Genomic DNA, 112125 nt, shown 5'->3' on the forward strand with positions numbered 1-112125 from the left:
TCGGCGTCCTCGACGGGCCCAATGCACGCGAGGTCTCGGTTGTCATCCTCGACCTGGTCATGCCGGGGCTCGACGGTATCGGCGTGCTCAAGGCGATGCGCGAGCGCGGCATCCATGTGCCGGTCATCGTGCAGACCGCGCAGGGCGGCATCGAAACCGTCGTTTCGGCGATGCGCCATGGCGCGTTCGATTTCGTGGTCAAGCCGGCCTCTCCCGACAGGCTGCAGACAGCGATCGGCAACGCGCTCAAAGTCGAGGCGGTCGAGGACGAGATGAAGCGAACGTCGCGGCGGCGCGGCGGCCATCTGACCTTCAAGGACATGATCACCCACAGCCCGGCGATGGACCGCGTGATCCGCCTCGGCCAGAAGGCGGCGGCGTCCAACATCCCGATCCTGATCGAAGGCGAATCGGGCGTCGGCAAGGAACTGGTGGCGCGTGCCATCCAGGGCAGCGGCGACCGCCGCTCGAAGCCTTTCGTCACCGTCAATTGCGGCGCCATCCCCGACAATCTGGTCGAATCGATCCTGTTCGGCCACGAGAAGGGCTCGTTCACCGGCGCCACCGAAAAACACACCGGCAAGTTCGTCGAGGCGCATTCGGGCACGCTCTTCCTCGACGAGATCGGCGACCTGCCGCTCGACGTACAGGTCAAGCTGCTGCGCGCCGTCCAGGATGGTGAGGTAGATCCGGTCGGCGGCCGCTCAACCGTCAGGGTCGACATCAGGTTGATCTCGGCGACGCACCGTAACCTCTTGCAGCAGGTCAAGGACGGCAAGTTCCGCGAGGATCTGTTCTACCGGCTGAACGTCTATCCAATCTTCGTGCCGCCGCTGCGCGACCGCCGCGACGACATTCCCTATCTGGTCAGGCACTTCATGGAGAAGGTCGCGCCGGCCGATCCGCGCCGTCGCCTGCACGGCATTTCGGCCAAGGCGCTTGCCATGCTGGAGGCCTATGACTGGCCGGGCAACATCAGGCAATTGGAAAACGCCGTCTTCAGGGCCTCGGTGCTCGCCGAGGGCGATGTGCTGACGGAAGAGGAATTCCCGCAGATCCGCGCGCAACTGGAAGGCACGGTCAATCTCGATGCCGAGGTCGCGATGCCCGGTCCCGGCCCGGCTTCTGACGATTCGCCACGCGCCAACGGTGTTGCGGCCGCCGATGAAGGATTTGCGGTCGGCGAAGCTGATCCGCCTACCAGGCTGCAGCCGCGTTTCGGTACGCTCAGGGCGCTGGACGAGCGCGGCAATGTGCGCGCGCTGGCCGATGTCGAACTTGAAATGATCAAGCTGGCAATCGATCACTATAACGGCCAGATGAGCGAGGTCGCGCGCCGTCTCGGCATCGGCCGCTCGACGCTGTACAGGAAGCTCAAGGAATACGGTATCGACCCGGAAAGCGGCCGCATCGAACGGCTCGCTTCCTGACGGGCAAGGCCTTGTCCCGCAAGGTCCGGGCCAGCTTGCACCCTTAGTTGTCGTGACGAGATCGACGGTTCGACCGGGCAAGGCGCTGGCCGGGCATAGTGGCGGTTGCGTTCACGCATTAAGGCTGGCGGTAACAGATCGTGTTTCGATCGGAGGCGGAATAATGATCTAAACCAGCAGTTTACCAAGAAACCCCGTGCATTATTTTTGACGGGATATCGCCACGGTGTTACCGCATTTCGGCTTCAATAAGCGATGATTAACCATTAGGATCGATATTCGGATGTGATCAACCACGCATCCGTTTGGGCAAATCCGGGGACAAACGGCAGCCTGCAAGGCCTTTTGATTTGAACAAAGTCGAACGACACAAAGACGGGCGGCACTATCACATGAGCGTCTGGCCGAGATGGCTGGCAGCGGTGATCCTTGCTGTTTCGTTCCTGTCCGCAGCCGCGACCGGCGCAAGCGCCGATACACGTTCGCTGAAGCTTTATCACCTCCACACGCACGAAAAGGCCGAGATCGTCTACAAGCGAAATGGCCGCTACGTTCCGGAGGGTTTGCGAAAGATCAACATCATCCTGCGCGACTGGCGCCGCAACGAGCCGACCAAGATGGACCCGCGCCTGCTCGATCTGGTGTGGGAAGCCTATCGGCAGAGTGGTGCCACCGACTATATCCAGGTGGTCTGCGGCTATCGCTCGCCGTCGACGAACTCGATGCTGCGCAGCCGCAGCCGGGGCGTCGCCGAGAAAAGCCAGCACATGCTCGGCAAGGCCATGGACTTCTACATTCCAGGCGTGCCGCTGAAGAAGCTGCGCGACATCGGCTTGAGGATGCAAGGCGGCGGCGTCGGCTATTATCCGTCGTCGGGCTCGCCCTTCGTGCACATGGATATCGGCAATGTGCGTCATTGGCCGGGCATCAGCCGCCAGGAACTCGTCAGGGTATTTCCCAACGGCAAGACGCTGCATGTGCCGAGCGATGGCAAGCCGCTGCCTGGCTATCAGCAGGCCTTGGCCTCCTACAAGGCGCGCAAGGGCTCCGGCTCTCCCGCCATCGAACTGGCCAGCGCCGGCGGCAGCTACAAGAAATCCGGTGGCTTCCTTTCTGCCTTCTTTGGCGGCGGCGACGACGAGGCCGACGACAGTGCCGATGTGGCGAGCGCGGCGCCCGCGCCCAAGCCGAAGACCACAAAGCCGGCGGCGAGCGCCAAGACGAGCAATTTGCCTGGCATAGCCATCGTGTCGCCGAAGGATGCGCAGCGCGCCAACATCCCGCAGCTTGCCGACGAGAACGCAGCCGAACCGGAGCCGCAGCAGGATACGCCGGAGACGATCATCGCGGCGCTGCCGGCCAAAGAGATTCCGCTGCCTGACTTCGCCCCGCGTCCGAAGGCCGACGTTGGTGCGCAGACACCTGAAAACGTTCCATTCGGCACGGCGGAAACCACCGCCAGCACCGAGCAGGCGGTGGCGACTGCGCATGCGCCGGTCAATGTTCCGTTCGGCATGACCGACCCGGCCAATGCAACCGATGCCAACGCGACTGCCGCCGACCCGGCACAGGTTGCGGTCAACAACATTCCGCTGCCGTCCTGGCGTCCGGACCTGCCGGCCGATCTCGCACCGCAGGACAAGAACGTTCTGCTGGCGCTGGCCGATACGGCCCAGCACAACACGACCGCGACCGACGCGTTCTCGGTTCTGCCGTCCGCGCGTCCGGATGAGGTCAAGCCGGATCAGGTCGGGCAGGATGAGGTCAAGGCGGTTCTCGAACGGGTCAGCGCAACGAGTGATGCCGCTGCGGGCAGCGACTATCAGGTCGCCTCGCTCTCCGAGCCGCGTTCGGCATTCAACGATCCGGCCGGTGTCGATGCGGCATCGCCGCGTGATGCCATTGTTGCCCGCCCCGCCGGCACCGATCCCGCACTGGCGATCGGCGCTGGCGTGAAGACGACGCGCAAGGAAGCCAGGGCCACCGCCCGCGACCTGAAGCCCGACCCGAAAGCGGTGGTGGTTGCCGCCGCGCCGCAGGCGGCGCGCTGGGCGCTGAACAGCAACGAATACGTCGCCACCGTTTCCAGCCCAACGACAGCGCCGCGCTATGCCTACAACATCGTGCATACGCCGCCGAGCGAGGTCTATACGGCCGGCTTCCAGCCGGACAGCGAGACGGTGGATCCCAACCGCTTCACCGGCAATGCGGTCAAGTTCCTTTCGGTCGCTCGCTTCCAGACGAAGTAACGGATCGATCAAACTAACCAAAGCCGCGCTGGGCAACCCGCGCGGCTTTTTGCTTTTCAGGACGCGGCCTGCTGTTGCAGACAGGCAGCACCGTCACAGCCTCGCTGGCTTTCGTTGCATCGAGATGCTAACCAAGCTCAACTTCTCCCGCTTCGTCTAATGGTAGGACAGCGCCCTTTGAAGGCGTGAATCGTGGTTCGAGCCCATGAGCGGGAACCAGCCGGCAACAGCAATCATCCAGGGGCTGACTGAGGCCCGAACCGGCAAGATCACGGCGGACAAAACTTCTCGTGATGGCGGAACAGCACACTCTTCTCCGGGTTAGAATGCGTGCGTTCCAACCTCGGGGATATTCATGAAGAACATTCTATTCGCATCAGTCCTGGCTCTGGCTGCCGTTTCCGCGGCTGTCGCTCCCACGCAGGCCGAGACGGTGATCATCAAGACCGGCAAGCATCACTGCAGGACCAAGCTGGTCACGCACTGGGTGCATCACCACAAGGTCGTTGAAAAGGTCAAAGTCTGCCACTGATCCTGTTCGCGGCAGGAAACCCTGACCCCGGTCGGCGCAAGCCGGCCGGGTTTTTCCATTCCTTCGGGAGAAGAGCGTTATCGGCCGAGCTTGCTCGCCGCACGCGCAAGGGCTTCGATCTCGTCCCACTTGCCGGCCTTGACCAAATCGTCCGGCGCCACCCAGGAGCCGCCGACGCAGATGACATTGGGCAAAGCGAGATAGTCGGCGGCGTTCTTGCCGGTGATGCCGCCGGTCGGGCAGAATTTCACGTCGGCGAGCGGCGAGGCGAAGGCTTTCAGCGAGGCGATGCCGCCGGACTGTTCGGCCGGGAAGAATTTCAGGAAGCGCAAGCCGGCTTCGCGCGCGGCCATGATCTCGCCGGGCGTGATGGCTCCGGGCAGCAGCGGCACGGCACTGTCCTTTGCCGCCGCCAGAAGCTGGTTCGTGATGCCGGGGCTGACGATGAATTTAGAGCCGGCGCTGGCCGCTTCGTCGAACTGACGGGCATCGAGAATGGTGCCAGCGCCGACGACGGCGCCCTCGACTTCGCCGGCCACGCGGCGGATCGCTTCCAGTGCGTCGGCGGTCCTGAGCGTGATCTCGATCGCCGGCAGGCCGCCTGCGGTGAGTGCACGTGCCAGCGGCACGGCGTCCTTGACGTCGGCGATCTTCAGCACCGGGATGACCGGCTGGCCATTGAGGAGCGACAGGAGCTTTTCGGTCTTGCTGGGCATTCGCTTGTCTCTCCGGTTTCGATAATTTCAACCGATTAGCAGAAGGCAGATTCCGAGTCCACGAAACGAGGCGTGTCGCGATGTCACGCGCACCGGGCCGCTTGCAACGCCCAAGGCTGTGCTGTTCGCTCTGCCTTGAATTGGCTTTCAGCAAAGTTTAGTGGCTTGGCGATGACAATTTCCATCCAAGATCAACCCCTCCGCGTTGCCGCGCTCTACAAATTTGCCAGGCTCCACGGCTTCGAGGCGCTGCGTGCGCCGCTCGCCGCCTTCTGCTGCGGACGCGGCATCAAGGGTACGCTGCTGCTTGCGCGTGAGGGCATCAACGGCACGGTTGCCGGCAGCGAGGCCGATATCGCCGCGCTGATCGATCATCTGCAATCGATCGAAGGCCTCGCCGGCCTTGAGGTCAAATACAGCAGCGCAGCCGAGATGCCCTTCCACCGCATGAAGGTGCGGCTGAAGCGTGAGATCGTCACCATGGGCGTTGAGGATATAGACCCGGCAGCGAGTGCCGGCACCTATGTCGCGCCGGCCGACTGGAACGCGCTGATCTCGAACGCCGACACCGTCGTCATCGATACGCGCAATGCCTACGAAGTGTCGATCGGCACATTCAAGGGGGCCGTCGATCCGGCGACATCGAGTTTTCGCGAGTTCCCGGCCTGGGTGGAAAAGCATCGGGAAGAGCTGGAAGGGCGCAAGGTCGCCATGTTCTGCACCGGCGGCATACGCTGCGAGAAGGCGACGGCCTATGTGAAGTCGCTCGGCTTCGAGGACGTGTTCCACCTCAAGGGCGGCATCCTCAAATATCTCGAAGAGGTGCCGGCCGAGGAGAGCCTGTGGCAAGGCGAATGCTTCGTCTTCGACGAGCGTGTCTCGGTATCGCATGGCCTCGCCGAGGGCGAGGCTGAGCTCTGCCGCGCCTGCCGGCATCCGCTGATCGCGGAGGACCTGCTGTCGCCGCGCTATGTCGCGGGCATCTCATGCCAGCATTGCTTCGACGCGCGCTCGGATGAGGATCGCGCCCGCTACGCCGAGCGCCAGCGCCAGGTCGAACTGGCTGAGGCGCGTGGTGACGGTCCGCATATCGGCGGATAGCACCTGTGTAACAACTGTTGCCGGCTTCGGCTGCATCACCACGCGACGGAGTAGCGGTCGATAACCCAAAGCCAAGTGCCATCGTCCTGCCGGCGGGCGACCTCGGTGGTTATGCTCCCGTCAGGTAGCTTGGTTGAGGTGAGCGCCAGGTCGCCATTGATGAGGGCGGGGCGCTGCTCTCCGGCGGCGAATTTCCGGCCCGTCGCGGTGATCTCCGCGAAGAGCGTTCGGATTGCCTCCCGGCCACGCGTCAACTGACCTTCGCCGCTGTCGACAACGGCGTCGGGATCGAACAGCGCTATCATCCCGTCAATGTCGCCCACCCATTGGCGGGCGATTAGTAAGCGCTCCAGATCCTGCGGATCACGCGCCGGCGCGCGGTCTGGTTCATCGGTCACTGTGAACTCCTCCCTCGTCTGCAAGGCCGCGACACTAGCCGAAGCCGAGGGCGGTTTCGACACAGCGGTTTCACATTGCGCCGCTGCCGGCATTTCCGACAAAGCGACCACCCGTCATTGTAATGTCAATGTGCGGGCCCTACGTCTTCGACGTTCGAAACCTGCCCGTTCGGCCGGGCAAATTCTGGAGGCACTGATGTTCGATCCCAAGAAGCTCCTCGACGATCTGCTGGGCTCGCAAATCCCCGGCACAAGCGGCACCGTCCGCGACAAGGCGGGGCAGGCCGTGCAGATGGCCAAGGACAATCCGCTGGCGGCCGGCGCGCTGGCCGCGGTGCTGCTTGGAACCGGCGCCGGCCGGCAGGTCACCGGAACGGCCGTGAAGCTTGGCGGACTGGCCGCCATTGGCGGCCTCGCCTACAAGGCCTACCAGAATTACAAGGCCGGCAACGCGCCGGCGCAAACGCCTGCCGCCGGCGAGCCGGAATTGCTGCCGCCGCCCGCCGACACCGCTTTCCATCCATCACAGGCGCCGCAAGGCGAGGACGAATTCACGCTGACGCTGGTGCGGGCGATGATCTCGGCGGCGAAAGCCGACGGCCATGTCGACGACGAAGAACGCCAGAGGATCGCCGGCAAGCTCAGCCTGTCCGGCATCGGCACGGAAGCGGAGCAATTCCTGATGGCGGAACTGGAAAGCCCGCTCGACCTCGATACGCTGGTCGCCGGCGCCAAGACCGATGCGCAGAAGCTCGAACTCTACACGGCCTCGCGCCTCACCATCGATCCCGACACTCGGACCGAGCGCGGCTATCTCGACTTGCTCGCCGGACGTCTCGGCCTGCCGGACGCGCTGGTCGATCATGTCGAGGCGACGGTGTCGGCGGCGAAGGTGCCGGCCGGAACTTCGCCCAATCCGCGCTGGTAGCTTCGAGCGAGCACTTGCTGGCCGCCGAGGTGGACGCCATTGCGTTAGTGCCTCGTTAACCGAGCAAGCGCATCATTCTAAGCAGTCGGACCGGCTTCTCCTCCTCCCAAGCCCGGTTCAGATCAGGGGCGGTCGCCAATGACCGCCCTTTTTGTTGAACCGATCACGAATGGTTCGGCTTGCCATGGGAGCCGTCATTTGCGATGGCACATGTTCTTCCAGCCATGATCAGGGAGGACGGCGATGACAGCCATCACAGAGAAAACCGCCATCGTCACCGGCGCCGGCACGGGCATCGGCAAGAGTGTTGCCACGGCATTGCTCAAGGCGGGCTGGAACACGGTGTTCTGCGGCCGCCGCAAGGCGGTGCTGGAGGAGGCGATCGCTGAGGCCGGGAAGACGGACGCCAAGGCGCTGGCGGTTGCCTGCGACATCAGCAAGGCCGACCAGGTCGACGATCTCTTCGAGACGGTGCTGGAGGCGTTCGGCCGTGTCGATCTGCTCTTCAACAATGCCGGCATGGGTTACAAGTCGACGCTGATCGACGAGATCCCGGTCGAGGTGTGGACCGACATCGTCGGTGTCAATCTCACCGGCTCTTTCCTGTGCGCGCGCGCCGCCTTCGGCGCCATGCGCCGGCAGCGGCCGATGGGTGGCCGCATCATCAACAACGGCTCGGTGTCGGCCTATGCGCCGCGGCCTGGCTCGGTGCCTTACACCGCGACCAAGCACGCCATCACCGGGTTGACCAAGACGCTGGCTCTGGACGGAAGGCCCTATGACATCGCCTGCGGCCAGATCGACATCGGCAATGCGCTGACCGACATGGCGCAAGCGATGACGGTCGGCGTGCCGCAGGCCAACGGCTCGATCGCCGCCGAAGCGGTGATGGACGTCGAGCGCGTCGCCGATGCCGTGGTCCACATGGCGAGCCTGCCGCTCGATGCCAACGTGTTGTTCATGACCGTGATGGCGACCAAGATGCCGTTCGTCGGGCGGGGGTGAGCGGTCGGTTCGCGTAAGCGAATTCATCGTGCCAGTGGCACGATGAAAGGCCAGCGAACGCCGGGACGCTGCGAAGCACCGGGGACCCGGCTGGGCGACCTTGCTTACTTCTTCAAAAACGCCTCGATCCGCTCCAGCGCGCGCAGGATGTTCTCCTCGGAGTTGGCGTAGGAGAGCCTGATATAGCCTTCGCCGAGAATGCCGAAATCGGGGCCGCCGATCAGCGCCACGCCGGCATCCTCGAGCAGCGCCGAGGCGAGTTTTTTCGCTTTCCAGCCGGTCTTGGAGACATTCGGGAAGGCATAGAAGGCGCCTTTCGGCGCGATGCAGGAAACGCCGGGCAGAGCGTTCAGCCCCTCGACCACGACCTTCCTGCGGTTGTCGAAGGCGCGCATCATCTTGTCGACGTCGTCCTGCGGCCCGTCGATGGCGGCGATGCCGGCGAACTGGCTCGGCGCGTTGACGCAGGACCAGCAATTGACCGCCAGCTTGCGTACCTTGTCGTAGAGATGGGCGCCCTTGTCGCCGTTCGGCCAGATCGACCAGCCCATGCGCCAGCCGGTCATCGCCCAGGTCTTCGACCAGCCGTTCAGCACGATCAGCCGGTCGCGGATTTCGGGGAAGGTGAGCAGCGAGCAATGTGTCTCGCCGTCATAGGTCATCACGTCGTAGATCTCGTCGGAGAGGATGGCGACATGCGGGTGGGCTTCCAGTCCTTTCACGAGTTTCTCGATCTCGGCCCGCGGCGTCACACCGCCGGTCGGATTGGCCGGCGAGTTGAGGATCAGGAGCCTGGTCTTCGGCGTGATCAGCGCCAGCGTCTCCTCGGCCGGGAAGGCAAAGCCGTTCTGTTCGCGGATCGGCACCGGAATAGGGGCCGCTCCGGTGAATTCGATCATCGAGCGGTAGATCGGAAAGCCGGGGTCGGGATAGAGGATTTCCGTCCCCGGTTCGCCGAACATCAGGATCGCCGCGAACATGGTCGGCTTGCCGCCGGGCAGGATCATCACGCTCTCCGGCGAGACCTCGACGCCGGTGGTGGTCAGCGTGCGGCGTGCCACCGCCTCGCGCGTCGCCAGCAGGCCGTTGGCCGGTGTGTAGCCATGGTGGCCGTCGCGCAGCGCCTTGATCGCCGCCTCGACGATGTGCTGCGGCGTCTTGAAGTCGGGCTGGCCGATGCCGAGATTGACGATGTCGCGGCCCTGGTGCGCCAATGCTGTCGCCCGCGCGAGCACCGCGAAGGCATTTTCCTCGCCGAGACGGTCGAAGGCCGAAATCGTGTGGAGCATTTTTCCCGTCCCTGTGGTTCTTTCACTCTGCGTGCGTTTTTGTGAGCGTCCGCTCACAAAAGTCAAACGGATTGGAGCCTTGCGTGTCGGATAGTCTTGAGAATTGGCAGCCGCGTCCGCGGCCCGAACGCAAGGTGCTTGAAGGCCGCACCGTCAGGCTCGAGCCGCTGAGCGCCGCAAAGCATGGCGACGGCCTCTACGAAGCGTCGTCTGTGCCTGACGTCGGCGGCCGCTTCGCCTGGCTGCCCGACTATCCGCCGGAAACCCGCGCCGAGTTCCAGCCATGGCTGGACAAGGTGGAAGCGAGCGAGGATCCGCTGTTCTTCACCGTCATCGACAAGGCCAGCGGCAAAGTCGCCGGACGCCAGACGCTGATGCGCATCGATCCGGCCTATGGCGTCATCGAGATCGGCAACATCTATTGGGGGCCAATCATCTCGCGCAAGCCGGCGGCGACCGAAGCGCAGTTCCTGTTCATGAAGTACATCTTCGACGAGCTCGGCTATCGCCGCTACGAATGGAAATGCAACAACCGCAACGAACCGTCGAAGCGCGCGGCCGATCGTTTCGGCTTCAAGTTCGAGGGCATTTTCCGCCAGCATCTTGTCGTCAAGGGTGAAAACCGCGATACCGCGTGGTACTCGATCATCGACAAGGAATGGCCTGATCTGCGCAGAGCCTATGAGGCATGGTTGGATCCGGCCAATTTTGATGCTGAAGGCCAGCAGAAGCGGCGGCTCGAGGACTTTCGCGCCGAGTTCGGCGCCTGAACCATGATCCCGAAAAGTGGAAACCGGTTTTCGGACAAGATCATGGTCAAACAAGAAGTTAGAGCTTCCATCCCGATTTTGTCGGGATGGATCAGGCTCTAGCAGGAGTTACATGTATGGCGCATAGCCATGATCATGGTTCGCAAGGGTACGCCCACGGCCACGGCGCTGGCCATGTGCACGGCTCGACCGACAAGAAGCGGGTGCTGATCGCCGCTTGCCTGACGGCAGGCTTCATGGTCGCGGAGGCGCTTGGCGGCCTGCTGACGGGGTCGCTGGCGCTGCTCGCCGATGCAGGCCACATGCTCGCCGATTCGATCGCGCTCGGCCTTGCCTGGTATGCCTTCCATCTCGCCGGGCGGCCGGCGACAGTCCGGCTCACCTATGGTTTCGGCCGCGTCAAGACTTTGGTCGCCTACACCAACGGCATCGCCATCTTCGCCATCGCCCTGTGGATCGTCTACGAGGCCTGGGGACGCCTGCTGACGCCGGCGCCGGTGCTTGGCGGACCGATGCTGGTGGTGGCGATCGTGGGCCTGCTGGTGAACATCGGCTCGTTCTTCGTGCTTCATGGCGGCGACCGTGATAGCCTCAACATGCGCGGCGCCATTCTGCATGTGCTGGGCGACCTGCTCGGCTCTGCGGCGGCCATCGTCGCGGCCCTGGTCATCCTGGCGACCGGCTGGACGCCCATCGATCCGATCCTGTCGGTGCTTGTCTCGCTGCTGATCTTGTCGACGGCGTGGTCGCTGATGCGCGAGGCCGCCCATGTCTTGCTCGAAGGCGTGCCGGCGAGCCTTGATCGCGATGTCATCGCCAAGGATATCGAGGGGACGGTGAAGGGCGTACGCGAGGTGCATCACATGCATGTGTGGTCGCTCGACGGCTCGGCCAACATGGCGACGCTGCACGCCTGCCTCAATGACGGGGTCGATGCCCATACCGCCGTCAGTGCCATCAAGAAACGGCTTGCGGCCGAGCACGGCATCAGCCATGCCACTGTCGAACCTGAATTCGGGCATTGCGCCGATGACGAGCATGACCACGACCATGACCATGCACACGGTACGGCGCCGCATCACGGCCACTATCACTGACGCAGGGAGTCCCATGACATTGGCAACGAAGTTTCGCCGCGTCGGGCGCGCGTGATGGATCGCGACACGCGCAATGCGCTGATCGCGGCGGCGTGGATCATGCTGCTATTCGGCCTCGCCGCCTATTGGCTGCCAACGGTGATGCTGGCGGTCGGCAGCGTCTCGACCGTTCTTGCAGTCCTTGTCGCGGCTGTCTTCCTGCTGGCGTTGTTCATCGTGTTCTGGCTGCGCGGCCGCAGCCAACGCAAAAAGGGTCTTTGAAAATGCGCATTCTGATCACCGGCGCGGCAGGCATGGTCGGCCGCAAGCTCATTGCCCGGCTGGCAAAAGACCAGACGCTGCGCGGGCAAAGGATCACCGCGCTCGACCTGCACGACATCGTGCCGCCGCAGGCGCCCGCCATCGAAGGCGTCGATGCCTCCATCCACACCGGCGATCTCGCAGCCCCCGGAGCGACGGCAAGCCTGGTCGCTTCGCGTCCCGACGTGGTCTTTCATCTCGCGGGTGTGGTGTCGGGCGAGGCGGAGGCCAATTTCGATCTCGGTTACCGCGTCAATCTCGACGGCACGCGTGCGCTGTTCGATGCCGTCCGGCTGGCGGCGTTCGCGCCGCGCCTTGTCTTCACCTCGTCGATCGCCGTGTTCGGCGCGCCGTTTCCCGAAATCATTCCGGACGAATTCCATCCGACGCCGCTGACCTCCTACGGCACGCAGAAGCTGATGGGCGAGGCGCTGCTTGCCGACTATTCCAGGCGCGGCTTCTTCGACGGCATCGGCGTCAGGCTGCCGACCATTTGCGTGCGGCCCGGAAAGCCGAACAAGGCCGCCTCCGGGTTCTTCTCCGGCATCATCCGCGAGCCGCTGAGCGGTCAGGAAGCGATCCTGCCGGTGCCACGCTCGGTTGTGCACACCCATGCCAGCCCGCGCTCGGCGGTGAATTTCCTGATCCATGCCGCCGGGATCGACGGCAGCGCCGTCGGGCCGCGCCGCAACCTGACCATGCCCGGCGTCGCCGTCACGGTCGGCGAGCAGATCGAGGCGCTCGAGCGCGTCGCCGGGGCCGGCGCGGTGAAGCTGATCCGCGAGCAACCCGACGAAACGATCTGGGCGATCGTGAAGGGCTGGCCGACGCGGTTCGAGGCGCGGCGTTCGAGGGAGCTTGGCTTTACAGCCGAAAAGAGTTTCGACGAGATCATCCACGCTCATATCGAGGATGAGCTCGACGGCAAGGTCGCGAACTAAGCCTGATCGCGCCCGGGCGTTATACCCCGCCAGTCAGGCTTGCCGACAGCAGCAGCAATCCGAACAGGAAGACGAAGGCCGCGCCGCCGATCTCGACGATCGAGTGGATGCGGTTGCCCATACGGCCGTCACCGGCGAAATAGACGGCCCAGTTCTTGGCGGTGACGGCAAGCGTCGCCAGCGCCGAGACCGTGATCGCCGTGCCGAGCGACATCGCCAGGACCGACAGCAGGCCGCCGAGCCAAAGCCCGTTAAGCAGCGCGAAGCTCAGCACGATCAGCGCGCCGGAGCAGGGGCGGATGCCGACGGCGGCCACCGCGGACCAGGCCGTGCGCCAGTCGAAACGATCGCCCGACAGCAGCGACGGATCGGGCGCATGCGAATGGCCGCAGGTCTCGCAGACCTCGCCCGCCGCGTGGTCGTGATGGGCATGCGCGCCATGATCGTGATGATCGTGGGCGCCATGGCCGTGATGATCGTGGGCATGTGCCCCGTGGTCGTGATCATGCGAATGGTCATGGTCCGTATGATCGTGGTCGTGACGCGCATGGGAATGCGCCGAATGCGCATGCGCGGAATGCGAATGGCCACCATGCGAATGGGCGTGAGCAGCCGAGAGACTGTAGGCCGGGCCGGCGCCGAACAGGCGCAGGACGGTGGGACCGAGCTTGCGCCACAGCAGCCAGGCACCGAACAGGGTGACGAAGACAAAGCTCATGATCTCCATGAACCATGCAGCGTCGGTCATCGAGACACTGGTGCCGCGCAGCACGAAATAGGCGAGCAACATGACGGCGATCGCCGTCAACCCCTGCAGCAGGGCCGAGACGAAGGACAGCAGGATTCCGCGCTTCAGCGCGACTTCGTTGGCCACCATGTAGGACGAGATCACGGCCTTGCCGTGACCGGGACCGGCGGCGTGGAAAATGCCATAGGCGAAGGAGAGCGCAATCAGCAGCCACATCTTGCTGCCGTCCTGGCGCATCGCTTTCATCGCCGTCGCCAGCGCGCGGTAGAACTCCTGTTGTCTGAGATTGATCCACATCAGGATGTGGGCGAACGGGCCGCTGGCGGTGGGGCCCATGCCGTCATTGGTGCCGATGCCGAGCGAGCTCTGGGCATGGGCGGAGCCGAGGAAGTGCGTCATCAGCAGAGCGGCGGCCACGAGGCCGAGCGCCAGGCGCAGGGACGGTTTCATCACCGGATCTATCCTTCTGGCGGGCAGTTCAGTTCGAGCTTGGTGGCGAAGATCTTGCTCATGTCGGTGCCTGTCGGATCGTTGAAGAAGGCTTCCGTCAAGGACTTCTGGTTCTCTGCGATGGCCTCGTCCGGATCCGGACGGACGACCTTCTTGGTGCATGTCGAAGGCAGGCCTGCGACCGTGATGTTGGAATCCTCGGTGAAGTCGATCGCCGTATAGAAGGTCGGGTCGTAGACGCCGATGTCGATCTTGCCGGACAGCTTGATCGGCTGCTTCGGCTCGGACTCGAACAGGATGATCAACTGATCGTTTTCGAAATTGGCCATCAGGTGCGGCGGCGGCGTCATCGCCACGTCCTTGCCGTCGACGGTGACGAGCTGGAAGTAGTTGAATTCGGCGAGCGAAGCGTGGACGGTGTCGGCGACATCCTTCAGCTCCTTGTCGTCAAGCTTCAGGTCGGAGTTCTTGTCGAACTCCATCATCACCGTACTCGAAAACAGATCGTCGAAGCGCCAGAGATGGCGCAGCGCTTTCACACTTTGGTGATCCGGGCTGAGGATGACGTCGAGGCGGGCCTCGGCGAAGACGTGGGGGTGCGCAGCGGCCGACCCGACCGCGGCAAATGTCGCCGCCATGGCCGAAGCCATTACAATTGCCTGCCGTTTCAGCTGCATTCTCGGTCGCGATTCCATCGACTTCGGAGGTGGACCCGAGAGTTATCACAAAGGGGGCGAAATTGGGACCGCCGGGCACGAGGCCAGTCAGGCGGCGTCGCGCACCCTGAACCATTGCACCAGGAAATCGACGAAAACGCGGACCTTGGCGGGCAAATAGCGCCGATGCGGATAGACGGCGAAGATGCCGGCGCCCGACAGGATACGGTCGTCCAGCGCGGTCACCAATCGGCCGCTCTCGAGATCGGGCGCGGCGATGAAATCCGGCAGTATGGTGAACCCCAACCCCGACACAGCGGCAGCTCTTGCCGCCATCGGGCTGTTGACCTCGACCGGACCGGAGACCGAAACGCTCACCGTGTCGCTGCCGTCGCCCTTGAACTGCCAATTGTTCAGCCCGCGACCGTTGGTGTCGACGATGCAGGGAATTCGGGCAAGGTCTTGCGGCCGCGCCGGCATGCCGTGCCTGGCGATGAGCTCCGGAGAGGCGCACAGCCGCACCGAAAACGGCGCCAGACGTCTGGCGATTAGCGAGGAATTCTCCAGCCGCGAAATGCGCACCGCGAGATCGAAGCCCTCCTCGACCAGGTCGACGAAGCGGTCGTCGAGCTGAATGTCGAGAACGATGTCGGGATGCTGCTTGGCAAAGTCGATCAGCGACTGGCCGATCGGCGCGTCGGCGAAGGTGCGCGGCGCCGAAAGCTTGATGCGGCCGCGCACATCACCGGAGGATTCGCGCACCGCATCTGCCAGGCTGTCGACCTCGCGCACGATCTCCGAGGCGCGCCGGTAATAGGTATGGCCGGCTTCGGTCATCGAGAACTGCCGCGTGGTGCGGTTCAACAGCAATGCGCCCAGCTCGTCCTCCAGTTCGCGCACATATTTCGACAGCAGCGCCTTGGAGCGGCCGATCTTGCGCGCGGCCGCCGAAAAGCCTTCGGCCTCGACCACGTCGATGAAGGCGCGCATGCGGGTCAGCGTGTCCATGGCTCAGGCCTTTCGTGCGGCGTCGAGAAGTTTGCGGCCGAGCCGTATCAGGGCGATGTCGCTTCCGGAAGGGCCGAGCAGCGAGAGGCCAAAGGGCGCACCGTCGACCGATCCGAGCGGCAGCGTGATCTGCGGAAAACCGGACAGGCCCGAAAGGCACAATAGGTGCAGCGCCCTTTCGCGATAGGCCTGGAGCTGCTCGGCCGTGCCGTTGATGAGCGGTGCCGGGCCGGGAACCGTCGGCAGCACGAGAAAGCCATGGTTGCCAAGCAATCTGGCGAGCTCGGAGCGGAAGACCAGCCGGCGCGCCGCCTCTGCTTCAGCGGTCCTGGCGTCGACCGCGCGGCCGAAACCGAAGCGCTCGTCGACGCCGGGACCAAGGCGAGGCTCGCCAGCCGCGATCCAGTCGCCATGCACCAGCCAGGCCTCGTAGGCCTGCAGCCGGCGAAAGCACCAGTAGAGCTCGTCGGGGAAAGAGGCGAAGCTGTAGTCGACCGGCGCCGGCTCACCGAAAACGGCTGCCGCCCGCGCCTTCATTTCAGCATATTCGGCGGCCTCGGCCGGTCCGGCGACGAAGGCGTCCAGCCAGCCGATCGAAAGCGGGCGGTTGAGCGCGTGCTGATGCGGATCGCGGCCGAGCAGCAATTTGCCGACCGCCTCGTAGGTCTCGATGTCGTCGGCGAACCAGCCGAACGTGTCGAAGCTAGGCGCCAGCTTCATGGCGCCCTCAAGTGAGATGCGGCCATGCGTGGTGCGCAGCCCTATCAGCCCGCAGAAGCTGGCCGGAGCGCGAATCGAGCCGCCGGTGTCGGAACCGACAGCGATGTCTGCGAGCCCGCCCGCCACCGCGGCGGCCGAGCCGGACGAGGAACCGCCGGTGACGCGGTCGGGCGCGGCCGGGTTCACCGGAAACGGGAAATGCGCATTCTGGCCCATCAGCGAGAAGGCAAGCTCGTCGGTCTGGGTCTTGCCGACGAAGCGCGCGCCGGCATCGAGAATCACCTGCACGGCCTCGGCCGTCTGCGAGGCGGCGTGGGCCTCGGCGAATTTGCGCGGGTTGCCGCAGCCGGTGCGGTAGCCGGCGACGTCGTAGATGTCCTTGACGGCCAGCCTGAGGCCGGCGAGCGGGCCCAACTGCGCATGCTCCACCGGCATTTGGCGAAGGTCGAGGAAAGCGTTGAGCCGGCCGTGCGTGCCTGTCATCGTTCAATATCCGGATACGGTCATGCGTAGATTGTTCGGTGCCGGAAATTTTACAACCGGGGGATACGATTTTTATTGATTGTGAAATCCTTCGCTCTTATATCGCGCTTGCCCAAAGTCGCACGTGCCTGTGGGTGTCCGCCGATCCTCGAATGGTGAGGGCAATCGGTAAGGTAACTGGAGCTAACCCCTCCAGTCGGTTTAGCGGCCAACCGCCAGACCGAGGACACCTTGAAGCAACGACGGTGCGGGCCTTTCTGGTGTTCTGCCGGTTGTCCAAAGACCGGGGTTACTGAAGAGGCACACCTTCATTGCCGGCAGTGCGGACGGGTCTCCCATCCAAGCCAAGGCAGACAAAGCGAACCGAGGCCGGGCAAGGCCAAGGTTCACCGCCGCGAGACGGCGCTTCATGGTTCCGGGGTCTCCACCGGCTGGTTCCATGGATTTCCGTCCCGCCTTTGTCCACCGCGTGTTCGCGAGGCCGACAGCCCGCGTCCCGCAGCCTTACTGCGCGCCGCAAGGCGCTGATGGAGAGACCCCGATGGCTACCCAGCGCATCCTTGACTTCCTCGCCACCCGACGTCCGAACGGCCCGTGCCTGGTCGTCGACCTCGATGTCGTGCGCGACAATTTCCGCGCCTTCGAGAAGGCGTTGCCCGATTCGAAAATCTACTATGCGGTGAAAGCAAACCCGGCGCCGGAAATCCTGCGCCTCCTTGCTGCGATGGGCTCGTCCTTCGACACCGCTTCCGTTGCCGAAGTCGAGATGGCGATGGACGCCGGTGCGCCGGCGGACCGCATCTCCTTCGGCAACACCATCAAGAAGGAGCGTGACATTGCACGCGCCTACCAGCTCGGCATTCGGCTGTTTGCGGTCGACTGCGTCGAGGAAGTCGAGAAGATCGCCCGTGTCGCTCCCGGCGCGCGCGTGTTCTGCCGCGTGTTGACCGACGGCGAGGGCGCCGAGTGGCCGCTGTCGCGCAAGTTCGGCTGCGTGCCGGCAATGGCCGTCGACGTGCTGCGCCATGCCAAGACGCTCGGCCTCGACGCCTATGGCGTGTCGTTCCATGTCGGCTCGCAGCAGACCGACCTGACCGCGTGGGATCGTGCGCTGGGCGACGCCAAGCATGTGTTCGCGACGCTCGCCGACGAAGGCATCGTCTTGAAGATGGTCAATATGGGCGGTGGTTTCCCGACCCGCTACCTGAAGGACGTGCCGGTGGCGCAGGCCTACGGCCAGGCGATCTTTTCGGCGCTGCGCAAGCATTTCGGCAATGCGCTGCCCGAGACCATCATCGAGCCGGGCCGCGGCATGGTCGGCAATGCCGGCGTTATCAAGTCGGAAGTCGTGCTGATCTCGAAGAAGGCCGACAACGACAATGTGCGCTGGGTGTTCCTCGACATCGGCAAGTTCGGCGGTCTCGCCGAGACGATGGACGAGGCGATCCGCTACCCGATCGTCACCGCGCATGACGGTACCGAGACCGCGCCTTGCGTGCTCGCCGGCCCGACCTGCGATTCGGCCGACGTGATGTACGAGAAGACGCCGTATCCGCTGCCCTTGTCGCTGACCATCGGCGACGAGGTGCTGATCGAAGGCACCGGCGCCTACACGACGACCTACGCCTCGGTCGCCTTCAACGGCTTCGAGCCGCTCCGATCCTACGTGATCTGACGGTTCGAAAGAACCGCTCAGATCATCCCAGGTGGGCGCCCGCCGCCCGCCCGGGCTCGCCTGTGGAACAGATCTCCGCTCGTGAAGGATCGCGGAAATGGAAATGCCAGTTGAAATGGTGAACCACTCGCCGGCGTTTGTGATGGTCGCCGAAACCGCCGCCGATGAGGCGGCGCGCGAGGCTTTGCTCGATCGAGCCATGGGGCCGAAGCGGCGGAAAAAGTCGTCGGAGAAGCTGCGGCGCGGCCGCCGGCCTTCCGAAGGCCTCGCCTTTGTCGTGCGCGACGCCTCGGGCGCCGTCGTCGGCACCGTGCGGCTTTGGGACGTGAGGCTGGGCGAGGGCGGTCGGGCAGCGCTGCTGCTCGGCCCGCTCGCCGTCGACCCCGCCCTCAAGAATGCCGGCATCGGCTCGGCTCTGATGCGGCACGCGGTGGCCGAGGCGGCGCGCCTTGGCCACGGCGCCATCCTGCTGGTCGGCGACGCACCCTACTATGGGCGCTTCGGCTTCTCGGCGGCAAAGACCGGCGCACTTGCCATGCCGGGCCCCTATGAGCGGCACCGGCTGCTGGCGCTGGAGCTGACGGAAGGCGCGCTTGACGGCGCGCAGGGCACGCTGCGGGCGGCGGGGCGCAAGCTGAAGGCGCTGCCGCTGACGTTCGCGGCGTAAGGCCTCCAGGCAGAAAGCAAAACGCCGCCCGATGGGCGGCGTTCTATCTTGATCCGGAGCGGATCAGCCGAGCAGCTGGCTGAGCGCCATGGCGACCGTCATGTCGCCCTCGACCTTGATCTTGCCGGACATGAAAGCCATGGTCGGGTTCAGATCGCCTGCAATCAGCGAGTCCAGATCGTCGAGCGAGAGCTTTACGGTGCAATCGGTCGGTGCGTCGGTGGTCGAGACGGTCGCGCCGTCGATGACGATGACGCCGTCGCTACCTGTGTCGAACTTCACCGAATGCTCGAAACCGGCGCTTGCCACGCGCGACTTGATCCGGTCGGCAATCTCCTGAACGCCCATGGCTGTTCTCCTCGTCTGGTTGCGTTGATGCGCATATAGCTTTGAGTTGACGTTTACGTCAACGCGGCCGGGATGCGTCATCTTGGTTTTCGGCCGATATGGGAGGCGCCGTCTGAGCTTTCGCCCGAAACCAGACTGGCGCTCGTGGCCGATCCGCATTGCTGCAGGTCAATGTCCCGAGGCTGGCTTGGCCGGTTCCGTGGTCGCTGGCTCATCGTCATTCTTGCGCCGGCGCATAGCGTTGTCGCGGATCTCGTCCTTGGTCAGGAAGTTGACCTGGTCGACCAACACATCATGCACCAACTCGACGCCGACACGGGCGTTGACGGTTTCGCGGATGGCGTTGCGGAAGGCGTCGAGATCGATCGTTTCCTTCTTGGTGAAGTCGATCTGCGGATTGGCATAGAGGTAGGAATAGACCTGGTCGGTCATCAGTGCCGCGGCCGGGATCGACAGTTTCTTTATCTCGGCGGGTTCGACCGTATAGACGAGCTTGGTCAGAAAATAGCCGTCGATCCGGGAATCGCGGATCAGCGGCACCGAGATCATGTCGGTCTTGACGTAATCGAGACCGCCCAGCATCGGCTTGGGCGTCTCGCCGACGCCATTTTCGCCGGCTGCCTGGAACGAATAGAACACCGCGCCGAGCGTGGCGGCGCAGATCCAGATCGCGGCGGCGATGAATTTGATCATGTCTTTTTTTCTTGTTTGAGCATGATCTTGTCCGAAAACCGGGTCCCACTTTTCGCTGACGCGGTCCTGCGGTTCGGGATCACGCTCTCGCCCAGCCGAATTCGCCGGCCGAATAGGTGCCATCGGCTTCGGCGCGCTGGATGGCGTTCTTCAAAAGACCGGCGACCTCGTTGACGGCGTTGAGATGAGCGAGGATCGCGGCCTCGTTGCGCGCCAGCTTCTGGCGCAGCCGCGTCAACCCCTCGCGGTGCTGTTCCAGGAACTCGATTTCGTTGCCGCCCTTGATGGCGCGGGTCAGTTCATAGAGGTAGCGGCTCTTGCGGGCGTTCGACGCCTTGAGGTCGAAGCCGGTGCCGGTGCGAATGCCCGCCGTCTCCTCTTCGACCGCTTCCTCGATGCGGCCGATGATGGCGGCAAGGTTACCGGGGCGCGCGAAGGGGATGGGCGCGTCAGGCGCGACCGTGCGGGCAGGCAGATTGGAGAAGTCCGATTTGTCGGCCATGTAGGTCCCTAGATCTCTTTATCTGTTTTTATGGTTGTCTCATCGCCGGTCATCGACCGCGCGGCCTGGCGCTGCAGTTCCTGGACCATGGAGGTCGACAGCCGGGTCTGCTGGTCGATCTCGGCCTTGTCCGGGCCGCCCGAAACGGGACCGACGGGCACCATGCGCTTGCCGTCCATGTAGTGGTCGGCGAGCAGCGATTTGGCGATGCCGATGCCGCCGCGCGCGGCCATGACATCGGCCATGTGCTCGGCGAGCTGCGATTTCCACATGTCGCCGGCCAGGCCCTTGCCGTAAACGCCCTCGGTGTCCTTGGGCATCATGTTCTGGATGAAGGTCTGCAGCACCATCGCCTCGAAGCGCTGGAATTTTTTCTCCGGGTTGGCCGCCCCGGTTGCGTCAGCCGTGCTGCGCGACAGGATCGAGCCAGGACAAGCCGAAGCGGCGGTATCGACCGAAAAGGTCCCGGAAACACCGCCGGCCCGTTTTGTCAGCGCGGCGCGGGCGGCTTCGATGTCCGCCGGCTCGACTGCGCGGGCAACATCCAGAACGATGTCGCTGGGTGGAGAAATGGCCAAGAAGGTCCGCCTTTTGCCCGTTTTCGTGTCAAGACAATGCCCCAACAAGCTTGCGGCAGGCTTGCGAGAGAGCCGATGCCTTTGTCAGCCGGCGAAACCGCCTTCATCGAGAAAGCATTGCTCCTCCGGCCGCATGGCGCGGCCGAGGATCGGGTTGCGATGCGGGAAGCGTCCGAACCGCCTGATGATGTCGCGGTGGTGCTCGGCGCGCTCCAGGTTTGGTCCGCCGGTCTCGCCGGCCAGCGCCACCGAGCGGTCCTGGTCGGCAAGGCTCTCGGAATGGGCGAAGGGCAGCCTCAAGAACAGCTGCCAGGTCGGGTGCACGTCGTGCTCGAAACCCGCATCGATGGCGTCGGTCGCGATGCGGCGAGCCTTCTCGTCGGTCGCATACATGCGCGGCGTGCCGCGAAAGGCATTGCGTGGGAACTGGTCGAGCAACACCAGCAGCGCCAGGGCGCCGTATGGTGTTGTCGCCCAGCCGTCGCAGTCGCCGCGTGCCGCCGCCTCGTGCAGCGGCAGGAAGCGGTCGCGAAAGACGCGGTCGAACTCCGTGTCCTTGGCGAACCACGCGGTGGGTCCCACCAGCCACCAGAAGTCGATGACTTCGGCGGCTTCGTGAGGCACATTTTCGAGCCCGGATGAACCGGCCCGGTCCTGGATTAGGATCGCTGCCATGGTCATGCCGCCCTCTCGGTGCCGGCCAGCGCCGGCCAGTCCTGAGCCTTTGCCCAGTCGGCGAACGAGGTTGGTTTGATCGGCAGCATGCCGATCGTGTCGGCGAGATCGACGGCGAACAGTATCGAGCGCTGCCGGTGCACCCAGGCGTAATTGGCGGCGACCTGTTCGGCCGCTTCCTTGCCCAGCATCGCGGTGAGGCCCGTGGCAAAGTCCGCCAGCGGCACCGGATAGTACTGGACCTGGCGGCCGACAATGTCGGACAGAACATCGCCAATCTGCTGTCCGGTGAGCGCCTCGGGGCCGCCAATGTCTAAACTCGCGCCGGCAAGCTCCGGTCGGCGCATTGCCTCGACCACATAGGCCGCCATGTCTTCCCATGAGATCCAGGAGGTTCGAAAGTCCGACGGCAGCGGATAGGCGAACACGCCACGGTGAACGATCGCAGGCGCGCTCCAGGGCGCGGCGATGTTGCTCATATAGAGCGTCGGCTTGAGGACGATCGACGGCAGACCGGAAGCCTTCAAACGGTCGATGAGTTCGACCTTGGCCTCCATCAGCGCCGTGCCGGAATGCCTGGAAACATGACCGCTGGCGTTGAACACCATAAGCTTGACGTCTGCCGCCAGCGCCGCGTCGATCATGTTGCGACCGTAGCGGAGAATTTCCTTGGGGCCGGCATTGAGCGGCAGTGTCAGCGCCACCGCATCGACTCCGAGGCAGGCGAGGCCGACACGGTCGGCATCGGCAAGGTCGCCGCGCACGATGTTGACGCCGTCGCCAAACGGGTCGGGCGAGCCTTTGCGCAAGAGAAGGCGCACGGTCGCGCCCGCCGCGCGGCAGGCTTGCACGATGGCTGATCCCTGGGCGCCGCCGGCGCAGGTGACCAGAACTGAACTGGGGAAATCAGACATTAAGTTTGCTCCTCGGTCGCGAGGTGATTCCAAGCGGCGGGTGAGCCCGCCGCTTGGACGTCGGATGTCGACCGTGATGGTCGATCTCGCCATCAACGGCCCCAGATTCCCTGGCCATAACCCGGCGCAGGCTTATCGAAAGCCGAATTTCCACCCAGCGCCTTTTCGCCATCGTTCGTGCCGATGCTCTTCGTGCTGTTCGGGTCGATCGAGTAGCCGTTGTCGGACGCCATCGAAGAGTGGCCGGTGACCGGATAGCTGTCGGGGCCCGGGATGAAGTGCGAGCCATAGTGGTCGCTGCCGGCGAAAGCCATGCCGGCGGCAGACAGGAGCGCAACAGTGGCAAGAATGATCTTCTTCATTTCAATTCTCCATCGTTAAGAGCTTAACAATTGGCGGCCCGCGCTGTGCCTTGCACTGCGTTGATATGGCCGTCTTTTCAGGCACTTAGCACAACCTCCCAGCCGTCATCCTTCTGGACGCGCGGCGGCAAGGTTGTTCAGCGTACGATCGTCTTGGGTTTGGTCGTGCGCTGTTCGTGAGGCTGCTTACGGCAGCCGGAATCATCGAGAACTCTGGTCCTTCTTCCAAGGTCGCGGCCGAACCATTCGGCTACGTCAATGCGGCCTGTGGGGAATGGCGGTTCCCGATTACCGTTGCGTCGTAGAGTGAATGCCTCGGATCCTCACTGTTGCGAGCAGATCCAGGCGCCGGTCATGGGCGGAAACATGATGCAGGCTCCATGTGCGACAGCTTCCTCGCGCAGCCGGTCGGCAAGGTCGTCGATGCCGATCTCCGCGGCCGTGGTGATGCCTGTCCGCTCCATCGCCGGAATGAGGCTTCTGACGGTCTGCGCGATGTATTCAAAGCCAAGCGATTCCCCGCCGCCTTCGACGCGGGCGCCGGAGATCATCTGCGGGACGGGCAAGCCGGCAGCGAGATAGGTCGAAAACAGCTTTCCGCCCATGTCGGTCTCGAAACCGGTTCGCGCGAAGGCCCGAACGATCCAGCCGAGCACCTGTGTGAAGAGCGGTGTTGTGGGGACGCTTCGTGCGAACGGCATCGACATCTCCTGGAAGGCGACGATGCCGCCCGGGCGCAAGAACCCTGCCAGACGTCGCAGCGTCTCAGCCGGTTCGCGCAAATACATCAGGACCAGCCGCCCGATGATCGCGTCGAACTTCCGCTCCGGAACGAAGCTTGCAAGATCCGCCGAGGCGAAGCGCACCCAGTAGCATTGTCCCGCTTCGACCGCGCGCCGTTCGGCGGCCTCGACCGCATCCTGCGACCGGTCGATGCCCAGCACCGACCCGCTCGGGCCAACCAGTTGCCCGGCAAGCAGAGAAACGTCGCCAACGCCGCAGCCCAGGTCGAGCACGTGCATGCCTTGCTTCAGTCCGGCCCGGCGCAGCACATCCTCTGTCAGGTCTCGCACGAAGTCGCCCTGCAGCTGCAGCCGTTTGAATTCGCCTTCGGAATAGCCGAGCGTATACTGTCTGGTATCAAGGGTTTTGGTCCGGCCATCTGGCCGGCGTTCGACAAAGCTGGTGTCCACTGCCCCGTCTCCTCAACAATCGGTTTGCTGCTGGGGGGCTGTCGACAACGTTCGGATCCCTACGGCCGGGCGGAGCCTCATGCTCCACCTCGCCCAGAACATGTCCTGGGCCGGTAACCGGGTCCGAGTTGCTTTGATATCTGCCGCCCCGCAACGGCACGGGAACAAAATCCCGCCGACGATCTAACGCGATCAACGTGGTCGCAGGATCAGGGAGCCGCGTTTATGCGAGCGTGGTAGCGAGCGTGGTAAGAGCGACCGCAAATGTGGTATTTTGCGTTGAAAGCAACCGGGAGCGGGGGAACGCAGCCGGGGGCGTGATGTCATCGCACATTCAGATCTGCCTTCTGGGTGAACTGCGTATTGTGTCGGACGGACGCCAGCTCGACCTGCCGCCTTCCAAGAAGACGCGCGCGCTGCTGGCCTATCTGGCGCTGACCGGTCGCCCGCACCGGCGCGAGCGATTGTGCGAGATTTTTTGGGAGCTGCCCGACGATCCACGCGGATCGCTGAGATGGGCGCTGAGCAAGATCCGTGCCCTGGTCGACGTGCCCGGCTCCGCGCAGTTGAGCGCCGATCGTGAACGAGTCTCCTTGGTCCAGGACTCGGCGACGGTGGACTATGTCGAAATCGTCCGCCGACTGCAGGCTTCCTCGCCGCCCGCCACACTCGATGAACTGCACGAAATGGGGAAGCTTCTGGCGCTGCCTTTGCTCGACGGGCTCGATCTGCCGCAGCTTGACGCCTACCAGGCCTGGCTCGCGGCCGAGCGCGAGGAGGCGCTGCAACTCCGTCTCGGCGTGCTGGAGCGCATTACGCTTCACCCCGAAACCAGCGATCGCGACGCGGTCAAATGGCTGCGCCAGTGGCAAAGCGCGGACCCTACTTCGGAACAGGCCGCCGGCATCCTGGTTCGAACGCTCAAGCGACTCGGCCGCGGCGACGAAGCCGCCGGGGTGGTGAGCAACTACCAGCGCATGGCCAAGGATACCGGGTTAGCGCCGGTAGACGATCTGTCGGAAGTGGGGCCCCCACCCTCCGCGGCCGAGACGGCCACAACGGTGCCCAGCCTTCTGAAGCGCCAGTCGATCGGTTTTTGTCAGTCGGCAGATGGAGTGCGTATCGCCTACGCGACAGTGGGCACGGGACCGCCACTGGTCAAGGCCGCCAACTGGCTCAATCACCTTGAACTCGACTGGCAGAGTCCGATTTGGAGCAAGACTTTTCAGGCGCTGGCCGAGGGACGCACGTTTGTCCGCTACGATGAACGCGGCAACGGTCTTTCCGACTGGGAAGTGGACGACATCAGCTTCGAGGCGTTCGTGCGCGACCTCGAAACCGTTGTCGACGCGCTGCGGCTGGAGCGTTTCCCGCTGCTCGGCATGTCGCAAGGCTGCGCGGTGTCGATCGCCTATGCCGTGCGCCATCCCGAGCGGGTGTCCGCGCTTGTACTGATAGGCGGCTACGCGGCAGGCTGGCGCATCGGCTGCACGGCAGAAGAGCAGGAGCGACGCCAGGCGGTGATGACCTTGACCAAGCTCGGTTGGGGCACCAACAATCCCGCATATCGCCACATCTTCTCGCAGACTTTCATGCCGGACGGCACACCCGACGAACTTGCTTGGTTCGACGAATTCCAACGGCAGACCACCTCGCCGGACAATGCCGTCCGGTTCCAGGATGCATTCGGCGATATCGACGTGCGCGACCAGTTGGCGCAGCTGCACGTGCCAACCCTGGTGCTGCACGCCCGACACGATCAACGCATATCGCTCAATCAAGGCCGCGAACTTGCCATCGGCATTCCGAATGCACGCTTCGTCGTGCTGGAGAGCCGAAGCCACATCATCTTAGGCCACGAACCCGCCTGGCCGGTATTCATGGACGAGGTCCAGCGGTTCCTTGCAGAGACAAATACAGCATAAGAAGGTCAATTTCAGAGCAGATTGGGCAGATCCGATTTCCGCGTGCCCTTGCGGCCTCTTGCTGGAAGTACGCTGGCTGTCTGCCGATAACCTCAAGTCTTATTTTAGAAAGTATTAATCTGTTAACGAGACTGCCTCGTTTGGGACCAAATTGAGCAGTTTAGAAACCCCTCATTAACCCGCCCCGCTCATCCTCAAATCCATGCACCGGAGACGTTGATTGTGAAACGCGATGTCGCGCTGATCGCATTTTTGCTGTCGTTTGCCTGCCCGTTTGCTGCGCAGGCAGGGACGACCATGGAAACCAAGGGCAAGGCGTTCGCACCGCCCGCCTTCTATTCGTTCTGTAGCCGACAACCCAGCTTGTGCAGCACGGCCGGCGGAAAGAAGGTCGTCGCCCTGCAGCCCAAGCTCAGCTCGGAATTGAAGCAGGTGAACCGATCGGTCAATTCACGCATCACGGAGCTCAGCGATCGTGTCGCTGTCGGCAAGGACGACGACTGGCGCTTGCCGACCGTCTCTGGCGATTGCGAGGATATTGCGATCCTGAAGAAGCTTGAACTGATGAGGCGCGGCTGGCCGGCTTCGGCGCTCCTGTTGACCGTGGCAAGCTACGCCGGCGATGGGCACACGGTGCTGACGGTGCGCACCAGCGAGGGCGACCTGGTGCTCGACAATCTCACGAACTCCGTCCGTGACTGGTCCAGCACTCCCTACAGCTACTTCGCCCGACAGGCGCAGGGGAATGGCAAACGCTGGGAGCGGATCGGCGGCGCCAAGCCTATCGAGACGACCGCGACGGGCGGCTGAGGCTTCTCAGCTCGAAGTTCAGCCCCACGCAGAATTCCGCAGCTACTCGTGTTCCCGCTTCTGGGCGATCAGGTCGAGACGCTCGCGGTCGGAGCGTTCGCGCTCGTCGCGGCGGCGCACGTCCTTGTAGGCACGCTCGACCATGTTGGTGCGCGCGGTCGCCGTGGCGATCAGCGCGGCCTCCTGCCTGGCGCTTTCCTGGTTCGCCTCCTGGCGAACCAGCGCATTGGCGATGCGGCGATGGTAGAGGTCGGGAAACAGGCCGGCGAGCGACCGGTCGGCGTCGAAACGCTCGACCAGTTCCCTGGCTTCGGCTTCGGCGGCCGCGGCGGTTGTCAGGAATGTCGCGTGACGGGTTTCGTGCAGCGCCTTCAGCTGCTCCTGCACCTTGACCAGTTTCCTGAGGCGGTCCTTGCGCGTGGTCATCTGCCTACCGCGCGAGCGTCAGGTCGACAAAACCGTCGACGAACAGCGACAGCATGGTGCCGATGGCGAAATAGAAGATGATCAGCCCGCCGGCGATGACGAAGGGCAGCGAGATGAAATAGACCGGGATCTGCGGCGTCAGCTTGTTGACGAAGCCGATCGTCAGATTGACGAGGATGGCATAGGCGACGAAGGGGCTGCCGAGGCGGATGACCAGGAAGAAGGCGTCCGACACGGTGTCGGTGAGATCGACCAGGGCCGCCTGCGGGTTGAAGAAGACATTGACCGGCGCGACGGTGTAGGAGGCGACCAGCGCCCGCACGATCTCATGGTCGAAATCGAAGACGAACAGCAAAAGCAGCGCCGAAAACGAGATGATGGCGGCAAGGGCCGCCTGTGGCTCCGCCTCCTCGATGGCCGGCCCGCCGGTGCCGCCATAGCCGATCAGCATGGCGATGGCCGAGCCCATGAAGCGCAGCGCCTCCATGTAGAGCCTCGTCATGGCGCCGATCAGTCCGCCGACCAGCAATTCCGAGACGATCATCGGCGCCAGGATCTGCGGACGCGGATCGACGAACGGATAGATTCGGTCCCAGAGGAAGGCGAGCAGGCCGCCGGTGGCGGCCACCGCCACGAACAGCCGGACCTGGATCGGTACGCGGGCGCTGGACAGGCCGGGCATCAGCATGAAGCAGGCGCCGATGCGGCAGAAGGCGAGGAAGGCGGCGATCACAACGCCTTGCGAGAGCGCGCTCACGATATGGTCCCGAGCACCTTGATCTCGACGCCCTTGGCGATTTCGACGTGGCTCAGCACCGGCAGCGTGGTGAACAGGCGCTCGATGATCATGCGCACATAGGGACGCGCATCCGGCGCGGTGACGAGGACGAAGCGCTCGCCTGCCTCGAGATGCTTGCGGATCGCCTTGGTAGCGTCCTGGCCGAATTCCTCGAGCTGGCGCGGGTCGATGTCGAATTCGCGCACCTCGCCCTTGGCGTCGCGCTTGAGGCTCTGGTGGAAGGCGAGGTCCCAGCGGTTGCCGAGGCGCAGCACCTTGAGCACGCCGCCTTCGGAGAGGTCGCCGCAGATCTGCTGCGCCATGCGGATGCGGACATGCTCGACGATCTGCTCGGTGCGGCGCACATGCGGGGCGATCTCGGCGATCGCCTCGATGATCAGGTGCAGATTGCGGATCGACACGCGTTCGGCCAGCAAGAGCTTCAGCACCGCCTGCAGACCCGGATAGGAAATATGCGTGGTGCAGATCTCGTCGGCGAGCTTGCGGTATTCAGGGTCCTGGCGTTCGAGCAGCGCCTTCATGTCCTTGTAGGACAGAAGCTGCGGCAGGTTGTTGCGGATGACCTCGGAGAGGTGGGTGAGCAGCACCGACATGTTGTCGGCGAAGGTGTAGTTCTCGCGCTTCAAGTCCTCGGCGAAGGTTTCGAGCACCGAGAACGCGCGCATGCCGAAGGCCGGCTCGCGGATCTCCTCGCCGGGAAGTTCCGGCACGTCGCGGGTGCCGAGCAGCACCATGATTTCGCCAACGCGCATCTGGTATTCGGCGACCACGGTGCCGTGGACCTTGATCTGGTAGCTCTTCGGCGGAATGGCGAAGTCATCGGCGACACGCACTTCCGGCACCACGAAGCCGTATTGCGTGGCAAACTTCTTGCGCATCTTGCCCATGCGGAAGACCAGTTCCTGATGCGACACCAGCAGCCTTGTCGAAAGCTGCTTGCCGATCAGCAACTCGATCTCGGCGGTGGCCAGCGATGCCTTGACCGAGTTCTTCTCTTCCTCGGCCTTGTTCGCCTTTTCCTGGTTCTTCACCGCTTCGGCGGCGGCGACGGCGCGATTGTGGCGCAGCGGGATGATGTAGCCGAGACCGGCCATGCCGCCGGCAAGAGCAAAGAACGGGAACAGCGGCAGGCCGGGCATCAGACCCAGAATGACGAGCAGCGACGCCGCGACATAAAGCGCGCGCGGATGGGCGCCGAGCTGGCCGAACACCGCTTGGTTGGTCGAGCCGCGCGTGCCGCCCTTGGAGACCAGAAGGCCGGCGGCGAGCGAGACGATGAGTGCCGGGATCTGGGTGACGAGGCCGTCGCCGACCGACAGCTTGATGAACACGTCGGCGGCCTGGCCCATGCCCATGTCGTGGCGGATGTAGCCGATGGCGATGCCGCCGACGATGTTGATGGCGGTGATGATGAGGCCGGCGATGGCATCGCCGCGGACGAATTTCGAGGCGCCATCCATCGAACCGAAGAAGGAGGATTCCTCCTCCAGTTCGCGGCGGCGCAGCTGCGCCGTCTTTTCGTCGATCATGCCGGCGGAAAGGTCGGCATCGATCGACATCTGCTTGCCGGGAATGGCGTCGAGGGTGAAGCGCGCGCCGACTTCGGCGATACGGGTGGCGCCCTTGGTGATGACGATGAAGTTCACCACGATCAGGATCAGGAAGACGATGAGGCCGATGACGAAGTCGCTGGCCATCACCAGCCTGGAGAAACCGGCAATGACATAGCCGGCGGCATGCGTGCCTTCATTGCCATGCGACAGGATCATGCGCGTCGTGGCGATGTTGAGCGACAGCCTGAGCATGGTGGCGATCAAGAGCACGGTCGGGAAGGACGAGAAATCGAGCGGGCGCTGGATCCACAGCGCCACCATCAGGATCAGCACCGACAGCGCGATCGAGAAGGCAAGGCCGATATCGATAAGGAAGGCCGGGATCGGCAGGAACAGCACGGCCAGAATGATGACGATGCCGATGGCGAAGAAGACGTCGCGGCCGTTCTTGGCAACGGTGCCGGCTGCAATGCTTTCGCTGATCGCCATAATCGTCCTCAAATCATAAGCCTGCCGCGCGCGACAGCCTTGTAAGCCTAGCTGGCCAAGCTTGCGCGAGGGTGGGAGAATGCGCCCTGAGAGAAGAAGGGAATCGCATGCTCCTGATCATCGGCACGGTCCGTTTGCCGCCGGACAAGCTCGCTGAGGCAAGACCGGCCATGCAGCGGATGATCTCCGCCAGCCGCGCCGAGCCCGGCTGCATCGAATATTCCTATGCGCAGGATGTCCTCGACGCAGGGCTTATCCACGTCTCCGAAGTCTGGCGCGACCGCGCCGCGCTCGACGCGCATTTCAGCTCGGCGCATATCGCGGACTGGCGTGCAAGCTGGGCGACGCTCGGCATCGGTGATCGCAATCTGATGCTCTACGAAGCGGGCAATGCCAAGCCGACCTGATCGATCGAAGACAGTCTCGGTGATGCCGGCCCCGCGCGGCTGAGCTTTGCTGGGGTGGGAAAAGGATGCCGCGCCGGTGCCAAAATGGCGCCACTAGCAGTCGGCATTGCGATTGCCACGCAGTGTTGCCGGGCGTATCAGGCGGCAGCTTCCACCTCTTGCTCTATGGCGAGCCGTTCCGGTGCTTTCCAGAAACGAACCTCAAGTCTATGCCCGCCGGCTTCGCGCGGTGCTGATCAGATCGATCCCGCTGCTCGAGGCGCGCGGCATCGTGATCGTCGTCCTGGCCGGTGTCGTGGGCGTGATGGCGGGCGTGCTGGTCACGGCGATGAGCCAGGTGGTGCAGGGCATGCATGGGCTGCTGTTCGGGGTCCAGCCGGGCGGCCGGCTGTCGGCGATGTTTTCCTTGTCCGACCCGATTCAGGCGGCGATCCCGGCGATCGGCGGCATCCTGCTCGGTCTGTCGGTGGTCTGGCTGCGGAAGCGAAAGTTCCGCACCCCGGTCGATCCGATCGAGGCCAACGCGCTTTACGGTGGACGCATGTCGCTCACCGACACTTTCATCATCGCCGGGCAGACGATCATCTCGAGCGGCTTCGGGGCTTCGGTCGGACTGGAGGCCGGCTACACGCAGGTCGGCTCCGGGCTGGCGTCGCGGCTGGCGCGCGCCTTGAGGCTGCGTCGCAATGACGTGCGTATCCTGGTCGGCTGCGGCGCGGCAGGCGCGATCGCCGCCGCCTTCGATGCACCGCTGACGGGGGCTTTCTATGGGTTCGAGCTGGTCATCGGCATCTATTCGGTCGCCAATGTCGCGCCGGTGATGACCGCCGCGATCTGCGCTTCGCTGACCGCCGAGGTCTTTGGCGGCGTGCCCTTTCCGCTGGAGCTCGCCGGCCTGCCGGCACTCACCGCCAGCCAATACCTGCCGTTTCTGCTACTCGGGCTTCTGGGCGGCGCCGCTTCCATCGCCATCATGCATCTGGTCAGCCTGATCGAGCGCGGCTTTGCCAGGCTTTCGATCGACGCCTCGCTGCGACCCTTCATCGGCGGCATTCTCGTCGGACTGCTGGGGCTGGTCACGCCGCAGGTTCTATCGAGCGGCCATGGCGCCCTGCATCGCGAGTTCGCGATGAATTACGGCATCGCCGTCGTCGCCAGCGTCTTCGTGCTGAAGCTGGCGGCGTCGGCGATCTCGCTGGGCTCGGGCTTTCGCGGCGGCCTGTTCTTCGCCTCGTTGTTCCTCGGTGCGCTGCTCGGCAAGATCTTTGCCGGGGTGATGGCCTTCGTCTCGCCGGCAACCGGCATCGATCCGGCGGTTGCCGCCGTCGTCGGCATGACCTCGCTTGCCGTCGGTGTCGTCGGTGGGCCGCTGACCATGACGTTCCTGGCGCTGGAATCGACGCGCGACCTGACGCTGACCGGCGTCGTGCTGGCGGCCTCGATCATGGCGGCGATCCTGGTGCGCGAGACTTTCGGCTACTCGTTCTCGACGTGGCGTTTCCATCTGCGCGGCGAGACGATCCGCAGCGCGCACGACGTCGGCTGGATGCGCAGCCTCACCGTCGGCTCGATGATGCGCAAGGACGTCCGCACCATCGACGCTTCGACGACGCTTGGTGCCTTCCGCAAGGAAATCCCGCTCGGCTCAGCGCAACGCGTCATCGCGGTGGACGAGGGCCGGCACTATGTCGGCGTGCTGATCGTGGCCGAACTGCACAGCGAACTGTCCAACGGCGAGACGCCGGTGCGGACGCTTGCCCAGTTCAAGGATGCGGTTCTGGTGCCGACCATGAACGTCCAGTCGGCGGCCGAAACCTTCCAGCGCGCCGGCGCCGAGGAACTGGCCGTGGTCGAGGATTTCGCCGACCGCGTCGTGCTTGGGCTTTTGACCGAAAGCCATCTGATGCGGCGCTATGCCGAAGAACTCGACAAGGCGCGGCGGGATCTGTCCGGCGAGGGCTAGCCAGACGCGTCAGTGCCGACTGGCCGACCAGCCCTCTTTTCCGCCTGACATGCTTCAGCTTGTAAGCTTGGCGATCCCCATCGGCGCGAGCCGGACTCGGCCGCGCGCGCTCGCCACTTGCCAAATGTACAGTGGTACTGTACAAGCTGTTAAGTGAGGTTTGGGAGGACGGCATGGGCAAGACGTCTGATCGAGACCAGGCTCTGGCAAAGAATGGCGGCGCCGCATCGGGTGCGACGCTTGCTCATCAAGTGTTGGGCATGCGGCTCAAAAGCCTCCGTCTCGGCCGCAGGCTCTCATTGCGCGAGCTCGCAGAGATGACCGGGACGAGCGCCAGTTTCATCAGCCAGCTCGAACGCGGCCTGACCGGCGCCAGCACGGCCTCGCTCAACCAGATGGCCTCGGCACTCGGGGTCAGCGTGGCGATGCTGTTCGAAGAAAACGCGAACGCGAACCACGGGGTTCTGCGACGCAGCGAGCGGCCCAGCCTGCCGCCTGGCGACGGCTGCCGCAAGATGCTGCTCTCGCGTCCCCCGTTGAGCGACATGGAAGTCTATGTCGGGGAGTTCGACATAGGCGGCTCGACCGGTTCGGCTCTCTACACGCATGGCGACGCGCACGAGATGCTCGTCGTGCTGCGCGGCATTGTCGAGGTCTCTCTCGGCGACGCGCGCCATGTCCTGGAGGAAGGCGACAGCATCGAATACGCGACGTCGACCCCGCATCGCAGCGAGAACATCGGCAGCGGCCGCGCCGAAGTGATGTGGATCATTGCGCCGCCGACTTCGGCGCGCGCCGAACTCGACCAATACACGGCCTGGAAACCGCTCGCGGCCAGGTAGGTCCGATCAAACGCGGGCATCAATGGGAGAATGACAGTCATGCTGAAAACGAAAGGTTTGGGTCTTGGCGCCATGGTGGTGCTGGGTGCCCTGGCAACCGCCGCGTTCGCGCAGGAGAAGCCCGTCGCGGGCGAGGTCAAGGAGGGGTCGCTCAAGGGCAAGACCCTGACGCTCGTCTCCTACGGCGGCATCTACCAGGACGGCCAGGCGGCCGCGCTGAAGGACTTCGTCGAGAAATCCGGCGTCACCTTGCTCAACGACGGACCGACGGAGATCGCCAAGCTGCAGGCCCAGGTCGAATCCGGCAACGTCACCTGGGACGTGGTCGACACCGCGGATCTGCCGCCCTACGTCTATTGCGGAAAGCTGTTCCAGAAGCTCGACTTCTCGAAGCTCGATATCTCGAAGGTTCCCGAGGGCCAGGTCGGCGAATGCTCGGTGCCGGCGATGAACTATGGCGTCGTGCTGATGTACAACACCGAGAAGTACAAGGATAACCCGCCCAAGGACTGGGCCGACTTCTTCAATACAGAAAAGTTCCCGGGCGTGCGCGGCCTCGACGGCTCCGGCGATCCGACCGGCGGCTTGCTCGAACAGGCCCTCAAGGCGTCGGGCGGAGATCCGAAGGCGATGACGGTCGCAGACATCGACAAGGCCATCGACGTGATCCGCAAGCTTGGTCCCGACACGATCTACTGGAAGACGGGCGCTGAATCCCAGCAACTCGCCGAATCCGGCGAGGCCGACATGCTGATGATGTGGACCGGCCGCGCCATGACGGCGGTCAAGAACGGCGCCAAATATACGCCGGCCTGGCAGGACTGGCTGGTGGTGATGGACCAGATGACCATTCCCGTCGGCGTCAAGGATACCGACGCGGCCTATGCGTTGCTCAATGCGTATCTCGGCAAGCAGGCGCAGGAGATCCTGGCGCAGCAGACCTCCTACACGCCGATCAACAACGAAGCGCAGCCCAAGGTCGACGACTCCGTCGCCGCCTTCCTGACCAATACGCCCGAGCGCGAGAAACAGGGCTACAAGCAGAACATCAAGTTCTGGGTCGAGAACTTCCCTGTGGCGCAGGAGAAGTGGTCCGCGCTGATGGCGGGCAACTAAGCGGCGGATAGAGAAGCAAGCCGTGAGCGCGTCCGAGCCAACGAGCCAACCTGCCGGCGGACGGCCGGCAGGGGCATGGAAGCCGTTCGCGCTCACGCTGCCGGCCCTCGTCCTGCTCGCCGCCGTGATCGGCTATCCGCTGCTCACCATCGTGCTGCGCAGCCTGTCGGAGCCCGAATGGGGCGTGCAGAACTATGCCTGGTTCTTCGGCGCACCCGTCAACCTCACCGTGCTCCAGCGGACCTTCACCATCTCGGCGTGGGTCACGCTGGTCTGCATCGTCTCAGCCTATCCCTATGCCTACCTGATGACCGCGGTCGGACCGCGCGTTCGGCTCGTTCTGGTGCTGTGCGTGCTGATCCCGTTCTGGGTGAGCGGGGTGGTGCGCACCTTGTCGTGGGTGATCCTGCTGCAGGATTCGGGCGTCATCAATTCGCTGCTCCGGTCGGTCGGATTCAGCGGCGTCCGCCTGATCCGCACCCAGACCGGCGTGGTGATCGGCATGGCGCAGGTGCTGCTGCCGTTCATGATCCTGCCGCTCTATTCGGTCATGAAAGGCATCGACCTCAGGCTGATGCGGGCGGCCGAAAGCCTTGGCGCGCGGCCGTCCCGCGCCTTCTTCACCGTCTACCTGCCGCTGTCGCTGCCGGGCGTCTATGCCGGCGCGATCATCGTCTTCATCCTGGCGCTGGGCTTCTACATCACTCCTGCCTTGCTCGGCGGTCCACGCTCGACCATGCTGTCGACGCTGGTGCAGTCCCAGGTGCTCAGCCTGCTGCAATGGGGCAGGGGCGGCGCGATGGGCGTGGTGCTGCTCGCCGCCACCTTCCTGTTGCTGGCGCTCGCGGCGCCGGTGATGCGGTCGCGGCATCGGGAAGCGGGGCGGCGCTGATGGAGATGAAGCCGCTCACCCGCGTGCTGCTGGGACTGGTCTGCCTGCTGGTCGCGATATGGCTCGTGGCGCCGACGCTCGTCGTCGTGCCGATGTCGTTCAACGCCAACAAGTCGCTGGCGTTTCCGCCGCAAGGTTTTTCGTGGCAGTGGTACCAGAATTTCGCCACCAGCCCGGATTGGTCGACCAGCTTCCTCAATTCGCTGAAAGTCGCCTCGATCGTGGCGGTGCTGGCGACGGTGCTCGGCACGCTCGCGGCCTTTGGTCTGGATCGCATGAAGGCGCGGCCGGCGAACCTGCTGCGGATGCTGATGCTGACGCCGATGGTGGTGCCGGGCGTGGTGCTTGCCATCGGCATCTACGCCGTCTATCTCGACACAAAGCTTGTCGGAACGCTGCTCGGCTTCGTGCTTGCCCACACCATCCTTGCGCTTCCCTTCGTGCTGATCGCCGTCTCGGCCAATCTCGAAGTGTTCGACAGGCGCCTCGAGACAGCGGCGGCGAGCCTCGGCGCGGGTGCGCTGACCACGTTCCGCACGGTGACGCTGCCGCTGATCCTGCCCGGCATCCTGTCGGGCCTGCTCTTCGCCTTCGCCACGTCCTTCGACGAGATCGTCGTCTCCCTGTTCATCACCAACCCCTACCTCAAGACATTGCCCGTGCAGATATTCGCCTCCATCACGCGCGACGCCGACCCGACGGTCGCGGCCGTCGGTACGATCCTGCTTTTCGCCACCACGATCCTGATCGGCGGCGGCATGCTTCTTCTTGGCCGCGAGCGGAAGGGACGCCTATGAACCCGGGGCAGGAGAGCAGAGGCGCGGCGATCGACCTGGAGTCCATCACCAAGGCCTATGGCGACTTCAAGGCGCTGGACGGCGTCTCGCTACGGATCGAGCCCGGCGAGTTCATGACGCTGCTCGGCCCAAGCGGCTCCGGCAAGACGACGACGCTCAATGTGGTGGCCGGCTTCACGGATGTGACGAGCGGCAAGCTTCTGGTCGGGGGAAAAAGCGTCGTCGGCGTGCCGGCGCACAAGCGCAATATCGGCGTCGTCTTCCAGCACTATGCGCTGTTTCCGCACATGACGGTCGGCCGCAACGTCGCCTATCCGCTGACGCTGCGCGGCATCGACCGGGCGACGCGGCAATCGCGCGTGGCAAGAGCGCTCGACATGGTCAAGATGGGCGACTTCGCGCATCGTTATCCGAGCGAATTGTCGGGCGGCCAGCAGCAGCGCGTGGCGCTGGCCCGCGCCATCGTGTTCGATCCGCCGCTGCTCTTGATGGACGAGCCGCTTGGCGCGCTCGACAAGAAGCTGCGCGAATGGCTGCAGCTCGAGATCAAGCGCATTCACCGCGAGCTTGGCACCACCTTCGTCTATGTGACGCACGACCAGGAGGAGGCGCTGGTGCTGTCGGATCGCATCGCGGTGTTCAATCGCGGGCGCATCGAGCAGATCGGCACCGGCCGCCAGCTCTATGACGAGCCCGCAACGCTCTTCGTCGGCCGCTTCATCGGCGACTCCACGGTGCTGCGCGGAGAGGCGCGAAGCGATGCTACCAGCACCGCGCTGCGGATCGCGGGCGAGACGGTGACGGCGCCAAGGCGGCTCGCGGGCGAGGCCAGTCCGGTGATGCTGCTGCGCCCCGAAAAGCTAGCCATCGGCCGGCCCGGTCAAGGTGTTGCAAGCGGCACGAACCGGCTGTCGGGCATGATCGCTGAAGCCATCTATCTCGGCTCGGGATCGAAATACGAAGTGCGGCTCGCTGACGGCTCGACCGCGATCGTGCGCTCGCCGCTGACCGGCGAAAGTTTTGGCCTGGGCGAACAGGTAGAGCTTTGCTTCGACGGCGCCGACGCCAAGCTGCTGGCCGACGACAGCACGGCCGACACGACACTCACCTGATCCCATCTGAAAGCCATTCCATGCAAGCCAAGCGTAACGGCGACATATCGTTCTGGTATGCGGATCTGGGAGCGGTTCCCGCTCCCCGGCAACCTTTGCCCGGCAATATCGAAGCCGATGTCGCGATCGTCGGCGCCGGCTATACCGGGCTGTGGACCGCCTACTACCTGAAGAAGGCGAGGCCTTCGCTCAGGGTCGCGGTGATCGAGCGCGAATTTGCCGGGTTCGGCGCGTCAGGCCGCAATGGCGGCTGGCTGTCGGGCGGCTTCAGCTGGTCGCGCGAAAAGTATCTCAAGACGTCGAGCCGGCAAGGCGTGATGGCGATGCAGAAGGCCATGGCGGGCTGCGTCGACGAAGTGATCCGAGTGGCGACAGCGGAAGGCATCGACGCCGACATCCGCCGCGTCGACAATCTGACGGTGGCCACCAACCCGGCGCAGCTCGAACGAGCGCGCGAGGAGTGCGAGACGATCCGCTCATGGGATGTCGATCCCGGCCGCGTCGAGATGCTGGATGCCGCCGCGACGCGGGCGCGCATCAACGTCCGCAGTGTCATGGGCGGCTTTGTCGTCCACGGCCAGGCGCGCGTGCAGCCGGCCAAGCTGGTGCGCGGGCTTGCCGCCGCCGTCGAGCGGTTGGGCGTCCCGATCTACGAACAGACCACGGTGACTTCCATCGCCAAGGGCAGCGTGACGACCGACCGTGGCGCGGTGCGGGCGGAAACCATCATCCGCGCGACGGAGGGCTTTACCGCCGGCATCCCCGGCGAGGAGCGGACTTGGCTCGCGCTCAACAGCGCCCAGATCGTGACCGAACCGTTGTCAGCTGAACTCTGGCGCGAGATCGGCTGGGATGGGCACGAGCTTCTCGGCAATGCGGCGCACGCCTATTGCTATGCCCAGCGCACGCGCGAGGGGCGCATCACCATGGGTGGCCGCGGCGTGCCCTATCGCTACGGCTCGCGCACCGACGTCAACGGGCAGACGCAGCAGGCTACGATCGACCAGCTGCATGCGATCCTGACGAGCCTGCTGCCGCAGACGACGGGATGCCGCATCGAGCACGCCTGGTGCGGCGTTCTCGGCGTGCCGCGCGACTGGTGCACGACGGTCGGCCTCGATCCCCGCACCCGCATCGGCTGGGCGGGCGGCTATGTCGGGCTCGGCGTGTCGAGCTCCAACCTCTCGGGGCGCACCCTTGCCGATCTGATCCTCGGCCAGGACACCGACCTTGCGCGCCTGCCCTGGGTCAACCGCACGGTCAGGCGTTGGGAGCCGGAGCCGTTCCGATGGCTGGGCGTGCACGCGATGTACCAGCTCTACAGCATCGCCGACCGCCGCGAAACCGCCGGTCTGGCACAAACCTCGAAGCTTGCCGCCTTGGCCGACCGCATCACAGGCCACTAGAGCGGCTCGGCGTTCGCCGAACGGCTCTAACTGTTTGTTTTCATGCAATTCCGGACGGAAAACCGCTGCACACTTTTCCTGGAATTGCTCTAATCCATGGAGCCCCAACTTGATCGATCTTTCGACCTTCCACGATCTCGCCAGGACCGAGATCAGTCAGTTCTCGCCCAAGCCGACCTCCATCGAAGGGGACCAGGTCGAGGCCGTGCGCACGCTGTTCCAGTCGCAGGACGGAACGGTCGAAATCGGCATCTGGGAATGCACGCCTGGCCGCTTCACCGCCGACCGTTCGCGCTCGTCGGAGATCTGCCACATCATCTCGGGGCTGGTGGAAGTGCGCCGCGCCGATGGCGAGACGCGCGAACTTCGTCCAGGCGATCTCCTTGTCCTTCCCCAGGGGTGGAAGGGCGAATGGCGCATCCGAGAAACCACGCGCAAGCTGTACATGATCCAGACCGCGAACTGATCGACAATCGGCTTTAATGCTCGATCGGCCCCTTCGGCATGACGAGCGCGGTGCCGGCGGTCGTCGGCCGCTCGATCATGCGGCGGACGCGGGGCGGCTCGCTGCCGCTGTGCAGCGCCCGTATGCGCTCGCCGATGACGGCGTCGGCATGGGTGGCGCGCCTGTTGTGGCGGATGTATTCGAGCCAGGTCGGCGTGTGGTAGTGCTCGATCCAGATCGCCGGATTTTCGAGGTCGCGCGCCAATGTCCAGTTGCGGGCGCCGTCGCGGCGGCGGATGCGGCCGCGCTCGGCCATGGTGGCGAGGAACTCCGGCACGTCCTCGTCACGGATGATGTATTCGATCATGATGGCGATCGGGCCGCTGCGCGGCTTGAGGTCGAGCCCGAGAGGCGGCTCCTTGAAGCGGTTGAGCGGGTCGAGATTGAGCACCGCCTGCTGCGGCAAAGGCAGCAGCAGGCCGATGGTGCCGCCTGCCAGCATGGCGATGCTTGCCACGATGAGCGCGGTCTCGGCGCCATGCGCGTCGGCGACGACGCCCCAGATCCAGCTGCCCAGCGCGATGCCGCCGAAGGTCGCCGTCTGGTAGACCGAGAGCACCCGGCCGACCACCCAGCGCGGTGTCGACATCTGCACCGTGACGTTGAAATGCGACAGCGCGATCACCCAGCAGGCGCCGCCGACGAGCAGTCCGAGCGAGGTCTGCCAGGCGTGGTCGCTGATGGCGGCGTTGAAAGCGCAGACGGCGAAGCCGGCAAAAGCCATGCGCACCATCGACTCACTCGACAGCAACTGCCGCAGCCGCACGCTGATCAGCGCCCCGCCGACCGCGCCGATGCCGAAGGCGCCGAGCATGATGCCGTAGGTCAGGGCATCGCCCTTGACGACGTCGCGCGCCACCAGCGGCAGCAAGGCGAGCACCGCGCCGGCGCTGAAGCCGAAGGCAAAACCCCTGACCAGGACCTTGCCGATGTTGGGCGACATGGCGACATAGCGCAGGCCGGCGCCCATCGCCGCTCCCAGCGTCTCGCGCGGCAGCGTCGACACCGGCAGATCCGGCTTCCAGCGAAACAGCACGATGATCAGGCCGACATAGCTTATTGCGTTGGCGGCGAAGGCAGCGGCAGCACCCGCGGCGGCGACGATGATGCCGCCGATCGCCGGGCCGACGCTGCGCGTCAGATTGAAGCCCAATGAGTTCAGCGCGACAGCCGCCGGCAGCTTGGCGCGCGGCACCATGTCGCCGACCGAGGCCTGCCATGACGGATTGTTCAACGCCGTACCGCTGTCGATCAGGAAGGTGAAGGCGAGCAGCGTCCACGGCGTGATCAGGCCTAGGTAAGTGAAGACGGTGAGGAGCACCGAAACGACCAGCATGAAGGTCTGTGCGACCAGCATGACCTTGCGACGGTCGAAGCTGTCGGCGATGGCGCCGGCAACCAGCGCAAACAGCATGATCGGCAAGGTGGTCGAGGCCTGGACGAGCGCGACCTGGTAGGACGAGGTGGCGATCGAGGTCATCATCCAGGCGGCGCCGACGCCCTGGATCAGGCCGCCGAAATTCGACACCAGGCTGGCCGACCATACAGCCCGGAAAATGCCGTGCCGGAAGGGCGCCAACGCCGAGACGCGGTCGCCGCCCGGCTCGTCATCGATCATCAATGCTGTCCCGCCTGATTACGTCCGTACCCCTCACCGTCATGCCACCTATGGAGGTGGAACACGGCAGCGCGGGAGGCGAACACCACTTCGAAAAAGACCATGGTCCAACAACAGGATAGCACGGCAAAAATACGTCGGGACGCAACTAATCCAAAGGTCCTGGCGCTCTGGACCAATTTAGAGCCTGGTCGCGCGTCCTTCGCAGCGGTGTACAGTGCGTCGGTGAGGGTGCCCGCTGCAGCCGGTCGAAGATTTCGGGCATGCTGAATGGTACCTGGCGAAGGCGCTGGAATTTCCGCGCGGGCCTAGAAGCCGCTTTCGATGCGCTCGAAGATAACATTGGTGAAGGCCGATATCTGGCCGCCGATAAACGGGCCGGTCAGCGCCACCACCAGCATGATGGCGACGATCTTGGGGACGAAGGTGAGGGTGATTTCCTGGATCTGCGTCAAGGCCTGGATCAGGGCGATGCCGATGCCGACCGCCATTGCCACCAGCACGACGGGAGCGGATGCGGTCAGCACCGTCCACACCGCGTATTGTACGATATCGAGGGCGTCTGCCTCGTTCATGGCACGGGCCTCGGCTATGGTTCGCGACTAGCTCGCGGCCTTGACCGAGATGCCCGAGGTCACGGGAATTTCCGTGCCGTTCGCCAGCACCGCGATAAGGCCGCTGCTGGCGAGGCGCACCGACGCCACGGTACCTGACGTCTTGCCGTCGGCCGAGGTTATCGAACGGCCGATCAGGGCATCGGCCTGCGACAAGGCCGAGGACTGCATGATCTGGTCGAGCTTGGTGTTGGTCTGCACCGATTGCTCGACCTGCGAGAAGGTGGCGAGCTGGGCCACGTATTGCGTGGAATCCATCGGCTTGGTCGGATCCTGGTTCTTCATCTCGGCGATCAGCAGCTTCAGGAACGACTGGTAGTCGACCGCTGTCTTGGAGGTCGACGTGGTGGTCGAATTGGCGCCGGTCGGTATGGTGGTCGTCATGTCAACGGTCATTAGTATCGGGCTCCCACGGCCAGCGGGCGCGGCGCACCCGCAACATCGTCATTGCCGCCAAGCGCGCGGCGTTCGAGCGGATAAAGCGCACGGATCGCCTTCAGCGCCTCATAGATATGGTCCTCGCCGACCATGCGGTCGATCTGCTTCAGCGCGCTGCAGATCCGTTCGTCCTCGAAACTCGCCAGCAGCATGGGCAGCGAGCGGCGGAACATGTCGCGCGCCTCGGAGGCCGCCTGCGGGTTCATCAGCATGACCTGCAGGATGAAATAGAGCTGCTTGAGCGGTGTCGACGCCTCGTCGGCCTGGATGACATGGCTTTCGAGCAGGAACTGCACGTCGTTCATCAGCTCGATGGCGACCTTGCGGTCGACGCGGATGACGGCGCCGTTGATGTAGATCTTCTCGTTCGGCTTCAGCGATATCTTCAGCGTGTTGGTCATTGAATGCCATCCCGGATGATCTGGGACACTTCGATAAGGCCTTCGAAATTGTTCGTGCGGCCCTGACGGATGTCCTCGGCCTCGCGCAGCAGCCACAGGCCGATGGAGATCAGGTTGGCGCGCAATTCCTTGGGCAAGGCATTGTCGCTGGAGCCGAGATCCTCGACGAAGGTGGTCCATACCCGGTTGGTGAAGTGCAGCGCCTCGGCTGCTTCCATCGAACCATGGCCGACGGCCGCCGCCGCCGCGAGCATGTCGATCGAGCGGGTGAGCAGCTGCCGCTCCCGGTCCTTCGCGTCGGCGACGGAGTCGGTCTGGATGTCGGCGTAGGAGAATTGGTACATCTTGGGAGCTCTGCCGTTCCGGTGGGTGGTTTCAGGTCAGGTAATTCAACAGGCTGAGTTGCTGCAGGCGCGCCGTCAGCGCGAAGGACGTCTCGATATGCTGCGTCAGGTCGGCGACGCGGGTCGCGGCCTCGGCGGGATCGACGCCTACGAGGTCGATGATATGCTTCTCGAACAGGTCGACCTGGGTTTTCATGCGATCGGTGGCGTCGGACACGCGGTTCTGGGCGAGGCCGGCCTCGGACCGCACCTGGACAAGTCCGCCGATGGCCTCGCCGACCAGCGTCTGGGCGCGGCTGGTGACCGCAGTCCTCGCCGCTTGGCTGATGGTGCTGCTGGAAAGCAGGCTGGCGACCATGGCCGATGCCATGGCGAGCTTGCGGATGCCTTCTTCGTTGGCGCTGACCGAGGTTTCGGTGGTTTCGTTGAGCGCGATGCGGCTGGTGATCTGTTCATCGGTGGCGTTCGACCAGGTGCCTTGCCAGCCCGAGCCGAGGAACTGCGGCTCGACGCTGGTGGTGATGAAGTCGTCCATCTGGGCAGCAGTGATGCTGGCTGCGGCCGGGTCGTTCTGCGCGAAACCGAAATAGGCGACGAAGGAAGCGTCGAAGGCAGCCTTGGCGGGGGAGCCGGCGGCCGTGAAATCATCGATAGGCTTGACGTCGGTGTTGGTGCCGGCGAACAGATATTCGCCATTCACGCCGGTGTTGAGGATTCCCGTCATCTGCTGCAGCGCCGAGGCGCCGGCGGCCTGCGTGATGCTGGTCGAGGAATCGCCGGATACGGCGCTGGTCAGGGCCGAGAGGAAACTCTGCGCAACATCGGAGAGCTGGCCAAGCGAATCCTGGGTCGATGTGAGCCGGGCGGCGACCAGCGCATTGGAATCGATGATGCCGTTCAGCCGGTCGAGATCGCGCGAGAAGGTCACGGCCTGAGTCGTGCGTCCGCCAAGCGCCAGACCGACATCGGCGACCTGACCCGTCGACGACTCCTTGGTCGCCTTGACCAGTTCGGCCTGCATGCGCATCTGCTGATAGCGCATGGCATTGGACAATGCAGCTGAGGAGACGGATGTGGCTTTCATGGATTATCCCACGGCATCGAGCAGGGCTGACAGCATGTCGTCGACAGTCTTCATCATGCGCGCCGAGGCCTGATAGGTGTGTTCGAGATCGAGCAGCAACGACATTTCCTGGTCGACATTGACGCCGGTGTCGTTGGACAGCGCCTCGGCCGTGCGCGTGGCCAGCGCTTCCTTGGCGTCGGCGGTCGTCGAGGCCTGCTGGCGCACGCCTTCGAACCAGCCGATGGCGTTGGCGGCATAGTCGGAGACGCTGGATGTCGTCGTGATGCCGGCGGCGGCATCGAAGGCCATCGGCTGGTCGAGCCTGTCGCCATAGGCGATCAATAGGTCGGAATAGGATGAGCCGCTGGTGTTGAGGATATAGGCCGCACCGTTGGCGCCGCCGTCGCGCAGCAGCGCCGGGTCGCCGCCGGCGCTCGGATCCATCGCCATGTTGACGCTGATCGAACCGGCAAGGCCATTGACCAGCGTGCCGGCCGCCGGCACGGCGGGCGCGCCGGACCAGGTGAACAGGCCGGCAGCATCGGATTGCGACGGCGCGGTTTCGGCGAAGGCGGTGATGAGACCGCGCGCGGTCTCGTCGAGCTGGCTCTGCATGGTTGCGGCGACGCTGTCGCGCAAGGTGATCAGGCCGGCGAGCTTGCCGACGGCGCTGGTGTTGTCGCCGGTGCCGGCGGAGACCGGGACGTTGTCGATATAGACGGTGTTGCCAGGGGTGCCGGCGGTGTAGCCGGCCGACGGCGTGAAGCTCACCGAGCGTGGCACGGTCTCGAATAGCGTCGTGCCGTCGGTGGTGGTGATGACCATGTCGTTGTCGCCGCGCGTAAAGGTCGAGACGGGGCCATATTCGGCAATCTTCTTCAGCAGCGCGTCGCGCTGGTCGAGCGCGTCGGACACGTCGGTGCCCGAACGCGTTCCGGAGATGACGGCCTTGTTGGCATCCTGGAACTGGCTGAGCAGCGAGTTGAGATCATCGACGGCGGTGGCGATCTGGCTGTCGGTCTGGGTGCGGAAATCCTGGATCGCCGTGGTGCCGTCGTTCAGCGAGCGCACGACATCCTTGGCTGCGTCGATGACGCTGGCGCCGAGATTCTGGTTGGACGGCGTCGTCGCGTAGAGCTGCAGCGCATTCTGCAGATTGGCGATCGCGGTCGAAGGCGAGGAGGCGTTGTCGACGCCGTTTACAGCGAGATCCAGCTGGTCCATGCCGCTGTAGAGCGCACTCTGGCCACTCCATGCCGAGAGCGCGCTGAGGTTCTGGCGAAACAGCAGGTCGTTGGCCGCCCGCTGGACCTCCACGGAACGGGCGCCGGGCGCCGTGCTGGTGATGACCGCGGTGCGGCGGGCGTAGTCCGAATTGGAGGCATCGGCGACGTTGCGGGAAACGATGCTGGTCTGTTTCGACGTGGCCAGAAGCGACGACTGGGCGATGCTCAATGCGGAAGACAGCGACATGCGGCTCTTTCACGGGCGGACGCCCGTCGTTTATCTCTTCAGGTTGACAAGGACGTCCATCAGGTCGGAACCCGTCTGGAAGACTTTCGAATTGGCGGTATAGCTGCGCTGTGCCGCGATCATGTTGGTGAGTTCCTCGGCGATATCGACGTTGGAATTCTCGAGTGCGCCTGAGACGATCGAGCCGAGCTTGCCTTCACTGGCGAAGCCGATGCGCACGGCGCCGGAGTCCGAACTCTGCGAATAGACATTGCCCGGCAATGCGGTGAGGCGATCGGGACTGGTCACGTCAGCCAGCGGGATCTTGTAGAGCGGCTTGGTGGAGCCGTCCTCGTACTGCGCGTAGATGACGCCGTCCTCGCCGATCTGGACACTCTCGATGGTGCTCGGGGCGTTGCCGTTGACCTCAGCTTCTGAAACCGTGTAGCCGGTGCCGAGCTGGGTCAGCTTGGACAGATCGATGCTCAGGGCCGCGCCGTTCGGCACGGTGAGCGAGATGCTGTCGACGGCGCCCGTGAGCTTGCCGGTGGTGGTGTCGAAGGTCAGGTTGGCCGAACCCAGTGCGCCACCCGTATAGGGGAAGGACGTGCCGGCGGTGGCCTGGGACTGGTCGAAGACCGAGACTTCCCAGGTGCCGGTTCCGGTGTTGGTGAAATAGACGTCGAGCAGCACCTTGTTGCCGAGATTGTCATAGGCGACCAGCGAGGACTTCGACGTGTATTCGGCGGTCGCACTGTTGGTCGAGGGCAGGCTGCCGGCAGCAACCGTCGTTGCGCCCGCCGGCAGATTGCCGGTGAAGGTGCCCTCGGTGCTGGGGGTCGCCGTCATTTCCTGGTCGGAAATCTGCACCGGCACAAGGCCCTCGAAGCCGTTGGCGGTGGCGGCCGGCACGCCGTTGTCGTAGCTGTAGGCCATCAGCTGGTAGCCGGCGGCGTTGACCAGCTTGCCCTCGGCGTTCGGAACAAAGGCACCTGCGCGGGTGAGGTAAGGCGTTCCGCTCGGATCCTGGACGACAAAGAAGCCGTCGCCATTGACCGCCAGGTCCGACACCGAAGTGGTGTACTGGAGCACGCCCTGGGCGCTGATCGAGGAGCGGACCGTCGTGGTGACGCCGCCCGAATTGTAGGCGCCGCCGGTGCTCGGCATCACCAGCGTCGAAAACTCCGTCGAGGACCGCTTGTAGCCGGTGGTGTCGGAATTGGCGATGTTGTCGGCGACGGTCGACAGGCGATTTGCCTGCGCGTTCATGCCGGAAACGCCGGTCCGCATCATTCCGTACAGGCTCATCGAAACGTCTCCTCAATGCCCCGAGAGTGGGGTCCATGACAGTGGTCGCGAGCCTATGCCCTGTGTCTTGCGCGAGGCTGGCGCGGGCCGAGCGGGCGCGAGCATCAAAACACCAGCCGATAGCCGAGGAAGCGCTTGGAATCGATCGGGTCGTGGCCGAGCTTTTCGCGCAGCTTCTTGCGCAGCTTGCTGATATGGCTTTCCACCACGTTCTCCTCGACCTCCTCGTCGAAGATGCCGTAGATGGCGTTGAAGACCTGGGTCTTGGTTACGCGCCGTCCGCGATTGCTGGCCAGATATTCGAGGATACGGCGCTCGCGGCGCGGCAAGGGCAGCGGCTGGCCGTCGATCTCGGGATCGCGGCCGTCCATGAAGATGCGCATCGAGCCGACCTCGGTATAGGGCGCGTCTTCCTGCGCGCGGCGGCGGATGGCGGTGATGCGGGCCAGGATCTCGCGGATGTGAACCGGCTTGCGGATGACATCGTCGACGCCGCTCTCGAACAGCCGAAGCGTGTTTTCGAGCGAGTGCTGCTCGCTCAGCGCAATGACCGGAGCACCGGTGCGGTCGCGGATCTGGCGTGGAGAAATCGCGCCTTCCCGGCAGTCGCCGATGAGGAAGGCCCTGACCGAGCGCAAATCGGTGTCGGCCGCCGAGTTCACCCATTCCCCGAATTCGCCCGGAGCGAAGCCTGCACAGGCGACGCCTTCGCGATCGAAAAGTGAGTTATAGCCTTCAGTTACGAGCTCTCGCTCGTCAACGATCACGATCATCGGCCCGCCCTCCGAATCAGCTCATTTGCCCCGTGGAAAAAGGCGTATCCGGTGGCGGGAATCCTGAACAACCGTCATTTCTTGTAGCTATTTTCTTGGGAGTTTTTTTGGGACGCGTAAATAAGCGCGGTCGCATGGGTGCATCGGCGGTGTATCGGCGGCTGCGTCTTGCGGGGGCGCGGCTGCCTCCAGCAGGGCTGAGAAAGTCGGCGAGGCTGTCGCGCGATCTGCAATCATGGATTGCAGAAATCGCGAGCGTTGGGCGTCCATTTCCCGAAGCCGGTGGCGACCATGTTGGCGATGACGCGGCAGACATAGATCTTCTGCGCCGGATCGTTGTCGGGCCCGGCATGGTACCGGGCCACCGCCATCGACCAGGTCAGGTGACGGGCATGGAGACTGGCCAGGAACCGCGCCGCGTAGTCGACGTTCTGGCGCGGGTCGAGCATGTCGGCGACGCTGCGGAAATGCGAGGCGTGATAGTGGTGGTTGATCTGCATGCAGCCGAGATCGATCAGCGTCTTGCCTTCGCGGCGGGCAGTCTCGAACGTTGCCAGGGCCTCGGCCCGGCTCCTGGGGAAGACAGCTTTTCCTTCTATGTTCAAAGCGTTAGGCTGGAGGCTGCCCTTGTTGCCGGTCTCGGTCAGTCCGACGGCATAGAGGATGCCGGCGGGCACGCCGTAACGGTCGGCGGCGCGCAGGATCTCCGGCTCGCAAGGGTTGCCGGCCGCGTTCGCGGCGCCGGCGGTGACGCTAGATAAACATGCCGTCGCCAGTGCGCTCGCGAGCAGGCGAAACAGCACGGCCGATTTCCTGTGCGTCATTGGGGTAGTTCCTTCCCGGCTGCTGGCCACCGGAACCGGCATTGCCGCCGCTCGGGTCGCCGGACTGAAAGGCGGACTGTTCGCGCCCCGTCGACATCGGCAGGGAACTGCTTGCATCGGCGCGGGCGGCCGTGGGGACTGCTATCGAAGGTTGCAGGATCGCGACCTTGTCGACGTCGAAACCGAGCCCGCGCAACGACTTGACGATGGCCTCGCTGTCGGCCGCCAGACGGCGGTATGCCTCATGGGTTTCGGGCTTCAATTCGATCGAAAGCTGCTCGCCGGCAAGCCGTAGGCTGGCGGTGACCATGCCAAGCTCGGCCGGGTGAAGCTCGATCCTCAGAATATGTGTCGGAACGGCAACAGAGCTGGCCATCTGCGGGCTCGCGGAGGCCGTCGAAAAGGCCTGACGCAGGCCGCTGTCGGACGTGATGGCGTCAATCAGGACCGATGTCGTCTGGCTCATCGGGCTTTGCGCTGGGGCCGGGAAGCTCTGCTCGGCGACGACGTCGATGCGTGCGGCGGACGTAGCCTGTTTGCCCTGTTCGGAGGGCATCGCCGATCTGATGGCTTCAAGGCTCTTCGACCCAGGCGCGGGCCGCTTTGCCGGTGATGCCGGCACGTCTGTCGCGATCTTGTCCTTCGACGGGATCGTAGTGTCGTCATCTGGACGCGGCGGCCCGTTGAGGACGGAGCCAACGACGTCCGGCTGCCGGAGCTGTCCTGGAAGGCTCACGCCGTTGGCGATGCGTTCGGCCTTTGCGATGGAGCCGACATCGTGCGCATTGGAGCCGGAGCCTGAGCGGGATTTCTTCAAGGAGGAAAGCTGTTGCTGCGCGGGCAGTGGCTGGCTTTCGAGCGTCGACTCGGCTGTCTCCCCGTTGGCCGTGGCCGCGCTTCCTTCCGCCTTGGCCGCCGCCGAGAATTGCCGGATGTCATGCAGGGCCATCAGCAACGGCAGGCGGTCCTGAAGCGATGCCACATTCGCGCTTTGCGCGGCCGGTTCCGCGTCGTCACTGGCCTTGCCCGTATCGGTGTCGGCATCCGCCTTCGCGATCCTGCCGGCGGGCTGTTTCGGCGAAGCGGCCCTGGCTGACGGCTCGTGGTCGGGCTGCACCTTGCCAAGGTTCACCGACGCACCCTTGGCCCATCGTGCGCCGTGCGGCCCGGCGTCGTTCGGCTGGCTTTCCGGTCCGGCCGGCTTTTCGGTGCCGCGCACCATGTCGTCGAAGCTTGACGTCTCGCTGCTGCCGTTCGTCGCCGCCGCCTTGGATGGCGCGCGCGTGGAAACAAGTCCCGGAAGGGCCTGGCCGAGGCTGGTGGTCATTTCGGAGCGGCTCCAAGCATCTGGTCGATCAGGTCGAGTTGATGGCGCGTGTTGATCATCACCGCGTCGGTGGGATCGTGCGGATCGAGGCCGCCAGCCGATGCCGATGCCGGTTGCGGCACCGGGGCATCGGTGGACGCGGACGCGACAGCCGGTGCAGCGGCAGGCGCGGAGCCCTGCGCCGCCGCCGTCGGGGAAGCAGAAGCCGCTGACGATTTATCCGGCGGCGCGGCGGCCACGGCCGGCGCCTCCGACGGCATTGCGGCAGGGGCCGATGCTTCGGCTGCCGGTTGCTCGGACATCACGCCTTCGACCGGCGGCAGGCCGGCCTCGTCGGATTTGTCCGTTGCGGCGGTTTCGGTCTCGGGTTTCGGCGCGGCGGCAGGGCCGGGTTCTTGGGCGGGAAGGGGGGCGGGCGGCGCGACCACTTCGCCGGCAATGGCTTGCGCGGCATCGAGCAGGTCGCGGTCGCTTTGCGAAAGCCTGCTGCGGTCGATCTTGCCCAGCTTGGCGCGCACGTCGTCGATTGTGCCCGACGTCACTGTGGACAGGCTGGAGTAGAGCTGGGCGCGCGGATCGTTCTCGTTGTTGTTGCCGTTGCGGCCCTGCTCGGCCCTGGCCGCGGCAAAGGCGGAGAGATCCGTCAGTCCGTCGATCGCCGCGCGGCGAGCGATACGCAGATAGATCACCTTCTCGCGTTCGGGATCCATCATCGCGGTGATGTCGGCGAGCTTGTCCTGGCTGATCGCCATGTGCAGCGTGATGATGCCCGAAACGAAGGAGTCCGCGAACTGGCTGGCATAGGGCGAATAGAGATAGCTCGCGACATACTGGGTGGAAGCAAGGGCGAAGCGCGCCGCGTCGCCCTGCGCCGCAGCGATGCCGACGGAGCGGCGAAGTGCTGCTTCCTCGACCAGCGTGCCGGGGCTGAGCAGGCGGGCGTCGTCGAGCAGAGCGAGTGCCTCGGCCGGCTCGTCGGTGGCGAGCAGCGAGCCCTTGACCAGCGCCACGAAAGCGCCGAGGTCGCTCGGCAGCGTCATCGGGTCGATCGGCTTCAGTGCCTCTATCGCCTTGGCGGGCCGGCCGTTCAGATAGTCGATGATACCCTTGGCGATGGCGTGGCTTTGCGGATCCGCTTCGGCGCGTGAAGTCGCCGCCTCGACCGTGACCGGGTTGCCGCCGCTCATGCCGTAGACGAGCAAGGCGCGGAAATTCTTTGGCTCCTTGAAATCCTCGGCATCCGCCGCGCGCAGGCGCGTGTCGACCATTTCCAGAAGCTTGGCCTGCATCGGCAGCGCCGCATGGTCGCCGGCGGCAATACTGTCCTGCACGAGCTGCAGTGAGCGCACCAGCTGATAGGGTTGCAAGGCCCCCTCGGCGAAGCCGGTCGAGGGCGGCCCGGCGGTCAGCAGCAGCAGGCCGATGGCGCGGCCGATGATGGTCGCACCTCTCATCCGCCGCTCGTCATCAGGATCTCGATGCGGCGGTTCGCGGCCGCCATCGGATCGGCGCGATCTTTCGGCTGACGGTCGGCAAAGCCCGCGACCTCGGTGATGCGACGCTCGTCGACGCCGCCGCGCACCAGCATGTAATAGGCGGAATGGGCACGCGCCGTGGACAGCCGCCAATTGTCGTAGGTGTCGCTGCGGAACGGCCGCGCGTCGGTATGGCCGTTGATGCTGATCGTGCCCTTCTGGCCGTTGACGATGCGGCCGATCTTCTCCATCGCCAGCACCAGCTCGCGCCTCGGCATGGCCGAGCCGATCTCGAACATGCCGAAATCGAGCTGGTCGGTGATCGAGATCACGACACCCTTGTCGGTTGCCTCGACCGAGACACCGTCACGCAGCTTGTCGCCCGGCTTGAAGGCCTCGGCCAGTTGCTGCTTGACCTCGGCCGCGGCCTTGACGGTGGCGGCGCTCGGCGCCTTTTCGCCGGCATCGGTCCTTGCGGTCTCCTCGGCCTTGACGGTTTCGACCTTTGCTGCGGGCTCGGTCTTCGGCGCCGGCTCGGCCTTCGCCATGGTTTCGGGTTTTGCCGCTTCGGTCTTTGCCGTCGACGCCGGTTTCGGCTCCGTCTTGTCCGGCGCGGATTTTGCCAATGGCTCGAGCGGTGCAGCCGTCACGGGCGGCGCCGGCGGCACGGCCTTGACCTTCGGCACCTGACTTTCGGCGACCTTGTCGCCGGCCTTCACCGGATCGCCTTCGATCCTGGTGCGTTCGGCACTTGCCTCGGCGCCGGGCGCGGCCACCTGCTGCGACCAGAAGTCCGGCGCGAACGGATCGCGGTAGGATACGCCGCCGGAGGCACCGGTCGCCGGGCCGGCATTCTGCACCCCGCCATCGCCCTTCTCGCTGACGTTCTGCATCACGCCGGTGTCGGCGGCGATCTCCGACAGGACCGCGTAGGGGTCGGCAAACATCTGTTCGTCGGAGCGGTCCGATGCCTGCGAGGATTCCTTGGCCTGCCTTTTGTCCGAAGATCCGGCAGCGCCCTGGCCGTCCTCGCCGGCCTTGCTGGCCCCGTCCTGCGGGTTGTCGGCCGTCAGCCCGACTTTGCTCGGGCCATCGCCGACATCTTCAAGCCCCTTGCGGCTGGAATTGCGGTCGATCAACTCGACCGGGTTGAAGTAGCTGGCGACGGCCGCCTTGGTCTGCTCGTTGGCGGCGTTGATCAGCCACATGACGAGGAAGAAGCACATCATGGCGGTCATGAAATCGGCAAATGCGATCTTCCAGACGCCGCCATGATGGCCGTCGTCATGGTCGTCATGATTGCGCTTGACGATGATGATCTCGTGCCTGGCTTCGCCGGCCTCGACAGCGCTCATGACAGGATCTCGGACAGGGAGGCCGACCATTCGGCGATGCGCGTCTCGAAGACCGTTTCATCGATGGCAACCGTCAGGTCGAAACCTGGGCTCTCGACAAAGTCGAGTTGCGCAGCGCGCGGGCCGAGAGAGGTCTTCAGTGTTTCGAACAGCGAAAGCGGGCCGCGCACGGAGATGCGCACTGCCTCGGAATCGGCGATGGCCTCGCCGATGGTGCGGGCAAGAGCCTCGATCGAGCGCTTCTGCAGGTCGTCGGTGACGATGCCGCCGACGATGCGGCCGACCGTGGCGCCGACAAGGCCGGTCAAGCGTGCCTCCATTGCCTCGATGCGCGCGGCGACGGCGGCGCCGAGATCGCCGCCGAAGCTGTCGAGAAAGGCTTTCGCTTCCTCGGCATTGGCCTGGCGCTCGGCGTCGAGCGCGGCCTGATGGTCGACGGCAAGGCGCGCTTCCAATGCTGCTTCGGCCACGGCGACGGCTTCGGCGATCAGCGTGCCGATATCGGCCTGCGGCGGGGGCGCTTCCGGCTTGCGCTCGGCTTCGCTCGTGGCCTGAGGCTGAGCGCCGCGCTGGGCTCGCGTGCCGAAATCCGGCAGGAGGTCGAAGAGGGCGACTGAGGCCATGGTTTATCCCGCGACTTCCTGGGCGGCCCATTTGCGCAGGATATGCGCGGTGCGCTCCTCATTGATGTCGACCATGCGGGCAAGGCGGTCCTGCGGCGCGGGCCTGATCTTCTGGCGAAGGTCGTCAAGCGGGGTGGAGCCGGGGCGGGTGCCCGGCAAGGCGACCGGAGCGGCCGCCGTTTCGAGAGCGGCGGGGTCGGGGGGCGGCAGCGAACGCTGCACGTCCTCGAAGCTCGGACCGGCGAGGGCTGGCGTTGCCCTTGCCGTCAGAGCAGCTGCCATCGGCCTCAGACCGAAGAAAGCCACCAGGAACACCACGACGATGAAGGCGCCGGCGTTGATGAGGGTGCCGGCATGCGTTCCGATCGATGCCAGCATGCCAGGCTGTTCGATCGGCTCGCCGTCCAGCCCGTCGATGAACTCGACTGCCGAGACGTCGATAACGTCGCCGCGCTTGTCGTCGAAACCGGTGGCCGAAGCCACCATCTTCTGGATGTCGGCAACGCGCTTGGCGATCTGTTCGGGCGTTGCGTCCTTGCCGAGGATGGTTGCCAGCCGCTGCTGGTTGACGACCACGGCGATCGACATCTTGGTGACCGAATAGCCGTTGGAGACGGTGGCAATCTTCTTCGAATTGATCTCGTAGTTGGTGATCTCCTCCTTGCGGTCGTTCTGGGAGGAGGATTGCGGGCCCTCGGTGCTGGTGGTCTGGGTCTCCGGCAGGTTCTGCTCGACGCTTGTCGGGGCCGACGCCTGCTTCTGGTTGTTGTTCTCATTGGCCCGCACCGACTGCACGGAACGCTCGACGCGCGACTCCGGATCGAAGATCGTCTCTTCGGTCTGGCGGGTGTCGGTGTTGACGTCGGCCTTGACGCTGGCACGGAAATTGTCGGGACCGAGATAGGGGGTCAGCGCGCGGCGGATGTTGTCGCCGATCTGCGCCTCCACCGTCTGCTCGACGCCCAGCGTGCGTGCGGCGCTGGTGTTGGAAGGGTCGTCGCCGGCCGCCAGAAGGTTGCCGTTGGAATCGAGCACCGTCACCTTGTCGGCCGAGAGACCGGGAACGGCGGCGGCGACGAGATGGCGGATCGACATGGCGCTCTTTTCGGCATCGATGCCGGAATAGCGGATGACCACCGAGGCGGAGGGCTGCTGCTCGTCGCGGCGGAAATTGGCGCGCTCTGACATGACGATGTGGACGCGCGCCGCCTTGATGCCGGCAATCGACTGGATGGTGCGCGCGATCTCGCCTTCCAGTGCCCGCACCCGGGTGATCTGCTGCATGAAGGATGTCAGGCCGAGCGAGCCGACATTGTCGAACAGCTCGTAGCCGGCATTGGCGCTGGTCGGCAGACCCTTCTCGGCAAGCAGCATGCGCGCCTGCGCGGTGGTGCCGGCCGGCACCAGCACGGTGGTGCCGTCGGGGCCGACGTCGAAGCCGATGCCGGCTTCGCCCAACACCAGGCCGATCTGGTTCACGTCGGAGCGTTCAAGCCCGACATAGAGCGTCTCGTAGGCCGGCCGGTTGAGATAGACCGAGGCAACGCCGATGACGGCCATGACCAGCGCGGCGATGCCGCCCAGCATGGCGAGGCGCTTGACGCCAAATCCCTGGAGATTCGAGATGATGCTCTGGATCTGTTCCGGCACGATTCTACGGCTCCCAGCAAGACTGTCCGTGGGAACACTAGACCGCGAAGCTTGTGCGAGGATGATAGGCGGAAACGAAAAGGCCGCGCCCCGGGCGCGGCCTTTCAATCCGAAGAGAAATGCTTGTCAATCCGAATGGAAAAATTTGCCTGGGCCTAGCTCTTGAACAGCGACAGGATGGACTGCGAGTTGCCGTTGGCGATGGACAGCGCCTGGATGCCGAGCTGCTGCTGGACCTGGAGCGCCTGCAGGCGGGTCGATTCCTTGTTCATGTCGGCATCGACCAGGGCGCCGACGCCCTTGTCGATCGAGTCGCTGAGGTTCGACAGAAAGCTCTGCTGGGTGTCGATGCGCGACTTGGCGGCGCCGAGATAGGCAGCGCCGGTCGACAGTCTGGCAAGCGCGGTTTCAACGTTACCGAGTGCAGTGTCGATGGCGGTGTCGGTGACCGCGGCGGCGCTCGGGTCGAAGAAGGTCGTGGCCAGCAGGCCGCCGACGATGCCGCCGGTGCCGGCGACGTCGAGAACCTGGGTGTCGGCGGCCGTGACGTCGATCGTGTCGATGGCGACGGTCGTGCCGGTGCGGTTGTAGGAAGCGACGATCTTCAGGTCAGAAGCGGCCAAGCCGTCATTCTGCAGCAGATTCGAGCCGGCATAGCTGGCATTGGTGACGGACGACTTGATCTGGTCCTGGATGGCCTTGATTTCCGTCGCGATCTTCTGCTGGTTGTCCTGGCTCGCGCCACGGGCGGTGACGAGCTTGGCCTTGATCAGGTCGACCTGGTCCTTGATGTCGGTGATGGCGGTGTAGGCGGTGTCGACCTTGCCGGCGCCGAGGCCGAGCGAGTCCTGAACAGCCGAAAGCGCCTTGTTGTCGGATTTCATCGAGGTGGCGATCGACCAGTAGGCGGCGTTGTCGCTGGCGGTGGCGACGCGGTAGCCGGTCGAAATGCGGGCCTGCGTCGTTTCAAGCTGCTTGTTGGTGGCGTTGAGACTCTGCAGCGCGGTCAGCGCCGCGGCGTTGGTCATGATGCTTGCCAAGATACACCTCTTCTCAAAGCAGGCATGCCTCGCGCATGCCGGTCAACCTGTTCGGCGGGAGCGTCATGCCTGTCGACCAACTGGTGGTCTGCCCGTCCTAAGCGAATGGTTAACCATGAGTATCGCGATATCGTTAATGGCGCGTTAACACCATGCTTTGACAACGAAAAACGGTAACATCTTCACAACGAAAATCGGGCCGCGCTGATGGCGCGGCCCGATGCCAGATAGTTGGAGTTTGGAAGGCGATCAGCCGCGGAACAGCGACAGGATGGACTGCGAATTGCCGTTGGCGATCGACAGCGCCTGGATACCGAGCTGCTGCTGGACCTGAAGGGCCTGCAGGCGGGTCGATTCCTTGTTCATGTCGGCATCGACCAGAGCGCCGACGCCCTTGTCGATCGAGTCGCTGAGGTTCGACAGGAAGCTCTTCTGGGTGTCGATACGCGACTTGGCGGCGCCGAGCGAGGCAGCGCCGGTGGACAGTGAGCTAAGCGCCGTTTCAACGTTGCCGAGTGCGGTGTCGATGGCGGCGTCGGTAACCGCAGCTGCACTCGGATCGAAGAAGGTCGTGGCCAGCAGACCACCGACGATGCCGCCGGTGCCGGCGACGTCGAGAACCTGCGTGTCGGCAGCCGCGACATCGATCGTGTCGATGGTGACGGTCGCGCCGGTGCGGTTGTAGGAAGCGACGATCTTCAGGTCCGAAGCGGCGGCGCCGTCGTTCTGCAGCAGGTTCGAGCCGGCGAAATTGGCGTTGGTGACCGACGACTTGATCTGCGCCTGGATGGCGTTGATTTCGGTCGCGATCTTCTGCTGGTCTTCCTGGCTGGCGCCACGGGCGGTGACGAGCTTGGACTTGATCAGGTCGACCTGGTCCTTGACGTCATTGATGGCGGTGTAGGCGGTGTCGACCTTGCCGGCGCCGAGGCCGAGGGAGTCCTGAACGGCGGAAAGCGCCTTGTTGTCGGATTTCATCGAGGTGGCGATCGACCAGTAGGCGGCGTTGTCGCTGGCGGTGGCGACGCGGTAGCCGGTCGAAATGCGGGCCTGCGTCATTTCAAGCTGCTTGTTGGTGGAGTTCAGGCTCTGCAGCGCGGTCAGCGCCGAGGCGTTGGTCATGATACTGGACATGGCTACTCGTACCTTGTTTTTACACGTGTTTTTTTGACATACCGGCTTGTCCGGTATGACGGTGCGGCATCATGCCAATGATCGCTGAAACAGATCACCCGCCATCTGCCGCGACTATGGTGGCAAGTCCCTACCAAAGCGCTAAATCGGACGGTTAACCGAAAATATATTGCGGGAAATTCTTGCAGGCGCCGCGTTTGGCCGGACGGTCAGGTGAAGGATCGCACCAGGCTGCCGACGAGCAGGTTCCAGCCGTCGATCAAAACGAAGAACAGGATCTTGAAGGGAAGCGACACGACGGTCGGCGGCAGCATCATCATGCCCATGGCCATGGTGATGGTGGCGACGATCAGGTCGATGACGAGGAACGGCAGCACGATCAGGAAGCCGATCTCGAAGCCGCGGCGGATCTCCGAGATCATGAAGGCCGGCACCAGGATGCGCAGGTCGACGGTCTCCTTTGCAACGACCTGGCCGCGCTCGCGGGCAAGGTCGGCGAAGAGGTCGAAATCCTTGTCGCGCACATTGCGCAGCATGAAGGTACGGAACGGGTCCGAAATCTTCTCGAATGCCTCGGTCTGGCTGATCTGGTTGTCCATCAGCGGCTTGACGCCGGTGTTCCAGGCCTGGTCGAAGGTCGGCGCCATCACATAGAAGGTCATGAACAGCGACAGCGAGATAAGGATCAAATTGGCCGGAGTCGATTGCAGGCCGATGCCGGCGCGCAGGATCGAGAAGGCGATGACGAAGCGGGTGAAGCTCGTCACCATGATCAGCAGGCCCGGCGCCACCGACAGCACGGTGAGCAGGCCGAACATCTGGATGATGTAGCCGACGGTGGTGCCGTCGGCCTTGCCGATGCCGCCGAGATCCAGCTGCTGGGCTCTGGCGACGGATGTGGCGACGATCAACAGCGCCGCGGCGACAAGAAATCTTCTCATTCGAGCAGCAATGTCCTGATCAGAATCTGTTTGGCATGACCGCCGCTGCGAATGGCGGCGCGCTCCTCGAGGTCGGCCTTCAGGTGCTGGTAGCCGCTGGCGCCTTCGATCTGATGCATCTTCAACGTGCGCACCAGGGCCAGTAGATCCTGGTGGATCTCGTCGGTCATCGCCGACGGCTGCGGCGCGTCATAGACCACCGATGCCTCGAGCCTTATCCAGATCTCCGACGGCGAGGCGAGGTTGGTGGTGATCGGTGGAAGCGCGACAAGCGCCGGTCCGGCCCCGGTTCCGTGACCTTCGGCGCCCGCGGCCTTTCCGGTGCTGCCTTCGTTTTCCGGGGCCACCGGTACCGGCACCGGCCCGCCAGCGGCTTTCAGATAGCCGCCGGACAGCCAGCCCATGCCGATGGCGGCGCCCGTCATCCCCAAGAGCATGGCGAGCTGGATAACAAGGGAAGGTCCCTTTTTTGGCTCGACCTGTTCGACATTCGCCATGGCTTGGTTTTCCCCCTCCGGCCCGTCCTAGAAAGGCAGGACCTGATCGAGGACCTGCTGGCCGTAAGCCGGCTGCTGGACCTCGCTGACGCGGCCACGGCCGCCATAGGAGATGCGCGCCTCGGCGATGCGTTCGTAGGAGATGGTGTTCTCGGCGCCGATGTCGGACGGCCGCACCATGCCGGCGATGGTCAGCACCCTGAGCTCGTAGTTGACGCGCACTTCCTGCGAGCCCCGGATCATCAGATTGCCGTTGGGCAGGACTTCGGTGACCACGGCCGCGACGTTCAGCTCGAGGTTTTCCGAGCGCTTGATTTCGCCGTCGGCGTTGGTCTCGGTGCTGGAGCTCAGGCCGGCATCGCCCTTGCCGCTTGTGCTGTTGCCTTCCCATCCGAGCGTGACGTCATAGCCGAGCTTGCGCGCGGCGGTGCGGCTCCTGTCGTTCTGGTTCTTGAAGTTCGCCTTGTCGTTGAGCTTGATCTTGACCGTCAGGATGTCGCCATCGCGCAGTGCGCGCGGATCGGTGAACAGCCGGCTCTGGCGATCATCCCAAAGCGAGAATTTCTTCACAGGCGCCGGCGGTGCTTCAGGATAGCTATAGGGGGCGTTGACGCTGCCGGTGATGCCTGAGCCGACCGGCGACAGCGCAGGCTCCCGGCCGACCTCCTTGAGATCGGTGCCGCAGCCGGACAGCACGGCGACGCCAAGCAGGATGAGCATTCTGCGGATCATGACGGATCTACCCTTCGCGCCGCGCTGGCCATGATGCCGGTGAGCGCAGCCGCCGCCTTCTGGTCCATTTCGTTGAGGATGACGCCGGCCTTGCGCGAATCGAGTTTCATCAGGATGGCGGCGGCGAGGTCGACATTGACCATCGCCAGGCGTTCGGCCGCGGCATCGGGCTTCATGCCGGCGTAGATCTTGACGACGCCGTCCTCGGCGCGCGCCAGGAACACCTCGCGCCGCTTCAGCCATTGCTCGTATTCGGCGCGCTTGTCTTCCAGCGCCTTCATGCGCTGGTCGATGCCGGCCTGCAGTTCCTTCAGCTCCTGCGCCTGCAGCGCATAGCGGCGGTCGCGCGCGGCGTCGGCGATGTTGGAGCAGAAGCGCTGGATCTCGCTTTCGTCCGGCGCCTTTTCCTTCGTCAGTTGCTGCCCGGCCACCGGCGGCGGCCCACCGGGCAGCACCTGACGCACCGTGTCCTCGGCGCCGGCCGGGCCGATGGTCAGGAGCATGGCGGCGAGGGCCGAAGCGAGAAGCGCCGGCGCAGCGAAGCGAGAGTTCGGTTTCGCGGAGAAAGGATCGATCATCGGCATGGCCTATTGGAGAACCAGGTCGGCCTGCAGGGCGCCGGCCGACTTGATGCCTTGCAGGATGGCAATGATGCCGTCGGGCTTGACGCCGAGGCGGTTGAGGCCGGAAACCAGCGTTTCGAGGTTGGGCCCGTCGAGCACGGCGACGCGCGCGTCCGGCCGGGTGGCCTCGATGGCGGTGAAGGGCTCGACCGCGGTCTCGCCCTTGGAGAAAGGCTCGGGCTGAACGACCCTCGGCGCCTCGGTGATGCGCACGGTGAGCGTGCCGTGGCTGATGGCGACCCGCGAGATCTTGACGTCGTTGCCGATGACGATGGTGCCGGTGCGCTCGTCGATGACGACGCGGGCCGGTGTGTCCGATTCGACGACCAGATTTTCGATCTCGGCGTAGAAGCGCGCCGCCGAAACGTTCTTCGGCCTTCTGATCTGCACCGTGCGGGCGTCGCGTTCGGCGGCCACGCGCATGCCGAAACGCTGCGCGGTGTAGTCATTGATGGCGTCGGCGATGCGAATGGCGGTGGAGAAATCGGGGTTGCGCAGTTGCAGAGTGAGCACGGCCTGGTCGTCGAACTCGGCCTGCACCGAACGCTCGACGATGGCACCGTTCGGCACCCGTCCGGCGGTCGGCACGCCTTGTGTCAGCTGCTCGGCCTGGCCCTGGGCGGTGAAGCCCGAAACGATGACGGATCCCTGTCCGACGGCATAGATCTCGCCGTCCGCGGCCTTCAGCGGCGTCATGATCAGCGTGCCGCCGGCCAGCGATGTCGCATCGCCCATCGAGGAGACGTCGATGTCGATGCGGGCCCCCGACTGGACGAAGGCCGGCATGTTGGCGGTGACGATGACGGCGGCGACGTTCTTGGCGCGGGCACTGCCGCCCTCGGTGGCGATGCCGAGGTTTTCCAGCATGGCGCGGATCGACTGTTCGGTGAAAGGCGAATTGCGCAGGCTGTCGCCCGATCCGGCCAGGCCAATGACCAGACCGTAGCCGACAAGCTGGTTGTCGCGCGCGCTCTGCAGCTGGGCGATGTCCTTGATGCGCGACGCCACCTGACCCGGTGGCAGCGAGCTCGGCCCGTTCGACACCCGGAACATACGGCTGGTGGTGGCCGGGTCGTATTCCGGATCGTTGTAGACGCCGCCGTTCCTGGCGGCGAGCTCGCGCTTGGCCTTGGGGGTTAGCCCGTCGGCCAGTGCCGGCTGCAGGCCGAGAACGGCCGCCAGCAATAAGGCAAGTCCGCGCGTCATGTAGCGCTGACCCTGATGGTCCCGTCGGCCATCACCGTACCTGAGACGATTTTGCCGCTGTCGACGTTACGGACCTTGACCAGGTCGCCGGCAGCACCTGGCTGCAAGGAAACGCCCGAAGCCGAGATGGTCAGTGCGCCGGCGGTGAAATAGATCTGCACGGCAGCGCCCTGCTCGACCAGCCAGGCGTCGCGGACGGCGGCGGTGGGAATGTAACGGCCGGGCAGCAGCGTGCGCTTGGCAACCTTGCCCTGAAGCTCCTCGGCCCGCGTGGCGACCGCATCGGGCTTGTGCTTGCCCGGCAGCAGCGTCACCTGCTTCAGGGCGCCAAGCTCGACCGTCTCGCCCGGATAGATCACCCGGTTGGGGATCAGCACGACTTCGCTGACGGCCTGGTTGCTGGCGATCTGATTGGCCGACTGATTTGCTGACTCCTGGGCTACAGCGGGCACGCCGCCGGCCACCAGCGCCAGGATCAGCGCGGTGCGGAGGAATGCGGAGCGGGAGGTCGGCGAGGCCATCATCCGTTACCTGATGTTCTTGGACACCACCGAGGCCATGTCGTCGGCCGCCTGGATGACCTTCGAGTTCATCTCGTAGGCGCGCTGCGCCGAGATCAGTTCGGTGATTTCCTTGACCGGATCGACATTGGACGCCTCGAGATAGCCCTGCTCGACCGTAGCGAAACCCGGGTCGCCGGGCACGCCGACATTGGCCGGGCCCGAAGCCGCAGTCTCCTGGAACAGATTGTCGCCGAGTGGTGCGAGGCCGGCCTCGTTGGCGAAGTTGGCGAGCTGGAGCTGGCCGAGAAGCTGGAGATCGGTCTGGCCATCGATGCGGGCGAAGATCTGGCCCGTCTTGTTGACGATGACCTCGACCGCATCGGCAGGCACGGTGATGGCCGGGACGACATTGGCGCCGTCGACAGTCACCAGCTGTCCCGTAGCGTTGGTGTTGAAGGCGCCGGCGCGGCTGTAGAGCGTGCCGCCGTCGGCACCCTCGATCTGGAACCAGCCCCTGCCGGTCAGCGCCATGTCGAAGCTGTTGCCGGTGCTGGTCAATTCGCCCTGGGTGTGAACGTTGCGGACGGCCGTCGTCTTGACGCCGAGACCGATCGAGACGCCTTCCGGCACCAGCGAGGTGTTGGCGCGGTTGGGCACGCCCTGCGTGCGGTCGACCTGATAGAGCAGGTCGGAGAATTCGGCCCGGGCGCGCTTGTAGCCGGTGGTGTTGATGTTGGCGATGTTGTTGGCGATGACTTCCAGATTGGTCTGCTGGGCGTTCATGCCGGTGGCGGCGATGGCGAGTGCTTTCATGATGCGCTCCTAAATGCCCATGCGGCTGACTTCGAGATAGGCCGAGACGACCTTGTCGCGGATCGCGACCGCCGTCTGCAGGGCCTGCTGGGCACTCATGACGGCGTCGACGACCTGGCGCGTATCGGCGTCGCCGCTGAGCGCCTTGATCGATACCTGCTCGGCATTCTGCAAGGTGTTGACGGTCTTCGACGCAGCCTGGCTCAGCGCCTCGGCAAAGGACGTACCGACATTCTCCGTGGCCTGCGGCGACACGATGCCTTGGAACAGCCCTGTCGCCCCTTCGGCGCCTTCGGTCACCGGTTTGAGCTGAAGTGCGCCAATGTTGCCGATGCCGCTGATCATTACTGGTTCCTCATCAGGTCGATGGTCATGGAAATCAGGTCGCGCGCCTGCTTGATGACCTGAAGATTGGCCTCATAGGAGCGGTTGGCCTCGCTCATGTCGGCCATTTCGATCAGCACGTTGACGTTGGGCATCTTGACGTAGCCCTTGTCGTCGGCGGCTTCGTTGCCAGGCTGGAATTCAACGGGAAAATCCGAGGGGTCGCGGGCGATCGAGTTGACCTCGACGAGCGAGCCGCCGGATGAGCGGTCGAGCTCGGAGGCAAAGCTGATGGTCTTGCGGCGATAAGGATCGGAGCCCGGAGTCGTGCCCGTCGACTGGGCGTTGGCGAGGTTTTCCGAGACCACGCGCAGACGCTCCGACTGGGCGCCGAGGCCGGATGCGGCGACTTTGAGGGCTGCGGTCAGCGCGTCCATGTCAGCTCTTCACCGCCATCATCATCATGGAATGGAAGGCCTTGACGATCGCAGTGTTCAGCTCGAAGGAGCGGCGGACTTCACCGGCCTTCATCAGCTCGTCTTCCAGCGCCACCGTATTCTTCGACGGCATGATCGACCCGGTGGTTTCCTCCGGCTTGACGGTGAAGCCGGCATTGGTCGCCTCGGTGCCGAGGTGGCCGGCTTGGGTGGCCTGCAGCGACACCGCCGTGCGGTCGAGGACCTTTTCGAAAGGCTCGACATCGCCTGCGGTGTAGCCCGGCGTGTTGGCGTTGGCGATGTTGGAGGCAATGGCGGACTGGCGCACGGCCAGCCACTGCGACTGCTTGGTGGCAAGATCGAAAAGGTTGACGGGCTCCATGGGAATCTCCGGGCGGGTACGCACAAGACTAGGCTGCCAGTCTTGCGCGGACCTTGCGCTGAGCCTGCGTCAGCAGGGCGTGGCCCTGACGCGGCTATTTGGAGAGCTCGATCACCTGGTCGGTGCTGGTGACCATGACCCATTTGCCGCCGCGCTGCTCGATCGACGAGACGCGGCTGGAATCCGGCAGCACCGAACCGCGCTGGACGATCCACAGGCCGGCGTCGTCCTCGATCATGGCGCGGCCGTTGGCGACGTGCACCATGCGGAATTTGCCGGCATCGGCCGGGAAGGGCTGCTGCTCGAGACCAGGCGCCTGGTCGGGATCCTCGGTCTGGTCGGGCAAGGTGCCGGTGGCGAACAGGTCGACATCGGGGGGGACATCCTTGGCCGTCAACGGCGCACCGCGATTTTCCAGCTGCGAGCCGCCGCTGACACGACCGGCATTGGTGCCGCTGCCGCCGAAGTTGAGCGCCTGCACGCCGAACTGTTCCTGGTTGAAGAAGATGTACCAGGGAAACAGTGCGCAGATCAGGCCGAGCGTGATGCCAAGGGCCGCGACGACAAAGTCGCTGCGCCGGTCGGGCTTCTTTCCCAATCGGGGAAATTCCACCTTTGGCGGTTGCGGCCATTCGGTGCTCGGAAACAGCCCGTCGATGACCGAGTCGCGGCTGGCCTCTGTCATCTCGACAGCCTCGGCCTGGGGACCCCTAGGGAGGGGGGGCTTGCCAGCCCTGGCCAGTGCAGCCTCGGCTTTGGCAACCCAGGCCCTGGCAGAAAGTGCCTTGGCAATTCTCGCTTCGTCAGCCCTGGCCTGTTCCTTGGCGTTGGCCTCGGCGATCATCTCGCGCAAGATGCGCTCGGTGTATTGACGCTCACTCTCCTGCATCGCCATTCTGCTTTCCCTTCAGGTGGCGGGCGAGATCGGCGAACGGATCGACCGACGCGCGGTCCCTTGGCGACTGCGTCAGCGCCTCGTAGATCAGCGGCACCTGGCGCACGGCGATGTCGAGCTCGGCATCGGCGCCGCCCTGATAGGCGCCGAGCAGACGGATGTCGCGCGTGTCCTCGAAGCGCGAGATCATCGACTTCAGCCGGGTCACCAGCATGCGCTGCTCGGGGCTCCATGCCTTGTCGGCCAATCGCGAGATCGACGATAGTGGATTGACCGGCGGATAACGTCCCTGTTCGGCGATCGCGCGGTCGAGCACGACATGGCCGTCGAGGATGCCGCGCACCGAATCGGCGACCGGATCATTGTGGTCGTCGCCGTCGACCAGCACCGAGATGATGGCGGTGATCGACCCCTTGCCTTGGACCCCCGGGCCCTCGATGCCGGGTCCGGCCCGCTCGAGCAGCTTGGGCAGATCGGTGAACACCGAGGCCGGGTAGCCACGCGCGACTGGCGGCTCGCCGGTCCCCGTCGCCACCTCGCGCAGCGCATGGGCGAAGCGGGTGATCGAATCGAGCACCAGAAGCACGCGATGGCCCTGGTCGCGAAAATGCTCGGCGACGCGCATGGCGGTGTCGGGTGCGCGCCGGCGCATCATCGCGCTCTCGTCGCTGGTGGCGACGACGGCCACGGTCTTGGCCATGCTTTCGGCGCCGATCGTGTCCTCGAGGAATTCGCGCACCTCGCGCCCGCGTTCGCCGATGAGCGCCACGACGACCGTATCGAAGGCATCGGCGCCAGCGAGCATCGCCAGCAGCGTCGACTTGCCGACGCCCGATCCGGCAAAGACGCCGAGACGCTGGCCGAAGCAGAGCGGGGTGAAGATGTCGATGACCCGAACGCCGGTCATGAAAGCGGTGCCGACGCGCTGCCGCGCCATGGCGCCCGGTGTCGTCGTGCCTTCCCCCACGGCGACGCCCGATCTCACCAGCGGCGGACCGCCGTCGATGACGCGGGTGAGCGCGTCGATGGCACGTCCGCGCCACGAGGCGTGCGGCGTCACCGTCAGCGGGCCGCGCCGGAACACGGCGTCGCCGATGCCGGCATCGGCGCTGCGTTCGAAAGGCGCCACGACGACCTCGTCGCGACCGATCTTGACGATTTCGCCACGGCGCGTGCCGGCATGGCCGCGCTGCTCGACGATGTCGCCCAGCCTGGCGATGCCAGACAGGCCGCGCACCTTGTAATGGGTCGGCGAGATTTCGGCGACGCGGCCGCCGCGCCGCAGTGACGCATCTGGGTCATCGAACCGGCGCCAGATATGCTCCAGCGCCGCCAGCCGGTCTTGCGGCGCGGCGTCGGGCTGCTTTTCCAGGGGGCGTATCGAGGGCAGGCCGGTCGACATGCCGCTACTTGGAGCCGAGCGTCTTGATCGCGTCGTCGGTGGTCGTATTGGCCTGGCGTATCAGCGCCGCGGTGTTCTCGAAAGCGCGCTGGACCATGATCAACCGGGTCATTTCCAGCACCGGATTGACATTGGATTCCTCCAGGAACCCTTGCGCGACACCAACATCGGAGCGGTCGGTGACCGGCTCGGGCGTACGCGCTGGAACGATGCCCGAATTGCCGTAGCGGACAAAGTTCTGTCCGGGGTCGAAATCGTAGAGACCGATGGCGCCGACGAGCTGATCGCTCTGGCGCAGCGAGCCGTCGGCACCGGCCTTGGGTGGGCCGTTGCGGGGGTCGAGCTGGATCGGCGCGCCGCCGCTGTCGAGCACTGGATGGCCTTCGATCGACATCAGTTCGCCGGCATCGTTCATCGAGAAGCGGCCGTCGCGTGTCATCACCGTGCCGACGGGCGTCTCGATGGCGAACCAGGCGTCACCCTGGATGGCAAAGTCGAAGGGATTGCCGGTCTCGGTCATCGAGCCATGCGCATTGGAAAGATAGGTGTTGCCGGAAGAGGCGAAAGAGACGGACCTTGGCCCGGTGCCGGAGACGACGTCCTCGAACTTCACGCCGGTAGCGCGAAAGCCGATGGTCGAGGCGTTGGCGACATTGTCGGCGATGGTGTCGAGCCGGCGCTCGAGCGCGATCTGCGACGACAGGGCTACGTAGAGGCTGTCCTGCATGGTGTTCTCAGAACCTCAGTTTCTGCATGGCCATCATTAGATCGGTAGATATGCCGACTGTGGTCGGCTGGGCGAAAAGCACGCTGACCGATGTCTGCGCCGTCGAGGTCGGGTTGTTGATCTCCCACATGCTGGTGAAGCGGGTGAGGAACTTGCTCAGCTTTTCGGGGTCGGTGAAATCGGCGATGTCGAGCTTCTGCTCGAACGCCTGCGCCTGCTTGTCGATGTCGGCGGAGGCGAAGGAATCCGGCAGGCCGAGCGCGGTGCGGACCACGCTGGAGAGTGCCGTGTCGGCAAGTACGTCGTACCAGCTGGTGATGCTCGACGCCTTGCGGTCGAAGTACAACGCCAGCCGCACGCCTTCATTGGTCTCGCCGGCGTTTTCCTCCAGCGTCTGGCGCATGTATTTGTCGACCGTGTCCTGCTGGGCGGCGGGGAACAGCGTGGCGGTCTCGCCATAGGCGGCGAAATTGAACGCCTTGACGAAGGCGGCGTAGCGCTTGTCGGTCAGTTTGTTGGCGAAGCTGTCCTCGTCCGAGACGCCTTCCTTCAGTGCCTTGACCATGAAAGCCTTGGCGTAGGCCATGTCGCCGAGGCCGTATGCCTTCATGGCATAGGTGAACAGGCGTGTGTCCTTGACGAAATCGTCGATGGTTTTGACGTTGCCGATATTGGCAAGATAATAGTCGGTGTCGCGCTTCACGACAGGCTGCGCCTCGACCTGGTCGAGTGACTTGGTGATGTCCTTGGTGATGAGCTGATAGCTCGTATAAGTGTCCAACACGCTGCGCCTCCGGCCGAAGCTATGTCAGGACAATATCCTCCCTTCCTTGCGCGAAGCTGAATCCGTGTCGGGACATGTTTCGCGACGATTCAAGCCTCACACAAGGCACGGGGATTATCCGTTGATCCTGAAGCGACATGCGGAAGGATCTTGCGTGGGCATTCTGATTGGACTGGTGGTGACGCTCGGCTGCGTTCTCGGCGGCTTCATGGCCATGGGCGGCCATCTTCACGTGCTGATGCAGCCATGGGAAGCGGTGATCATCTGCGGTGCGGCGCTTGGCACGTTCCTCGTGGCCAACCCGATGAAGACCGTCAAGGATACCGGCAAAGGCATTCTCGAAGCCTTCAAGCAGGCGGTGCCGAAGGAGCGGGACTATCTTGAAACGCTCGGCGTACTGCACAGCCTGATGCGCGAGCTACGGTCCAAGTCGCGCAGCGAGGTCGAGGCGCATATCGACAATCCGGAGGAATCGGCGATCTTCCAGGCATTCCCGACGGTGCTGCACAACCATGACCTGACGCATTTCATCTGCGACTACTGCCGCATCATCATCATCGGCAATGCGCGCTCGCATGAGATCGAGGCGCTGATGGACGAGGAGATACACACCATCAAGGCCGACAAGATGAAGGCCTATCATGCCCTGGTGGCGGTGGGTGACGGCCTGCCTGCGCTTGGCATCGTGGCCGCCGTGCTCGGCGTGGTCAAGGCAATGGGCGCGCTCGACCAGTCGCCGGAAATCCTCGGCGGCCTGATCGGCGCAGCACTTGTCGGAACCTTCCTCGGCATCTTCCTGTCCTATGCTCTGGTCGGGCCGGTCGCCACCAAGATCAAGACCGTGCGCGAGAAGCGGAACCGGCTCTATATCATCGTCAAGCAGACCTTGCTGGCCTATATGAACGGCGCCCTGCCGCAGGTCGCGATCGAGTTCGGGCGCAAGACCATCTCGTCTTACGAGCGGCCGACGATCGACGCCGTCGAGCAGAGCACGATGAACACCGGCACGGCCGAGAAGAAAGCGGCCTGAGCATGCGCAGCGACAGAGGCCGTTCGTCGTCATGACCAGCCCAGGCAGTCCGTCCGAGACCCGTTCCTTGATCATCGAGCGTCTGGTCGGCGACAGCGGCGAAGCCGCCCATGTCATTGGCGCCGGGCGCGGGATGGCCGAGCGCGCCGTACCGCTGCTGCAGAAGAGCCTCGCCGGTGAACTAGGCGCACCAGTCACCGTCGACCTGCGCGCGGTAGAGGTAAGCCGCGTACCCGACGCGCGCGCGTATGCCGGCGACACATTCGCCATGACCATCATTGCCTCGCCGACGTCCTCCGACGCCATGACGCTGGTGATCGATGCGCCTGCCATCGCGGTGATGGTCTGTGCGCTGTTCGGGGGTGATCCGGACCTGGCGGTTTCGCCGATCGAGCGTGAGCTGTCGCAGATCGAGACCGACGTGGCGACGATGGTGTTCCAGGAAGTGGCGCAGGCCTTGAACGGATCGGGCAGGCGCTCGCTCGACCTGCGGCTGCCGGTACAGCGCGCGATGTCCGGTGCGGAAGCCAAGCGGCGCGTGCTGCGCGACGGAGCGGCGGTTCGCATGGTCTTCGGCATCTCGACGCCGACCGATAGCGGCACGGTCACGGTGATGATCCCGCAACGCATCCTGCTGGCGACCCGTGGCGGCGCGGCCGGTGTCAATGACGACCAGACGACGGGGTCGGACTGGCGGGCGCGGTTCTCGGAAGAGGTGATGCGCTCGACGGTGACGCTGAAGGCGACCATGCCGCTCGCGCGGCTGACGCTTGGCGACCTCGCCAGCCTCGAGGTGGGGCAGATCATCGAATTCGAGGAGACCGCGCAATCGCAGGCGCGGCTCAGCGCACGCGACAAGACGCTGTTCGTTTGCGAGTTCGGCAAGCTCGGCCAGAATTACACCGTTCGCGTCCGCCATCCCTACGATGCTGGGCAGGACTTCATCGATGGGCTGATGCCGGGCTGACGCCGGCAGGCTCGAGTTTTTTGGGAGACGATCAATGGCCAAGACCAAGGTGGAAGCCGAACTCGACCAGCCGGACGAGCAACTCGACCGTGCCATCGAGGAATTGCGCGGCGTTCTCCAGGAAGAGGAGAAGCGTCCGGACGTTGCCTTCCGCGCGGCATCGGGCGCCAATTCGAACATCATCATGAGCATCCCGGTCGATGTGCAGATCATCCTCGGCAGCACCGAAATGCCGGTGTCCGACCTGATGGCGTTGCAGAAGGGCTCGACGGTGGCGCTCAACCGGCGCATCGGCGAACCCGTCGACGTGGTGGTCAACGGCCGCAAGATCGCGCGCGGCGAGATCACCGTGCTCGAAAGCGACCCGTCGCGCTTCGGCATCAGGCTGACCGAAATCATCGCGGCTACGAAGAGTGCATAGGATAACCGGCGTGTCGCAGGGACAGACAGCATGACGACGCTTACCGCGCTGACGCGTCCGCAGAAGGCCGCCGCCATACTGGTAGCGATGGGCAAGCCCTCGGCCAGCCGGCTGCTGAAATTCTTCAAGCAGGAGGAACTGAAGGCGCTGATCGAGGGGGCGCGGCTGCTGCGCACGATTCCGCAGAGCGACCTCGAACGCATCGTCGCCGAATTCGAGGCCGAGTTCACCGAAGGCGCGGGGCTGCTCGATTCCGCCGACAGGATGGACACGATCCTCAATGAGTCGCTGTCGCCGGAAGAAATGAGCGCCATTATGGGCGACAAGAAGTTCGAGGTGGCGCCGGAACGGCCGCAGCCGATCTGGCCCGATCTGGAGAAGCTCGAGCCGGCACGGCTCGGCACCTTCCTCGCCAGCGAGCACGCACAGACCGCGGCCATGGTGCTGTCGAAGCTTGCCCCGCAAGCTGCGGCGAACGTGCTGTTGACCATGGCAAAACCGATGCGCGGCGAGATCATCAAGCGCATGGTGACGATGGCGACCATTCCGGATGCGGCCGCGAAGATCGTCGAAAGCCAGTTGCGCTCGAGTTTGCTGTCGCAAGCCGCGACCAAGGACATTTCTGCCGGGCAGGCGCGGGTCGCCAGCGTGCTCAACGAAATGGACAAGCCGCAGCTCGAAGAGGTCATGCAGGACCTGGAAGAGGCGGGCACGCCCGACCTCGACGGCGTCAGGTCGCGGCTGTTCGCCTTCGACGACCTGCCGTTGCTGACCCAGAAGGCGCGGGTGCTTCTGTTCGACGGGCTGTCGACAGAACTGGTTACGCTGGCGCTGCGCGGCGCACCGCCGGCGCTGACCGAATCGGTGCTGTCGGCGATCGGCGCACGTTCGCGGCGCATGATCGAATCCGAACTCGGGCAGGGCTCGGAAGGTATCGCCCTTGCAGACATCATGACGGCCCGCAAGACGATTGCGGTGGCGACTATCCGTCTGTCGCGCGAGGGGGCTTTCGAACTGCCCTCCTCGACGCAGAACGCCGCAGCCTGATGGCGACGCGCCGGCTAGTCCAATATGGCTGAGGCGGTCGACAAGGACTCGAAAACCGAGGAAGCCACAGAAAAGAAGATCCGTGACACGATCGAACAGGGCAAGCTGCCCAATTCGCGCGAGACCGCCATCTTCACGTCCTTCGTCGCCATACTGGTGTTCACTGTCTTCTACGCCAAGGACGCCATTGTCGATCTCGGCATGTTCCTGTCGATGTTCCTGGAGAAGCCGGAGGCCTGGCCGATGGACACCGAGACCGACGTCATCGCGCTCTACAAGACCGTCATGTTCGAGATCGGCCGCGCCGTGGTCAGCCTGCTGGTGTTGCTGGTGGTGGCCGGCGTCGGCGCTTCGGTGTTCCAGAACATGCCGCAATTCGTCGGCGAGCGGGTCAGGCCGCAACTGTCGCGCATTTCGATCACCAAGGGTTGGAGCCGCCTGTTCGGCGCCCAGGGCTTTGTCGAGTTCCTGAAATCGCTGGGCAAGCTCGGCTTGGCCGTCGTCGTGCTTTTCTTCACGCTGTCGGAGGACCACCGCAAGCTGCTCGCCGGGATGATCACCAACCCGGTCGCCTTCGGTCTCGTCATCAGGGGCATCGTCATCGACATCCTGGTGGCGATCGTCTTCGTCATGGGACTGATTGCGACGGTCGACCTGGTCTGGTCACGTTTCCATTGGCGGCGCGACCTGCGCATGAGCAAGCAGGAGGTCAAGGACGAAATGAAGCAGGCGGAAGGCGATCCGATCGTCAAGTCGCGGCTCAGATCGTTGGCGCGCGATCGCGCCCGCAAGCGGATGATGACGGCGGTGCCGCGCGCCACGCTGATCATTGCCAACCCGACCCACTTCTCGATCGCGCTGAAATACGTCCGCGACGAGGATGCGGCGCCGCTGGTGCTGGCCAAGGGCCAGGATCTGGTGGCGTTCAAGATCCGTGAGATCGCCAGAGAGAACAACATCCCGATCTTCGAGGACGTGGCGCTTGCCCGCTCCATGTACAAGCAAGTTTCGGTTGATAGCGTGATCCCGTCGCAATTCTATCAGGCCGTCGCCGAGTTGGTGCGGATCGTCTACTCGAAAAAGGCTGAGCGCAGACTGACCTCATGAACCGGCAACCTTACGCAAAATCCCGCGAGATCATCGTCGCCAACGCCATCGAGCAGGTGATTGCCGAGCTCAGGCTGATCGATGTCGCCGACTACATCGCCTTCATCCGGCTGGAGCATTTCGCCTGCCTGTCGGACCTGGTGGATTCGGCGGCCGAACTGTTCTTCATGGCCGGCACGCTCAGGCTCGGCCACGGCGGCGAGGCCCATGTCGACTGGAGCGGCAGTCCGCGCATCGTGCTGGATCTGGAGCTCAGGCCGCCCGGCGTCACTGTCTATTTCCAGCTGACGTTGAACGAAGACAAATCGTCGGTGGCCGTCAACTACGTGTCATTCGAAAAGCCGGGCGAAAACCCCGAGCACAACACCGCCTTGCTGGAGGCCGTGATCGAGCAGGCGCGCATCCGCAGGACCGAGCCGCTCGCCTTCTGAAAATCAGACGCTTGTTGGTGGGAGCACGTCGGAGTCGCTGCGTGCACTGCGCGCTTGTCGATGTTGCCGCGCCGCCGCCGCGCCACCTTCGGTCATTTCCGAGAGCGAATTTCCAGGCCTACTCGATCAACCCCAGCCGCAGCGCCTTGGCCACCGCCTGGTTGCGGTTGACTGCGTTGAGCTTCTGCGTCGACTGGGTCAAGTACTGGTTGGCGGTGTGCACCGACAGCTTCAGCAGCTTGGCGATCTCCTCGCTGGTGTTGCCGTTGGCGGTCAGCTTCAGGCATTCGAGCTCGCGCTTGGAGATCGACCGCATCCTGCCGGCGTCGCTCGGGCGCATGCGGGCGACCGCGGCAAACAGCGTGAAACTGCGTGCATGGATTTCGTAGAGCGCGTCTTGCGGCAAGGCGATCTCCGAGCCCAGGAACACGACCAGCCCGCACTGGCCGCGATCGGCATGAACGGGGAAGGCAATGCCATTGGTGCCTGGCGCCAAGGGTGCGGTTCGTTCCGACCAGGCGAGGTCCTTGAAGGTCTCCTGCGAGCTGGCGATGCCGTTGTCGGCCCACCAGCGCGGCGCCGTCGAAATGCGGGTGTGGCGCACCATCTCCTCGCCATTGGCGCCAGAGATGAATTTTGTCGCCACCGCCGTGCTGGGATAGTCGGAATCGAAGCAGGGGACGAGGCGTGCCCGCTCCGCCGAAGGGCTGACGAAGAACAGGCCGAAGGCCGAGGCGTTGATGTCGACGGCGATCCAGCGGCAGCGGCGCACGGCATCCGGAATGGTGACGGCGTGATGCGTTTCGGAACCGAGCGAGAAGGCACCGAACGGATTGCGCTGCTCGTTGAAAAGGGCTTCGGCCGCCTCCTTGACGTGTGCGTGTTTCAAATGATGCCGCTCCTGATCGCCGTCGCGATGGCCATCGCGCGGTTGCTGGCCGCGAATTTCTGAATGGCGTGGGTGATGTAGCTGTTGACGGTGTTCGACGAGACGCCAAGGATAAGCGCGACCTCGTCCGTCGTCTTGCCCTCGGACACCCAGAACAGGCATTCGCGCTCGCGGTCGGACAGTGGATCCTGCATGGCGGCGGCGGCGATCAGCTGCGGGATGGTGGAGAGCGCGTAGCAGCACTTCAACTGAGCCTTCATCAGCGCCGGCTGGTCGATCTTGCCCGGTTCGGCAGCTGAAAACAGTGCGAACAGACGCTGGCGACCGACGTTCAGCCTGAGCGAGTAGATCTCGGCATGGCCGAGCACGTCGAGAAGCCGAGCCTCCTCGCCGGTGAGCAGTCCACCGGTGTCGGGGGCATGGGCTGCCACCAGCGCCTGCGGGCGGATGCCGGGCGCCGCGGTCAGCGGACCCTGGGCGAGGCCGCCGATCAGCCGTTTGCCGATGAGCTCGATGGCGTCGAAAATCCAGTTGGAGGACACGATGCGCGCGTCGTTGCGGTCTTGGTCGTGGACGATGGCGACGAGCATGTAGCTGTCGGCGCCGATCTCTGCGGCAAGCTGCATGAAAAAGCTGGTGAGGTCGCCGCGAGACGCAAGGCGCGATGGTTCGGATTGGAGAAGCGCGGCGGGACTGCCCATTTTTATGCTTTGGCCGGAATCGATCCATGTGCCCGGTGCTGGCTTTGCCAGCGGCCGAACCCGAATACGCATCACTTTGACGAAGACACACTCTGGGCGCGGTCAGCGCCCAACCATGCCGAATCCATTCAGGGAACGCGAAGCCGTCCGCGTCTGGTGCCGGACGATGCCGGTACTTGAGACTTTGGGTTGGTCGCCGCGCCCCCCAAGGACCGGCTGATTCGGGTCTAATCTACCCGCAGATGAATCCGACATCAAACGCGATTTGACAAAATCGAATCCGATGGACTCGGGTCGCGACTCAGCGGCCGTTTCATGCAGCCTTCGGCCGGATTTTTCGACGGAAAAGCAGGGGCCGGTGCGGGCCGGCGGTATCGGCGGGCGCCTGATTCCGGTAGGATTTGCGGGAGCGGCAAAGGATGGGCGTCCATGCCGGCGACTTTGCGGGGGCAACAATGAGCGATTCATTTCGGGAAGTGACATCCGTTTCGTGGTTCGGGCGGATCAAGCGCGCTCTGGGCGGGGTGGTCTTCGGGCTGCTGTTGATCGTGCTGATGGTCATCGGTCTGTTCTGGAACGAGGGCCGCGCGGTGCAGACGGCGCGCTCGCTGGCCGAGGGGTCGGGCGCCGTCGTCTCGGTCAGCGCCGACAGCGTCGATGCCGGCAATGACGGCAAGCTCGTGCATGTCACCGGACCAGTAACGGCGGACAGCGGCCTTGCCGATCCGGCTTTCGGCATTGCGGCGCAAGGGCTGCGCCTGTCACGCAGCGTCGAGATGTATCAGTGGAAGGAAGAGCAGAAGTCGGAGACGACGAAGAAGCTTGGCGGCGGCGAGGAGACGGTGACGACCTACAGCTATTCCAGGGTGTGGGACGACAGCCAGATCGATTCCTCGAATTTCAAGAAGCCGGACGGCCATCAGAATCCTCCGATGGCGATCCACAGCAGGACCTTCCAGATTCCGGACGGCAAGCTCGGCGCCTTCATGCTCGACACGCCGGTGCTCGATCGCATCGAAGGCGACAAGGAATTTTCGCTGTCGTCCAGCCAGGCGGCCGCGATCAAGGCCGCCTATACCGGGACAAAGCCCGTCGGCGTCGTCGATGGCGGGATCTACCTCGGCGCCGATGCGACATCGCCGGCGCTGGGCGACTATCGCATCGGTTACGACCTGGCGCCGCTCGGTGTAATCAGCATCGTCGCGCGCCAGACCGGCAGCCAGTTCGAACCCTATCAGACGGTGGCGGGCGACCAGTTGCTCATGGTCGATACCGGCGACGTGCCGGCCGGAAAAATGTTCGCCGACGCGGTCTCGGAAAACACATTGATTACCTGGCTGTTGCGTGCCGCCGGTCTGCTGCTGCTGACGATCGGCTTCGCCCTGCTGCTTGGCCCGATCGGCGTCATCCTCGACGTCATTCCGTTCCTCGGCAGCATCGCACGGATGGGCACCGGCATCATCGCCTTCTTCCTGGCGATCCTGGTCGGCACGACGACGATTGCCATCGCCTGGTTCTGGTACCGGCCGCTTCTGGCGGCAGGCATACTGGCGGCAGGCCTCATCGCCGCGGCGGCGGTCTACTATCTCGGCCGGTCGCGCAGACCGGCCGCTCCGGCAGCCGCGCCAGGCGTTGGCGCCCCGACCTGATCGCGAGAGCCGGGCGGGGTTGCCGCCCGGTCTTGGCTGTTAGCGATCCTCGAAGCCGGTCAGCACGCCGACGGCGTTGATGCCGATCTCCTCCACGGCATAGCCGCCTTCCATGACGAACAGCGTCGGCAGGCCGAGCCGCGCGATGCGGCGGCCGATCTTGGGGTAGTCGGCGCTTTTCAGCTTGAACTGGCTGATCGGATCCTTCTCGAAGGTGTCGACGCCGAGCGAGACGACGACGACATCGGGCGCATAGGCGGCGAGTTTGGCGCAGGCGTCCTCCAGCGAGGCGATCCAGGCGTCCCAGCCGGTGCCGAAGGGCATCGGGTAGTTGAGGTTGAAGCCTTCACCATCGCCCGCGCCGTGCTCGTCGGTATGGCCAAGGAAGAACGGATATTCGGTCATCGGGTCGCCATGCAGGTTGATGACCTGGACGTCGCCGCGGTCGTAGAAGATCTCCTGGGTGCCGTTGCCGTGGTGGTAGTCGACATCGAGGATGGAGACGCGGCTTGCGCCCTGGTCCAGGAACCATTGCGCGGCGACGGCGGCGTTGTTGATGAAGCAATAGCCGCCCATGAAGGCAGCACCCGCGTGATGGCCGGGCGGACGGCAGAGCGCGAACGCCGATCGTTCGCCAGCCTTGATCAGGCCGGCCGCCGTCAGGGCGACGTCGTAGGAGGACTTGATCGCGGCCCAGGTGCCTTCGACGAAGGTGGCGCCGGCGTCGAACGAATAGTAGCCCAGCAAGGCATCGATGCGCTGCGGCGGCACGTCGCCGCGCAGGCCGCGTGTCGGCCAGGTGAAGGCCATGGCCGAGCCCTTGAAGCCGGCGGCCGTCCATTGCGGCCACACCGTCGGCAGGAAGTCGATGTAGTCTGCCCTGTGGATGCGCTTGGCGGCGGCAAGGTCATGCTCGGCAGGAGCGATGATCGGCCCGAGCTTCTCGCTTTCGACCCGCGCCCTGATGAATTCCGCCCGCGACGGCTTCTCGAAACCCGGCACGATCGCCGCCGTCACCAGTTCCATCTGGCCGGCATGACCGGCATGGAGAGGGGAAAAAACTGTCTTCATTTTGGGAGTTGGCTCGCTCTTCGGGTTGCGTGTCTGCGGGTCTCTCGCTGCTTTGTGACAGAGAGTTTCGGTGTCGCCAAGGGCCATAGCGAATTGTTGCTTGGGGGCAGCACGGGATGGCTTGCCAGACGCCAATTCTCTGCTAGCCTAGCTCAAACGGGAGAAAATTATGCCGCCATCGGCCGATCTGATTGTCGAGAATGCCAGCATTTTGACGATGGATCCCGATACCCCCCGCGCCGAGGCGATCGCCATCAAGGGCGGTGACATCATTGCGATCGCAGATCGCGCCAGGGTGCTGGACTACAAAGGCCCGGGCACCCGCGTCATCGACGCCGGCGGCGGCTCCGTCCTGCCCGGCTTCATCGAAGCGCATATGCATCTTTTCGGCGGCGCGGCCGAACTCGACAATCTGCATCTTGCAGGCGTGCATGGCTTCGATGCCTTGCGCGACGCGATCCGCCCCTATGCGTCGGCGCGGCCCAACGCCAGACTGCTGCTCGGCGCCGGGGTCGATTACTCCATCCTGTCGAGCGATGAGCCGGTCACACGTCATCATCTCGACCGCATCATTCCGGACCGGCCCTTCGCCATGTCGGCTTCCGATCACCACACGATGTGGGCGAACACCAAGGCGCTGGAGCAGGCGGGCATCCTGCATGGCAGGCAGTTGGGGCCGGGCAACGAGATCGTGATGGGAGCGGACGGGCTTGCCGCCGGCGAGCTGCGCGAGGGCGAGGCATTCGGCCCGATCCTGGAGCACTTCGGGCAGAACCGCACGCGGCTCGGTCTTACGGGCGGCGAGCCGGAGCCCTATCCATCCGCTGAAGAACTCGCTTCCGACCGCGACCTGATGCACCGCGGGCTTCAGTGGTGCGCCCAGCACGGCATTACGTCGATCCAGAACATGGACGGCAATCTCTACCAGCTCGAGCTGCTTGCCGGCCTGGAAGAAGAAGGGCGGCTGCTCTGCCGGACGAAGATCCCGTTCCACTTCAAGAATTTCATGACGCTGGACATTCTGGAAAAAGCCTCGCGTATGGCCGCGGCCTACAAATCCGAATGGCTGTCGTCGGGTATGGTCAAGGTCTTCTATGACGGCGTGCTCGATTCATGGACCGCCGTGATGGTCGACGACTATGCCGACCGGCCGGGCTGGCGCGGCGAGCCGCTGTTCACGCCAGAGCACTTCGCGCAAGTGGCGGTGGAAGCTGACAGGCGCGGCCTGCAGATCGCCGTGCATTCGATCGGCGACGGCGCGGTGCGGGCCGTGCTCGACGGCTACCAGGCGGCGCAGAAGGCGAACTGCAAGCGCGACAGCCGGCACCGGGTCGAGCATATCGAGGTCACCACCCCCTCGGACGTGCCGCGGTTTGCCGAACTCGGCGTCATCGCTTCGATGCAGCCGCCGCATCCGCCCGGCGCCATGAACTTCCCGCTGGAGCCGACGCTTTCGCGCATCGGCCGCGAGAAGTGGCCGCTGAGCTATGCCTGGCGCACCCTGAAAAATGCCGGTGCGCGTGTCGTGTTCGCGTCCGACTGGCCGGTCTCGCCGGTAGATCCGATCCTGGGCATCCAGGCGGCGGTGATGCGCAAACCTTGGGCAGAGGGGCTGCCGGACCAGAGCTTCTCGCTGCATGAATCGATTGCCGGCTACACGGTGGAAGGGGCCTATGCCGAGTTCATGGAACATCGCAAGGGCCGCCTGAAGCCGGGCTACATGGCCGATCTCGTGGTGCTGTCGGCCGATATCGAGGCAACTGCACCGGAAGCGCTGCATACGGTGCGACCGGTGACGACCATCTGTGGAGGCAAGATCACCTATCAAGCCTGACAGGCATGGGAATTGCCTTTTAGATCAAGGTCCAGCTCTACAGTTGCCAAGCCGATTGGCTTGTGATGACAATTAAACCGGAACAAAACCTGCCGCCAAGAGCAGGCTTTCTCAATGGGGTAATCGTGCCGGAACAACCGGGTAAGAATGCAATCGAGGTGCGTGGCGTCCGCAAGGTGTTCGGCACCGGAGAGGCGCAAGTCGCCGCGCTGGACACCGTCTCCGTTGCCATCCGCGAAAATGAGTTCTTCACGCTGCTTGGGCCGTCCGGCTGCGGAAAGACGACGCTTCTGAGGCTGATCGCCGGCTTCGACTTTCCGAGCGAAGGCGAGATCCTGCTCTACGGCGAGGACATCGCACCGCTGCCGCCGTTCAAGCGGCCGGTCAACACCGTGTTCCAGTCCTATGCGCTGTTCCCGCATATGACGGTGGCGCAGAATATCGGTTTCGGCCTGGAGATGCTGGGCAAGCCGAAAGCCGAGATCCAGGCCCGCGTCGCCCAGATGCTGAAGCTGGTCAAGATGGAGGCCCTCGCCGGTCGCCGCACCAGCCAGATCTCCGGCGGCCAGCAGCAGCGCGTGGCACTCGCGCGGGCACTCGCGCCGCAGCCGAAAGTGCTGCTGCTCGACGAGCCTTTGTCGGCCCTCGACTACAAGCTGCGCAAGGAAATGCAGATCGAGCTGAAGCGGCTGCAGCACGAGACCGGCATCACCTTCATCTTCGTCACCCACGACCAGGAGGAAGCGCTGACCATGTCCGACCGCATCGCGGTGATGTCGTCGGGCAAGATCCTGCAGGTCGGCGCGCCGCGCGACATCTATGACCGTCCGGCCGAGCGTTTCGTCGCCGACTTCATCGGCGAGACCAACTTCCTCAAGGGCACCGTGGTGTCGAAGAAATCCGGCGTCGCGACGGTAAAGCTTGCCTCCGACGCAACGGTTGCGGCCGGGTTCCCCGAAGGTTTCGATCCTTCCGGCGCCGTGACGGTCGTGGTGCGGCCCGAGCATGCGGATCTGATCGTCGATGCAGCCAAGGGTACGGTCGCGGGAATTTTGGCCAATGTCGTCTATTTCGGCACCGACACCCACTACCACGTCAAGCTCGACGGCGGTGACAACTTCATCGTGCGCCACCAGAACAGCCGGTCCGGCGCGGTGGCATTCGCGCCAGGCGCCAAGGTGGGCATCGTGTTCGAGGACGACGGCGCCCGGATCTTGAGGGACTGATGTCGATCACCCTTTCAAAAGCTGCGATGTTCGAAGCCCAGGCGGAAAAGGCCACCAGCTGGCGCAACCGTCTGCTTGCGCTGCCGGCTTTGGTCATCATCGGCATTTTCGGCGTGCTGCCGCTGCTGATAATCTTCGTCTATTCGTTTCTCCAGGCTGCACCCTACGGTGGCGTGCAATGGAAGTTCTCGACCGACGCCTATCTGAACTTCCTGTTCCAGCGCGATATTTTCGACGACACCCTGCAGTTCACGCCGGACTTCCTGATCATCTACCTGCGCTCGTTTCTGTATGCCGTGGTGACGACGGTGATCTGCCTGCTGCTTGGTTTTCCGACCGCCTATTTCATGGCGACGCGGCCGCCGGCGCAGCGCAACTGGTGGGTGCTTTTGATCACCATTCCGTTCTGGTCGAACCTTCTTGTGCGTACGCTGGCGATCATGTTCATCATCCGCGACGAGGGCCTCATCAACAATGCGCTGATGGGACTTGGTTTGATCGAGAAGCCGATCACCATGCTCTACACCAACTTCGCCATCCAGCTCGGCCTGCTCTACTCGTTCCTGCCGTTCATGATCCTGCCGCTCTATTCCAGCCTGGAAAAGCTGGATTTCAGGCTGGTCGAGGCCGCGAACGACCTCTACGCGACGCGGCGGCAGGTTCTCTGGCGGGTAATCATTCCGCTGTCGCTGCCCGGCATCATCGCCGGCTGCCTGCTGGTCTTCATTCCGGCCCTCGGCGCCTATGTGACGCCGCTGATCCTTGGCGGCGGCATCCATTTGATGATCGGCGATCTCATCGCCCAGCAGTTCGGCTCCGGACGCAACTGGCCGCTTGGCTGCGCCCAGGCGCTGATCCTGATGGCCGCGGTGCTGGTCGCGCTCTATTTCTACGTCCGCAACACGTCGGGGAAGATCCAGCATGGCTGACCCCCGCACCATCGACATCAAGGACCAGCCGGGCTTCCGCTCGATCGCCATCCTTTGCCTGTGCGTGCTTTACGTGCCGATCCTGATCCTGATGATCTTTTCGTTCAACACGGGTTCGCTCGTCACCCATTGGGAGGGTGTCGGGTTCGGCTGGTACGGCAGTGCGCTGCTCAACGAGGAATTCCACCGCGCCGCCCAGAACACGCTGATCATCTCGACGAGCGCGACCATCATTTCGACGATCGTCGCAACACTGGCGGCGATCGGCATGACAAGGGTGAAACCGTGGCGCGGGCTTCCGGCCGCCTTCATGGTGATAAACCTGCCGCTGATGGTCCCCGAGATCATCACGGCGGTAGCGACCTTGTCCTTCTTCGCCCTGATCGCCGGGGCCTTCGGGTTGAATTTCGGCATTGGCAATCTGATCCTCGCCCACACCGTCTTTTGCATTCCTTTCGCCTATATGCCGATCAGGGCGCGTCTCGAGGACATGGACCTGACTCTCGAGGCCGCCGCGGCCGATCTCTACGCCACGCCGTGGCATGCGTTCCGCCGCATAACGCTGCCCTTGCTCGTCCCCGGTATCATGTCGGGTGCCGCGCTCGCCTTCATCGTGTCCTTCGACGATTTCACCATCACGCAGCTCGTCGCCGGTCCCGGCCAGACGACGCTGCCGCTCTACATCTGGAACCAGATCAGGCGGCCGATGACGCCGGAGATCAATGCCATCTCCACCATCCTGCTGCTGGTCTCGATCCTCTTCGTCTCGGTATCGTTCCTGATCGCGCGCCGGCGCGCCAAATGAATAATAATGGGAAGGCAAAGGAGAACAAAATGTCTAGGAAACTGATGGCGGCCGTTTCGACGGCAGTGCTGTTGTGGGCAGTGCCCGCGCTCGCCGACGGCGAGCTGCACATCTACAATTGGGGTGACTACACCAATCCCAAGCTGATCGAAAAGTTCGAGAAACAGTACAACGTCAAGGTCACGCTGGACGACTACGATTCCAACGAAACCATGTTGTCGAAGGTACGCGCCGGCAATTCCGGCTACGACATCGTGGTGCCGTCGGACTACACCGTGAAGATCATGATCGACGAGGGCCTGCTCGAAAAGACCGAGCCCAATGCGATGCCGAACGGCAAGAACATCGACCCGCGCTTCCTCGACATCTACTGGGACAGCGGTCGTCACTACACCGCGCCGTGGCAGTTCGGCACGACGACGTTCGAAGTCAACACCGACAAGTTCAAGGGCGACATCGACACGCTGGCGATCCTGTTCGACCCGCCGGACGAGTTGAAGGGCCAGATCAACATGCTCGACGACGTCAACACCGTCATGCATGCGGCCGAGCGCTATGCCGGCGTGCCACGCTGCGGCGCAGACAAGGCCGACCTCAAGAAGGTCAACGACGTCCTGATGGCGGCCAAGCCGTCGTGGAAGACCTTCAGCTATGACACGATCACCAAGATCACCTCCGGCGACGTCATCGTCACGCAAGCGTGGAATGGCGCCACCTATCGCGCGCGCCAAAAGGTCCCGGCGATCAAATATGCCTATCCGAAGGAAGGCATCGAAGGCTGGATGGACAATGTGGCGGTGCTGAAGGGCGCCAAGAACCTCGAGAATGCCAAGCTGTTCCAGGATTTCATCATGGCTCCGGAGAATGCGGCGCTGATCTCGGAATTCGCCGGCTACGATAACGGCATTGTCGGCAGCCACAAATTCCTTCCCGCCGATTTCGCGGCCTCGCCGGAACTCAACCCGCCGGCTGGTGCGCCTGCGGCGGAATTCGTCCCGCCATGCCCGCCCGAGGTGGTCGAGATTTACAACAAGATCTGGACCAACCTGCGCAAATAGGTTCGGTCTAGAAGCCAATGGAAGGGGGGCTTTTGGCCTCCCTTCTTCGCTTCCGGGAGGCTCGATGACATCCTACCGCAACTCCGATCCGCGGCCGCCGATCATGCAGGGCTCGCCGCCGCAGATGGTGCCGCCGAAGCTCGATTGGGATAGGGGCCCTTGGAACCGCTGGGCGTTCCAGCACATCCGCGAATTCCTGCCGACCGCCGAGGTCTGGCGCGGTCACGGCCATCGCCGCCGGCTCGAACTGGCCGAGGTCGATCTCGACGCGCTGCCGGTGGAGGACAGCACCGGCTTGGCAACGACACTCGCCGGGCTGCTCGACGAGACCTATACGGACGGTTTCCTCGTGCTCAAGGACGGCAAGGTCGCCTATGAGCGCTATTTCAACGGCATGGACGAGCGGACGCTGCACCTGTCGCAGTCGATGGCGAAGTCGGTTACGGCTTCGGTGTTCGGCATACTGGTCGGGCGCGGGCTGATCGACCCGGCGGCGCCGGCAACCAGCTACCTTCCGGAACTGAGCGGGACCGGCTGGGCGGGCGCCAGCGTGCAGCATGTGCTCGACATGACCACAGGCGTGCGCTTTTCCGAGGAATACACCGATCCCTATTCCGACATCGGCCAGGTCGATGTCGCGGGCGGCTGGAAACCGGTTCCGCCGGACAGCGATCCGGCGTTCCAATGGCCGTCGCATATGTTCGAGCTGATTCTGGGACTGAAGGAGAAGACCCGGCCGCACGGCGAGGCCTTCGAGTACCGCTCGATCGAAACCGACGTGCTCGCCTTCATCATGGAACGGGTGACCTGCAAGCGGCTGCCGCAACTGGTTTCCGAAGAGCTTTGGCAAAAGCTCGGCGCGGACGAGAGCGCCTGCTTCACCGTCGACAGCGCCGGCTACGCGGTGGCCGACGGTGGCTTCAACGCGACGCTGCGCGACTATGGCCGCTTCGGTCAGCTGATCCTCGACCATGGCGGCGGCGTCGTGCCGGCCGACTGGATCGAGGCGACGCGCAATGGCAAGCATGCGCCGGATTTCAATCCCAGCCTGCCGGAAGGCAGCTATCGCAACCAGTTCTGGATCGAGGACCCGCGCTCGCGCGCGCTGATGTGCCGAGGGGTGTTCGGGCAGATGATCCATATCGACTGGGACACGAGGACGGTGGTGGTGAAGCTGTCGACCTATCCGGATTTCACCAACATCGCCTATTCGGTGGCGACGCTGAAGGCCGTGCACGCCATCGCCGCGGCGCTCGCCTAATCTCCAGGAAAAAGAGCCGGAAGGAATGCCATGACCGGCAAGACCGCGTTCGAGACCAGATATGGCTTTGCCCGCCGTGCGGTGCTGCTTTCCAACTGGCGCGAAAACCCGTTCAACCGCTGGTCGTTCCAGAATGTCGGCGAGCTGGTGCCAAGCGCGCCTGTCGCGGCGTCAAGCGGCACAGAGCCGCCTCGGCAAGAACTCGGAAGTCTGCTTGGCGAAAAAGTCAGCCTGGCGAATGGCCCGGAAACGGTGGCCGCCTTCCTCGCGCGTTCCGACACCGACGCGCTGACGATCATGAAGGCCGGTACGATCGTCGGCGACTGGTTCGCGCCGCATATGGATTTCGGCGGACGCCACATCATCTTCTCGATCAGCAAGTCGTTCACCGCCATTCTCGCCGGCATATTGGAAGGCGAGGGGGTGTTCGACCCGGAAGCACCTGTCATCAGCTACATTGCGGAAGCCAAGGGATCGGCCTATGGCGATGCGAGCGTCCGGCATGTGCTCGACATGAGTGTCAGCCTCGACTTCGAAGAGGCCTATCTCGATCCGGAAAGCGCCTTTGCCCGCTATCGCCGCGCCACGCTTTGGAACCCGGGCGGCGGCACGGAAAGCCTGCGCGAATTCATCCTGACGCTGCAGCGGCTGGCCGAACCACATGGCCAGACCTTCCGCTATCGCTCGCCCAATTCCGACCTGCTCGGCATGCTGGTCGAGCGCGCCTCCGGCCAGCGACTGACCGATCTGCTGCGCGAGAAGTTGTGGCTGCCGCTCGGTGCGGCGAGCGAAGCCTCGATTACGGTCGACATGGAAGGCACGGCGCGCACGGCCGGCGGTATTTCGGTGACGCCGCGCGATCTGGCGCGTGTCGGCGAGATGATGCGGCAGGGCGGCACGGCCAATGGCCGCCGCATCGTGCCGGAGGCCTGGGTGCGCGACACGGTCGAAACAGGCGGCAGTTCCGAAGCCTGGCAGCGCGGCACGATGGCCTTCCTGTTTCCGCAGGGACGTTACCGCAACAAATGGTACCAGACAGGGGCGCAAAGCGGCGCCTTCTGCTGCATCGGCATCCATGGCCAGTGGCTCTACGTCAATCCCAAGACGGAAGTGGTGATCGCAAAGATGTCGTCGCAGCCGGTGCCGGTCGACGACCAACTCGATGTCGCGGCCGTCGCCTTTTTCGAGGCGCTGAGCCGGATGGTCTGAGGCGTTCCGCGCCCCGCTCGCAGCACGCTTTCCTGTGGACCCGCCGGCTGGCTGAAAACAGCGCGGTTGGCGGGGCGGACATCCCGGCCTATGGTCGCCGCTCTTTTCGACAAGGCATGAGACACAGCATGGCATCCGACATCAAGCGCATCGCGGCAATCATCGCGGTCGAGATCGGCGCGCGGCCAGAGCAAGCAGCGGCGGCGATCGGCCTGCTGGACGAGGGCGCGACGGTGCCGTTCGTGGCGCGCTACCGCAAGGAGGTCACCGGCGGGTTGGACGACACGCAGTTGCGCGACCTTGCCGAGCGGCTTGCCTATCTGCGCGAGCTCGACGCCCGCCGTGACACCATACTCGGTTCGATCCGCGAGCAAGGCAAATTGACCGAGGAGCTTGAGCAAAAGATCACGGCTGCCTCCACCAAGGCCGAGCTCGAGGACATCTACCTGCCTTACAAGCCCAAGCGCCGCACCAAGGCCGAGATCGCCAGGGAGCGTGGGCTGGGGCCGCTGGCCGAAGCCATTCTTGCCGACCGCTCGGCGGTGCCCGCCGAACTGGCGCTCGCCTATGTCACCGAAGACGTGGCCGACGCCAAGGCGGCGCTCGACGGCGCGCGCGACATCCTGTCGGAACAGTTCGCCGAGAACGCCGATCTGGTCGGCAAATTGCGAGCCTACATGAAGGAGCGCGCCTTCCTGCGCGCCAGGGTGGTCGATGGCAAGCAGGAGGCCGGCGCGAAATTCTCCGACTATTTCGACCATGTCGAGCGCTGGGCCAACGTGCCGAGCCATCGCGCTCTCGCCATGCTGCGCGGCCGCAACGAGGAGGTGCTGTCGCTCGATATCGAAGTCGACGCCGACGATGCGTCGCCGGTGAAGCCGGTCGAGCGGATGGTCGCGAATGCCTATGCCATCGGCGGCAGCCTGCCGGGGGATCGCTGGCTGATGGAGGTGGCGGGTTGGACCTGGCGGATCAAACTGTCGCTGCACCTGACACTCGATCTGATGCGCGATCTGCGCGAGCGGGCCGAGGAAGACGCGATCCACGTCTTTGCCCGAAATCTGAAGGACTTGCTGCTTGCAGCACCGGCCGGGTCGCGGCCGACGATGGGGCTCGATCCGGGCATCCGCACCGGCGTCAAGGTGGCGGTAGTCGACGGCACCGGCAAGCTGGTGGCGACGACGACGGTCTATCCGTTCCCGCCCAGGAACGATGTGCGCGGCACGCAGGCCGAGCTGGCGAAGCTCGTTCGGCTGCACAAAGTCGAGCTGATTTCGATCGGCAACGGCACTGGCAGCCGCGAGACCGAAAAGCTGGTCGCCGACATGCTGTCGGATCTGCCGGCCGACAGCGGTCCCAAACCGCTCAAAGTGATCGTCAGCGAAGCCGGCGCCTCGGTCTATTCCGCGTCGGCGACAGCGGCGGCGGAATTTCCCGGCCTCGACGTGTCGCTGCGCGGCGCGGTGTCGATCGCGCGGCGCCTGCAGGATCCGCTGGCCGAACTGGTCAAGATCGAACCAAAGTCGATCGGCGTCGGCCAGTACCAGCACGATGTCGACCAATACCGGCTCGGCCGCTCGCTGGAAGCGGTGGTCGAGGATGCGGTCAATGCCGTCGGCGTCGACCTCAACACGGCGTCGGCGCCGCTGCTGGCGCGGGTTTCCGGCCTTGGCGCGTCGCTTGCCGACGCCATCGTCGCGCATCGCGACGCCACCGGCCCCTTCGCCAGCCGCAAGGATCTGCTCAAAGTCTCCCGCCTTGGACCGCGCGCCTTCGAGCAATGCGCCGGCTTCCTGCGCATCCCGAACGGCAGCGAGCCGCTCGATGCTTCCTCCGTGCATCCGGAAGCCTATGGCGTGGCGAAGAAGATCGTCGCTGCCTGCGGCCGCGACCTGCGCGCGCTGATGGGTGACAGTGCCGCGCTCAAGGCGCTCGATCCGCGTGTCTTCGTCGACGAGCGGTTCGGCCTGCCGACGGTGCGTGACATATTGGCGGAGCTGGAAAAGCCCGGTCGCGACCCGCGCCCCGGCTTCAAGACCGCGACCTTCGCCGACGGCGTCGACGACATCAAGGATCTGAAGCCCGGCATGCTGCTCGAAGGCACCGTCACCAATGTCGCGGCCTTCGGCGCTTTCGTCGATATCGGCGTGCATCAGGACGGCTTGGTGCACGTCTCGCAACTGGCGGACCGCTTCGTCAAGGATGCGCATGAGGTGGTCAAGGCCGGCGACGTGGTCAAGGTGCGCGTCGTCGACGTCGACATCAAGCGCAAGCGCATTGCTCTCTCCATGCGCAAGGACGGCGACGGTGGCGCATCGAAGGGGCCGCGCGACACCGGCGGCAAGCCGGCGCCACGTTCGCCGACACCGCAGCGCCAACCTGAGCGGCCGGCGCAGCAAGGCGCATTCGGTGCGGCATTGGCGGATGCATTGAAGCGGAAGTAGTTATCTGCGACAGATCCCAAGCACCTCCGCGTCCGATGGGATTCATGTTGCTTTGAGTGTCCAGTCCAAAGGACAGATAAGCGGAGGCGGGTTCTCCTCCCTCAAGAATTGTCGGGATGTCGCGGGCACTATGCAAAATGCGCTCAATACGCACCTCATCGCCGTTGGCAGTGTAGGAAATCACGTAGCGCTGAAATGCGATGGAGCGCAGGCCGGGCCATAGGGCGGGGCGGGGAGCGCCACCACGCGGTGTGTCTGCAATCCGGCCGCAACGGACCCTGAGCGCGGCTATGAAGCGTCCAGCCGCTGCCGGATTTTCGGCATGGATGTAATCGCCAATCTCTTCAAGGTCCTGCGAAGCGGCGGGCGCAAATATGAGCGCCACCAATTACGACTTTCTGCTGCTGTACTTTGCTTCCAGCCGTTCAAACACTTGGTCGGCAGGGATGCCTGGGCCACTTTCCACCCCCTTGCGAATACCCTCGCGCAACGCCGCAAGCTTTGCCTCGCGCTGCTCTTCGCGCTCTTCCAGTAGGCGCAGGCTATCGCGCACGACTTCGCTGGCGCTGGCATAACGGCCGCTCTCCACCAACTCGCGCACCAATGTCTCATAATGGGTGCCGATGCTGTAGCTTGCAGGCATGGGTTTCCTCTCAGTTTATCCAAAGTTACCAATTTTTGATAAGCTGGCCAAGTCAAATCTGTGCGACATGCGTGAGCAGCCAGTCACGAAAACTGGCAACCGGCGGATGGCCGCGCTTGTCGTGCGGGACGACGAGATAATAAGCGCTGCGGCTTTGCATCGGCCGGCCCGGCGCCGGCACGAGCTGGCCGCGCTGCAATTCGCCTGATATCAGGATCTGCGGCAGCAGCGCCACGCCAAGCCCGGCCATGCAGGCCTGGGCGGCGGTGCCGAATTGTTCGAACTGCATGCCGGGCCCTGTCGGCGCGCTCAGCCCCTGATGCTCGAACCATTCGGTCCAGGCGCCGGGGCGGGTCGCCATGTGGAGCAGCGGCAGACGGCCGATGTCGGCAGCGGTGGCGATCTCGCGGCCGGCCAGGAATTCGGGCGACACGACTGGCGCCACCGTCTCGCGCATCAGCAGCGTGGAGTCGGCGTCCGGCCAGTCGGGCAGGCCGTAATGGATGGCGGCATCCAGCCTTTCCCGGGCGAAGTCGAAACGGCCGATGCGGGTAACGAAGTTGATGGTGATGTCGGGGTTGTTTTCGACGAAATCCGGGATCAGCGGCATCAGCCAACGGGTGCCGAAGGTCGGCAATATGGCCAGGTTCAGGATACCACTATGCCGATTGCTCATCAATCCAAGAGCTGCGTCGCGCAACTGGCCTAGGGCTGAACGCACTGCTTCGGCGTAGATTTCGCCTGCGGTCGACAGCCTGACATTGCGGCTGTCACGCTCGAACAACCGGCGGCCGAACTGCTCTTCCAAAAGCCCTATCTGCCGGCTAACGGCGCCCTGGGTCAGGTCGAGTTCGCGCGCGGCGGCGGTGAAAGAGCCGAGGCGCGCCACCGCCTCGAAAGCGGCAAGGGCGCTGATGTTGGGCAAAAGGCGTCGCTGGACGTTCATGATCCATTACTATCGCTCATTGATCGGTGATGCAATTTCGTTTGATTTTTTCGAGGCGGAGGCGGATAAGCCCGGCATTCAAGATTTCCGTTTGGGAGAGACCGAGGCCATGGCCGCCGACAAGAACGCGTTCGTCTGGGAAGACCCTTTCCTGATTGAGAACCAGCTTTCGGAAGACGAGCGCATGGTGCGCGACGGTGCCGCGGCCTTTGCCGCCGACAAGCTCGCGCCGCGGATCGAGGAGGCCTACCTCGAGGAGAAGACCGATGCCGGCATCTTCCGCGAGATGGGCGAGGCGGGCCTGCTCGGTATCACCATTCCGGAAGAATATGGCGGCCTTGGCGCCAACTATGTGACCTACGGGCTGGTGGCACGTGAAGTCGAGCGCGTCGATTCGGGCTACCGCTCGATGATGAGCGTGCAGTCGTCGCTGGTCATGTATCCGATCCATGCCTATGGCTCGGAGGAACAGCGCAAGAAATATCTGCCGAAGCTGGCCTCGGGCGAATGGATCGGCTGCTTCGGCCTGACCGAGCCGGATGCCGGCTCCGATCCGGGCGGCATGAAGACGCGGGCCGAAAAGACGGCGAACGGCTACAAGCTCAGCGGCTCGAAAATGTGGATCTCCAACGCGCCGATCGCCGACGTGTTCGTCGTCTGGGCGAAGTTAAAGGGCGAGAACGGCAAGGACGAGATTCGCGGTTTCGTGCTGGAGAAGGGCATGAAGGGACTGTCGGCGCCGAAGATCGGCGGCAAGCTCAGCCTGAGGGCCTCGATCACCGGCGAAGTGGTGATGGAAGGCGTCGAGGTCGGCGAGGACGCATTGCTGCCCAATGCCAAGGGCCTCGGCGGTCCATTCGGATGCCTCAACCGGGCGCGTTACGGCATCTCCTGGGGCGCCATGGGCGCGGCCGAGGATTGCTGGCACCGGGCCCGCCAATACGGCCTCGACCGCAAGCAGTTCGGCAAGCCGCTGGCCGGCACGCAGTTGTTCCAGAAGAAGCTCGCCGACATGCAGACCGAAATCGCGCTGGGCTTGCAGGGCTCGCTGCGCGTCGGCCGGCTGATGGACGAAGGCAAGTTGGCGCCCGAGATGATCTCGATCGTCAAGCGCAACAATTGCGGCAAGGCGCTCGACATCGCCCGCCAGGCCCGCGACATGCATGGCGGCAACGGCATCCAGATCGGTTACCACGTCATGCGCCACGCGCAGAACCTGGAGACGGTCAACACCTATGAGGGCACGCATGACGTGCATGCGCTGATCCTCGGTAGGGCTCAGACGGGTATCCAGGCGTTTTTCTAAGCTGGGTAGATATTCAGGTGATGCCGGCCTGCAAACGGCAACTTCCTGCGCTTCCGGTGCTCACGTACTTGAGTACGCTCCGCTCCGGTTCTCGGAAGTCACCATTTTCGGCTCGGCCTGACCTGAATCTCAACACAGCTTAGCCGGCAACGCTGCTTAAATTAGGTGCAGCGCAACATCTCTGCTTGGAGAATGACCGCCAGATGTGTCAGGGTTCGGCGAATTCGTTTGAAACGCCGATCTCCGGGGCCCCATGGCAATTCTGGCAGCCGTCTACCACCTGACCCACTACAAATACGACCGGCCGGTGGTTCTCGGCCCGCAGGTCATCAGACTGCAGCCGGCGCCGCATTCCCGCACCAAGGTCTTGAGCCATTCGCTGAAGGTCGAGCCAAAGAACCATTTCGTCAATCTGCAGCAGGACCCCTACGGCAATTTCCTCGCCCGTTTCGTCTTCCCGGAGCCGGTGACCGAACTGAAAATCGAGGTCGACCTCGTCGCCGACATGACGGTCTACAATCCGTTCGATTTCTTCGTCGAGCCGTCGGCCGAGACGTTTCCGTTCGAATATCCGGAAGAGATCCGCGACGATCTCGCCATCTACCGGACGCCGGAGCCGGCGGGTCCGCTGCTGTCAGCCCTCCTGAAGACCATCGACCGCAGCCCCAAGAATACCGTCGATTTCCTCGTCGACCTCAATGCGCGGCTGCAGCGCGAGATCGCCTACATCGTGCGCATGGAAACCGGCGTCTTCTCGCCCGAGGAGACGCTTGCCGCCGCCAAGGGATCGTGCCGGGATTCGAGCTGGCTGCTGGTGCAGATCCTGAGGAACCTTGGCATCGCCGCGCGTTTCGTGTCCGGCTATCTGGTCCAGCTCAAGCCTGATCTCGTCGCGCTTGACGGACCGCCCGGCACCGCGATCGACTTCACCGATCTGCATGCCTGGTGCGAGGTCTATATTCCGGGTGCAGGCTGGATCGGCTTCGACCCGACCTCCGGCCTGCTCACCGGCGAAAGCCATGTGCCGCTGGCGGCGACGCCGCATTTCCGCAACGCAGCCCCCATCTCCGGCATGGCGAGCTTCGCCAATGTCGAATTCGGCTTCGACATGCGGGTCGACCGCATCGCCGAGCATCCACGCATCACCAAGCCTTTCTCGGACGAAAGCTGGCAGGCACTGGATGCACTGGGCAACAAGGTCGATGCCGCGCTCCAGGCCGGTGATGTCAGGCTGACCATGGGCGGCGAACCGACCTTCGTGTCGATCGACGATTTCGAATCGGCCGAATGGAACACCGCCGCCGTCGGCCCGACCAAGCGCGAAAAGGCCGATGCGCTGATCCGAAAACTGCGCGAGCGCTTTGCGCCGGGCGGTTTTCTCCACTATGGCCAGGGCAAATGGTATCCGGGCGAAAGCCTGCCGCGCTGGACCTTCTCGCTCTACTGGCGCGCCGATGGCGAGCCAGTGTGGAGCGATCCGTCGCTGATCGCGCGCGAAAAGAGCGACGCAAAGGTCGGGCCGCAGCAAGCCGAAAGCCTGCTGACGGCGATCGCCGGCGAGCTCGGCATCGACAAGGAGATGGTCAGCGAAGCCTATGAGGATCCGGCCGAATGGCTGCTCAAGGAAGGCAAGCTGCCCGACAATGTCGATCCCTCCAACTCGAAGCTGGAGGACCCGGAAGAGCGCAGCCGCATGGCGCGCGTGTTCGAACGCGGCCTGACCAAGCCGTCGGGCTATGTGCTGCCGGTGCAGCGCTGGAACAGCCAGGCTTCCGGGCAGCGCTGGCGTTCGGAGAAATGGAAGACGCGGCGCGGCCGGCTGTTCCTGGTGCCCGGCGATTCACCGGTCGGCTACCGCTTGCCGCTCGGCACGCTGCCCTATGTGCCGCCGGCGCAATTCCCCTACATCGTGCCGGTCGACCCGTCGCTGCCGCGCGGCCCGCTGCCGGCGCGCGCGGCCATCTTGCCCGCAGAGTCGCCGGCCGAGCTCGAAGGCGCCGACGAGATGGCGCGCCGCCAGCAGGCGGTATCCTTCACGGCGACAACCGGCCAGCAGGACCGCGTCGAGCAGGAGATCACCGAGATCGGCGGCGCGGTGCGTACAGCACTTTCGGTCGAGCCGCGTGACGGGCGCCTCTGCGTGTTCATGCCGCCGGTCGAGGCGCTCGAGGACTATCTCGAACTGGTGGCGGCAGCCGAGAACGCGGCCAGGGGATTAGGCCTGCCTGTGCATATCGAGGGTTATGGTCCACCGCACGATCCGCGCCTCAACGTCATCCGCGTGGCGCCCGATCCCGGCGTCATCGAAGTCAACATTCATCCGGCCGCGAACTGGCAGGATTGCGTGGCGACGACGACGGCGATCTACGAGGAGGCGCGGCAGACGCGGCTTGGCGCCGACAAATTTATGATCGACGGCCGCCATACCGGCACCGGCGGCGGCAACCATGTCGTGGTCGGCGGTGCGACGCCTGACGACAGCCCGTTCCTGCGCCGTCCTGATTTGCTGAAGAGCCTGGTGCTGCAATGGCAGCGCCACCCTTCGCTCTCCTATCTGTTTTCGGGCCTGTTCATCGGCCCGACCAGCCAGGCGCCGCGCTTCGACGAGGCGCGCCACGATTCGCTCTACGAGCTCGAGATCGCCATGGCGCAGGTGCCGCATCCGGACAAAGGCGCGGCACCCTTGCCGTGGCTGGTCGACCGGCTGTTCCGGAACCTGTTGACCGACGTCACCGGCAACACGCACCGCTCGGAAATCTGCATCGACAAATTGTTTTCGCCCGACGGACCGACAGGCCGTCTCGGCCTGGTCGAATTCCGCGGCTTCGAGATGCCGCCCAATGCGCGCATGAGCCTGGCGCAGCAATTGCTTGTTAGGGCGATCATTGCCCGCGCGTGGAAGAACCCGCTCGACGGGCGCTTCGTGCGCTGGGGCACGTCGCTGCATGACCGCTTCATGCTGCCGCACCATGTCTGGGCGGATTTTCTCGACGTGCTCGACGATCTCAAGCTCAACGGCTTCGAGTTCCGCCCGGAATGGTTCAACGCGCAGCTCGAATTCCGCTTCCCCTTCTGCGGCGAGGTCCAGCATGCGGGCATAAAGCTGGAATTGCGGCAGGCGCTGGAGCCCTGGCACGTTATGGGCGAGCAAGGCGCCATCGGCGGCACCGTGCGTTTCGTCGATTCCTCGGTCGAGCGGCTGCAGGTCAAGACCGAAGGCCTCAACCCTGAGCGCCATGCAATCGTCTGCAATGGCCGCACCGTGCCGATGAAGGTGACCGACAACCGCGAGATCGCGGTGGCCGGCGTTCGCTTCAAGGCCTGGCAGCCGGCGTCGGGCCTGCACCCGGCGCTGCCGGTCAACACGCCGCTGATCTTCGACATCTACGACCGCTGGTCGGGCCGCGCGGTCGGCGGCTGCGTCTACCATGTCGCGCATCCCGGCGGGCGCAGCTACGACACCTTTCCGGTCAATGGCAACGAGGCCGAGGCGCGGCGGCTTGCCCGCTTCGAGCCGCGCGGCCATACGCCGTCCGGCTACGCGCTGCGCAACGAAGAAGCCTCTGAAGATTTTCCGATGACCCTTGACCTCCGGCGGCCACCAAGACTCTGATCAGCGATGGCAAAGGGGAATCAGAAAAAGATACGTGACAAGCCGCTGACGCACAGTCTGCTGGAGCACTACCAGCCGATCGACGGCGTCGTCGACGAGATGGTCGATGCATCTGGCAATCCGCGTCCGGTCTGGCAGGATTTCATCGAGGCGCTGGAGCAACTGGGGCCGGAAAAGCTCGGCCAGCGTTTCGCCCGCGCCGACCAGTATCTGCGCGACGCCGGCGTCTACTACCGCGTCTACGACAAGGCCGGCGCCAACGAGCGGGAATGGCCGCTGGCGCATGTCCCGCTGCTGATCGAGGAAAGGGAGTGGGCCGACATCAGTGCCGGCCTCGTCCAGCGCGCCGATCTGTTCGAAGAGATATTGGCCGACATATACGGGTCGAACCGGCTGATCGACAAAGGCATTCTGCCGGCCGGCCTGATCGCGGCGAGCCCCGAATATTTGCGGCCCGTCGTCGGCGTCCGGCCTGCCAGCGGCCATTTCCTCCACATGCTCGCCTTCGAACTCGGTCGCGGCCCGGACGGACGTTGGTGGGTGCTGGGCGACCGCACGCAGGCGCCTTCAGGAGCGGGCTTTGCGCTGGAGAACCGTGTCGCCACCACGCGCGCGCTGTCCGACATCTATGGCGAGATGCATGTGCATCGGCTTGCCGGCTTCTTCCGCCGTTTTCGCGATGCGTTGATCGGCATGGCCAAGGTATCGGGCGGCCGCGTCGCCATCCTGACGCCGGGGCCGCTCAACGAAACCTATTACGAGCACGCCTATATCGCCCGCTATCTCGGCATCATGCTGCTCGAGGGCGAGGACCTGACCGTCTCGGGCGGCAGACTAATGGTGCGCACGGTCTCGGGGCTGAAGCCGGTCGGCGTGCTGTGGCGGCGGCTCGACGCCGCCTTCGCCGATCCGCTGGAGCTCAGGCCGGACTCGCAGATCGGCACGCCGGGGCTGGTCGAGGCAATCCGCCAGGGCGCGGTTTCGGCCGTCAACGCGCTCGGTTCCGGCCTGCTGGAAACGCGGGCGCTGCAGTCGTTCCTGCCGAGGATTGCGCGCGAGTTGCGGGGCGAGGAGCTTCTCTTGCCAAGCGTCGCCACCTGGTGGTGCGGGCAAGAGAGCGAGCGCCGGCATGTGCTCGCCAATTTCGACCGCATGGTTGTCGGTCCGGCGCTGTCGACGCGGCTTGCCTTCGAGGATGACGAGTCGACCCGGCTCGGGTCGACACTGTCCGACGAGGAGCGGGCCGAACTGGTCGCCCGTATCGAGCGCGATGGCGGCGGCTTCGTCGGCCAGGAAGCGGTGACGCTGTCGACCACGCCGGTCTATATCGGCGGCTGGCTGGAGCCGCGGCCGGCGAGCCTGCGCGTCTATCTGGCCCGAACACCGGAAGGCTGGACGGTGATGCCCGGCGGCTTTGCGCGCATCGGCTTTTCGCTCGATCCGACGGCGATCGCCATGCAGCGCGGCGGCCAGGCAGCGGATGTGTGGGTTGTCAGCGACCGGCCGGTGGAGCGCGAGACGCTGCTGCCGCAGGAGCACGACAGCTTCACCCGCACCATGCCGGGCAACCTGCCCAGCCGGGCAGCGGAAAACCTGACATGGCTCGGCCGCTATATCGAGCGGTCGGAAGACACGGTGCGCATCCTGCGCGCCTATCACGTGCGGCTGGCCGAGACCTCCGATCCTGAAATGCCGCTGCTTGCCGACGTCAGGGACTATCTCGAACCTTTCGGCATCGACGTCGATTCGGCGATCCCGCTCGGCCTGATCAGCACGCTGGACAGCGCCGTCTACAGCGCCGGCCAGATCCGCGACCGGTTTTCGCCCGATGGCTGGCTGGCGCTGAAGGATCTGTCGAAGACCATCCATCAGTTCGCGACCACTGTGGCGCCGGGCGACGACGCGACGCGGGCAATGACGGTGATCCTGCGCAAACTCTCGGGCTTTTCCGGCCTGCTGCATGAGAACATGTACCGCTTCACCGGCTGGCGTTTCCTCGAGATCGGAAGGCGGCTGGAGCGCGGCATCCAGATCGCCCGCACGCTGGCCTGCCTGACCAGGACCGGAGCGCCGGACGGCGCGCTCGATATGATGCTGGAGATCGGCGACAGCGTCATGACCCATCGCCGGCAATATCCGGTGCAGGCCGGGCGGCGCACGGTGATCGATCTCCTGGCGCTCGATCCGCTCAATCCGCGCTCGATCCTGTTTCAGCTCGAGCGGCTGAAAGCCGAAATCGGGCTGTTGCCCACCGTCGGCGGCGAGGGGCATATGTCGCCGGCGGCCAAGGAGATCCTGCAGCTCAACACGGCGATCGCCGTGATGGAGCCTTCGGACATGACGGCGAATGCACTCGACGATCTCGCCGGCGAGATCGGCGGCCTCTACAACAGCGTCGCCAAGGCCTATTTCGGATAAGACCAAGGCAGCCATGCTCTACGACATCAGGCTTCATCTCAGCTACGACTACGATGCCGCGGCCGGCGGCGGCCGCCATCAGGTGCGCGTGCTGCCACCGACCATATCGGGCGTGCAGCGGGTGGTCGCCGCGTCCCTGTCCTTCGCGCCGGCGCCCAGCGAACGCGCGGACTTTTCCGACTTTTTCGGCAACAATGTCACCTCGATCGCCGTTCGCGATGCGCATGATGCCTTGGACATCAGGATGAGCGCGCGCGTGTCTGTGTCTCGTCCGGAGCCCGGGCTCGACGTGTCGCCCGGGATAGACCGGCTTAAGGAGGAACTCTGCGCGGTGCGGTCACTGGCGCCCGATGCGCCGCATCACTTTCTCGCCGCCAGCGATCACGCCGGCATCGATGCGGCGATCACGGCATACGCGCAAGCGAGCATCGCCGGTTCGACCGCCGGCACGGTCATGGATTTGTGCAACCGCATTCATCGCGATTTCACCTATGACGGCAAGGCGACCACGGTCCAGACGCGCGCCAGCGACGCCTTCGGCCTGAAGCGGGGCGTCTGCCAGGATTTTTCGCATATCATGATTTCAGGCCTACGCGGTCTCGGCATTCCCGCCGGCTATGTCAGCGGGTTCCTGCGCACCATTCCGCCGAAGGGCAAACCCCGGCTGGAGGGCGCCGACGCCATGCATGCCTGGGTCAAGGCCTGGTGCGGGCGCGACGCCGGCTGGCAGGAATTCGACCCGACCAACGGCATGCGGGCAAGCAACGACCACATCACCGTCGGCTACGGCCGCGACTATTCCGACGTGGCGCCGATCGTCGGCGTGCTGAAGACCACGGGCGGACAGGTCGGCGAGCAGGCGGTCGACGTCATTCCAGTTGCCCTCGAGAAAGTCTGACCGGATCCCAGGCTCAGGCTGTTCGTAAGTCTCCGGGCGAGCAAAGACTGCTTCTCAAAAGCCGATGCTGCCGTTATCTTGGGCACAAGGATTGGGGCCGCCGGACGCATGCGCCGGCGCGGAGTTTATCATTGAAAACGGTCAGCGTTATCATTCCGGCACATAATGCGGCGGCCACCATTGCCGGCACGCTGGCGTCGCTTCGTTCAGAGGCGGCGGTCATTGGCGAAGTGCTGCTGGTCGACGATGCGTCCTCGGACGACACGGCCGCCGTGGCTGAGGAAGCTGCATCGCGGCTGGCCTTGCCGCTGCGCGTGATTGCGTCGAATTGCCGGGACGCCGGCGGCGCCCGCAATCTGGCCCTGGCGCAGGCGGACTGCCCATGGATATACATGATCGATGCCGATGATCTGCATCTGGAAGGCGGCCTGAGATCGCTGCTTTCGCGAAGCGACGCGCAACCGAGAGCCGAGATGGTGGTCGGCGCCTTTCGCCGGCGTACCAAGGGCGAGCATCACCAGTTCAAATTGCCGTACGGCTATACGGTTACCGGCATCGCCAACGCCTCTGCCTATCTGGAAGGTCAGGTTCGCTCGATCGCGGTCGGCAGTGCGCTGGTGTCCCGGCGCGCGATCGGCGAGACGCGGTTCCCGACCGCGCTCGCCTATGATGAGGACACGCTGTTCTGGGCGCGACTGATGTGCCGGGCCCCGCTTGCCGTCATTACACAGCCCGTCATGACCTACTTCGTCTCGGCGGAGCGCTCCGACGACCGTTTCACGATCAAGCCGGCACAACGCTTCCTCGCCTGGCGCCACGCCTTGCGTCAACTCACCGACTGCGGCATCGCCAAGTCGACGCTGAAAACGAGGGAAGGCCTGGTCGCGCTCAAGATCGCCCGCGTCCACTATGCACGCGGCGACTTTGACACGGCAGCGCGGTTCCTTGCCGTGGCCAAGGCCGCGCCCAAGGTCCCCTCGGACATATGGCGCTGCATGCGCTACCAGTTGAAGCTCGCGGTGCGGCGCCGTTTCTCCATTTCACACGCCCTGCTGCAAAGTGCCTGATTCACACCGACCGAAGCTTGCTGTGGTCGTTATTGGCTACCGCGCGCCGGTTCAGATAGTCGATGCGGTGACATCTCTGCTTGATCAGAACCCGCCGCTCGAGATCGTCGTGGTCAACTCAGGTGGTGGGAACATGCTGGCACTGTTGGCTGGCGCCGGGATCAAGGTGCCGGTGATCGAGATCGGTCGAAGGCTGTATGTCGGTGCGGCCCGCAATGTCGGCATAGCGGCGACACAAGCGCCCTTCGTTGCTTTTCTTGCCGACGATTGCCTCGCCTGTCCCGGCTGGGCCGAGGCCCGGATAGAGCGACATCTGGCCGGCGACCGCATGGTGGCGAGCGCCATCGTGAACAGCCATCCGCGCAATCTGATTGCCTGTGCGGCTCATCTGATCATGTTCATGCGGCGACTTCCCGGTTTGCCGGCGGATCGTGCGCTGCGATACGGCGTGTCGTTCGATCGCAAGCTGTTCGATGAATACGGCTTGTTCGACGAAGAGTTGCCAGCCGGCGAAGATACCAACTTTCTGGACAGGCTGCCGCGGGAACCTCTGCCCGTCTGGGAGCCGCGTGTGCAAACAGTGCATCGCAATGAAACAAGCCTGGTGAGGCTGTTTGCCGATCAATACCGGCGTGGATGTCGACGCGGTGACTACCTTGTCGCGTCCAGCCCAAAGACGCCGTTCCGATTTTTTCGCGACACCTTTCACGACCGGCATAATGTCCGCAAGCTGGCGAAGATCGGGCTTTCCGGACGGGATCGAACCTTCGCGATGATGTCGCTGCCAATTGTCTGGCTGGCCCTGTTGATCAAATCCGTGGGCGTCTATGCTGGCGCGCGCGACGGTGCGAAAGCGGGCAAGCGACCGCAATGATAACATCCCACATGAAACCCCAACCTCCGCGACGGCCCGGATTGTTCCGCTCGCGGCAGAGAGTTATCGCAGTCTTCAGCTATCGCTTTGACGCGCATCTGGTTTCCGATCTTATCGCCAACCTCGATCCGATCGTCGATGGCTGGATTGCCTATGACGATCGCAAGGCGACGGGGGCTTTCAGCAGCGAGCCGCTTCGGCGGCACGCGCTGCTGGCGGCGGCGCGCGACGCTGCCGCCGACTGGATTTTGGCTATCGATCCCGACGAGCGGCTGGAACGCGGTGCGGCAGAGCGGATCGCAAAATTGACGAGTGTCTACAGGCGAATTGCCTGGGGGTTCAGACTCCGTGAAATGTATTCGCCGACCGACTACCGCGTCGATGGGCTATGGGGCGAAAAAATTCAGTACCGCCTGTTCAAAGCCTACGACCCGGCAAACTGCCAGTCCAAGGACTTTCACGATCTCTGGTATCCTTCCAGTGTCGGGTTCAAAGCCAGGGATAGTGGGCTCAACCTCTATCATCTGAAAATGATCGAGCCCAAGCGGCGGATCGCCCGCCGTGATCTTTATGACTATCTCGATCCGGGGCATGTGCTTCAGGACGTGGGCTACGATTACCTCGCTGACGAGGCCGGGGCAGTCTTTGAACGCATTTCCCCTGGACGCGAATACCATCCACCTCATGTCGACGATGGCGGCCTGTGGATGGCCGACATTGCAGCCGGGATGCACGGCCGGCCACCCTGATCGGTCAACCCCGAAAACATTCCCTGACGACGGAACCTGCCGTCGATCCGTTGCTTATCTACGCGGAAGTTCCCGCGGAGAGGACATGCTGGACAAATCCGGGTCGTCACACGAATCGGCCGACAGGAAAGTTGCACCAGGCAATGGAGCGGCGACGAATGGCGCCCAGGCTTCCGCCGACCAGGCGTCGCTGATCTATGTTTCCGACAGCGAAGCCGGCATCCGCCGCCTCAGGGCAGGCAAGGGCTTCTCCTACAAGGGGCCGAACGACCGCGCGGTGAGCGAGAGCACCATCGCGCGCATCAAGGCGCTCGCCATACCGCCGGCCTGGACCGATGTGTGGATCTCGCCCGATCCGGAGGGTCACATCCAGGCGACCGGCCGCGACCAGCGCGGGCGCAAGCAGTATCGCTACCATCCGCTATGGGCCGAAGAGCGCGACGGGGCCAAATATTCGAGCCTGGTCGCCTTTGCCGAAAGCCTGCCCGAACTGCGCCAGCGGATCGATGCCGATCTGCGCCGCCACGGCCTGCCGGCGGAACGCGTCGTCGCGGCAGTTGTCTGGCTGCTCGACAACACCATGATCCGCGTCGGCAACGCCGCCTATGCGCGCGACAACAAGAGTTTCGGACTGACCACGCTGCGCGACCGTCATGTCGACATCAAGGGCACCAGCCTGCGCTTTGCCTTCAAGGGCAAGTCCGGCAAGGAATGGAAACTGAAGCTGGTCGATCGCCGGATCGCCAGGATCGTGCGCGGCGCCCAGGACCTGCCGGGGCAGAAGCTGTTCCAGTATCTCGACGAGGACGGCAACAGGCGTCCCGTGCGTTCCGACGACGTCAACCGCTACATCCGCGACGCGGCCGGCGCGGATTTCAGCTCCAAGCACTTCCGCACCTGGGGCGGCACGATCCATGCCGCCTCGCTGTTTGCGCAGACGGAGGTTCCCGAAAGCCAGGCGCAAATCAAGCGGACGACGAATGCCGTCATCGACAAGGTCGCGGAGCGGCTGGGCAATACGCGCGCCGTCTGCCGCAAATGCTACATTCATCCGACGGTCTTCGAGGCCTGGTCGCAAGGGCGGCTACTCGGTGAAATGGCGCAAGCGAACAAACGCAAGCGGGCTATACCGGGGCTCGATGACGAGGAGATGCTGATCCTGCGATGGCTGAAGATGCAAGAGAGCTGATGCAGGCGGGCGAATTTCTCGCGGGCTCATGATGCGCCATCGAAAGCCCAGATTTTTTTATCGACCTTATGTCGGGAACGGTCCTACTGTCTCGTCCTTTGACAGAGAAAAGGACCGATCATGCTCTACGCTATCCTCTGCTATGCTTCCGAAGACGTCGTTTGCTCCTGGAGCAAGGAGCAGGACGATGAGGTCATGGCCAATCTTCTCAACGTCCAGGAAAAATATGCCCAGGCCGGCCGGCTTGGCCCGGTGGCGCGGCTTTTGCCGACGACCGCCGCGACAACGCTGCGCAAGGTCAAGGGCGAATCGGTGGTCATCGATGGTCCGTTTGCCGAAACCAAGGAACAGTTCCTCGGCTTCTACACGCTCGAATGCGCCGATCTCGACGAGGCCGTGGAGTTCGCCCGCGAACTCTCCGAGGTCAACCCCAGCGGCGGTTCCTACGAGATACGCCCGGTTTCCGTCTACAACCCCGCCAGAGTTCCCGCATGACCGAGCTTGCCTGGATCAGCAATGCGATCAGCACCGCCCGTCCGCAGGCGATGGGCGCGCTGCTGCGCTACTTCCGCGACCTCGACGCCGCGGAAGAGGCTTTCCAGGACGCCTGCCTCAGGGCGCTCAAGAACTGGCCGAAAAACGGCCCGCCACGCGATCCCGCCGCCTGGCTGATCTTCGTCGGCCGCAACAGCGGCATCGACGCGGTGCGCAAGCGCTCCAAGCAGGCGCCGCTGCCGGAAGAGGATCAGATCTCCGACCTCGAGGACGCCGAAAGCGATATTGCCGAGCGGCTGGACGGCGCCCACTACCGCGACGACATTTTGCGGCTGTTGTTCATCTGCTGCCACCCGGACCTGCCGGCGACGCAGCAGATCGCGGTCGCGTTGCGCATCGTCTCCGGCATCACGGTCAAGCAGATCGCGCGTGCCTTCCTGGTCGGCGAAAGCGCCATGGAGCAGCGCATCACCCGCGCCAAGGCGCGCATTGCGGACGCCGGCGTGCCGTTCGAGACGCCGGGCGCGGTCGAGCGCTCGGAGCGGCTCGCGGCTGTCGCCGCCATGGTCTATTTGATCTTCAACGAAGGCTATTCAACCAACAGCGGCGAGGCGCCGGCCCGTGCGCCGCTCTGCGAGGAGGCGATCCGGCTGGCGCGTTTGCTGCTCAGGCTGTTCCAGACCGAGCCGGAGATCATGGGACTGACGGCGCTGCTTCTGCTCCAGCATGCGCGAGCGTCGGCTCGCTTCGACGAAAACGGCGAGATCGTGCTGCTCGAGGACCAGGATCGCACCCTGTGGAGCCGCAAGATGATCGATGAGGGCCTGGCGCTGGTCGACAAGGCGCTGCGCCATCAGCAGCCTGGACCCTATCAGGTGCAGGCGGCGATCGCCGCGCTGCATGCGCGGGCGGAGAGGCCCGAGGATACCGACTGGACCGAAATCGACCTGCTCTACAGCCTGCTCGAGCAGATGCAGCCGTCGCCGGTGATAACGCTGAACCGCGCCGTCGCGGTGGCTAAGGTGCGCGGCCCGGAAGCGGCTCTTGCCATGATCGAGCCGCTTGGGGAAAGGCTGTCCGGATATTTCCACTTCTTTGGCCTCAAGGGTGGCCTGTTGATGCAACTCGGCCGCGGCGAGGAGGCGCGCGTCGCCTTCGACCGTGCGATTGCGCTGGCCAACACCGCAGCGGAAGCCGCCCATATCCGCATGCATATCGATCGCCTGATCAAGGACGGCGCCGCGAAGGCCGCCGCAAAGACAGCGCGCTGACGCCTGTTCCGTCTGGCTCAATCGTGCGGCCCAGGCTTAGACCATGCCGGGGTGGCGGTTTTTCCCTGAAACGAGTAATGCCACGCCATGACAGCGCCCGATGGCACAATGGTGCGTGGCGCCAGGCTTGACCTCCGTCCTATAAGCGACGGGATCTGAAAGGGACAAAAATGACGATAGCGAAGGAAACGGCCGAACTGCTGGCGAAACTGGGCGTCGCCAAGGATGCGCTTGTCGGTGGCGACCTCATCGTGCGTAGCCCGGTGACGGGCGAGCAGATCGCGGCGCTGAAGACGATCTCGCCGGCCGATGCGGCAAAGACCATCGATGCCGCGCACAAGGCCTTCCAGGCCTGGCGGCTGGTGCCGGGGCCGAAGCGCGGCGAACTGGTGCGCCTGCTCGGCGAGGAATTGCGCGCGCACAAGGCCGAGCTTGGCCGGCTGGTGTCGATCGAGGTCGGCAAGATTCCGTCCGAAGGCCTCGGCGAAGTGCAGGAGATGATCGACATCTGCGATTTCGCCGTCGGTCTCTCCCGGCAATTGTACGGCCTGACCATCGCCACCGAGCGCCCCGGCCATCGCATGATGGAGACCTGGCATCCGCTCGGCGTCGTCGGCGTCATCTCGGCCTTCAACTTCCCGGTCGCGGTGTGGTCGTGGAACGCGGCCCTTGCGCTGGTTTGCGGCGACGCCGTGGTCTGGAAGCCGTCGGAAAAGACGCCGCTGACCGCACTGGCCTGCGAGGCGATTTTTGCGCGAGCGGTGAAGCGCTTCGGCGCGGATGCGCCGCAGGGCCTGGCACCGGTGCTGATCGGCGACCGCGCCGTCGGCGAGATCCTGGTCGACCATCCCAAGGTGCCGCTGGTTTCGGCCACCGGCTCGACCCGCATGGGCCGCGATGTCGGTCCGCGCCTGGCCAAGCGTTTTGCGCGCGCCGTGCTCGAGCTCGGCGGCAACAATGCCGGCATCGTCTGCCCGACGGCCGATCTCGACATGGCGCTGCGAGCCATCGCCTTCGGCGCCATGGGCACGGCCGGCCAGCGCTGTACCACCTTGCGGCGCCTGTTCGTGCATGACAGCGTCTACGACGCCCTGCTGCCGCGCCTGAAAAAGGCCTATCAGAGCGTTTCGGTCGGCAATCCGCTGGAGACCTCGTCGCTGGTCGGTCCGCTGATCGACGAGGCCGCTTTCGAGGCCATGCAGAAGGCGCTGAAGGAAGCCACTGCTCACGGCGGTAAGGTGACCGGCGGTTCGCGGGTAGAGAACGGCCACCCGGATGCCTATTATGTGCATCCGGCGCTGGTCGAGATGCCCAGGCAGGTCTCGCCGGTGACGGAAGAGACCTTCGCGCCGATCCTCTACGTGATGAAGTATTCCGATTTCGACACCGTGCTCGACGAGCACAATGCAGTCGGCGCCGGATTGTCGTCGTCGATCTTCACCCGCGACCTGCAGGAGTCCGAGCGCTTCCTCGGCGTCGACGGTTCGGATTGCGGCATCGCCAATGTCAACATCGGCACATCGGGCGCCGAGATCGGCGGCGCCTTCGGCGGCGAGAAAGAAACCGGCGGCGGCCGCGAGAGCGGTTCGGACGCCTGGAAGGCCTATATGCGCCGCGCCACCAACACGGTGAACTATTCCAAGGCGCTGCCGCTGGCGCAGGGCGTGTCCTTCGACATCGACTGAGGACGTTCGTCCCGTTCTGGCGGCCTTGACCGCCGAACCGTCAAACAAAAGCCGACGACGCCTGAGGCGTTGTCGGCTTTTGCGTTTAGCGGGCTGTTTCGAGGGCTTTGCCGGTCGCCGGGTCGAACAGGCGCAGCGCGTCCTCGTCGAAGGTGAAGGCGCATGGTTCGCCCTTGGCGACGCGGGCGCGCGGCGGCAGGCAAGCTGTCAGCCGTTGACTGCCGATGCGGGCGGTGGTGACCAGTTCCGGGCCGGTGAGTTCGACCACGTCGATCTCGACCGGCAACGAGAACTCCGTTGCGGCGCCGGTTGCCAGGCGAAGCGCCTCGGGCCTGATCCCGACAATGACCGGCGCGCCGTTCGGTGCCGCGGTCCTGAAGCGGGCCGGCAGCGGCAGCGGTACGTCCGAGCCGGCAATGGCGAGTCTGCCGTCCTCGACGACTGCCTCCAGCATGTTCATCGACGGCGCACCGACGAAACCCGCCACATAGAGCGTCGCCGGGTAATTGTAGATCTCCTCGGGCGTGCCGAGCTGCTCGATCCTGCCGTCGTGCATGACGGCGATCCGCGTTGCCAGCGTCATCGCCTCGATCTGGTCGTGGGTGACGTAGACGACGGTGGTCTGCAGCATCTGGTGCAGGCGCTTCAACTCGGTGCGCATCTCCAGGCGAAGCTTGGCGTCGAGATTGGAGAGCGGCTCGTCGAAGAGAAAGACCTGCGGCTTGCGCACCAGCGCCCTGCCGATGGCGACGCGCTGGCGCTGGCCGCCGGAAAGCTGGCCGGGCTTGCGGTCGAGCAGGGGTTCGATCTGCAACAATTTCGCGGCGTCGCGTACCGCCTTGTCGCGCTCGGCGACAGGAACCTTGCGCATCTCCAGCCCGAAACCGATGTTGCGGTGAACGGTGAGGTTCGGATAGAGCGCGTAGGACTGGAAGACCATGGCGATGTCGCGGTTCTTCGGGTGGACGCCGAGCACCGAACGGCCGCCGATCATCACCTCGCCGCTGGTCGCTTCGGCGAGGCCGGCGATGATGTTGAGCAGCGTTGACTTCCCGCAGCCGGATGAACCGAGCAGCACCAGGAACTCGCCGCTTTCCAGGGCGATGTCGATGCCTTTCAGCGTTTCGACGGCGCCGTAGTTCTTGCGGATGTCGCGGATTTCAAGCGCGCTCATGGCTGGCGTCCTCGAATTGCAGGGCTCCGCCATAGTTGCGGGGCAAAGTGGAGATGGCGCGAGACGCCACCTGTGTCGCGAAGGAGAGGCACGCGGCCAGCGGCTGGTCCCGCGTCAGTGCCGCCAGGAAGGCGGCGTTGAAGACGTCGCCGGCGCCGATCGTGTCGACGACCTTCACGTCGGGCGCGGGCGCTTCGACGAGGGCGCCATCCGGCCCGACGGCGAGGGCGCCTTGCGGCCCGCGCTTGACCACGACCACAGCGCCTTTCTTCATGCCGAACCTGATCTCGCGCGCGGCATCGACGGGGTCTTCCAATGCAGCAAGGGTCAGCGTCTCGACCTCGTTGAACAGCGCCAGCTCGCAGCGCGACAGCCAGGCGCGCGCAGCCGCGCAGTTCGCCGCGGTCCAGCCGTCGATCGGCCATCCGGTGTCGAGCGCCACGGCGATGCGATGCCTGTCCGCCCAGTCGAAGAACGCGTCATAGTCGCGGGTGAGATCGTCGGTGAGGAAGGAGCCGCAGAGCAGTGCGCATCCGCCCGACAGCCGCTTGCCGTCGAGACTGGAGATGACATCGGCGAGGCTCAGGCGCGGCAAGTGCCCGCGCGTGGTGAAGAAGGTGCGCTCGCCGTCGGGATGGGTCATGCCGACCGACAGTGTCGTGCCCTCGGGGCGCACCGGCCATCTTTCGGCGCGGTGGCCGAATGCTTCGCGCAGCCAGCGGCCGAACTGGTCGTCGCCGACATTGGCGGCGATATCGAAGTCGACGTCCAGCGCCTGCCAGGCGAGTGCCGTGTTTCCCGCCTGTCCGCCGACGCGCAACTCGTCATGGTCGACGACGGTCTCGGTCCCTGCCTTCGGCCACGGTGCGACCGGGCCGACGATCAGGTCGACATTGACGTTGCCGATCACTGCGAGCGGCCGCATTCATTCGCTCCTGGTGATCTTGGTGGAGCGGACCGGCGTGCCGGCATCGTCGACGCGGGCGTCGGCGAAGGCGATCATAAGGCGCTGCGCCACCGGCAACATGGCAAAGATCGCCGCGAGCCCCGAAGCCGGCTTGAAGGCGAGCGTCACCGCTCCGGAAACTGGCGCCTGTCCGGAGGAATCGAAAATGACGAGCGGCGCGCCGGCCTCGACCACGGAGATGGCCATGGCGGTCACCAGTTCCGCCGTCTGGTCGTCGCCGCGAAACAGGATGACGCCGATGCGCTGGCCAAGCATCTCCATCGGTCCATGGCGAAGCTGGCCGCCTTCGAGGGAAAAACATGGCAGCCGCGACAATTCGGTGAGGCCGAGCGCCAGAGCTTCGGCGAGGCCCTGCAGGCGGCGGCCGGAGGTGACGATGGTTCCTACCCTGCTCAGCGCGGCTAGCGCGTTGCCGACATCGACGGTTTCAGGGGCTTCCAGCGCCGCAAGGGCGGCGGCCGGATCATCGCCGAGCGCCGACAGGATCGCCAGGTGCAAGGCAAAACTGACGGTGAGGCTGCGGGTCGCGGCGAAGGCGAGTTCCGTGCCGCCGGCGCCGATCAGGCTCGGCGCGGTTCTGGCAAGGAAGGAGGCACTTTCCAACGTCAGGCCGAAAGCGTCAGCGCCATCGCCTTTCGCCGCGAACCATCTAACGACTTCGGCGCTTTCGCCGGACTGCGAGGTGACGAGCACGGTCCTGCCGGAGAGCGGCAGCGGCTGGCCCAGCTGCTCGGAGAGCGGCAGCGCAACGGCGTCGATGCCATGCGCCCGGTAGAGCGGTTCGACGGCGCGCCCAACCGCGTGCGAGCCGCCCATGCCGAGCAGGAGCAAACTGCCGCTCTGCCGGATCGCGGCCGCGACCTTTGCCGCGATAGTCGTGTTCTGCCGGAACGAGGCGATGGCGTCCGCATGCTGGCGCGCCATTTCGCGGTCGATCGCGAGGAGGCCGGTCGGGCGGGGTTTTCCTGCAGGCATTATCATCCTTTCACGCCGCCGCTGGTGAGGCCGGAAATCAGCGCGCGCTGCATGACCAGGCCGATCAGCACCGGCGGCAGAGCGGCGAGCACGCCGGCGGTGGCGATCAGCCCGTAGTCGGAGACGCGGCCGCCGGCGAGATCGGCGATGGCGACCGTCAGCGTCTTGGCGCGCTGGTCCGAGGTGAAGAGCAAGGCGTAGAAAAACTCGTCCCAGGCAAGCAGCACCGCAAACAGCGCCGATGTCGCAACCACAGGTGCCGCCAGCGGCAGTGTGATGATGCGCAGGGTCTGGAACAGGCCGGCGCCGTCGATCATCGCCGCCGCCTCGATTTCGCGTGGGATGGCGTCGAAACCCGATTTCATCAGCCAGGTGGTGAAGGGTGCCAGGATGGTCAGGTAGACCATCGCCAGGCCGAAGACATTGTTGAGCAGGCCGAGATAGGAAAGCCCCATATAGAGCGGCACGGCCAGCGCCACCGGCGGCAGCATATAGGTGGCGATCACCATCGACAGCGACCAGCCGATCGACGGCGTGCGCGAGACCGCCCAGCCGGCCGGGATGGCGAGCAGCAGTGCGGCAAGCGTCGCCATGCCGGCGATTTCGAGGCTGTTGCGCAGCGATGCGGTGAAGGCTGCTCCGGCGCTGTTTTCGGCCGTAGACAGCAATTGCTGGTAGCGGGAGAAGTCGGCACTTTGCGGCCACCAGCGCAGCGGCTTGGCGGCAAGGTCGGCGGCCGGCGAGATGCTCATGACGAACAGCCAGGCGATCGGTGCCAGGATGACGACGGCGAGCAGAACCGCGCAGGCATAGATGAAGACGTTGAAGGCGGGGCTCTTGCGTTCCATCAGGTGGCGCTCCCGGCGGTCTTTTTCACCAGTGCGGCATAGGCGAGCGCCAGCACGGTGACGAGCAAGGTGACGATCAACGCCAGCGAGGCGCCGGAACCGGCGCGCTGGAAGGAGAAGGCCTCCTGGTAGACAAGAATCGACAGCGTGCGCGTGCTGTTGGCCGGGCCGCCGCGTGTCATCACCCAGATGATGTCGAAGACCTTGAAGGCCTCGATGGTGCGCAGCACCAGCGCCACCATCAGCGGTCCGGCGAGATAGGGCAGGATGACGAAGCGAAAACGCGCGAACGGCCCGGCGCCGTCGACCAGCGAGGCGGCGGTGATGTCGCGCGGCACGGCCTGCAGGGCGGCGAGCGCGATCAGGGCGACCAGCGGAAAGTTTTTCCAGCAATCGGCGATGATCAGTGCCGCCAGTGCCGTGCCTGGTTCGCCGAGCCAGGAGCGATAGGCATCGATGAGGTGCAACTGCGTGAGCGCTGCGTTCAGCGCGCCATATTCGGGATTGTAGATCAGCCGCCAGAGCGTGGCGTTGACCACGGTCGGCAGCGCCCAGGGCAGGATCATCAACGCCCGCAGGAAGGTGCGGCCGCGAAATTCCTGGTTCAGCAACAGTGCTGCCAGAACGCCGATCACCATTTCGATGGCGACGGACGCAACGGCAAACCAGGTCGTGGTGACCAGCGTGCGTGAAAAGTTCGAGCTGGACAGCATCTTGGTGTAGTTGTCGATGCCGACGAAATTGCCGGCCGTGCCGACCAGCTTGGCGTCGGTGAAGGACAGGCCGACGGTATCGACGAGCGGCCAGCCGATGACGGCGACCATGACCACGAGAAGCGGCAGCATCAGCAACCACGCACGGGTCGTCATCCAGGTGCCTGACATCGGAGGCGCCTCTTCTTGGTCATCACTGTTTCAGAAATAGCACGGGCGGCACGAGGCCGCCCGTCTGGCAAAAGTCCGGCTTAAAGACCGCTGTTTTCGGCAGCCGTCTTTAAGGCATCTTCCGGCGTAGCCGATCCGAGCAGCGCTTCCTGGATCGCCTGCTGCAGGGCGGTCGACATCTCCTGGTATTTCGGCGTTGTGGGACGCGGATACATGGCGGCAAGCCCGACCTTCGCGGTGGCGATCAGTTCTTCCTGGCCTTTGGTGACGGCCGGGTCATCATAGGACGACGCCCAGATCGGCAGGCTGAGTTTGGCGTACTGGTTCTGCGTCGACTGCGAGGTCATGAACTCGATGTACTTCCAGGCTTCGTCCGGGTGCTTGGAGACCGCGGTGACGCCAAGACCCATGGAACCGTTGACGGCCGAGACCTCGCTCTTGCCGGCAATGCCCGGCGCCGGCACGACGCCGACCTTGCCCGCGACCTTGCTGTCCTTCGGGTTGTTGGCCATGTTGTACATGTAGGTCCAGTTGAGCGCGAAGGCGGCGTCGCCGTTCTCGAACACCTTGCGGACATCCTCTTCAAGGAATTCCTTGGAATTCGGATTGGTGACGCCCGACTTGTAGCTGGCGACCATGTATTTCAGCGCGTCGAGCCCGCCGCCATTCTGGAAGTCCGGCTTGCCGTCCTTGAGGAAATCGCCGCCATAGGCGCTGACCAGCATGGCGTAGTCGCAGATCACGGCTTCGGCCTGCGACCAGCTCCAGGCGATCGGCGTTGCCAGCAGGCCCTTGTCCTTGATGATCTTGGCCTGCTCGCTCAGCTCGTCCCAGGTCTTGGGCGGGCTCTTGATGCCAGCCTTCTCGAGGATTTCCTTGTTGTAGAACAGGTACTTGGTGTCGAGGATCCAGGGCATGCCATAGTATTTGCCGTCATACTCGACGGTCGTCCAGGCGCCCGGCAGCACGCCCTTCTTCATCTCGTCGGTGATCTTCGACGAGACGTCAACCAGCACCTTGTTGGTGGCATATTCGGCCGGCCAGATGACGTCGAACAGCACGACGTCGTAGCCGCCGCCCGAGCCCTGCGCGAGCACTGTCTTGTCGTGCAGGCCCTCATAGGGGACGAATTCGAGATTGACCTTGATGTCGGGATTGGCCTTGGCGAAGGCATCCGTCATGGCGCGGACGTCGGCCTCGCTGTAAGCGGCCTGCGCCATGAAAAGCGCGTTCAGCGTTGTTTCGGCGAAAGCGTGGGGAACCAGCAGTCCTCCAACGAAGACCGCGCCCAGAAGCGTCTTACCGATCGATTTCAGCATTTGTCATCTCCCATTTCCGGCGTTGGCGAGTCGGCGTTGCATCGCCTTCCCGAATTGATGTCGCGGTGACCTGGGCTTGCTCGAGCGATCGGAGGCGATAGGCATGGAGCCTTGGCCGTCTTCTTATGGAGCGCTCGGCTTCGCTATTAAGTCAATCCGCTTGACTTAATTAGTCGATCAATCCTTTAATGGTGTCAAGAGGGGAAACGCCGGTGAACGAAAACAGCTCGATCCGCGCCAAAAGCGGCACCAACCAGGAAGGCACCAGTGCGCATAACCGCCGCGTCATGATCGAGGCGCTGCGGCTCAACGGCGCGCTGTCCAGAGCCGACCTGGCGCGGGCGACGCAGCTGACCAAGCAGGCGGTTTCGAACATCATCGAGGATCTCGAGCGCGACGGGCTGGTCGTCGCCCTCGAGACGGTGCGCAAGGGCAGGGGCCAGCCCTCGACCCCCTACAGGCTGGTTCCGGAAGGCGCCTTCGCCATCGGGCTGCAGATCGACCGGCATCTGACGCGAGCAGTGGTTGTCGACCTCGTCGGCAGCGTGCTGGCGCGGGCCGAGGCGAACCTGCCGCTCGACGAACCATCTGAGGGCGTCAAGGTCATCCTCGGCCTCATCGATGGCGTCCGGCGCGAACTGGCCGGCATTTCCAGCCAGTCCGAAAGCCGGCTGGTCGGCCTCGGTGTCGCCATGCCCGGTCCGTTCGGGCTAAAGAATTCCGACGACAAATGGATGATGCCGGCCTGGCAGAAATTCCCGCTGCTGGAAACACTCGCGGCAGGCACGGGATTGAATGTCGGGCTGCAGAACGACGCTGCCGCCTGCGCGACGGCGGAGCGCATCGTCGGCGCCGCGCACGGTGTCGACCACGCGGTCTGCCTCTATGTCGGCTACGGCATTGCCGCGGGTCTGATCCTGAATGGCGAGCTCTACACCGGCGGCAACGGCAATGCCGGCGAGATCGGCAGGGCGCTGCTCTCTCCGGCCGGCCCGGGCTCGACGCCGCTCGAGCACCGCGCCTCGCTCGCCTCGCTCTACCAGCATCTCGGACTGGATGCCGCCGACGCGCATCTCTATGAGCGGATGGACGCGTTGGCACTGGCCGAGGATCCGAAAGTCATGGCCTGGATCAAGGGTGCCGCGCATGATCTGCGCTGGAGCGTGCATCTCATCGAGACGATCTTCGATCCGCAGACGGTGATTTTGACCAGCGGCGCGCCGGAGACGCTGGCGCGCCGCCTGCTGGAGGCGATGCAGCCGCTGCTGCCCTCGATCGCCGACCGGCCCGGACGGTCATTGCCGCGCCTGCAGCTCGGCATCACCGACCCGTGGTCGATTGCGCTCGGTGCCGCCGCCGAGCCTATCAGCCGCGCCTTCGACCCGCGTTTCTCGGCGATCCTGAAGACGCGGGCCGGAGGATTGTGAGCTCGGCCGTCAGCCGTCCGCTATCTTCTGTTGAGCATGATCTTGTCCGAAAACCGGTTCCCACTTTTTGCTTCGCTGACCTTCGGTCGGGATCATGCTCTATGCCGGAACACAGGCTTC

111 protein-coding genes, 1 tRNA gene and 1 pseudogene (2 of these 113 running past the window's edge) are annotated in these 112125 nt (G+C 64.4%); 51 read left to right on the forward strand and 62 right to left on the reverse strand.

What is annotated here, in order from left to right:
- The 4 genes from DH08_RS03065 to DH08_RS03080 form a co-directional block, all read left to right on the forward strand.
- A protein-coding gene (locus tag DH08_RS03065; protein WP_192177839.1) for a sigma-54-dependent transcriptional regulator crosses the window boundary here: on the forward strand, nt 1–1430 show its 3' portion. It extends 115 nt beyond the left edge of the window; the window shows 1430 of its 1545 coding nt (coding positions 116–1545); its start codon lies off the left edge, out of view; its stop codon occupies nt 1428–1430.
- Nucleotides 1431–1822: 392 nt separating this feature from the next.
- The gene (gene mepK, locus DH08_RS03070; RefSeq protein ID WP_192177840.1) at nt 1823–3679 is read left to right on the forward strand and encodes a peptidoglycan L,D-endopeptidase MepK; all 1857 of its coding nucleotides are present in this window, start codon (nt 1823–1825) and stop codon (nt 3677–3679) included.
- A gap of 145 nt (nt 3680–3824) precedes the next feature.
- Nucleotides 3825–3898 (forward strand) — tRNA-Gln (locus tag DH08_RS03075).
- Nucleotides 3899–4034: 136 nt separating this feature from the next.
- Nucleotides 4035–4211 carry a hypothetical protein gene (locus tag DH08_RS03080; RefSeq protein WP_006199440.1) on the forward strand — a complete coding sequence of 59 codons (177 nt, stop codon included), beginning with the start codon at nt 4035–4037 and terminating at the stop codon, nt 4209–4211.
- A gap of 77 nt (nt 4212–4288) precedes the next feature.
- On the opposite strand, the gene DH08_RS03085 is transcribed toward DH08_RS03080, so the two are convergent.
- Nucleotides 4289–4927, reverse strand: coding sequence for a 2-dehydro-3-deoxy-phosphogluconate aldolase (locus tag DH08_RS03085; RefSeq protein ID WP_192177841.1), 639 nt, complete (start codon nt 4925–4927; stop codon nt 4289–4291).
- 171 nt (nt 4928–5098) lie between these two features.
- Between DH08_RS03085 and trhO the strand changes: the two genes are divergently transcribed.
- Entirely contained in the window at nt 5099–6028 is a 930-nt protein-coding gene (trhO, locus tag DH08_RS03090; protein WP_192177842.1) for an oxygen-dependent tRNA uridine(34) hydroxylase TrhO, read from the forward strand.
- 35 nt (nt 6029–6063) lie between these two features.
- On the opposite strand, the gene DH08_RS03095 is transcribed toward trhO, so the two are convergent.
- A complete protein-coding gene (locus DH08_RS03095) occupies nt 6064–6426 on the reverse strand; it encodes a nuclear transport factor 2 family protein (protein WP_192177843.1) in 363 nt (120 codons plus the stop codon).
- 196 nt (nt 6427–6622) lie between these two features.
- On the opposite strand from DH08_RS03095, the gene DH08_RS03100 reads away from it, so the two are divergent.
- Together DH08_RS03100 and DH08_RS03105 are read left to right on the forward strand one after the other, a co-directional pair.
- Nucleotides 6623–7354, forward strand: a complete 732-nt coding sequence (locus tag DH08_RS03100) for a tellurite resistance TerB family protein (RefSeq protein WP_192177844.1) — start codon at nt 6623–6625, stop codon at nt 7352–7354.
- Between the two features lie 243 nt (nt 7355–7597).
- Entirely contained in the window at nt 7598–8359 is a 762-nt protein-coding gene (locus DH08_RS03105; RefSeq protein WP_192177845.1) for an SDR family oxidoreductase, read from the forward strand.
- Nucleotides 8360–8463: 104 nt separating this feature from the next.
- Here DH08_RS03105 and DH08_RS03110 read toward each other — a convergent pair whose 3' ends face one another.
- Nucleotides 8464–9648 (reverse strand): pyridoxal phosphate-dependent aminotransferase, encoded by a 1185-nt coding sequence (locus DH08_RS03110; protein ID WP_192177846.1) that lies wholly within the window; start codon nt 9646–9648, stop codon nt 8464–8466.
- A gap of 83 nt (nt 9649–9731) precedes the next feature.
- Here DH08_RS03110 and DH08_RS03115 point away from each other — a divergent pair, with 83 nt between their 5' ends.
- The 4 genes from DH08_RS03115 (at nt 9732) to denD (ending at nt 12756) form a co-directional block, all read left to right on the forward strand.
- A complete protein-coding gene (locus DH08_RS03115) occupies nt 9732–10418 on the forward strand; it encodes a GNAT family N-acetyltransferase (protein ID WP_192177847.1) in 687 nt (228 codons plus the stop codon).
- 116 nt (nt 10419–10534) lie between these two features.
- Complete coding sequence (locus tag DH08_RS03120) at nt 10535–11515, forward strand: cation diffusion facilitator family transporter (RefSeq protein WP_192177848.1); 981 nt, start codon at nt 10535–10537, stop codon at nt 11513–11515.
- Between the two features lie 54 nt (nt 11516–11569).
- Nucleotides 11570–11776 (forward strand): hypothetical protein, encoded by a 207-nt coding sequence (locus tag DH08_RS03125; protein WP_192177849.1) that lies wholly within the window; start codon nt 11570–11572, stop codon nt 11774–11776.
- 2 nt (nt 11777–11778) lie between these two features.
- Nucleotides 11779–12756 carry a D-erythronate dehydrogenase gene (gene denD / locus DH08_RS03130; protein ID WP_192177850.1) on the forward strand — a complete coding sequence of 326 codons (978 nt, stop codon included), beginning with the start codon at nt 11779–11781 and terminating at the stop codon, nt 12754–12756.
- A gap of 19 nt (nt 12757–12775) precedes the next feature.
- Here denD and DH08_RS03135 read toward each other — a convergent pair whose 3' ends face one another.
- The 4 genes from DH08_RS03135 to DH08_RS03150 all read right to left on the reverse strand — a co-directional run bounded on the left by DH08_RS03135 (nt 12776) and on the right by DH08_RS03150 (nt 16821).
- Nucleotides 12776–13954 carry a nickel/cobalt transporter gene (locus DH08_RS03135; RefSeq protein WP_210328524.1) on the reverse strand — a complete coding sequence of 393 codons (1179 nt, stop codon included), beginning with the start codon at nt 13952–13954 and terminating at the stop codon, nt 12776–12778.
- An 8-nt stretch (nt 13955–13962) separates the two neighbouring features.
- A complete protein-coding gene (locus DH08_RS03140; RefSeq protein WP_192177851.1) occupies nt 13963–14631 on the reverse strand; it encodes a DUF1007 family protein in 669 nt (222 codons plus the stop codon).
- An 87-nt stretch (nt 14632–14718) separates the two neighbouring features.
- Complete coding sequence (locus tag DH08_RS03145) at nt 14719–15618, reverse strand: LysR family transcriptional regulator (protein WP_192177852.1); 900 nt, start codon at nt 15616–15618, stop codon at nt 14719–14721.
- A gap of 3 nt (nt 15619–15621) precedes the next feature.
- Nucleotides 15622–16821 carry an amidase gene (locus DH08_RS03150; protein ID WP_192177853.1) on the reverse strand — a complete coding sequence of 400 codons (1200 nt, stop codon included), beginning with the start codon at nt 16819–16821 and terminating at the stop codon, nt 15622–15624.
- 541 nt (nt 16822–17362) lie between these two features.
- Between DH08_RS03150 and odc2 the strand changes: the two genes are divergently transcribed.
- A complete protein-coding gene (gene odc2 / locus DH08_RS03155) occupies nt 17363–18496 on the forward strand; it encodes an ornithine/lysine decarboxylase (RefSeq protein ID WP_192177854.1) in 1134 nt (377 codons plus the stop codon).
- Nucleotides 18497–18593: 97 nt separating this feature from the next.
- Nucleotides 18594–19163: a GNAT family N-acetyltransferase gene (locus DH08_RS03160; RefSeq protein ID WP_192177855.1), complete on the forward strand. Its 570-nt coding sequence runs from the start codon at nt 18594–18596 to the stop codon at nt 19161–19163.
- Between the two features lie 63 nt (nt 19164–19226).
- On the opposite strand, the gene DH08_RS03165 is transcribed toward DH08_RS03160, so the two are convergent.
- The 8 genes from DH08_RS03165 to DH08_RS03200 form a co-directional block, all read right to left on the reverse strand.
- Entirely contained in the window at nt 19227–19511 is a 285-nt protein-coding gene (locus tag DH08_RS03165) for an SCP2 sterol-binding domain-containing protein (RefSeq protein WP_006199422.1), read from the reverse strand.
- 168 nt (nt 19512–19679) lie between these two features.
- A complete protein-coding gene (locus tag DH08_RS03170; RefSeq protein WP_192177856.1) occupies nt 19680–20204 on the reverse strand; it encodes a hypothetical protein in 525 nt (174 codons plus the stop codon).
- Nucleotides 20205–20283: 79 nt separating this feature from the next.
- Nucleotides 20284–20706, reverse strand: coding sequence for a hypothetical protein (locus tag DH08_RS03175; RefSeq protein WP_192177857.1), 423 nt, complete (start codon nt 20704–20706; stop codon nt 20284–20286).
- A gap of 8 nt (nt 20707–20714) precedes the next feature.
- Nucleotides 20715–21284, reverse strand: coding sequence for a rod-binding protein (locus tag DH08_RS03180; RefSeq protein ID WP_192177858.1), 570 nt, complete (start codon nt 21282–21284; stop codon nt 20715–20717).
- Nucleotides 21285–21368: 84 nt separating this feature from the next.
- The gene (locus DH08_RS03185; RefSeq protein WP_246800666.1) at nt 21369–21959 is read right to left on the reverse strand and encodes a DUF924 family protein; all 591 of its coding nucleotides are present in this window, start codon (nt 21957–21959) and stop codon (nt 21369–21371) included.
- A 2-nt stretch (nt 21960–21961) separates the two neighbouring features.
- Nucleotides 21962–22873, reverse strand: coding sequence for an SDR family oxidoreductase (locus DH08_RS03190; RefSeq protein WP_192177860.1), 912 nt, complete (start codon nt 22871–22873; stop codon nt 21962–21964).
- Nucleotides 22874–22965: 92 nt separating this feature from the next.
- Nucleotides 22966–23235: a hypothetical protein gene (locus DH08_RS03195; protein WP_192177861.1), complete on the reverse strand. Its 270-nt coding sequence runs from the start codon at nt 23233–23235 to the stop codon at nt 22966–22968.
- Between the two features lie 323 nt (nt 23236–23558).
- Nucleotides 23559–24428, reverse strand: coding sequence for a methyltransferase domain-containing protein (locus DH08_RS03200; protein WP_192177862.1), 870 nt, complete (start codon nt 24426–24428; stop codon nt 23559–23561).
- Nucleotides 24429–24748: 320 nt separating this feature from the next.
- Between DH08_RS03200 and DH08_RS03205 the strand changes: the two genes are divergently transcribed.
- Complete coding sequence (locus tag DH08_RS03205) at nt 24749–26353, forward strand: bifunctional AfsR/SARP family transcriptional regulator/alpha/beta hydrolase (protein ID WP_192177863.1); 1605 nt, start codon at nt 24749–24751, stop codon at nt 26351–26353.
- Nucleotides 26354–26569: 216 nt separating this feature from the next.
- Nucleotides 26570–27163 carry a transglutaminase-like cysteine peptidase gene (locus DH08_RS03210; protein WP_210328514.1) on the forward strand — a complete coding sequence of 198 codons (594 nt, stop codon included), beginning with the start codon at nt 26570–26572 and terminating at the stop codon, nt 27161–27163.
- A gap of 42 nt (nt 27164–27205) precedes the next feature.
- On the opposite strand, the gene DH08_RS03215 is transcribed toward DH08_RS03210, so the two are convergent.
- The 3 genes from DH08_RS03215 to flhA are packed head-to-tail and all read right to left on the reverse strand — an operon-like array spanning nt 27206 to nt 30430.
- A complete protein-coding gene (locus DH08_RS03215) occupies nt 27206–27589 on the reverse strand; it encodes a hypothetical protein (RefSeq protein ID WP_192177865.1) in 384 nt (127 codons plus the stop codon).
- Nucleotides 27590–27593: 4 nt separating this feature from the next.
- Nucleotides 27594–28346, reverse strand: a complete 753-nt coding sequence (fliR, locus tag DH08_RS03220; RefSeq protein ID WP_006199412.1) for a flagellar biosynthetic protein FliR — start codon at nt 28344–28346, stop codon at nt 27594–27596.
- On the reverse strand, nt 28343–30430 hold the full coding sequence (flhA, locus tag DH08_RS03225) for a flagellar biosynthesis protein FlhA (RefSeq protein WP_006199411.1): 2088 nt from the start codon (nt 30428–30430) through the stop codon (nt 28343–28345). The genes fliR and flhA overlap by 4 nt, the downstream gene beginning before the upstream one ends.
- A gap of 107 nt (nt 30431–30537) precedes the next feature.
- Between flhA and DH08_RS03230 the strand changes: the two genes are divergently transcribed.
- The 9 genes from DH08_RS03230 (at nt 30538) to DH08_RS03270 (ending at nt 39431) form a co-directional block, all read left to right on the forward strand.
- The gene (locus tag DH08_RS03230) at nt 30538–30837 is read left to right on the forward strand and encodes a putative quinol monooxygenase (RefSeq protein ID WP_192177866.1); all 300 of its coding nucleotides are present in this window, start codon (nt 30538–30540) and stop codon (nt 30835–30837) included.
- 181 nt (nt 30838–31018) lie between these two features.
- On the forward strand, nt 31019–32800 hold the full coding sequence (locus tag DH08_RS03235; RefSeq protein WP_192177867.1) for a chloride channel protein: 1782 nt from the start codon (nt 31019–31021) through the stop codon (nt 32798–32800).
- A gap of 173 nt (nt 32801–32973) precedes the next feature.
- Nucleotides 32974–33642, forward strand: coding sequence for a helix-turn-helix domain-containing protein (locus DH08_RS03240; RefSeq protein WP_192177868.1), 669 nt, complete (start codon nt 32974–32976; stop codon nt 33640–33642).
- Nucleotides 33643–33681: 39 nt separating this feature from the next.
- Nucleotides 33682–34758 carry an extracellular solute-binding protein gene (locus DH08_RS03245; RefSeq protein ID WP_192177869.1) on the forward strand — a complete coding sequence of 359 codons (1077 nt, stop codon included), beginning with the start codon at nt 33682–33684 and terminating at the stop codon, nt 34756–34758.
- A gap of 22 nt (nt 34759–34780) precedes the next feature.
- Nucleotides 34781–35650, forward strand: coding sequence for an ABC transporter permease subunit (locus DH08_RS03250; RefSeq protein WP_192177870.1), 870 nt, complete (start codon nt 34781–34783; stop codon nt 35648–35650).
- Nucleotides 35650–36447 carry an ABC transporter permease gene (locus tag DH08_RS03255; protein ID WP_192177871.1) on the forward strand — a complete coding sequence of 266 codons (798 nt, stop codon included), beginning with the start codon at nt 35650–35652 and terminating at the stop codon, nt 36445–36447. Before DH08_RS03250 ends, DH08_RS03255 begins: the two co-directional genes overlap by 1 nt.
- Nucleotides 36444–37559: an ABC transporter ATP-binding protein gene (locus tag DH08_RS03260; protein ID WP_192177872.1), complete on the forward strand. Its 1116-nt coding sequence runs from the start codon at nt 36444–36446 to the stop codon at nt 37557–37559. Before DH08_RS03255 ends, DH08_RS03260 begins: the two co-directional genes overlap by 4 nt.
- Nucleotides 37560–37579: 20 nt before the next feature.
- Nucleotides 37580–38965, forward strand: coding sequence for an NAD(P)/FAD-dependent oxidoreductase (locus tag DH08_RS03265; protein ID WP_192177873.1), 1386 nt, complete (start codon nt 37580–37582; stop codon nt 38963–38965).
- Between the two features lie 109 nt (nt 38966–39074).
- Entirely contained in the window at nt 39075–39431 is a 357-nt protein-coding gene (locus DH08_RS03270; protein WP_192177874.1) for a cupin domain-containing protein, read from the forward strand.
- 13 nt (nt 39432–39444) lie between these two features.
- Here the strand turns inward: DH08_RS03270 and DH08_RS03275 are convergent, their stop codons facing one another.
- The 31 genes from DH08_RS03275 to DH08_RS03425 form a co-directional block, all read right to left on the reverse strand.
- Nucleotides 39445–41088, reverse strand: coding sequence for an MFS transporter (locus tag DH08_RS03275; RefSeq protein WP_192177875.1), 1644 nt, complete (start codon nt 41086–41088; stop codon nt 39445–39447).
- A 308-nt stretch (nt 41089–41396) separates the two neighbouring features.
- Nucleotides 41397–41663: a flagellar biosynthesis protein FliQ gene (gene fliQ, locus DH08_RS03280; protein ID WP_006204067.1), complete on the reverse strand. Its 267-nt coding sequence runs from the start codon at nt 41661–41663 to the stop codon at nt 41397–41399.
- A gap of 27 nt (nt 41664–41690) precedes the next feature.
- The gene (gene flgD, locus DH08_RS03285) at nt 41691–42098 is read right to left on the reverse strand and encodes a flagellar hook assembly protein FlgD (RefSeq protein WP_192177876.1); all 408 of its coding nucleotides are present in this window, start codon (nt 42096–42098) and stop codon (nt 41691–41693) included.
- On the reverse strand, nt 42098–42541 hold the full coding sequence (gene flbT / locus DH08_RS03290; RefSeq protein ID WP_006204069.1) for a flagellar biosynthesis repressor FlbT: 444 nt from the start codon (nt 42539–42541) through the stop codon (nt 42098–42100). Before flbT ends, flgD begins: the two co-directional genes overlap by 1 nt.
- Nucleotides 42538–42885 carry a flagellar biosynthesis regulator FlaF gene (flaF, locus tag DH08_RS03295; RefSeq protein ID WP_006204070.1) on the reverse strand — a complete coding sequence of 116 codons (348 nt, stop codon included), beginning with the start codon at nt 42883–42885 and terminating at the stop codon, nt 42538–42540. The genes flbT and flaF overlap by 4 nt, the downstream gene beginning before the upstream one ends.
- A 31-nt stretch (nt 42886–42916) precedes the next feature.
- Nucleotides 42917–43969 (reverse strand): flagellar hook-associated family protein, encoded by a 1053-nt coding sequence (locus tag DH08_RS03300; RefSeq protein ID WP_192177877.1) that lies wholly within the window; start codon nt 43967–43969, stop codon nt 42917–42919.
- Nucleotides 43970–43972: 3 nt separating this feature from the next.
- Nucleotides 43973–45424 carry a flagellar hook-associated protein FlgK gene (gene flgK / locus DH08_RS03305; protein WP_192177878.1) on the reverse strand — a complete coding sequence of 484 codons (1452 nt, stop codon included), beginning with the start codon at nt 45422–45424 and terminating at the stop codon, nt 43973–43975.
- A 30-nt stretch (nt 45425–45454) separates the two neighbouring features.
- Complete coding sequence (locus tag DH08_RS03310) at nt 45455–46711, reverse strand: flagellar hook protein FlgE (protein ID WP_192177879.1); 1257 nt, start codon at nt 46709–46711, stop codon at nt 45455–45457.
- A gap of 104 nt (nt 46712–46815) precedes the next feature.
- Nucleotides 46816–47484: a response regulator transcription factor gene (locus DH08_RS03315; RefSeq protein WP_006204074.1), complete on the reverse strand. Its 669-nt coding sequence runs from the start codon at nt 47482–47484 to the stop codon at nt 46816–46818.
- A gap of 233 nt (nt 47485–47717) precedes the next feature.
- Entirely contained in the window at nt 47718–48308 is a 591-nt protein-coding gene (locus DH08_RS03320; RefSeq protein ID WP_246800667.1) for a transglycosylase SLT domain-containing protein, read from the reverse strand.
- Entirely contained in the window at nt 48238–49635 is a 1398-nt protein-coding gene (gene fliK, locus DH08_RS03325; RefSeq protein WP_192177880.1) for a flagellar hook-length control protein FliK, read from the reverse strand. The genes DH08_RS03320 and fliK overlap by 71 nt, the downstream gene beginning before the upstream one ends.
- Entirely contained in the window at nt 49632–51089 is a 1458-nt protein-coding gene (locus tag DH08_RS03330) for a chemotaxis protein MotC (protein ID WP_192177881.1), read from the reverse strand. The genes fliK and DH08_RS03330 overlap by 4 nt, the downstream gene beginning before the upstream one ends.
- A complete protein-coding gene (locus DH08_RS03335; RefSeq protein WP_192177882.1) occupies nt 51086–52465 on the reverse strand; it encodes a MotB family protein in 1380 nt (459 codons plus the stop codon). Before DH08_RS03335 ends, DH08_RS03330 begins: the two co-directional genes overlap by 4 nt.
- Nucleotides 52462–53088 (reverse strand): hypothetical protein, encoded by a 627-nt coding sequence (locus DH08_RS03340; RefSeq protein ID WP_192177883.1) that lies wholly within the window; start codon nt 53086–53088, stop codon nt 52462–52464. The genes DH08_RS03335 and DH08_RS03340 overlap by 4 nt, the downstream gene beginning before the upstream one ends.
- 3 nt (nt 53089–53091) lie before the next feature.
- Nucleotides 53092–54738: a flagellar basal-body MS-ring/collar protein FliF gene (gene fliF, locus DH08_RS03345; RefSeq protein ID WP_192177884.1), complete on the reverse strand. Its 1647-nt coding sequence runs from the start codon at nt 54736–54738 to the stop codon at nt 53092–53094.
- 155 nt (nt 54739–54893) lie between these two features.
- Complete coding sequence (locus DH08_RS03350) at nt 54894–55778, reverse strand: flagellin N-terminal helical domain-containing protein (protein WP_192177885.1); 885 nt, start codon at nt 55776–55778, stop codon at nt 54894–54896.
- Nucleotides 55779–56027: 249 nt separating this feature from the next.
- Nucleotides 56028–56912 (reverse strand): flagellin N-terminal helical domain-containing protein, encoded by an 885-nt coding sequence (locus DH08_RS03355; RefSeq protein ID WP_192177886.1) that lies wholly within the window; start codon nt 56910–56912, stop codon nt 56028–56030.
- Nucleotides 56913–57121: 209 nt separating this feature from the next.
- A complete protein-coding gene (gene fliP, locus DH08_RS03360; RefSeq protein ID WP_192177887.1) occupies nt 57122–57853 on the reverse strand; it encodes a flagellar type III secretion system pore protein FliP in 732 nt (243 codons plus the stop codon).
- Nucleotides 57850–58350 (reverse strand): flagellar basal body-associated FliL family protein, encoded by a 501-nt coding sequence (locus tag DH08_RS03365; protein ID WP_192177888.1) that lies wholly within the window; start codon nt 58348–58350, stop codon nt 57850–57852. Before DH08_RS03365 ends, fliP begins: the two co-directional genes overlap by 4 nt.
- Nucleotides 58351–58377: 27 nt before the next feature.
- Nucleotides 58378–59082: a flagellar basal body L-ring protein FlgH gene (gene flgH, locus DH08_RS03370; RefSeq protein ID WP_192177889.1), complete on the reverse strand. Its 705-nt coding sequence runs from the start codon at nt 59080–59082 to the stop codon at nt 58378–58380.
- Nucleotides 59079–59660: a MotE family protein gene (locus DH08_RS03375; protein WP_192177890.1), complete on the reverse strand. Its 582-nt coding sequence runs from the start codon at nt 59658–59660 to the stop codon at nt 59079–59081. Before DH08_RS03375 ends, flgH begins: the two co-directional genes overlap by 4 nt.
- Nucleotides 59661–59669: 9 nt before the next feature.
- The gene (locus tag DH08_RS03380) at nt 59670–60911 is read right to left on the reverse strand and encodes a flagellar basal body P-ring protein FlgI (protein ID WP_006204087.1); all 1242 of its coding nucleotides are present in this window, start codon (nt 60909–60911) and stop codon (nt 59670–59672) included.
- Complete coding sequence (gene flgA / locus DH08_RS03385; RefSeq protein WP_428338127.1) at nt 60908–61432, reverse strand: flagellar basal body P-ring formation chaperone FlgA; 525 nt, start codon at nt 61430–61432, stop codon at nt 60908–60910. Before flgA ends, DH08_RS03380 begins: the two co-directional genes overlap by 4 nt.
- Nucleotides 61433–61438: 6 nt before the next feature.
- Nucleotides 61439–62227, reverse strand: a complete 789-nt coding sequence (flgG, locus tag DH08_RS03390) for a flagellar basal-body rod protein FlgG (RefSeq protein WP_192177892.1) — start codon at nt 62225–62227, stop codon at nt 61439–61441.
- 9 nt (nt 62228–62236) lie between these two features.
- A complete protein-coding gene (fliE, locus tag DH08_RS03395; protein ID WP_192177893.1) occupies nt 62237–62572 on the reverse strand; it encodes a flagellar hook-basal body complex protein FliE in 336 nt (111 codons plus the stop codon).
- Nucleotides 62572–62988 (reverse strand): flagellar basal body rod protein FlgC, encoded by a 417-nt coding sequence (gene flgC, locus DH08_RS03400; RefSeq protein ID WP_006204092.1) that lies wholly within the window; start codon nt 62986–62988, stop codon nt 62572–62574. The genes fliE and flgC overlap by 1 nt, the downstream gene beginning before the upstream one ends.
- A 1-nt stretch (nt 62989) precedes the next feature.
- The gene (gene flgB, locus DH08_RS03405) at nt 62990–63370 is read right to left on the reverse strand and encodes a flagellar basal body rod protein FlgB (protein WP_192177894.1); all 381 of its coding nucleotides are present in this window, start codon (nt 63368–63370) and stop codon (nt 62990–62992) included.
- A 94-nt stretch (nt 63371–63464) separates the two neighbouring features.
- The gene (locus DH08_RS03410) at nt 63465–64265 is read right to left on the reverse strand and encodes a hypothetical protein (protein WP_192177895.1); all 801 of its coding nucleotides are present in this window, start codon (nt 64263–64265) and stop codon (nt 63465–63467) included.
- A complete protein-coding gene (fliI, locus tag DH08_RS03415) occupies nt 64246–65667 on the reverse strand; it encodes a flagellar protein export ATPase FliI (protein WP_192177896.1) in 1422 nt (473 codons plus the stop codon). Before fliI ends, DH08_RS03410 begins: the two co-directional genes overlap by 20 nt.
- A 4-nt stretch (nt 65668–65671) precedes the next feature.
- A complete protein-coding gene (flgF, locus tag DH08_RS03420) occupies nt 65672–66394 on the reverse strand; it encodes a flagellar basal-body rod protein FlgF (protein WP_192177897.1) in 723 nt (240 codons plus the stop codon).
- Between the two features lie 7 nt (nt 66395–66401).
- Nucleotides 66402–67178, reverse strand: a complete 777-nt coding sequence (locus DH08_RS03425) for a DUF1217 domain-containing protein (RefSeq protein ID WP_192177898.1) — start codon at nt 67176–67178, stop codon at nt 66402–66404.
- Between the two features lie 154 nt (nt 67179–67332).
- On the opposite strand from DH08_RS03425, the gene motA reads away from it, so the two are divergent.
- From motA to DH08_RS03455, 6 genes are read left to right on the forward strand one after another with little or no spacing between them, the layout of a single operon-like run.
- Nucleotides 67333–68208, forward strand: a complete 876-nt coding sequence (gene motA, locus DH08_RS03430; RefSeq protein ID WP_192177899.1) for a flagellar motor stator protein MotA — start codon at nt 67333–67335, stop codon at nt 68206–68208.
- Nucleotides 68209–68239: 31 nt separating this feature from the next.
- Nucleotides 68240–69175: a FliM/FliN family flagellar motor switch protein gene (locus DH08_RS03435; protein WP_192177900.1), complete on the forward strand. Its 936-nt coding sequence runs from the start codon at nt 68240–68242 to the stop codon at nt 69173–69175.
- A gap of 34 nt (nt 69176–69209) precedes the next feature.
- Nucleotides 69210–69596 carry a flagellar motor switch protein FliN gene (gene fliN, locus DH08_RS03440; RefSeq protein WP_006204100.1) on the forward strand — a complete coding sequence of 129 codons (387 nt, stop codon included), beginning with the start codon at nt 69210–69212 and terminating at the stop codon, nt 69594–69596.
- 30 nt (nt 69597–69626) lie between these two features.
- Entirely contained in the window at nt 69627–70643 is a 1017-nt protein-coding gene (locus tag DH08_RS03445) for a flagellar motor switch protein FliG (protein WP_192177901.1), read from the forward strand.
- Nucleotides 70644–70667: 24 nt separating this feature from the next.
- Complete coding sequence (gene flhB / locus DH08_RS03450) at nt 70668–71750, forward strand: flagellar biosynthesis protein FlhB (RefSeq protein ID WP_192177902.1); 1083 nt, start codon at nt 70668–70670, stop codon at nt 71748–71750.
- A complete protein-coding gene (locus DH08_RS03455; protein ID WP_192177903.1) occupies nt 71747–72181 on the forward strand; it encodes a hypothetical protein in 435 nt (144 codons plus the stop codon). Before flhB ends, DH08_RS03455 begins: the two co-directional genes overlap by 4 nt.
- Before the next feature lie 118 nt (nt 72182–72299).
- On the opposite strand, the gene DH08_RS03460 is transcribed toward DH08_RS03455, so the two are convergent.
- The gene (locus tag DH08_RS03460) at nt 72300–73070 is read right to left on the reverse strand and encodes a helix-turn-helix transcriptional regulator (protein WP_192177904.1); all 771 of its coding nucleotides are present in this window, start codon (nt 73068–73070) and stop codon (nt 72300–72302) included.
- Nucleotides 73067–73696 (reverse strand): helix-turn-helix transcriptional regulator, encoded by a 630-nt coding sequence (locus tag DH08_RS03465; protein ID WP_244425987.1) that lies wholly within the window; start codon nt 73694–73696, stop codon nt 73067–73069. The genes DH08_RS03460 and DH08_RS03465 overlap by 4 nt, the downstream gene beginning before the upstream one ends.
- Before the next feature lie 530 nt (nt 73697–74226).
- On the opposite strand from DH08_RS03465, the gene DH08_RS03470 reads away from it, so the two are divergent.
- A complete protein-coding gene (locus tag DH08_RS03470) occupies nt 74227–75420 on the forward strand; it encodes a TMEM43 family protein (protein WP_192177905.1) in 1194 nt (397 codons plus the stop codon).
- Between the two features lie 39 nt (nt 75421–75459).
- Here the strand turns inward: DH08_RS03470 and DH08_RS03475 are convergent, their stop codons facing one another.
- Complete coding sequence (locus DH08_RS03475; protein ID WP_192177906.1) at nt 75460–76491, reverse strand: histone deacetylase family protein; 1032 nt, start codon at nt 76489–76491, stop codon at nt 75460–75462.
- Nucleotides 76492–76660: 169 nt separating this feature from the next.
- Here DH08_RS03475 and DH08_RS03480 point away from each other — a divergent pair, with 169 nt between their 5' ends.
- The 8 genes from DH08_RS03480 to DH08_RS03515 all read left to right on the forward strand — a co-directional run bounded on the left by DH08_RS03480 (nt 76661) and on the right by DH08_RS03515 (nt 87257).
- The gene (locus DH08_RS03480) at nt 76661–78325 is read left to right on the forward strand and encodes an amidohydrolase (RefSeq protein WP_192177907.1); all 1665 of its coding nucleotides are present in this window, start codon (nt 76661–76663) and stop codon (nt 78323–78325) included.
- Nucleotides 78326–78450: 125 nt separating this feature from the next.
- Nucleotides 78451–79551: a polyamine ABC transporter ATP-binding protein gene (locus DH08_RS03485; protein WP_192177908.1), complete on the forward strand. Its 1101-nt coding sequence runs from the start codon at nt 78451–78453 to the stop codon at nt 79549–79551.
- Nucleotides 79551–80480 (forward strand): ABC transporter permease, encoded by a 930-nt coding sequence (locus DH08_RS03490; RefSeq protein ID WP_428338136.1) that lies wholly within the window; start codon nt 79551–79553, stop codon nt 80478–80480. Before DH08_RS03485 ends, DH08_RS03490 begins: the two co-directional genes overlap by 1 nt.
- Nucleotides 80473–81285, forward strand: a complete 813-nt coding sequence (locus tag DH08_RS03495; RefSeq protein ID WP_192177909.1) for an ABC transporter permease — start codon at nt 80473–80475, stop codon at nt 81283–81285. Before DH08_RS03490 ends, DH08_RS03495 begins: the two co-directional genes overlap by 8 nt.
- Before the next feature lie 29 nt (nt 81286–81314).
- Complete coding sequence (locus tag DH08_RS03500) at nt 81315–82343, forward strand: extracellular solute-binding protein (RefSeq protein WP_192177910.1); 1029 nt, start codon at nt 81315–81317, stop codon at nt 82341–82343.
- Between the two features lie 64 nt (nt 82344–82407).
- Complete coding sequence (locus tag DH08_RS03505; protein ID WP_192177911.1) at nt 82408–83604, forward strand: serine hydrolase domain-containing protein; 1197 nt, start codon at nt 82408–82410, stop codon at nt 83602–83604.
- 30 nt (nt 83605–83634) lie between these two features.
- Nucleotides 83635–84813, forward strand: a complete 1179-nt coding sequence (locus tag DH08_RS03510; RefSeq protein ID WP_192177912.1) for a serine hydrolase domain-containing protein — start codon at nt 83635–83637, stop codon at nt 84811–84813.
- A 128-nt stretch (nt 84814–84941) separates the two neighbouring features.
- Nucleotides 84942–87257, forward strand: coding sequence for a Tex family protein (locus DH08_RS03515; RefSeq protein WP_192177913.1), 2316 nt, complete (start codon nt 84942–84944; stop codon nt 87255–87257).
- A gap of 130 nt (nt 87258–87387) precedes the next feature.
- Here the strand turns inward: DH08_RS03515 and DH08_RS03520 are convergent.
- From DH08_RS03520 to DH08_RS03530, 3 genes and pseudogenes are all read right to left on the reverse strand, one after another.
- Nucleotides 87388–87642, reverse strand: a pseudogene (locus DH08_RS03520) (type II toxin-antitoxin system RelE/ParE family toxin); the annotation flags it as partial.
- A gap of 3 nt (nt 87643–87645) precedes the next feature.
- Complete coding sequence (locus tag DH08_RS03525; RefSeq protein WP_192177914.1) at nt 87646–87900, reverse strand: type II toxin-antitoxin system ParD family antitoxin; 255 nt, start codon at nt 87898–87900, stop codon at nt 87646–87648.
- Between the two features lie 52 nt (nt 87901–87952).
- Nucleotides 87953–88846, reverse strand: coding sequence for a LysR family transcriptional regulator (locus DH08_RS03530; protein ID WP_192177915.1), 894 nt, complete (start codon nt 88844–88846; stop codon nt 87953–87955).
- A 109-nt stretch (nt 88847–88955) separates the two neighbouring features.
- Between DH08_RS03530 and DH08_RS03535 the strand changes: the two genes are divergently transcribed.
- The 11 genes from DH08_RS03535 (at nt 88956) to amaB (ending at nt 104411) form a co-directional block, all read left to right on the forward strand.
- Nucleotides 88956–90152 (forward strand): acyl-CoA dehydrogenase, encoded by a 1197-nt coding sequence (locus DH08_RS03535; protein ID WP_192177916.1) that lies wholly within the window; start codon nt 88956–88958, stop codon nt 90150–90152.
- A 253-nt stretch (nt 90153–90405) separates the two neighbouring features.
- Nucleotides 90406–93765 (forward strand): transglutaminase family protein, encoded by a 3360-nt coding sequence (locus DH08_RS03540; RefSeq protein ID WP_192177917.1) that lies wholly within the window; start codon nt 90406–90408, stop codon nt 93763–93765.
- 6 nt (nt 93766–93771) lie between these two features.
- On the forward strand, nt 93772–96183 hold the full coding sequence (locus DH08_RS03545; RefSeq protein WP_192177918.1) for a circularly permuted type 2 ATP-grasp protein: 2412 nt from the start codon (nt 93772–93774) through the stop codon (nt 96181–96183).
- 13 nt (nt 96184–96196) lie between these two features.
- Entirely contained in the window at nt 96197–97081 is an 885-nt protein-coding gene (locus DH08_RS03550; protein ID WP_192177919.1) for a transglutaminase family protein, read from the forward strand.
- Nucleotides 97082–97212: 131 nt separating this feature from the next.
- Nucleotides 97213–98148, forward strand: a complete 936-nt coding sequence (locus DH08_RS03555) for a glycosyltransferase family 2 protein (RefSeq protein ID WP_192177920.1) — start codon at nt 97213–97215, stop codon at nt 98146–98148.
- A 22-nt stretch (nt 98149–98170) separates the two neighbouring features.
- On the forward strand, nt 98171–99022 hold the full coding sequence (locus DH08_RS03560) for a glycosyltransferase (protein ID WP_192177921.1): 852 nt from the start codon (nt 98171–98173) through the stop codon (nt 99020–99022).
- Nucleotides 99023–99033: 11 nt separating this feature from the next.
- A complete protein-coding gene (locus DH08_RS03565; RefSeq protein ID WP_192177922.1) occupies nt 99034–99771 on the forward strand; it encodes a hypothetical protein in 738 nt (245 codons plus the stop codon).
- Between the two features lie 85 nt (nt 99772–99856).
- Nucleotides 99857–100960, forward strand: a complete 1104-nt coding sequence (locus tag DH08_RS03570; RefSeq protein WP_192177923.1) for a DNA topoisomerase IB — start codon at nt 99857–99859, stop codon at nt 100958–100960.
- A gap of 120 nt (nt 100961–101080) precedes the next feature.
- Nucleotides 101081–101455, forward strand: a complete 375-nt coding sequence (locus tag DH08_RS03575) for a YciI family protein (protein WP_192177924.1) — start codon at nt 101081–101083, stop codon at nt 101453–101455.
- Nucleotides 101452–102726 carry an RNA polymerase sigma factor gene (locus DH08_RS03580; RefSeq protein WP_192177925.1) on the forward strand — a complete coding sequence of 425 codons (1275 nt, stop codon included), beginning with the start codon at nt 101452–101454 and terminating at the stop codon, nt 102724–102726. The genes DH08_RS03575 and DH08_RS03580 overlap by 4 nt, the downstream gene beginning before the upstream one ends.
- A gap of 170 nt (nt 102727–102896) precedes the next feature.
- Nucleotides 102897–104411 (forward strand): L-piperidine-6-carboxylate dehydrogenase, encoded by a 1515-nt coding sequence (amaB, locus tag DH08_RS03585; protein WP_192177926.1) that lies wholly within the window; start codon nt 102897–102899, stop codon nt 104409–104411.
- Nucleotides 104412–104496: 85 nt separating this feature from the next.
- Here amaB and DH08_RS03590 read toward each other — a convergent pair whose 3' ends face one another.
- From DH08_RS03590 to DH08_RS03615, 6 genes are all read right to left on the reverse strand, one after another.
- Nucleotides 104497–105585 (reverse strand): ABC transporter ATP-binding protein, encoded by a 1089-nt coding sequence (locus DH08_RS03590; RefSeq protein ID WP_192177927.1) that lies wholly within the window; start codon nt 105583–105585, stop codon nt 104497–104499.
- Nucleotides 105572–106510: a carbohydrate kinase family protein gene (locus DH08_RS03595; protein ID WP_192177928.1), complete on the reverse strand. Its 939-nt coding sequence runs from the start codon at nt 106508–106510 to the stop codon at nt 105572–105574. The genes DH08_RS03590 and DH08_RS03595 overlap by 14 nt, the downstream gene beginning before the upstream one ends.
- Nucleotides 106511–107527 carry an SIS domain-containing protein gene (locus tag DH08_RS03600; protein ID WP_192177929.1) on the reverse strand — a complete coding sequence of 339 codons (1017 nt, stop codon included), beginning with the start codon at nt 107525–107527 and terminating at the stop codon, nt 106511–106513. It abuts the gene before it with no gap.
- Nucleotides 107528–107529: 2 nt separating this feature from the next.
- Nucleotides 107530–108375, reverse strand: a complete 846-nt coding sequence (locus DH08_RS03605) for a carbohydrate ABC transporter permease (protein ID WP_192177930.1) — start codon at nt 108373–108375, stop codon at nt 107530–107532.
- Entirely contained in the window at nt 108375–109259 is an 885-nt protein-coding gene (locus DH08_RS03610) for a carbohydrate ABC transporter permease (protein ID WP_192177931.1), read from the reverse strand. Before DH08_RS03610 ends, DH08_RS03605 begins: the two co-directional genes overlap by 1 nt.
- A gap of 80 nt (nt 109260–109339) precedes the next feature.
- Nucleotides 109340–110578, reverse strand: coding sequence for an extracellular solute-binding protein (locus tag DH08_RS03615; protein WP_192177932.1), 1239 nt, complete (start codon nt 110576–110578; stop codon nt 109340–109342).
- Nucleotides 110579–110766: 188 nt separating this feature from the next.
- Between DH08_RS03615 and DH08_RS03620 the strand changes: the two genes are divergently transcribed.
- Nucleotides 110767–112005, forward strand: coding sequence for an ROK family protein (locus DH08_RS03620; RefSeq protein WP_210328517.1), 1239 nt, complete (start codon nt 110767–110769; stop codon nt 112003–112005).
- 99 nt (nt 112006–112104) lie between these two features.
- Here DH08_RS03620 and DH08_RS03625 read toward each other — a convergent pair whose 3' ends face one another.
- A protein-coding gene (locus tag DH08_RS03625) for a hypothetical protein (protein WP_192177934.1) crosses the window boundary here: on the reverse strand, nt 112105–112125 show its final stretch. The gene runs 834 nt beyond the window's last position; only the last 21 of its 855 coding nucleotides appear in the window; its start codon lies beyond the right edge, outside the window — the gene reads right to left on this strand; its stop codon occupies nt 112105–112107.

Origin of the sequence: Mesorhizobium amorphae (assembly GCF_014843845.1) — a bacterium.
GTDB lineage: Bacteria > Pseudomonadota > Alphaproteobacteria > Rhizobiales > Rhizobiaceae > Mesorhizobium > Mesorhizobium amorphae_A.

What these genes read in the sequence shown, in the direction of transcription:
- mepK (WP_192177840.1), top strand. Translation starts at nt 1,823, where the DNA reads ATGAGCGTCTGGCCGAGATGGCTGGCAGCGGTGATCCTTGCTGTTTCG.
- DH08_RS03080 (WP_006199440.1), top strand. Translation starts at nt 4,035, where the DNA reads ATGAAGAACATTCTATTCGCATCAGTCCTGGCTCTGGCTGCCGTTTCC.
- DH08_RS03085 (WP_192177841.1), bottom strand. Translation starts at nt 4,927, where the DNA reads ATGCCCAGCAAGACCGAAAAGCTCCTGTCGCTCCTCAATGGCCAGCCG.
- trhO (WP_192177842.1), top strand. Translation starts at nt 5,099, where the DNA reads ATGACAATTTCCATCCAAGATCAACCCCTCCGCGTTGCCGCGCTCTAC.
- DH08_RS03100 (WP_192177844.1), top strand. Translation starts at nt 6,623, where the DNA reads ATGTTCGATCCCAAGAAGCTCCTCGACGATCTGCTGGGCTCGCAAATC.
- DH08_RS03105 (WP_192177845.1), top strand. Translation starts at nt 7,598, where the DNA reads ATGACAGCCATCACAGAGAAAACCGCCATCGTCACCGGCGCCGGCACG.
- DH08_RS03110 (WP_192177846.1), bottom strand. Translation starts at nt 9,648, where the DNA reads ATGCTCCACACGATTTCGGCCTTCGACCGTCTCGGCGAGGAAAATGCC.
- DH08_RS03120 (WP_192177848.1), top strand. Translation starts at nt 10,535, where the DNA reads ATGGCGCATAGCCATGATCATGGTTCGCAAGGGTACGCCCACGGCCAC.
- DH08_RS03125 (WP_192177849.1), top strand. Translation starts at nt 11,570, where the DNA reads ATGGATCGCGACACGCGCAATGCGCTGATCGCGGCGGCGTGGATCATG.
- denD (WP_192177850.1), top strand. Translation starts at nt 11,779, where the DNA reads ATGCGCATTCTGATCACCGGCGCGGCAGGCATGGTCGGCCGCAAGCTC.
- DH08_RS03135 (WP_210328524.1), bottom strand. Translation starts at nt 13,954, where the DNA reads ATGAAACCGTCCCTGCGCCTGGCGCTCGGCCTCGTGGCCGCCGCTCTG.
- DH08_RS03140 (WP_192177851.1), bottom strand. Translation starts at nt 14,631, where the DNA reads ATGCAGCTGAAACGGCAGGCAATTGTAATGGCTTCGGCCATGGCGGCG.
- DH08_RS03145 (WP_192177852.1), bottom strand. Translation starts at nt 15,618, where the DNA reads ATGGACACGCTGACCCGCATGCGCGCCTTCATCGACGTGGTCGAGGCC.
- DH08_RS03150 (WP_192177853.1), bottom strand. Translation starts at nt 16,821, where the DNA reads ATGACAGGCACGCACGGCCGGCTCAACGCTTTCCTCGACCTTCGCCAA.
- odc2 (WP_192177854.1), top strand. Translation starts at nt 17,363, where the DNA reads ATGGCTACCCAGCGCATCCTTGACTTCCTCGCCACCCGACGTCCGAAC.
- DH08_RS03160 (WP_192177855.1), top strand. Translation starts at nt 18,594, where the DNA reads ATGGAAATGCCAGTTGAAATGGTGAACCACTCGCCGGCGTTTGTGATG.
- DH08_RS03165 (WP_006199422.1), bottom strand. Translation starts at nt 19,511, where the DNA reads ATGGGCGTTCAGGAGATTGCCGACCGGATCAAGTCGCGCGTGGCAAGC.
- DH08_RS03170 (WP_192177856.1), bottom strand. Translation starts at nt 20,204, where the DNA reads ATGATCAAATTCATCGCCGCCGCGATCTGGATCTGCGCCGCCACGCTC.
- DH08_RS03175 (WP_192177857.1), bottom strand. Translation starts at nt 20,706, where the DNA reads ATGGCCGACAAATCGGACTTCTCCAATCTGCCTGCCCGCACGGTCGCG.
- DH08_RS03185 (WP_246800666.1), bottom strand. Translation starts at nt 21,959, where the DNA reads ATGGCAGCGATCCTAATCCAGGACCGGGCCGGTTCATCCGGGCTCGAA.
- DH08_RS03190 (WP_192177860.1), bottom strand. Translation starts at nt 22,873, where the DNA reads ATGTCTGATTTCCCCAGTTCAGTTCTGGTCACCTGCGCCGGCGGCGCC.
- DH08_RS03195 (WP_192177861.1), bottom strand. Translation starts at nt 23,235, where the DNA reads ATGAAGAAGATCATTCTTGCCACTGTTGCGCTCCTGTCTGCCGCCGGC.
- DH08_RS03205 (WP_192177863.1), top strand. Translation starts at nt 24,749, where the DNA reads ATGTCATCGCACATTCAGATCTGCCTTCTGGGTGAACTGCGTATTGTG.
- DH08_RS03215 (WP_192177865.1), bottom strand. Translation starts at nt 27,589, where the DNA reads ATGACCACGCGCAAGGACCGCCTCAGGAAACTGGTCAAGGTGCAGGAG.
- flhA (WP_006199411.1), bottom strand. Translation starts at nt 30,430, where the DNA reads ATGGCGATCAGCGAAAGCATTGCAGCCGGCACCGTTGCCAAGAACGGC.
- DH08_RS03230 (WP_192177866.1), top strand. Translation starts at nt 30,538, where the DNA reads ATGCTCCTGATCATCGGCACGGTCCGTTTGCCGCCGGACAAGCTCGCT.
- DH08_RS03240 (WP_192177868.1), top strand. Translation starts at nt 32,974, where the DNA reads ATGGGCAAGACGTCTGATCGAGACCAGGCTCTGGCAAAGAATGGCGGC.
- DH08_RS03245 (WP_192177869.1), top strand. Translation starts at nt 33,682, where the DNA reads ATGCTGAAAACGAAAGGTTTGGGTCTTGGCGCCATGGTGGTGCTGGGT.
- DH08_RS03255 (WP_192177871.1), top strand. Translation starts at nt 35,650, where the DNA reads ATGGAGATGAAGCCGCTCACCCGCGTGCTGCTGGGACTGGTCTGCCTG.
- DH08_RS03260 (WP_192177872.1), top strand. Translation starts at nt 36,444, where the DNA reads ATGAACCCGGGGCAGGAGAGCAGAGGCGCGGCGATCGACCTGGAGTCC.
- DH08_RS03265 (WP_192177873.1), top strand. Translation starts at nt 37,580, where the DNA reads ATGCAAGCCAAGCGTAACGGCGACATATCGTTCTGGTATGCGGATCTG.
- DH08_RS03275 (WP_192177875.1), bottom strand. Translation starts at nt 41,088, where the DNA reads ATGATCGATGACGAGCCGGGCGGCGACCGCGTCTCGGCGTTGGCGCCC.
- fliQ (WP_006204067.1), bottom strand. Translation starts at nt 41,663, where the DNA reads ATGAACGAGGCAGACGCCCTCGATATCGTACAATACGCGGTGTGGACG.
- flgD (WP_192177876.1), bottom strand. Translation starts at nt 42,098, where the DNA reads ATGACCGTTGACATGACGACCACCATACCGACCGGCGCCAATTCGACC.
- flbT (WP_006204069.1), bottom strand. Translation starts at nt 42,541, where the DNA reads ATGACCAACACGCTGAAGATATCGCTGAAGCCGAACGAGAAGATCTAC.
- flaF (WP_006204070.1), bottom strand. Translation starts at nt 42,885, where the DNA reads ATGTACCAATTCTCCTACGCCGACATCCAGACCGACTCCGTCGCCGAC.
- DH08_RS03300 (WP_192177877.1), bottom strand. Translation starts at nt 43,969, where the DNA reads ATGAAAGCCACATCCGTCTCCTCAGCTGCATTGTCCAATGCCATGCGC.
- flgK (WP_192177878.1), bottom strand. Translation starts at nt 45,424, where the DNA reads ATGTCGCTGTCTTCCGCATTGAGCATCGCCCAGTCGTCGCTTCTGGCC.
- DH08_RS03310 (WP_192177879.1), bottom strand. Translation starts at nt 46,711, where the DNA reads ATGAGCCTGTACGGAATGATGCGGACCGGCGTTTCCGGCATGAACGCG.
- DH08_RS03315 (WP_006204074.1), bottom strand. Translation starts at nt 47,484, where the DNA reads ATGATCGTGATCGTTGACGAGCGAGAGCTCGTAACTGAAGGCTATAAC.
- DH08_RS03320 (WP_246800667.1), bottom strand. Translation starts at nt 48,308, where the DNA reads ATGACGCACAGGAAATCGGCCGTGCTGTTTCGCCTGCTCGCGAGCGCA.
- fliK (WP_192177880.1), bottom strand. Translation starts at nt 49,635, where the DNA reads ATGACCACCAGCCTCGGCCAGGCCCTTCCGGGACTTGTTTCCACGCGC.
- DH08_RS03330 (WP_192177881.1), bottom strand. Translation starts at nt 51,089, where the DNA reads ATGAGAGGTGCGACCATCATCGGCCGCGCCATCGGCCTGCTGCTGCTG.
- DH08_RS03335 (WP_192177882.1), bottom strand. Translation starts at nt 52,465, where the DNA reads ATGAGCGCTGTCGAGGCCGGCGAAGCCAGGCACGAGATCATCATCGTC.
- DH08_RS03340 (WP_192177883.1), bottom strand. Translation starts at nt 53,088, where the DNA reads ATGGCCTCAGTCGCCCTCTTCGACCTCCTGCCGGATTTCGGCACGCGA.
- DH08_RS03355 (WP_192177886.1), bottom strand. Translation starts at nt 56,912, where the DNA reads ATGTCCAGTATCATGACCAACGCCTCGGCGCTGACCGCGCTGCAGAGC.
- fliP (WP_192177887.1), bottom strand. Translation starts at nt 57,853, where the DNA reads ATGAGAAGATTTCTTGTCGCCGCGGCGCTGTTGATCGTCGCCACATCC.
- DH08_RS03365 (WP_192177888.1), bottom strand. Translation starts at nt 58,350, where the DNA reads ATGGCGAATGTCGAACAGGTCGAGCCAAAAAAGGGACCTTCCCTTGTT.
- flgH (WP_192177889.1), bottom strand. Translation starts at nt 59,082, where the DNA reads ATGATCCGCAGAATGCTCATCCTGCTTGGCGTCGCCGTGCTGTCCGGC.
- DH08_RS03375 (WP_192177890.1), bottom strand. Translation starts at nt 59,660, where the DNA reads ATGATCGATCCTTTCTCCGCGAAACCGAACTCTCGCTTCGCTGCGCCG.
- DH08_RS03380 (WP_006204087.1), bottom strand. Translation starts at nt 60,911, where the DNA reads ATGACGCGCGGACTTGCCTTATTGCTGGCGGCCGTTCTCGGCCTGCAG.
- flgA (WP_428338127.1), bottom strand. Translation starts at nt 61,432, where the DNA reads ATGGCCTCGCCGACCTCCCGCTCCGCATTCCTCCGCACCGCGCTGATC.
- flgG (WP_192177892.1), bottom strand. Translation starts at nt 62,227, where the DNA reads ATGAAAGCACTCGCCATCGCCGCCACCGGCATGAACGCCCAGCAGACC.
- fliE (WP_192177893.1), bottom strand. Translation starts at nt 62,572, where the DNA reads ATGATCAGCGGCATCGGCAACATTGGCGCACTTCAGCTCAAACCGGTG.
- flgC (WP_006204092.1), bottom strand. Translation starts at nt 62,988, where the DNA reads ATGGACGCGCTGACCGCAGCCCTCAAAGTCGCCGCATCCGGCCTCGGC.
- flgB (WP_192177894.1), bottom strand. Translation starts at nt 63,370, where the DNA reads ATGGAGCCCGTCAACCTTTTCGATCTTGCCACCAAGCAGTCGCAGTGG.
- DH08_RS03410 (WP_192177895.1), bottom strand. Translation starts at nt 64,265, where the DNA reads ATGGCGATGCAGGAGAGTGAGCGTCAATACACCGAGCGCATCTTGCGC.
- fliI (WP_192177896.1), bottom strand. Translation starts at nt 65,667, where the DNA reads ATGTCGACCGGCCTGCCCTCGATACGCCCCCTGGAAAAGCAGCCCGAC.
- flgF (WP_192177897.1), bottom strand. Translation starts at nt 66,394, where the DNA reads ATGCAGGACAGCCTCTACGTAGCCCTGTCGTCGCAGATCGCGCTCGAG.
- DH08_RS03435 (WP_192177900.1), top strand. Translation starts at nt 68,240, where the DNA reads ATGACCAGCCCAGGCAGTCCGTCCGAGACCCGTTCCTTGATCATCGAG.
- fliN (WP_006204100.1), top strand. Translation starts at nt 69,210, where the DNA reads ATGGCCAAGACCAAGGTGGAAGCCGAACTCGACCAGCCGGACGAGCAA.
- DH08_RS03445 (WP_192177901.1), top strand. Translation starts at nt 69,627, where the DNA reads ATGACGACGCTTACCGCGCTGACGCGTCCGCAGAAGGCCGCCGCCATA.
- flhB (WP_192177902.1), top strand. Translation starts at nt 70,668, where the DNA reads ATGGCTGAGGCGGTCGACAAGGACTCGAAAACCGAGGAAGCCACAGAA.
- DH08_RS03455 (WP_192177903.1), top strand. Translation starts at nt 71,747, where the DNA reads ATGAACCGGCAACCTTACGCAAAATCCCGCGAGATCATCGTCGCCAAC.
- DH08_RS03465 (WP_244425987.1), bottom strand. Translation starts at nt 73,696, where the DNA reads ATGCAGCTTGCCGCAGAGATCGGCGCCGACAGCTACATGCTCGTCGCC.
- DH08_RS03470 (WP_192177905.1), top strand. Translation starts at nt 74,227, where the DNA reads ATGAGCGATTCATTTCGGGAAGTGACATCCGTTTCGTGGTTCGGGCGG.
- DH08_RS03475 (WP_192177906.1), bottom strand. Translation starts at nt 76,491, where the DNA reads ATGAAGACAGTTTTTTCCCCTCTCCATGCCGGTCATGCCGGCCAGATG.
- DH08_RS03480 (WP_192177907.1), top strand. Translation starts at nt 76,661, where the DNA reads ATGCCGCCATCGGCCGATCTGATTGTCGAGAATGCCAGCATTTTGACG.
- DH08_RS03490 (WP_428338136.1), top strand. Translation starts at nt 79,551, where the DNA reads ATGTCGATCACCCTTTCAAAAGCTGCGATGTTCGAAGCCCAGGCGGAA.
- DH08_RS03495 (WP_192177909.1), top strand. Translation starts at nt 80,473, where the DNA reads ATGGCTGACCCCCGCACCATCGACATCAAGGACCAGCCGGGCTTCCGC.
- DH08_RS03500 (WP_192177910.1), top strand. Translation starts at nt 81,315, where the DNA reads ATGTCTAGGAAACTGATGGCGGCCGTTTCGACGGCAGTGCTGTTGTGG.
- DH08_RS03505 (WP_192177911.1), top strand. Translation starts at nt 82,408, where the DNA reads ATGACATCCTACCGCAACTCCGATCCGCGGCCGCCGATCATGCAGGGC.
- DH08_RS03510 (WP_192177912.1), top strand. Translation starts at nt 83,635, where the DNA reads ATGACCGGCAAGACCGCGTTCGAGACCAGATATGGCTTTGCCCGCCGT.
- DH08_RS03515 (WP_192177913.1), top strand. Translation starts at nt 84,942, where the DNA reads ATGGCATCCGACATCAAGCGCATCGCGGCAATCATCGCGGTCGAGATC.
- DH08_RS03525 (WP_192177914.1), bottom strand. Translation starts at nt 87,900, where the DNA reads ATGCCTGCAAGCTACAGCATCGGCACCCATTATGAGACATTGGTGCGC.
- DH08_RS03530 (WP_192177915.1), bottom strand. Translation starts at nt 88,846, where the DNA reads ATGAACGTCCAGCGACGCCTTTTGCCCAACATCAGCGCCCTTGCCGCT.
- DH08_RS03535 (WP_192177916.1), top strand. Translation starts at nt 88,956, where the DNA reads ATGGCCGCCGACAAGAACGCGTTCGTCTGGGAAGACCCTTTCCTGATT.
- DH08_RS03540 (WP_192177917.1), top strand. Translation starts at nt 90,406, where the DNA reads ATGGCAATTCTGGCAGCCGTCTACCACCTGACCCACTACAAATACGAC.
- DH08_RS03545 (WP_192177918.1), top strand. Translation starts at nt 93,772, where the DNA reads ATGGCAAAGGGGAATCAGAAAAAGATACGTGACAAGCCGCTGACGCAC.
- DH08_RS03550 (WP_192177919.1), top strand. Translation starts at nt 96,197, where the DNA reads ATGCTCTACGACATCAGGCTTCATCTCAGCTACGACTACGATGCCGCG.
- DH08_RS03565 (WP_192177922.1), top strand. Translation starts at nt 99,034, where the DNA reads ATGAAACCCCAACCTCCGCGACGGCCCGGATTGTTCCGCTCGCGGCAG.
- DH08_RS03570 (WP_192177923.1), top strand. Translation starts at nt 99,857, where the DNA reads ATGCTGGACAAATCCGGGTCGTCACACGAATCGGCCGACAGGAAAGTT.
- DH08_RS03575 (WP_192177924.1), top strand. Translation starts at nt 101,081, where the DNA reads ATGCTCTACGCTATCCTCTGCTATGCTTCCGAAGACGTCGTTTGCTCC.
- DH08_RS03580 (WP_192177925.1), top strand. Translation starts at nt 101,452, where the DNA reads ATGACCGAGCTTGCCTGGATCAGCAATGCGATCAGCACCGCCCGTCCG.
- amaB (WP_192177926.1), top strand. Translation starts at nt 102,897, where the DNA reads ATGACGATAGCGAAGGAAACGGCCGAACTGCTGGCGAAACTGGGCGTC.
- DH08_RS03590 (WP_192177927.1), bottom strand. Translation starts at nt 105,585, where the DNA reads ATGAGCGCGCTTGAAATCCGCGACATCCGCAAGAACTACGGCGCCGTC.
- DH08_RS03595 (WP_192177928.1), bottom strand. Translation starts at nt 106,510, where the DNA reads ATGCGGCCGCTCGCAGTGATCGGCAACGTCAATGTCGACCTGATCGTC.
- DH08_RS03600 (WP_192177929.1), bottom strand. Translation starts at nt 107,527, where the DNA reads ATGCCTGCAGGAAAACCCCGCCCGACCGGCCTCCTCGCGATCGACCGC.
- DH08_RS03605 (WP_192177930.1), bottom strand. Translation starts at nt 108,375, where the DNA reads ATGGAACGCAAGAGCCCCGCCTTCAACGTCTTCATCTATGCCTGCGCG.
- DH08_RS03610 (WP_192177931.1), bottom strand. Translation starts at nt 109,259, where the DNA reads ATGTCAGGCACCTGGATGACGACCCGTGCGTGGTTGCTGATGCTGCCG.
- DH08_RS03615 (WP_192177932.1), bottom strand. Translation starts at nt 110,578, where the DNA reads ATGCTGAAATCGATCGGTAAGACGCTTCTGGGCGCGGTCTTCGTTGGA.
- DH08_RS03620 (WP_210328517.1), top strand. Translation starts at nt 110,767, where the DNA reads ATGGTGTCAAGAGGGGAAACGCCGGTGAACGAAAACAGCTCGATCCGC.